The 114,399-nt window shown below is 71.9% G+C and carries 99 protein-coding genes and 1 pseudogene (1 of these 100 only partly in view); 45 read left to right on the top strand and 55 right to left on the bottom strand.

Going from position 1 to position 114,399, the window contains the following annotated elements; translation table 11 throughout:
- Window positions 1–101: 101 nt before the first annotated feature.
- The gene (locus AQJ27_RS42285) at window positions 102–998 is read right to left on the bottom strand and encodes a D-alanyl-D-alanine carboxypeptidase family protein (protein WP_067381507.1); all 897 of its coding nucleotides are present in this window, start codon (window positions 996–998) and stop codon (window positions 102–104) included.
- Between the two features lie 221 nt (window positions 999–1,219).
- Between AQJ27_RS42285 and AQJ27_RS42290 the strand changes: the two genes are divergently transcribed.
- Window positions 1,220–1,894 (top strand): GntR family transcriptional regulator, encoded by a 675-nt coding sequence (locus AQJ27_RS42290; RefSeq protein ID WP_067381510.1) that lies wholly within the window; start codon window positions 1,220–1,222, stop codon window positions 1,892–1,894.
- Window positions 1,891–3,195: an MFS transporter gene (locus tag AQJ27_RS42295; protein ID WP_067381513.1), complete on the top strand. Its 1,305-nt coding sequence runs from the start codon at window positions 1,891–1,893 to the stop codon at window positions 3,193–3,195. The genes AQJ27_RS42290 and AQJ27_RS42295 overlap by 4 nt, the downstream gene beginning before the upstream one ends.
- 121 nt (window positions 3,196–3,316) lie before the next feature.
- Here AQJ27_RS42295 and AQJ27_RS42300 read toward each other — a convergent pair whose 3' ends face one another.
- The gene (locus AQJ27_RS42300) at window positions 3,317–4,141 is read right to left on the bottom strand and encodes a maleylpyruvate isomerase family mycothiol-dependent enzyme (RefSeq protein WP_067381516.1); all 825 of its coding nucleotides are present in this window, start codon (window positions 4,139–4,141) and stop codon (window positions 3,317–3,319) included.
- Between the two features lie 154 nt (window positions 4,142–4,295).
- On the opposite strand from AQJ27_RS42300, the gene AQJ27_RS42305 reads away from it, so the two are divergent.
- Window positions 4,296–5,090, top strand: a complete 795-nt coding sequence (locus AQJ27_RS42305; RefSeq protein WP_067381519.1) for a carbon-nitrogen family hydrolase — start codon at window positions 4,296–4,298, stop codon at window positions 5,088–5,090.
- Window positions 5,091–5,157: 67 nt separating this feature from the next.
- On the opposite strand, the gene AQJ27_RS42310 is transcribed toward AQJ27_RS42305, so the two are convergent.
- Window positions 5,158–5,652: an LURP-one-related/scramblase family protein gene (locus tag AQJ27_RS42310; protein ID WP_067381758.1), complete on the bottom strand. Its 495-nt coding sequence runs from the start codon at window positions 5,650–5,652 to the stop codon at window positions 5,158–5,160.
- Window positions 5,653–5,840: 188 nt separating this feature from the next.
- On the opposite strand from AQJ27_RS42310, the gene AQJ27_RS42315 reads away from it, so the two are divergent.
- A complete protein-coding gene (locus AQJ27_RS42315) occupies window positions 5,841–7,682 on the top strand; it encodes a thioredoxin-like domain-containing protein (protein WP_067381522.1) in 1,842 nt (613 codons plus the stop codon).
- Window positions 7,683–7,706: 24 nt separating this feature from the next.
- Here the strand turns inward: AQJ27_RS42315 and AQJ27_RS42320 are convergent, their stop codons facing one another.
- The 3 genes from AQJ27_RS42320 to AQJ27_RS42330 all read right to left on the bottom strand — a co-directional run bounded on the left by AQJ27_RS42320 (window position 7,707) and on the right by AQJ27_RS42330 (window position 11,584).
- Window positions 7,707–7,940, bottom strand: coding sequence for a hypothetical protein (locus AQJ27_RS42320; protein WP_067381525.1), 234 nt, complete (start codon window positions 7,938–7,940; stop codon window positions 7,707–7,709).
- A gap of 78 nt (window positions 7,941–8,018) precedes the next feature.
- Window positions 8,019–9,371 carry a M18 family aminopeptidase gene (locus AQJ27_RS42325; RefSeq protein WP_067381528.1) on the bottom strand — a complete coding sequence of 451 codons (1,353 nt, stop codon included), beginning with the start codon at window positions 9,369–9,371 and terminating at the stop codon, window positions 8,019–8,021.
- Window positions 9,372–9,757: 386 nt separating this feature from the next.
- The gene (locus AQJ27_RS42330; RefSeq protein ID WP_067381531.1) at window positions 9,758–11,584 is read right to left on the bottom strand and encodes an acyl-CoA dehydrogenase; all 1,827 of its coding nucleotides are present in this window, start codon (window positions 11,582–11,584) and stop codon (window positions 9,758–9,760) included.
- A gap of 143 nt (window positions 11,585–11,727) precedes the next feature.
- Between AQJ27_RS42330 and AQJ27_RS42335 the strand changes: the two genes are divergently transcribed.
- The 3 genes from AQJ27_RS42335 to AQJ27_RS42345 all read left to right on the top strand — a co-directional run bounded on the left by AQJ27_RS42335 (window position 11,728) and on the right by AQJ27_RS42345 (window position 14,569).
- On the top strand, window positions 11,728–12,192 hold the full coding sequence (locus tag AQJ27_RS42335; protein ID WP_054234175.1) for an SseB family protein: 465 nt from the start codon (window positions 11,728–11,730) through the stop codon (window positions 12,190–12,192).
- A gap of 184 nt (window positions 12,193–12,376) precedes the next feature.
- Complete coding sequence (locus tag AQJ27_RS42340; RefSeq protein WP_067381534.1) at window positions 12,377–13,348, top strand: pirin family protein; 972 nt, start codon at window positions 12,377–12,379, stop codon at window positions 13,346–13,348.
- Window positions 13,349–13,495: 147 nt separating this feature from the next.
- Window positions 13,496–14,569 (top strand): AI-2E family transporter, encoded by a 1,074-nt coding sequence (locus AQJ27_RS42345; RefSeq protein ID WP_067381536.1) that lies wholly within the window; start codon window positions 13,496–13,498, stop codon window positions 14,567–14,569.
- Here AQJ27_RS42345 and AQJ27_RS42350 read toward each other — a convergent pair.
- The gene (locus tag AQJ27_RS42350) at window positions 14,512–16,689 is read right to left on the bottom strand and encodes a SpoIIE family protein phosphatase (protein WP_067381539.1); all 2,178 of its coding nucleotides are present in this window, start codon (window positions 16,687–16,689) and stop codon (window positions 14,512–14,514) included. The two genes, AQJ27_RS42345 and AQJ27_RS42350, sit on opposite strands and share 58 nt — an antisense overlap.
- 173 nt (window positions 16,690–16,862) lie before the next feature.
- On the opposite strand from AQJ27_RS42350, the gene aspS reads away from it, so the two are divergent.
- Window positions 16,863–18,626, top strand: coding sequence for an aspartate--tRNA ligase (aspS, locus tag AQJ27_RS42355; protein WP_067381542.1), 1,764 nt, complete (start codon window positions 16,863–16,865; stop codon window positions 18,624–18,626).
- 129 nt (window positions 18,627–18,755) lie between these two features.
- Complete coding sequence (locus AQJ27_RS42360) at window positions 18,756–19,682, top strand: intradiol ring-cleavage dioxygenase (RefSeq protein WP_079065672.1); 927 nt, start codon at window positions 18,756–18,758, stop codon at window positions 19,680–19,682.
- A gap of 88 nt (window positions 19,683–19,770) precedes the next feature.
- Here AQJ27_RS42360 and AQJ27_RS42365 read toward each other — a convergent pair whose 3' ends face one another.
- The gene (locus AQJ27_RS42365) at window positions 19,771–20,349 is read right to left on the bottom strand and encodes a DUF7003 family protein (RefSeq protein WP_067381548.1); all 579 of its coding nucleotides are present in this window, start codon (window positions 20,347–20,349) and stop codon (window positions 19,771–19,773) included.
- A gap of 113 nt (window positions 20,350–20,462) precedes the next feature.
- Here AQJ27_RS42365 and AQJ27_RS42370 point away from each other — a divergent pair, with 113 nt between their 5' ends.
- A complete protein-coding gene (locus tag AQJ27_RS42370) occupies window positions 20,463–21,143 on the top strand; it encodes a hypothetical protein (protein ID WP_067381551.1) in 681 nt (226 codons plus the stop codon).
- 134 nt (window positions 21,144–21,277) lie between these two features.
- The gene (locus AQJ27_RS42375) at window positions 21,278–22,624 is read left to right on the top strand and encodes a pectate lyase family protein (RefSeq protein WP_067381554.1); all 1,347 of its coding nucleotides are present in this window, start codon (window positions 21,278–21,280) and stop codon (window positions 22,622–22,624) included.
- 59 nt (window positions 22,625–22,683) lie between these two features.
- Here AQJ27_RS42375 and AQJ27_RS42380 read toward each other — a convergent pair whose 3' ends face one another.
- The 4 genes from AQJ27_RS42380 to AQJ27_RS42395 form a co-directional block, all read right to left on the bottom strand.
- A complete protein-coding gene (locus tag AQJ27_RS42380) occupies window positions 22,684–25,827 on the bottom strand; it encodes an FG-GAP repeat domain-containing protein (RefSeq protein ID WP_067381557.1) in 3,144 nt (1,047 codons plus the stop codon).
- A gap of 115 nt (window positions 25,828–25,942) precedes the next feature.
- A complete protein-coding gene (locus AQJ27_RS42385) occupies window positions 25,943–26,419 on the bottom strand; it encodes a hypothetical protein (protein WP_067381560.1) in 477 nt (158 codons plus the stop codon).
- 130 nt (window positions 26,420–26,549) lie between these two features.
- On the bottom strand, window positions 26,550–28,274 hold the full coding sequence (metG, locus tag AQJ27_RS42390) for a methionine--tRNA ligase (protein ID WP_067381563.1): 1,725 nt from the start codon (window positions 28,272–28,274) through the stop codon (window positions 26,550–26,552).
- 170 nt (window positions 28,275–28,444) lie between these two features.
- Window positions 28,445–30,238 (bottom strand): VWA domain-containing protein, encoded by a 1,794-nt coding sequence (locus tag AQJ27_RS42395; protein ID WP_067381566.1) that lies wholly within the window; start codon window positions 30,236–30,238, stop codon window positions 28,445–28,447.
- 242 nt (window positions 30,239–30,480) lie between these two features.
- On the opposite strand from AQJ27_RS42395, the gene AQJ27_RS42400 reads away from it, so the two are divergent.
- Window positions 30,481–32,565: a PhoX family protein gene (locus tag AQJ27_RS42400; protein ID WP_067381569.1), complete on the top strand. Its 2,085-nt coding sequence runs from the start codon at window positions 30,481–30,483 to the stop codon at window positions 32,563–32,565.
- Between the two features lie 30 nt (window positions 32,566–32,595).
- Here AQJ27_RS42400 and AQJ27_RS42405 read toward each other — a convergent pair whose 3' ends face one another.
- Window positions 32,596–33,537, bottom strand: coding sequence for a LysR family transcriptional regulator (locus AQJ27_RS42405; protein ID WP_067381571.1), 942 nt, complete (start codon window positions 33,535–33,537; stop codon window positions 32,596–32,598).
- Between the two features lie 199 nt (window positions 33,538–33,736).
- Between AQJ27_RS42405 and snpA the strand changes: the two genes are divergently transcribed.
- A complete protein-coding gene (snpA, locus tag AQJ27_RS42410) occupies window positions 33,737–34,429 on the top strand; it encodes a snapalysin (protein WP_096240354.1) in 693 nt (230 codons plus the stop codon).
- Window positions 34,430–34,545: 116 nt separating this feature from the next.
- Here the strand turns inward: snpA and AQJ27_RS42415 are convergent, their stop codons facing one another.
- The 3 genes from AQJ27_RS42415 to AQJ27_RS42425 form a co-directional block, all read right to left on the bottom strand.
- Entirely contained in the window at window positions 34,546–36,528 is a 1,983-nt protein-coding gene (locus tag AQJ27_RS42415) for an FUSC family protein (protein ID WP_067381577.1), read from the bottom strand.
- Between the two features lie 39 nt (window positions 36,529–36,567).
- Complete coding sequence (locus AQJ27_RS42420; protein WP_067381579.1) at window positions 36,568–37,575, bottom strand: endonuclease/exonuclease/phosphatase family protein; 1,008 nt, start codon at window positions 37,573–37,575, stop codon at window positions 36,568–36,570.
- A 71-nt stretch (window positions 37,576–37,646) separates the two neighbouring features.
- Window positions 37,647–38,432, bottom strand: a complete 786-nt coding sequence (locus AQJ27_RS42425; protein WP_067381761.1) for an alpha/beta fold hydrolase — start codon at window positions 38,430–38,432, stop codon at window positions 37,647–37,649.
- A 146-nt stretch (window positions 38,433–38,578) separates the two neighbouring features.
- Between AQJ27_RS42425 and AQJ27_RS42430 the strand changes: the two genes are divergently transcribed.
- Window positions 38,579–39,919, top strand: coding sequence for an aminotransferase-like domain-containing protein (locus tag AQJ27_RS42430; protein WP_067381764.1), 1,341 nt, complete (start codon window positions 38,579–38,581; stop codon window positions 39,917–39,919).
- Here AQJ27_RS42430 and AQJ27_RS42435 read toward each other — a convergent pair.
- Together AQJ27_RS42435 and AQJ27_RS42440 are read right to left on the bottom strand one after the other, a co-directional pair.
- A complete protein-coding gene (locus AQJ27_RS42435) occupies window positions 39,834–40,733 on the bottom strand; it encodes a hypothetical protein (RefSeq protein WP_067381582.1) in 900 nt (299 codons plus the stop codon). The genes AQJ27_RS42430 and AQJ27_RS42435 overlap by 86 nt on opposite strands.
- Window positions 40,734–40,974: 241 nt before the next feature.
- A complete protein-coding gene (locus AQJ27_RS42440) occupies window positions 40,975–41,448 on the bottom strand; it encodes a hypothetical protein (protein WP_235613813.1) in 474 nt (157 codons plus the stop codon).
- A 154-nt stretch (window positions 41,449–41,602) separates the two neighbouring features.
- Here AQJ27_RS42440 and AQJ27_RS42445 point away from each other — a divergent pair, with 154 nt between their 5' ends.
- From AQJ27_RS42445 to AQJ27_RS42455, 3 genes are all read left to right on the top strand, one after another.
- Window positions 41,603–42,238, top strand: coding sequence for an NAD(P)-dependent oxidoreductase (locus tag AQJ27_RS42445; protein WP_067381585.1), 636 nt, complete (start codon window positions 41,603–41,605; stop codon window positions 42,236–42,238).
- Window positions 42,239–42,261: 23 nt separating this feature from the next.
- Complete coding sequence (locus AQJ27_RS42450) at window positions 42,262–43,506, top strand: PP2C family protein-serine/threonine phosphatase (protein ID WP_425275266.1); 1,245 nt, start codon at window positions 42,262–42,264, stop codon at window positions 43,504–43,506.
- An 87-nt stretch (window positions 43,507–43,593) separates the two neighbouring features.
- Window positions 43,594–44,661, top strand: coding sequence for a hypothetical protein (locus AQJ27_RS42455; protein WP_067381589.1), 1,068 nt, complete (start codon window positions 43,594–43,596; stop codon window positions 44,659–44,661).
- A gap of 9 nt (window positions 44,662–44,670) precedes the next feature.
- Here the strand turns inward: AQJ27_RS42455 and AQJ27_RS42460 are convergent, their stop codons facing one another.
- The 3 genes from AQJ27_RS42460 to AQJ27_RS42470 all read right to left on the bottom strand — a co-directional run bounded on the left by AQJ27_RS42460 (window position 44,671) and on the right by AQJ27_RS42470 (window position 48,851).
- Window positions 44,671–45,966 (bottom strand): sensor histidine kinase, encoded by a 1,296-nt coding sequence (locus tag AQJ27_RS42460; protein ID WP_067381592.1) that lies wholly within the window; start codon window positions 45,964–45,966, stop codon window positions 44,671–44,673.
- Window positions 45,954–46,655 (bottom strand): response regulator transcription factor, encoded by a 702-nt coding sequence (locus AQJ27_RS42465; RefSeq protein ID WP_067381595.1) that lies wholly within the window; start codon window positions 46,653–46,655, stop codon window positions 45,954–45,956. Before AQJ27_RS42465 ends, AQJ27_RS42460 begins: the two co-directional genes overlap by 13 nt.
- 213 nt (window positions 46,656–46,868) lie before the next feature.
- Window positions 46,869–48,851 carry a YncE family protein gene (locus AQJ27_RS42470; RefSeq protein WP_235613814.1) on the bottom strand — a complete coding sequence of 661 codons (1,983 nt, stop codon included), beginning with the start codon at window positions 48,849–48,851 and terminating at the stop codon, window positions 46,869–46,871.
- Between the two features lie 245 nt (window positions 48,852–49,096).
- On the opposite strand from AQJ27_RS42470, the gene AQJ27_RS42475 reads away from it, so the two are divergent.
- Genes AQJ27_RS42475 through AQJ27_RS42485 form a run of 3 tightly spaced genes read left to right on the top strand, consistent with a single transcriptional unit; the run spans window position 49,097 to window position 53,668 of the window.
- Window positions 49,097–49,462 (top strand): hypothetical protein, encoded by a 366-nt coding sequence (locus tag AQJ27_RS42475; protein ID WP_211179035.1) that lies wholly within the window; start codon window positions 49,097–49,099, stop codon window positions 49,460–49,462.
- 4 nt (window positions 49,463–49,466) lie between these two features.
- Window positions 49,467–52,211 carry a caspase family protein gene (locus AQJ27_RS42480; RefSeq protein ID WP_067381601.1) on the top strand — a complete coding sequence of 915 codons (2,745 nt, stop codon included), beginning with the start codon at window positions 49,467–49,469 and terminating at the stop codon, window positions 52,209–52,211.
- A complete protein-coding gene (locus AQJ27_RS42485; protein ID WP_079065673.1) occupies window positions 52,211–53,668 on the top strand; it encodes an extracellular solute-binding protein in 1,458 nt (485 codons plus the stop codon). Before AQJ27_RS42480 ends, AQJ27_RS42485 begins: the two co-directional genes overlap by 1 nt.
- On the opposite strand, the gene AQJ27_RS42490 is transcribed toward AQJ27_RS42485, so the two are convergent.
- Together AQJ27_RS42490 and AQJ27_RS57600 are read right to left on the bottom strand one after the other, a co-directional pair.
- A complete protein-coding gene (locus AQJ27_RS42490; protein WP_067381603.1) occupies window positions 53,646–54,899 on the bottom strand; it encodes an amidohydrolase in 1,254 nt (417 codons plus the stop codon). The genes AQJ27_RS42485 and AQJ27_RS42490 overlap by 23 nt on opposite strands.
- 54 nt (window positions 54,900–54,953) lie before the next feature.
- Complete coding sequence (locus tag AQJ27_RS57600) at window positions 54,954–55,115, bottom strand: hypothetical protein (protein ID WP_162489364.1); 162 nt, start codon at window positions 55,113–55,115, stop codon at window positions 54,954–54,956.
- Between the two features lie 152 nt (window positions 55,116–55,267).
- Here AQJ27_RS57600 and AQJ27_RS42495 point away from each other — a divergent pair, with 152 nt between their 5' ends.
- Window positions 55,268–56,611 (top strand): helix-turn-helix domain-containing protein, encoded by a 1,344-nt coding sequence (locus AQJ27_RS42495; RefSeq protein ID WP_067381605.1) that lies wholly within the window; start codon window positions 55,268–55,270, stop codon window positions 56,609–56,611.
- A gap of 324 nt (window positions 56,612–56,935) precedes the next feature.
- On the opposite strand, the gene AQJ27_RS42500 is transcribed toward AQJ27_RS42495, so the two are convergent.
- From AQJ27_RS42500 to AQJ27_RS42530, 7 genes are all read right to left on the bottom strand, one after another.
- Entirely contained in the window at window positions 56,936–57,532 is a 597-nt protein-coding gene (locus AQJ27_RS42500; RefSeq protein ID WP_341866149.1) for a GNAT family N-acetyltransferase, read from the bottom strand.
- Between the two features lie 69 nt (window positions 57,533–57,601).
- Window positions 57,602–59,440 (bottom strand): alkyl/aryl-sulfatase, encoded by a 1,839-nt coding sequence (locus AQJ27_RS42505; RefSeq protein ID WP_067381608.1) that lies wholly within the window; start codon window positions 59,438–59,440, stop codon window positions 57,602–57,604.
- Between the two features lie 91 nt (window positions 59,441–59,531).
- Window positions 59,532–59,753 carry a hypothetical protein gene (locus tag AQJ27_RS42510; protein WP_054234148.1) on the bottom strand — a complete coding sequence of 74 codons (222 nt, stop codon included), beginning with the start codon at window positions 59,751–59,753 and terminating at the stop codon, window positions 59,532–59,534.
- Window positions 59,750–61,657 carry a transglycosylase domain-containing protein gene (locus AQJ27_RS58075; RefSeq protein WP_067381610.1) on the bottom strand — a complete coding sequence of 636 codons (1,908 nt, stop codon included), beginning with the start codon at window positions 61,655–61,657 and terminating at the stop codon, window positions 59,750–59,752. The genes AQJ27_RS42510 and AQJ27_RS58075 overlap by 4 nt, the downstream gene beginning before the upstream one ends.
- A complete protein-coding gene (locus AQJ27_RS59315) occupies window positions 61,654–62,355 on the bottom strand; it encodes a hypothetical protein (protein WP_067381613.1) in 702 nt (233 codons plus the stop codon). Before AQJ27_RS59315 ends, AQJ27_RS58075 begins: the two co-directional genes overlap by 4 nt.
- Entirely contained in the window at window positions 62,352–63,014 is a 663-nt protein-coding gene (locus AQJ27_RS42525; protein WP_079065685.1) for a SigE family RNA polymerase sigma factor, read from the bottom strand. Before AQJ27_RS42525 ends, AQJ27_RS59315 begins: the two co-directional genes overlap by 4 nt.
- A gap of 89 nt (window positions 63,015–63,103) precedes the next feature.
- Window positions 63,104–64,042, bottom strand: coding sequence for a L,D-transpeptidase (locus AQJ27_RS42530; RefSeq protein ID WP_067381616.1), 939 nt, complete (start codon window positions 64,040–64,042; stop codon window positions 63,104–63,106).
- Window positions 64,043–64,176: 134 nt separating this feature from the next.
- Between AQJ27_RS42530 and AQJ27_RS42535 the strand changes: the two are divergent.
- Window positions 64,177–64,671, top strand: a pseudogene (locus AQJ27_RS42535) (SigE family RNA polymerase sigma factor); the annotation flags it as partial.
- 124 nt (window positions 64,672–64,795) lie between these two features.
- Window positions 64,796–65,578 carry a L,D-transpeptidase gene (locus AQJ27_RS42540; RefSeq protein WP_067381620.1) on the top strand — a complete coding sequence of 261 codons (783 nt, stop codon included), beginning with the start codon at window positions 64,796–64,798 and terminating at the stop codon, window positions 65,576–65,578.
- 126 nt (window positions 65,579–65,704) lie between these two features.
- Here the strand turns inward: AQJ27_RS42540 and AQJ27_RS59320 are convergent, their stop codons facing one another.
- Window positions 65,705–66,727, bottom strand: coding sequence for a hypothetical protein (locus AQJ27_RS59320; protein ID WP_067381623.1), 1,023 nt, complete (start codon window positions 66,725–66,727; stop codon window positions 65,705–65,707).
- 433 nt (window positions 66,728–67,160) lie between these two features.
- On the opposite strand from AQJ27_RS59320, the gene AQJ27_RS42550 reads away from it, so the two are divergent.
- A complete protein-coding gene (locus tag AQJ27_RS42550; RefSeq protein ID WP_010986199.1) occupies window positions 67,161–67,364 on the top strand; it encodes a cold-shock protein in 204 nt (67 codons plus the stop codon).
- Between the two features lie 256 nt (window positions 67,365–67,620).
- On the top strand, window positions 67,621–67,899 hold the full coding sequence (locus AQJ27_RS42555) for an SCO5918 family protein (RefSeq protein WP_067381626.1): 279 nt from the start codon (window positions 67,621–67,623) through the stop codon (window positions 67,897–67,899).
- Between the two features lie 72 nt (window positions 67,900–67,971).
- On the opposite strand, the gene AQJ27_RS42560 is transcribed toward AQJ27_RS42555, so the two are convergent.
- The 3 genes from AQJ27_RS42560 to AQJ27_RS42570 form a co-directional block, all read right to left on the bottom strand.
- Window positions 67,972–68,832, bottom strand: coding sequence for a hypothetical protein (locus tag AQJ27_RS42560; protein WP_079065674.1), 861 nt, complete (start codon window positions 68,830–68,832; stop codon window positions 67,972–67,974).
- Window positions 68,833–68,957: 125 nt separating this feature from the next.
- A complete protein-coding gene (locus tag AQJ27_RS42565) occupies window positions 68,958–69,380 on the bottom strand; it encodes an ATP-binding protein (protein WP_235613815.1) in 423 nt (140 codons plus the stop codon).
- 177 nt (window positions 69,381–69,557) lie between these two features.
- On the bottom strand, window positions 69,558–70,019 hold the full coding sequence (locus AQJ27_RS42570) for a cupin domain-containing protein (protein WP_235613816.1): 462 nt from the start codon (window positions 70,017–70,019) through the stop codon (window positions 69,558–69,560).
- A gap of 69 nt (window positions 70,020–70,088) precedes the next feature.
- Between AQJ27_RS42570 and AQJ27_RS42575 the strand changes: the two genes are divergently transcribed.
- Entirely contained in the window at window positions 70,089–71,099 is a 1,011-nt protein-coding gene (locus tag AQJ27_RS42575) for an FkbM family methyltransferase (RefSeq protein ID WP_067381629.1), read from the top strand.
- A gap of 48 nt (window positions 71,100–71,147) precedes the next feature.
- Here the strand turns inward: AQJ27_RS42575 and AQJ27_RS42580 are convergent, their stop codons facing one another.
- From AQJ27_RS42580 to modA, 3 genes are read right to left on the bottom strand one after another with little or no spacing between them, the layout of a single operon-like run.
- Window positions 71,148–72,227 (bottom strand): ABC transporter ATP-binding protein, encoded by a 1,080-nt coding sequence (locus AQJ27_RS42580; RefSeq protein ID WP_067381631.1) that lies wholly within the window; start codon window positions 72,225–72,227, stop codon window positions 71,148–71,150.
- Window positions 72,224–73,090: a molybdate ABC transporter permease subunit gene (gene modB / locus AQJ27_RS42585; protein ID WP_067381634.1), complete on the bottom strand. Its 867-nt coding sequence runs from the start codon at window positions 73,088–73,090 to the stop codon at window positions 72,224–72,226. The genes AQJ27_RS42580 and modB overlap by 4 nt, the downstream gene beginning before the upstream one ends.
- The gene (gene modA, locus AQJ27_RS42590) at window positions 73,087–73,923 is read right to left on the bottom strand and encodes a molybdate ABC transporter substrate-binding protein (protein ID WP_067381637.1); all 837 of its coding nucleotides are present in this window, start codon (window positions 73,921–73,923) and stop codon (window positions 73,087–73,089) included. Before modA ends, modB begins: the two co-directional genes overlap by 4 nt.
- 176 nt (window positions 73,924–74,099) lie before the next feature.
- Here modA and AQJ27_RS42595 point away from each other — a divergent pair, with 176 nt between their 5' ends.
- From AQJ27_RS42595 to AQJ27_RS42605, 3 genes are all read left to right on the top strand, one after another.
- A complete protein-coding gene (locus tag AQJ27_RS42595) occupies window positions 74,100–74,576 on the top strand; it encodes a molybdopterin-dependent oxidoreductase (RefSeq protein WP_067381640.1) in 477 nt (158 codons plus the stop codon).
- Between the two features lie 63 nt (window positions 74,577–74,639).
- Complete coding sequence (locus tag AQJ27_RS42600; protein ID WP_067381643.1) at window positions 74,640–75,572, top strand: LysR family transcriptional regulator; 933 nt, start codon at window positions 74,640–74,642, stop codon at window positions 75,570–75,572.
- Between the two features lie 135 nt (window positions 75,573–75,707).
- Window positions 75,708–76,868, top strand: a complete 1,161-nt coding sequence (locus tag AQJ27_RS42605; RefSeq protein ID WP_067381793.1) for an NAD-dependent formate dehydrogenase — start codon at window positions 75,708–75,710, stop codon at window positions 76,866–76,868.
- A gap of 60 nt (window positions 76,869–76,928) precedes the next feature.
- On the opposite strand, the gene AQJ27_RS42610 is transcribed toward AQJ27_RS42605, so the two are convergent.
- The 5 genes from AQJ27_RS42610 to AQJ27_RS42630 form a co-directional block, all read right to left on the bottom strand.
- Window positions 76,929–77,324 carry a TOBE domain-containing protein gene (locus AQJ27_RS42610; RefSeq protein ID WP_054234136.1) on the bottom strand — a complete coding sequence of 132 codons (396 nt, stop codon included), beginning with the start codon at window positions 77,322–77,324 and terminating at the stop codon, window positions 76,929–76,931.
- A gap of 55 nt (window positions 77,325–77,379) precedes the next feature.
- Window positions 77,380–77,799, bottom strand: a complete 420-nt coding sequence (locus AQJ27_RS42615; RefSeq protein WP_067381646.1) for an XRE family transcriptional regulator — start codon at window positions 77,797–77,799, stop codon at window positions 77,380–77,382.
- A gap of 357 nt (window positions 77,800–78,156) precedes the next feature.
- Entirely contained in the window at window positions 78,157–78,864 is a 708-nt protein-coding gene (locus tag AQJ27_RS42620) for an RES domain-containing protein (RefSeq protein WP_079065675.1), read from the bottom strand.
- A 388-nt stretch (window positions 78,865–79,252) separates the two neighbouring features.
- The gene (locus AQJ27_RS42625; protein WP_079065676.1) at window positions 79,253–81,703 is read right to left on the bottom strand and encodes a WD40 repeat domain-containing protein; all 2,451 of its coding nucleotides are present in this window, start codon (window positions 81,701–81,703) and stop codon (window positions 79,253–79,255) included.
- Complete coding sequence (locus AQJ27_RS42630) at window positions 81,700–83,862, bottom strand: AAA family ATPase (protein ID WP_107120717.1); 2,163 nt, start codon at window positions 83,860–83,862, stop codon at window positions 81,700–81,702. Before AQJ27_RS42630 ends, AQJ27_RS42625 begins: the two co-directional genes overlap by 4 nt.
- A gap of 19 nt (window positions 83,863–83,881) precedes the next feature.
- Between AQJ27_RS42630 and AQJ27_RS42635 the strand changes: the two genes are divergently transcribed.
- Both AQJ27_RS42635 and AQJ27_RS42640 read left to right on the top strand, forming a co-directional pair.
- On the top strand, window positions 83,882–85,378 hold the full coding sequence (locus AQJ27_RS42635) for a lipase/acyltransferase domain-containing protein (protein WP_107120719.1): 1,497 nt from the start codon (window positions 83,882–83,884) through the stop codon (window positions 85,376–85,378).
- Between the two features lie 107 nt (window positions 85,379–85,485).
- Window positions 85,486–87,018, top strand: coding sequence for a serine/threonine-protein kinase (locus tag AQJ27_RS42640; protein WP_067381651.1), 1,533 nt, complete (start codon window positions 85,486–85,488; stop codon window positions 87,016–87,018).
- Between the two features lie 43 nt (window positions 87,019–87,061).
- Here AQJ27_RS42640 and AQJ27_RS42645 read toward each other — a convergent pair whose 3' ends face one another.
- From AQJ27_RS42645 to AQJ27_RS42655, 3 genes are all read right to left on the bottom strand, one after another.
- Window positions 87,062–87,598, bottom strand: a complete 537-nt coding sequence (locus AQJ27_RS42645; protein WP_067381654.1) for a universal stress protein — start codon at window positions 87,596–87,598, stop codon at window positions 87,062–87,064.
- A gap of 198 nt (window positions 87,599–87,796) precedes the next feature.
- Window positions 87,797–88,303, bottom strand: coding sequence for a hypothetical protein (locus tag AQJ27_RS42650; protein WP_067381658.1), 507 nt, complete (start codon window positions 88,301–88,303; stop codon window positions 87,797–87,799).
- Window positions 88,300–88,872, bottom strand: coding sequence for a SigE family RNA polymerase sigma factor (locus AQJ27_RS42655; protein ID WP_067381661.1), 573 nt, complete (start codon window positions 88,870–88,872; stop codon window positions 88,300–88,302). The genes AQJ27_RS42650 and AQJ27_RS42655 overlap by 4 nt, the downstream gene beginning before the upstream one ends.
- 252 nt (window positions 88,873–89,124) lie before the next feature.
- Here AQJ27_RS42655 and AQJ27_RS59325 point away from each other — a divergent pair, with 252 nt between their 5' ends.
- Genes AQJ27_RS59325 through AQJ27_RS42675 form a run of 4 tightly spaced genes read left to right on the top strand, consistent with a single transcriptional unit; the run spans window position 89,125 to window position 91,802 of the window.
- On the top strand, window positions 89,125–89,679 hold the full coding sequence (locus AQJ27_RS59325; protein WP_235613817.1) for an SAV_915 family protein: 555 nt from the start codon (window positions 89,125–89,127) through the stop codon (window positions 89,677–89,679).
- Window positions 89,679–89,981 (top strand): DUF6317 family protein, encoded by a 303-nt coding sequence (locus AQJ27_RS42665; protein ID WP_067381664.1) that lies wholly within the window; start codon window positions 89,679–89,681, stop codon window positions 89,979–89,981. The genes AQJ27_RS59325 and AQJ27_RS42665 overlap by 1 nt, the downstream gene beginning before the upstream one ends.
- Window positions 89,981–91,270 carry a WXG100 family type VII secretion target gene (locus AQJ27_RS42670; protein WP_067381666.1) on the top strand — a complete coding sequence of 430 codons (1,290 nt, stop codon included), beginning with the start codon at window positions 89,981–89,983 and terminating at the stop codon, window positions 91,268–91,270. Before AQJ27_RS42665 ends, AQJ27_RS42670 begins: the two co-directional genes overlap by 1 nt.
- Complete coding sequence (locus AQJ27_RS42675; protein ID WP_067381667.1) at window positions 91,248–91,802, top strand: hypothetical protein; 555 nt, start codon at window positions 91,248–91,250, stop codon at window positions 91,800–91,802. The genes AQJ27_RS42670 and AQJ27_RS42675 overlap by 23 nt, the downstream gene beginning before the upstream one ends.
- Before the next feature lie 62 nt (window positions 91,803–91,864).
- Here AQJ27_RS42675 and AQJ27_RS42680 read toward each other — a convergent pair whose 3' ends face one another.
- Window positions 91,865–93,376: an esterase/lipase family protein gene (locus AQJ27_RS42680; protein WP_067381669.1), complete on the bottom strand. Its 1,512-nt coding sequence runs from the start codon at window positions 93,374–93,376 to the stop codon at window positions 91,865–91,867.
- A 370-nt stretch (window positions 93,377–93,746) separates the two neighbouring features.
- Window positions 93,747–94,652 (bottom strand): Cof-type HAD-IIB family hydrolase, encoded by a 906-nt coding sequence (locus AQJ27_RS42685; protein ID WP_079065677.1) that lies wholly within the window; start codon window positions 94,650–94,652, stop codon window positions 93,747–93,749.
- A gap of 387 nt (window positions 94,653–95,039) precedes the next feature.
- Between AQJ27_RS42685 and AQJ27_RS42690 the strand changes: the two genes are divergently transcribed.
- On the top strand, window positions 95,040–95,852 hold the full coding sequence (locus AQJ27_RS42690; protein WP_096240358.1) for a L,D-transpeptidase family protein: 813 nt from the start codon (window positions 95,040–95,042) through the stop codon (window positions 95,850–95,852).
- A 25-nt stretch (window positions 95,853–95,877) separates the two neighbouring features.
- Here AQJ27_RS42690 and AQJ27_RS42695 read toward each other — a convergent pair whose 3' ends face one another.
- Window positions 95,878–96,348, bottom strand: a complete 471-nt coding sequence (locus AQJ27_RS42695) for a hypothetical protein (RefSeq protein ID WP_067381671.1) — start codon at window positions 96,346–96,348, stop codon at window positions 95,878–95,880.
- Between the two features lie 267 nt (window positions 96,349–96,615).
- Window positions 96,616–98,037 (bottom strand): hypothetical protein, encoded by a 1,422-nt coding sequence (locus AQJ27_RS42700; RefSeq protein ID WP_425275267.1) that lies wholly within the window; start codon window positions 98,035–98,037, stop codon window positions 96,616–96,618.
- 113 nt (window positions 98,038–98,150) lie between these two features.
- Between AQJ27_RS42700 and AQJ27_RS42705 the strand changes: the two genes are divergently transcribed.
- Window positions 98,151–99,395: a molybdopterin-dependent oxidoreductase gene (locus tag AQJ27_RS42705; protein ID WP_067381673.1), complete on the top strand. Its 1,245-nt coding sequence runs from the start codon at window positions 98,151–98,153 to the stop codon at window positions 99,393–99,395.
- Window positions 99,396–99,777: 382 nt separating this feature from the next.
- Here AQJ27_RS42705 and AQJ27_RS42710 read toward each other — a convergent pair whose 3' ends face one another.
- Genes AQJ27_RS42710 through AQJ27_RS42720 form a run of 3 tightly spaced genes read right to left on the bottom strand, consistent with a single transcriptional unit; the run spans window position 99,778 to window position 102,001 of the window.
- Window positions 99,778–100,647, bottom strand: a complete 870-nt coding sequence (locus AQJ27_RS42710; protein ID WP_067381676.1) for a class I SAM-dependent methyltransferase — start codon at window positions 100,645–100,647, stop codon at window positions 99,778–99,780.
- On the bottom strand, window positions 100,644–101,264 hold the full coding sequence (locus AQJ27_RS42715; RefSeq protein WP_067381679.1) for a TIGR04282 family arsenosugar biosynthesis glycosyltransferase: 621 nt from the start codon (window positions 101,262–101,264) through the stop codon (window positions 100,644–100,646). The genes AQJ27_RS42710 and AQJ27_RS42715 overlap by 4 nt, the downstream gene beginning before the upstream one ends.
- A complete protein-coding gene (locus AQJ27_RS42720) occupies window positions 101,261–102,001 on the bottom strand; it encodes a glycosyltransferase family 2 protein (protein WP_235613820.1) in 741 nt (246 codons plus the stop codon). The genes AQJ27_RS42715 and AQJ27_RS42720 overlap by 4 nt, the downstream gene beginning before the upstream one ends.
- A gap of 223 nt (window positions 102,002–102,224) precedes the next feature.
- Here AQJ27_RS42720 and AQJ27_RS42725 point away from each other — a divergent pair, with 223 nt between their 5' ends.
- Together AQJ27_RS42725 and AQJ27_RS42730 are read left to right on the top strand one after the other, a co-directional pair.
- Window positions 102,225–102,995 (top strand): response regulator transcription factor, encoded by a 771-nt coding sequence (locus AQJ27_RS42725; RefSeq protein ID WP_067381681.1) that lies wholly within the window; start codon window positions 102,225–102,227, stop codon window positions 102,993–102,995.
- Window positions 102,996–103,060: 65 nt separating this feature from the next.
- Entirely contained in the window at window positions 103,061–104,191 is a 1,131-nt protein-coding gene (locus tag AQJ27_RS42730; RefSeq protein WP_067381824.1) for a sensor histidine kinase, read from the top strand.
- A 67-nt stretch (window positions 104,192–104,258) separates the two neighbouring features.
- Here the strand turns inward: AQJ27_RS42730 and AQJ27_RS42735 are convergent, their stop codons facing one another.
- The gene (locus tag AQJ27_RS42735; protein ID WP_067381684.1) at window positions 104,259–105,254 is read right to left on the bottom strand and encodes an NAD-dependent epimerase/dehydratase family protein; all 996 of its coding nucleotides are present in this window, start codon (window positions 105,252–105,254) and stop codon (window positions 104,259–104,261) included.
- Between the two features lie 265 nt (window positions 105,255–105,519).
- On the opposite strand from AQJ27_RS42735, the gene AQJ27_RS42740 reads away from it, so the two are divergent.
- The 3 genes from AQJ27_RS42740 to AQJ27_RS42750 all read left to right on the top strand — a co-directional run bounded on the left by AQJ27_RS42740 (window position 105,520) and on the right by AQJ27_RS42750 (window position 109,852).
- The gene (locus AQJ27_RS42740) at window positions 105,520–107,745 is read left to right on the top strand and encodes an MMPL family transporter (RefSeq protein WP_067381687.1); all 2,226 of its coding nucleotides are present in this window, start codon (window positions 105,520–105,522) and stop codon (window positions 107,743–107,745) included.
- A gap of 128 nt (window positions 107,746–107,873) precedes the next feature.
- Window positions 107,874–109,199, top strand: a complete 1,326-nt coding sequence (locus tag AQJ27_RS42745) for a sensor histidine kinase (protein ID WP_067381690.1) — start codon at window positions 107,874–107,876, stop codon at window positions 109,197–109,199.
- Window positions 109,196–109,852: a response regulator gene (locus AQJ27_RS42750; RefSeq protein WP_067381693.1), complete on the top strand. Its 657-nt coding sequence runs from the start codon at window positions 109,196–109,198 to the stop codon at window positions 109,850–109,852. The genes AQJ27_RS42745 and AQJ27_RS42750 overlap by 4 nt, the downstream gene beginning before the upstream one ends.
- A gap of 13 nt (window positions 109,853–109,865) precedes the next feature.
- Here AQJ27_RS42750 and AQJ27_RS42755 read toward each other — a convergent pair whose 3' ends face one another.
- Window positions 109,866–110,624, bottom strand: a complete 759-nt coding sequence (locus tag AQJ27_RS42755; RefSeq protein ID WP_067381696.1) for a TIGR03943 family putative permease subunit — start codon at window positions 110,622–110,624, stop codon at window positions 109,866–109,868.
- Window positions 110,621–111,682: a permease gene (locus tag AQJ27_RS42760; RefSeq protein ID WP_067381699.1), complete on the bottom strand. Its 1,062-nt coding sequence runs from the start codon at window positions 111,680–111,682 to the stop codon at window positions 110,621–110,623. The genes AQJ27_RS42755 and AQJ27_RS42760 overlap by 4 nt, the downstream gene beginning before the upstream one ends.
- A gap of 281 nt (window positions 111,683–111,963) precedes the next feature.
- Between AQJ27_RS42760 and AQJ27_RS42765 the strand changes: the two genes are divergently transcribed.
- From AQJ27_RS42765 to mgtA, 3 genes are all read left to right on the top strand, one after another.
- Window positions 111,964–113,751, top strand: a complete 1,788-nt coding sequence (locus AQJ27_RS42765; protein WP_201264450.1) for an LCP family protein — start codon at window positions 111,964–111,966, stop codon at window positions 113,749–113,751.
- 103 nt (window positions 113,752–113,854) lie between these two features.
- On the top strand, window positions 113,855–114,217 hold the full coding sequence (locus AQJ27_RS42770) for an ArsR/SmtB family transcription factor (protein WP_067381700.1): 363 nt from the start codon (window positions 113,855–113,857) through the stop codon (window positions 114,215–114,217).
- Window positions 114,210–114,399, top strand: the beginning of a protein-coding gene (gene mgtA / locus AQJ27_RS42775; protein WP_079065678.1) for a magnesium-translocating P-type ATPase. 2,528 nt of this gene lie beyond the right edge of the window; only the first 190 of its 2,718 coding nucleotides appear in the window; the start codon lies at window positions 114,210–114,212; its stop codon lies beyond the right edge, outside the window. Before AQJ27_RS42770 ends, mgtA begins: the two co-directional genes overlap by 8 nt.

Here is a 114,399-nt window from a genome sequence, read left to right on the forward strand (position 1 = left end):
CGCCGGCGCGCAGTCGGCGCGCGGCATGACGAAGGGGGCCCGTCGCGTTCGGCGACGGGCCCCCTTCGGCTGTGGTGTCCGGGAACCACTCTGTCCGGGAACTACTTGGCGAAGCCGTAGTTCAGGAGCTTGGTGGCGTCCGTGGCGCGCTGGGTGATCGAGGTCGACGCGAGGACCGTGCCGATGATCGTCTTGCCGTTGCGGGTGGCGGCGAAGACGAGGCAGTACTTGGCCTCGGGGCCGGAGCCGGTCTTCACGCCGATGGTGCCGCTGTAGCTGCTGAGCAGCGTGTTCGTGTTGGTCCACGCCGCCATGGTGCGGGTGCTGCCGGTCTTCGTGACGGTCTTCGCCGTGTACGACTTGGTCTTCACGACCGTCTTGAACGTGGTGCTCTTCATCGCGCTGCTGGCGAGCTTCGTCAGGTCGCGCGGCGTCGAGTAGTTGCTGCCGTTGCCGATGCCATCGAACGAGTCGAACTTCGTGTTCGTCATGCCGAGGCTCCGCGCGGTGGTGTTCATCTTGCCGATGAACGACTTCACGCGGGCGGCACGGGTGGAGCCCGAGCCGAACTTGTCGGCGAGCGCGTACGCGGCGTCACAGCCGGACGGCAGCATCAGACCGTAGAGGAGCTGGCGGACGGTGACCTTGTCGCCGACGATCAGGTGGGCGGAGGACGCGGTGTTGGCGACGATGTAGTCGCTGTACGCCTTCTGGATCGTGACCTTGGCGTCGAGGTTGAGGTTCGGCTGCGAGAGCACGACCTTCGCGGTCATGATCTTGGTGGTGGAACCGGTGGAACGCTTGGTGTCGGCAGCCTTGGTGTACAAGGTCTTGGCCGTGCCGTTGTTCATCACGTAGCCGCCGGCGGCGGCGATGGTGGGCGTCGTGACGGCCCCTGCGGGGGCGGCCCCGAAGGCTCCGGCCGCCAGTACGGCGCCGGTGGTAACGGTGACAGCGGCGGCTCGGCGGAAACGCGTGCCCTTAATGCCGGTAATCAAAATGAACGCTCCGAATGCGCGAAATGCCCCTGGGAGAACGGCACATGGCAGTGCCGTCTTACGTACGGACTCGTGAGGGACCCAAAGGGATGCACGGAAGATGGGGTGGAATTGTGTGACGTGGGTTACGCCGAGGGGCGGGCGTTGACCGCGTGAAGGCTACCGGTCCGCATCCTGGACGACGCACGGCCATGTGTACGTGTTGTATCTATGATGTGCGCATGCCTGCCGCGCCGTCCGTGTCCGCTCCGCCCGCCACCAAGCAACCCCCCGCCGCCGACCGCGTCTACGCCCACGTCAAGCGGGGCGTCCTGGAACGTCGTTACGAGGGTGGGACGCTGCTCACCGAGGGCGAGCTCGCCGAGGCCGTGGGTGTCTCACGCACGCCGGTGCGCGAGGCGTTGCTCCGGCTCGAGGTCGAGGGCCTGATCAAGCTCTACCCGAAGAAGGGCGCGCTCGTCCTGCCCGTCTCCGCGCAGGAGATCGCGGACGTGGTCGAGACACGGCAACTCGTGGAGGAGCACTCGGTCCGCAAGGCCGTGCCCGCGTCGCCGTATCTCATCGCGCGCCTGGAGGAACTTCTCGCGCAGCAGAAGGAGCAGGCCGCCGCGGGAGACCTGGCAGGCGCCGCCGTCACCGACCGCTGCTTCCACGCCGAGATCGTCCGCAGCGGCGGCAACGAGATCCTCTCCCGGCTCTACGACCAGTTGCGCGACCGGCAGTTGCGGATGGGCGTCGCCGTCATGCACGCGCACCCCGACCGGATCACCAAGACACTCACCGAGCATGAGGCGATCCTCGAAGCACTGCGGTCCGGCGACGCGGAGGCGGCGGTCGACATCGTCCACGGTCACGTCAGCTGGTTCTCGAACCTGGCGCGGGGAGAGGTGCGATGAGCTCCCACTCGGCCGTCTCGCTCCCCGGAGACCCGCCCGGCGGCCGTCGCGCGATCGGTGTCTGGGGTATCGGCGTCTCCGTCTACTTCGTCGCCGTCATCTTCCGTACCTCGCTGGGAGTGGCCGGGCTGGACGCGGCGGACCGCTTCCATGTGAACGCCTCCGCCCTCTCCACCTTCTCGATCCTGCAACTCCTCGTCTACGCGGGCATGCAGATACCCGTGGGACTGCTGGTCGACCGACTCGGCACCAAGAAGGTGCTGACCATCGGCGTACTGCTCTTCACCGCCGGCCAGTTGGGCTTCGCGTTCTCCTCTACCTACGGGATGGCCCTGGCCTCGCGCGCGCTGCTGGGCTGCGGGGACGCGATGACGTTCATCAGCGTGCTGCGGCTTGGCACGCGGTGGTTCCCGGCGCGGCGGGGGCCGTTGGTCGCGCAGCTCGCCGGTCTTGTGGGCATGGCGGGCAACCTGGTCTCCACCCTCGTCATCGCACGGCTGCTGCACGGGGTGGGGTGGACGACGGCGTTCGCGGGCAGCGCGTTCGCCGGGGTCGTCGTCCTCGTACTCCTCCTTCTCTTCCTGAAGGACCACCCCGAGGGGCACGAGCCGGAACCGTTCCCGCATCAGGGGGCCGCGTATGTGCGGCGGCAGATCGCGGCGTCGTGGCGGGAGCCCGGTACGCGACTGGGGATGTGGGTGCACTTCACGACACAGTTCCCGGCGATGGTCTTCCTGCTCCTGTGGGGCATGCCGTTCCTGGTCCAGGCACAGGGGCTGTCGCGGGCGACGGCCGGTGAACTGCTCACCCTCGTGGTGCTGTCCAACATGTTCGTGGGTCTTGTCTACGGGCAGATCGTCGCCCGGCATCACGCGGCACGGCTTCCGCTGGCGCTCGGGACGGTGACGGCGACGGCGGTGGTCTGGGCGAGTGCGCTGGCGTATCCCGGTGACCGGGATCCCATGTGGCTGCTGGTCGTGCTGTGCGCGGTGCTCGGGGCGTGCGGGCCGGCTTCCATGATCGGGTTCGACTTCGCGCGGCCCGCGAATCCGCCGGAGCGGCAGGGCACCGCGTCCGGGATCACCAACATGGGCGGTTTCGTCGCCTCCATGACGACGTTGTTCGCGATCGGCGTGCTGCTGGACGCGACCGGGGACAACTATCGCGTCGCCTTCTCCGCCGTGTTCGTTCTTCAGGCGCTGGGGCTGAGTCAGATCTTCCGGTTGCGGAAGCAGGCGGCGCGCAGGGAGCGTGAGCGGTTGGTGGCCAGCCGCGTGGAGACGGTACACGTCCCCGCGTAGCGCCCCTTCAGGAGCGCGGGGAACTGCCTGACCAGCCCCCGCCCACCCGCAGGCTCCCGCCCACCCGCAGGCTCCCGTTCACCCGCAGGCTCCCGTTCACCCGCCGTCGAAGAACCCCGCGCTACGGCGTGACCGCGAAGTTCCTCAGGATGGCTGTGGTCAGTTCCGGGTCGCCCTCCGTCTTGATGCGGTCGGAGACGGCGTCGGCCGAGACGCGGCCGCAGGCGAGACGGAAGTACGTCTCCCAGTCGAGGCTGAGGGTGGCGGCCGGGCCGAGCGAGGGGGCGCCGTCTATCGAGCCGCGCCCGTCCGCATCGACCCGCACCGTCCGCAGGAACTCCAGCGGCCCGTGGATGTCGAAGACGACCGCCGAGTTCGCGGGCGCCCCCGCGTCCTTGGCGACGACCTTCGGCAGGGCCCCGAGGAGCTTGTCGCGGACGATGTGCGCGCCGGGGGAGTCGAGGTTGCCGGGCACGCCGAGGGCCACCCGCAGGTCCTGCTCGTGCACCCATACATCGAACGCGCGCCTGCGCATCGCCTGTTCGAGGGTGATCTCGGTCCCGAGCGGCCCGCGCACCTTGGCGTCCGGCTGCCGCGACTCGTTCCGCAGCTGACGGTTGCGGCGGATGATCGTGTACTCCAGCTCGGAGGTCATCTCCGGCGCCGTGTGGTGGCGGCGCACGTCGACCTGCATCTCCATGTACCGCTGGTGCTCGTTCGTCACGTGGAACAGGTCGCGGGGGAGTGTGTGGATCGGCCGAGGATCGCCCAGCATCTCGCAGTCGAGCCCGATGACATGCGAGACGAGATCCCGCACCGACCAGCCGGGGCAGGGTGTGCGCCGGTTCCACTCACCTTCCACCAGCGGCGACACCAACTCGGATATCGCATCGACGGAGTGGGTCCAGGCGTCGGCGTAGGACTGAAGGCTGGGATGCAGACTCACGGAACGGGACCCCTCGGGCGGTTGGACGCGGGCAGTGCACAGGTAGCGGGTGTCTTGGGACGCTAAGTTACGCTGCTGTGAGGCACCCCGGCAGTGCTTTCGTGTGACGATCGTAGGCCTGTATGGACGGCTCGAATGCCAGGACGGTGGTAGTGTGCGCGCCTCTCTCCTCCAGATCGACGTAAACGACGGCGAATCGGTCGATTCGCGTCGACGGCGTGTGGCGGCTCTGGTACGAGAACAAGCCGGAGTCGATCTGATCGTGCTGCCGGAGCTGTGGACCACCGGGGCGTTCGCCTACGAGTCGTTCGGTACGGAGGCGGAGTCCCTCGAAGGGCCGACGTTCGAGGTCATGGCGAAGGCGGCGAGCGACGCGGGCACCTGGCTGCACGCCGGGTCGATCCCCGAGCGGGACGCCGACGGCACGCTCTACAACACCTCCCTCGTCTTCACCCCCTCCGGCGACCTGGCCGCCGCCTACCGCAAGATCCACCGCTTCGGCTTCGACAAGGGCGAGGCCGTACTCATGGGTGCGGGCGGCGAACTGGTGACGGTCCGTCTGCCGGAGACCACCCTCGGCATCGCCACCTGCTACGACCTCCGCTTCCCCGAGCTCTTCCGCGGGCTCGTCGACGCCGGCGCCGAGACCCTCGTCCTCTCGGCCGGCTGGCCCGAGCGGCGCCGCTCCCACTGGACGCTGCTCGCCCAGGCCCGCGCGGTCGAGAACCAGGCGTTCGTTCTTGCCTGTGGAACGGCCGGCACGCACGCGGACGTTCCCCAGGCCGGTCACTCGATCGTGGTCGATCCGTGGGGGGAGGTCCTGGCGGAGGCCGGGGCCGGGGAGCAGGTGCTCACGGTGGACTTCGACCCCGGGAAGGTCGCGACCACGCGGGAGCAGTTCCCGGCGCTGAAGGACCGGATGCTGGGACTGACGGCACCGCGCCGCTGAGCCAGTCCTTCGTCCGGTCTCCTGGCCGGTCCTCTCCTCGGGCCCCTCCTCGCCTCGGTCCTTTGAGTCAGTCCTCGCCCCGCTCCTTCTCCGCCAGGTGGATCACGCACACCGCCACCGCGATCAGCAGCGCGGGGTCCGCGTCCTCGCGGACGACGTCGACGCCGTACGTCTCCCGTACGTGCAGCCAGCGGCGTGAGATCACCGCCAGCAGCTCACTCTCGTACTCGACGGCGAACTCGCGGTCGAGGATCTTGCCGCTGACGTCGAGTTCCGTACCGTCCGCCAGGGACACCCGGTAGTGGTTGCGGAGCAGGGACAGCCGCTTGCGTCTGATCGTCGCCAGCGATTCCCCGTCCCGCCCGATCGCCATCGTGTCCCGCAGGGCGAACATCTTCTGGTGGATGTCGATGAGGACACGCCCGCGGGTGTCCTTCAGCTCGAAGGTGTCCCGCAGTCGCATCGCCTTGCCGTCGACGAGGAACACCTTGTTGCCGTGGTCGTCCTCGATCCAGTAGTCGTCACCGAAGCCGAGGAGCCGGTCGCGTACGAGGAATCTCATACCGTCACCGGTTCCCGGGAACCGCAAGATCATCACGCGTTCACCCCCTCCGATGGCGCCGCGTGCCCTCGTCGGCGACTACGACGTGCGCATCGCAGGTCGAGGGCGAGCATGTGTGGCACGTGGTGGACGCCACCACGGGGCACGCGCTGACCTGACTGTCGGTGGCGGGTGGCACCCTTGTTTCCATGAACGACTCCGCCCCGACCGCAGCCTCGGCACCCACCCCCCGTCGCGTCCGTGTCCGTGCCCCCGAGCTGATCGGCAAGGGCGGCTGGTTGAACACGGGAGAGCAGCAGTACACCCTCGCCGACCTGCGAGGACGCATCGTCATCCTCGATTTTTGGACCTTCTGCTGCATCAACTGTCTGCATGTCCTTGATGAGCTGCGGGAGCTGGAGGAGAAGCACCGGGACACGGTGGTGATCATCGGGGTGCACTCGCCGAAGTTCGTGCACGAGGCCGAGCACCAGGCGGTCGTGGACGCGGTGGAGCGGTACGGGGTCGAGCACCCGGTGCTCGACGATCCCGAGCTCGCGACCTGGAAGCAGTACGCCGTGCGTGCCTGGCCGACGCTCGTCGTGATCGACCCCGAGGGGTACGTGGTCGCACAGCACGCCGGTGAGGGGCACGCGCACGCGATCGCCCGCCTGGTGGAGGAGCTGGAGGCCGAGCACGCGGCCAAGGGGACGCTGCGCCGCGGCGACGGGCCGTACGTGGCACCCGAGCCCGAGCCCACGGCGCTCCGCTTCCCCGGCAAGGCCCTCGCCCTGCCGAGCGGGAACCTCCTGGTCAGCGACACGACCCGGCACCAGCTCGTGGAGCTGGAGAGCGACGGGGAGAGCGTCGTACGGCGGATCGGCTCCGGGGTGCGGGGGTTCGTGGACGGGTCGGCCGAGGAGGCCGGGTTCAGCGAGCCGCAGGGGCTGGCGCTCCTCGAGGACGGTTCGGTCGTCGTCGCGGACACCGTGAACCACGCGCTGCGCCGCCTGGACCTCGTGACCGGCGAGGTCAGCACCCTCGCGGGGACGGGACGCCAGTGGTGGCAGGGCTCGCCGACGTCCGGCCCGGCGCGCGAGGTGGACCTGTCCTCGCCGTGGGACGTGGCGCTGTTCGGTGGGAAGGTCTGGATCGCCATGGCCGGGGTGCACCAGCTGTGGGCGTACGACCCGGCGGACGCCACCGTCGGAGTCGCCGCCGGTACGACGAACGAGGGGCTCGTGGACGGGCCGGGGGCCGAGGCCTGGTTCGCGCAGCCGTCCGGGCTCGCCGCCACCGCCGACCGGCTCTGGCTCGCCGACTCCGAGACGAGCGCCCTGCGCTGGGTGGACCTCGACGGGGCCGTGCACACCGCCGTCGGCACCGGTCTTTTCGACTTCGGACACCGGGACGGGGCCGCCGAACAGGCCCTGTTTCAGCACCCGTTGGGTGTCACGGCCCTCCCCGACGGCTCGGTCGCGGTCAGCGACACGTACAACCACGCACTGCGCCGCTACGACCCCGCGACGGGCGAGGTGACCACGCTGGCGACCGACTTGAGGGAGCCCAGCGACGCGGTTCTCGTCGGGGACGACATCGTGGTCGTGGAGTCGGCGCGACACCGGCTGACCCGGCTGCGGCTTCCCGAGGAGGCCGTACGGGTGGAGTCGGTCGCCCACCGTACCCAGCGCGCCGCCACCGAAGTCACCCCGGGCGCTTTCAAGTTGGACGTGATCTTCCAGGCGCCGGCCGGCCAGAAGCTCGACACCCGCTACGGCCCGTCCACCAGACTCCTGGTCTCCTCGACCCCGCCCGAGCTGCTGCTTACGGGCGAGGGCGCGGGAACCGATCTCTTCCGCGCCCTGGAGCTGAACCCGGCCGTCACGGAGGGCGTCCTGCACGTCTCCGCGATGGCGGCGTCGTGCGACGACGACCCGGCGAACGAGTACCCGGCCTGCCACGTCCACCAGCAGGACTGGGGCGTGCCGGTCCGCCTCACCGAGGGTGGCACGGACCGGCTGCCGCTGGTGCTGGCGGGGATGGCCGACTGACCGTCCCCACTTCCGTGGCGTCGGCTACACGCCGTAGCCGCCCCGGTGGTGCCGCTCCTCCTCGATCACCGGGGTGCTGGGCGGCATGACCACCCGGCGCCTCCTGGCGATGCTGCTGAACGTCACCACCCCGATCAGCCCGACGATCATGAAGATGATGCCGACCAGGTCGAGGTTGACCCCCTTCATGTGCCAGTCGGTCGCGAATGTGAGGACCGCCCCCGCTGCGATCAGGATGATGCATCCGCCCAGGCTCATGGGTGTCGCCTCCTTGTAACCAACTCGGCTTCTCTCAGGCCCGGTCCGGGTACCCGGCGGCGCGCCGGGCATGCGGGACTAGCCCTCCAGGAACGCCACCAGCGCGTTGGCCAGCAGGAACGGGTCGTCAGCGCCGCAGAGTTCGCGGGCGCTGTGCATCGAGAGGATGGCCACGCCGATGTCGACGGTCCTGATGCCGTGGCGGGCCGCCGTGATCGGGCCGATGGTGGTGCCGCAGGGCATCGAGTTGTTGGAGACGAAGGACTGGAAGGGCACGCCGGCCTTCGCGCAGGCGGCGGCGAAGACCGCACGGCCCGAACCGTCCGTGGCGTAGCGGTTGTTGACGTTCACCTTGAGGATGGGGCCGCCGCCCGCCCGCGGGTGGTGCGTCGGATCGTGCCGCTCCGCGTAGTTGGGGTGGACGGCGTGGCCGGTGTCGGAGGAGAGACAGATCGTGCCCGCGAAGGCGCGCGCCCGGTCCTCGTACGAGCCGCCCCGCGCGAACACCGAGCGTTCGAGCACGCCGCCGAGCAGCGGACCGTCGGCGCCGGTGTCGCTCTGCGAGCCGCTCTCCTCATGGTCGAAGGCCGCGAGGACGGGGATGTACGAAAGCCCCGAAGCGGAACCCGAACCGGAACCGGAACCCGAAGCGGAACCGGAACCCGAACCGGAGCCCTCGCCCGTCGCCGCCGCGATCAGCGCCGCCGTACCGGCGTGCACGGACAGCAGGTTGTCCATGCGCGGTCCGGCCATCAGCTCCTTGTCGCGGCCCAGGTACGCGGGCCGCTCGACGGAGTGCGTCATCAGGTCCCAGCCGCTGACCTCGCCCGCGGACAGCCCCGACTCCTCCTCCAGGAAGGCGATCAGATCGCCCTCGCCGGGGTCGCCCAGACCCCAGACGGGCTGCAGATGACGCTGCTTGTCGAGCTTGAGGCCGTCGGTGGTGACGGAACGGTCGAGGTGCACGGCGAGCTGGGGCACACGCAGCAGGGGCCGGTCGATGTTCACCAGGCGCGAGGAGCCGTCCTTCAGCGTCAGGCGGCCCGCCAGCCCCAGGTCCCGGTCCAGCCAGGAGTTCAGCAGCGGGCCGCCGTAGATCTCCACGGCGACCTGGCGCCAGCCGTGTGCCCCGCTGTCCGGCTGCGGCTTCACCCGCAGATTGGGGGAGTCGGTGTGCGCGCCCACGATCCGGAACGGGGTGTGCGGCTCGGCACCCTCGGGCACGTACCAGGCGACGATCGCGCCGCCGCGCAGCACGTACTTGCCGCCGCTCGTCCCCTCCCAGGCATCGGTCTCGGCGACCTGACGGAATCCGGCCTTCTCCAGCCGCTCGGCGGCGTTCGCCACGGCGTGGTACGGCGTCGGGCTCGCCGCCAGAAAGGTCATGAGGTCGTCGGTGTGGCCGCGGTCGAAGCGGGCGCTTGTGCTCATGGGTTCACCTTAACGACGCCCGAGGGCCCGCTCCCGGCGATGGGTAGGGCCCTTCGTAAGGGGGATGTGAAAGACGGACATCTGACTGGAGGGGCAGATTCCGGTTCGCTCTCCGCGCCCCGCGGTCTTCGCAATCCATGCGGGAAAACCATGCGAGGCCGTGCGGGGCCATGCCGGAAACCCATGCGAGGCCGTGCGGGGCCATGCCGGAAATCCATGCGAGTTCGTGCGGGGCCATGCGGGAAATCCGTGCGGGGCCATGGGGAAATCCCTGCGTGGAGCGGGCTGCCACGCGCCCGCCCCGTGGCCGCACACGACGGCGGCCCGCCCCCGGAGATTCGCTCCGGGAACGGGCCGCCGACGGCGATGCCCTCAGGCCACGAGGATCAGAACGCCGCCTCGTCCAGCTCCATCAGGTCCAGGTCCACGCCCTCGGCGAGCTTGCGGGCGCCGGTGACGCCGGGCAGGACGTTGGCGGCGAAGAACTTCGCCGCGGCGATCTTGCCGGTGTAGAAGGGCCTGTCCTTCGCCGAGGCCGTCTCCAGCTTCTCGGTGGCCACGGCGGCACCGCGCAGCAGCAGGTAGCCGACGACCACGTCGCCGGAGGCCAGCAGCAGGCGGGTGGTGTTGAGGCCGACCTTGTAGATGTTCTTGACGTCCTGCTCGGTGGCCGCCAGGTCCGTGAGCATGAGGCCGACGATGGCCTCCAGCTCGACGGCCGCCTTGGCGAGCTGCTCGCGGGCCGCGGACAGGTCCTCGCCGCCCGTGCCGAGCGCCAGGAACTTCTTGATGTCCTCGGCGAGGGAGTTGAGCGCCGCGCCCTGGTTGCGGACGATCTTCCGGAAGAAGAAGTCCTGGCCCTGGATCGCGGTCGTGCCCTCGTAGAGGGTGTCGATCTTGGCGTCGCGGATGTACTGCTCGATCGGGTACTCCTGCAGGAAGCCGGAGCCGCCGAAGGTCTGCAGCGACTGGGCGAGCTGCTCGTAGCCCTTCTCGGAGCCGTAGCCCTTCACGATCGGCAGGAGCAGGTCGTTGAGGGCCTCCAGGGCGGCGGTGTCCTCGCCGGCGGCCTCCTTGACCTGGATCTCGTCCTGGATCGCGGCGGTGTGCAGCACCAGGGCGCGCATGCCCTCGGCGTACGCCTTCTGCGTCATCAGCGAGCGGCGCACGTCGGGGTGGTGCGTGATGGTGACCTTGGGCGCGGTCTTGTCCATGAAGTTCGCGAGGTCCGGGCCCTGGACGCGCTCCTTGGCGTACTCCAGCGCGTTCAGGTAGCCGGTCGAGAGCGTGGAGATCGCCTTCGTGCCGACCATCATGCGGGCGAACTCGATGATCCGGAACATCTGGCGGATGCCGTCGTGCTTGTCGCCGATCAGCCAGCCCTTGGCGGGGTGGCGGTCGCCGAAGGTCATCTCGCAGGTGTTGGACGCCTTGAGGCCCATCTTGTGCTCGACGTTCGTCGCGTACGCGCCGTTGCGCTCGCCCAGCTCGCCGGTCTCGAAGTCGAACTCGTACTTCGGGACGAGGAAGAGGGACAGGCCCTTGGTGCCGGGGCCGGCGCCCTCGGGACGGGCGAGCACGTAGTGGAGGATGTTCTCCGACATGTCGTGCTCACCGGACGTGATGAAGCGCTTCACGCCCTCGATGTGCCAGGAGCCGTCCGCCTGCTGGACCGCCTTGGTGCGGCCCGCGCCCACGTCCGAGCCGGCGTCCGGCTCGGTGAGCACCATGGTGGAGCCCCACTGCTTGTCGATGGCGATCTTCGCGATGTGCTTCTGGACCTCGGTGCCCTCCTCGAAGAGGATGCCCGCGAAGGCGGGGCCGGAGGAGTACATCCAGACCGCCGGGTTGGCGCCGAGCACCAGCTCCGCGTACGCCCAGATCAGGGAGCGGGGCGAGGTGGTGCCGCCGAGCTCCTCGGGCAGGCCCAGGCGCCAGTACTCGGAGTCCATGAAGGCCTTGTACGACTTCTTGAAGGATGCCGGTACGGGAGCCGTGTTGGTCTCCGGGTCGAAGACCGGCGGGTTGCGGTCGGCGTCCGCGAAGGACTCCGCCAGCTCGTTCTCCGAGAGACGGGCCAGCTCGTCGAGGACGCTCTTGGCGGTGTCGACGTCCATCTCCGCGAACGGTCCGGTGCCGTACAGCTTGTCGCGCCCGAGCACCTCGAAGAGGTTGAACTCGATGTCGCGGAGATTCGACTTGTAGTGCCCCATGGCGACGGCTCCGTAAGGGATCGGGGAGGTGGAGGTACTCGCAGCCTCGTTACACGTACTGGCAAGTAGCTACGATGATGCTACCCGTCGGTAATAAGAATCAACCCCCGATGGCCCATATGTGGCCGACTACTCTTTGACCCATGTACGGCTACGACCAGAATGCGGGCGCCCAGCAGCAGTACGCCCCGCCGCAGCAGCAGATGCCCGGCGGTTACGGCCAGCAGCCGCCGCTCTACCCCGAGCCGTCCCCGCCCTCGCTGGCGGACGCGGTGCGGGCGTTCACCACGGGATCGATGTCCGCGGAGGACTTCCAGCAGGTCTTCGCGACGTCGAAGGTCTACTGCCCGCGCGGCGACAACCCCGGATTCCTGGCGCTGCACAACACCCAGCAGCCGGTCATCCCGATGTTCACCTCGCTCAAGGAGCTGCGCCGGTACGCCGGCAAGGAGTCCAAGTACTTCGTGATCACCGGCGCCGAGGTGATCGACCTGCTCCCCACCGGCTACGGCTTCGTCCTCGACATGGAGGGGGAGCACCGCATGGTCTTCGACGCGAAGGCCGTGGAGCAGATGGTGGACTTCGCCATGCGCCGTATGTACGGGTAGTGAACCGCTACGGGTGGCGAACCACTATGGGTGGCGAACCACTATGGGTGCGAACCACTACGGGTAGCGCCCACTCCCCTACGACAGTCCGGACGCCCGGAGGGAATTCCCTCCGGGCGTCCGTCGTTGTGGGTGGCAGAAAGTTCAACAATCAACTAAACTCGAAGCACAAGGAGGTACCGACATGCCTGCAGTGACCGTCGAGAACCCGCTGGCCCTGCCCCGTGTGGCCGCGCCGGCCGACGCCGTGGACCGTCCCGTGCTCACCGTGACGACCGCGCCCAGCGGCTTCGAGGGCGAGGGTTTCCCGGTCCGCCGTGCGTTCGCCGGGATCAACTACCGCCACCTCGACCCGTTCATCATGATGGATCAGATGGGCGAGGTGGAGTACGCGCCGGGCGAGCCCAAGGGCACCCCCTGGCACCCCCACCGCGGCTTCGAGACCGTGACCTACATCATCGATGGCATCTTCGACCACCAGGACTCCAACGGTGGCGGCGGCACCATCACCAACGGCGACACCCAGTGGATGACCGCGGGCGCCGGCCTCCTGCACATCGAGGCCCCGCCGGAGTCGCTCGTCATGTCCGGCGGCCTCTTCCACGGCCTCCAGCTGTGGGTGAACCTCCCGGCCAAGGACAAGATGATGGCCCCCCGGTACCAGGACATCCGCGGCGGCTCGGTCCAGCTGCTGAGCACCCCCGACGGCGGCGCGCTGCTGCGCGTCATCGCCGGTGAGCTCGACGGCCACCAGGGTCCCGGCATCACGCACACGCCGATCACCATGGTCCACGCGACCCTGGCGCCCGGCGCCGAGATGACGCTCCCGTGGCGCGAGGACTTCAACGGTCTCGCGTACGTCCTCGCCGGACGCGGCAGCGTCGGTACGGGCCGTCGACCGGTCCACACCGGCCAGACCGCCGTCTTCGGCGCGGGCGGCTCGCTGACCGTCCGCGCGGACGAGAAGCAGGACGCGAACACGCCGGACCTCGAGGTCGTCCTGCTCGGCGGACAGCCGATCCGTGAGCCCATGGCCCACTACGGCCCCTTCGTGATGAACACCCGCGAGGAGCTGCAGCAGGCCTTCGAGGACTTCCAGAAGGGCCGCCTGGGCACCGTTCCGGCGGTGCACGGAATGTCCGAGGGCGGGATCTGACCCCTCTCCGCTCAAGCGCGAAAGGCCCCGTCCGTACCCCGGACGGGGCCTTTCGCGCGTCGGACGGGGCTTTTCGCATGGACGCCGTGTCACCCGGCCGGGCCGTCCCGGCGGGACGGCCCGGCCCTCGCGTGGTCGGGTGGAAGCGTGCAGCTACTCCCCGAGGGCGCCCGGCGGCTGGCCGCCTGGTGCGCCGTGATCCTGCTCGTCGCCGGTGTGGCGTGGGTCGGGATCCGGCTGTGCGGGGAGTTCCGTACGGCGATCGTGCCCGTGCTGCTCGCGCTCCTCGGCAGCGCGCTGCTCGGGCCGATGTACCGGCGGCTGGTGCACGTCGGGGTCAACCGGTCGCTGGCCGCGGGGCTCACCTGCGTCGCGGTGGTCGTGGTCGTCGGCGGCGCCGTCTACATCGTGGTCGCCGCGCTCATCGACACCGGGGACCAGATCATCGCCTCGCTCAGGCTGGCCGCGCGGTCCGTCGCCCAGCACTTCGGTGCGGCGGGCACCTCACTCGACGACCTCGCCGCCAACGCCAAGGACCTGCTGACCAAGTTCGGCGGGACGGCCGCGTCCAACGTCATCAGTGGCGTGAGCGTGGTGGGCGAGTCCATCGCCATGGCCGTACTGGCCCTGCTGCTCGTCTTCTTCTTCCTCCGCGACTCCCACCGCACCGCCGGGCTGCTGCGCTCGCTGGCGCCGCGCGGCACCGCGGACACGGTGGAGGCCATGGCCCGCCGCGCCTTCGACGCCGTTCAGGGCTTCATGCGCGGGACCACGGTGATCGCCCTGATCGACGCCCTGTGCATCACGATCGGCCTGCTGATCCTGCGCGTCCCGGGCGCGGTCGGGCTCGGTGCGCTGGTCTTCGTGGGGGCGTTCATTCCCTACCTCGGCGCGTTCCTCTCCGGCGCGGTGGCCGTGCTGGTCGCGCTCGCCGACCGGGGGTTCGTGATCGCGCTGTGGGCGCTCGGGGTCGTGCTCGCCGTGCAGGTCCTCGAAGGGCATGTGCTGCAGCCGATGATCCAGAGCCGGACCGTGCAGATGCATCCGGCGGTGGTGATGCTGGCGATCACGGCGGGTGCGTCCGTCGCGGGCATCCTGGGCATGCTGCTCGCCGTACCGCTGACGGCCGCCGGGTTCGGGGTCCTCGCGGAGCTACGGACCCGCTACGAGTCGGCGTCCCCGTCCCCACAGGCGTCCCCGTCCCCACCGGACGCCTCGTAGAACTCGAACCAGATGCTCTTGCCCTCGCCCCGTGGGTCCACGCCCCAGGCGTCGGCGAGGAATTCCACGAGCATCAGCCCGCGTCCGGAGGACGCCAGTTCGCCCGGGTGGCGGCGGTGCGGCAGGTCGTCGCTGGCGTCGGTGACCTCGACCCGCATCCGGCGGTCGTCCGCACCGCCGGTCACCTCGGCGACGAGCAGCGCGTCGGCGTCGGTGTGGACGAGGACGTTGGTGAGCATCTCGGAGACGAGGAGGACCGCCGAGTCGCGCTGGTCGGCGCAGGCCCAGTCGTGCAGCATCTCGCGCAGCTGCTGGCGGGCCCCCGAGATCCGCTCGGGCTCGGCCTGCGCCACGGTCAGCGCGGTGCGCCGCACCGAGGGGGAGAGCGGGGCCTCGACCGCCTCGCCGTCCCCCTTGCCCTGCCGGCTCAGCAGCAGCACGGCTATGTCGTCCTCGCGCCGGTCGGCGAGCGGCCCGGGGGTGTGGTGCGAGGAGGGCCCGTGCACGCCCTGGACCAGCGCGTCGGCGAGCTCCTCCATGTCACCGTCGTGGGACTCCAGGATGTGGCGGATACGGCGCCACCCGGTGTCGAGGTCGTGGCCGCCGGTCTCGATCAGCCCGTCGGTGCAGAGCAGCATGGTCTCGCCGGGTTCCAGAGCGAGCCGGGTCGTGGGGTAGTCGGCGTCCGGGTCGATGCCGAGCGGCAGTCCGCCCGCCGTGGGCCGTATCAGCACCGTCCCGTCCGCCATGCGTATCGCGGGGTCCGGGTGGCCGGCACGGGCGAAGTCCAGGATGCCGGTCGCCGGGTCCACCTCGACGTACAGGCAGGTCGCGAAGCGCGGGTCCGCGGTGTTGCCGCCGCTCTCGCCGGTGGAGCCGTACGTCACCGAGTCCGTGATCCCGCACAGAAACCGTGAGGCCCGGGAGAGGACCGCGTCGGGCCGGTGGCCCTCGGAGGCGTACGCGCGCAGGGCGATACGGAGCTGGCCCATCAGCCCGGCGGCGCGCACGTCGTGGCCCTGGACGTCCCCGATGACCAGGGCGAAGCGGCCGCTCGGCAGCGGGATCACGTCGTACCAGTCGCCGCCGACCTGGAGGCCGCCGCCGGTGGGAACATAGCGCGCGGCGACCCCCATGCCCGGCATCTGCGGGCCGAGGGTGGGCATCATCGAGCGCTGCAGGCCGTCGGTGAGCTCCCGCTCCGTCTCGGCGGCCACGGCCCGGGAGAGGGCCTGCGCGAGCATCCGGGCCACGGTCGTCAGCACGGAACGCTCGTCGGGCGTGAAGCTGACGGGATAGGTGAAGGCCGCCATCCACGCGCCCATCGTGCGTCCGGCGACGGTCAGCGGCAGAAAGGCCCAGGACTCCCGCCCGAAGTGTTCGGCGAGCGGCCAGGAGACCGGATAGCGCTCCTTGTAGTCCTTCGGGGAGGAGAGATAGACGGCGCGGCCCGTGCGGACGACCTCCGCGGCCGGGTAGTCGGTGGCCAGGGACATATGGGTGAAGGGGCCCTCGTCTCCCGGCTTCTGCCCGTGGTGGCCGACGACGGTGAGCCGGTCCCCGTCCACGCCGAAGACGGCCAGCCCGTCCGGTGTGAACCCCGGCATCGACAGGCCCGCCGCGACCCGCAGTACCTCGGCCGTGGACCGCGCTTCGGCCAGTGCCCGCCCGGCGTCCAGCAGGAACGCCTCGCGCGAGCGGCGCCAGTCGCCGGTGAGCGGGGTGCGCGCGGCGGTGGCCTCCGAGGTCTCGGTGACCTCCTGGAGGGTGCCGAACAGCACGAACTCCCCGGTCTCGGGGTCGACGGTCGGCTTGGAGCGGCTGCGCACGGTACGGATCACCCGCCCGTGCTCGTCCATGATCCGCAGCCGGACCTCGGCGAGCGTGTCCTCGGCGACGGCGAGCTGTACGACGCTGACGACCTCGTTCCAGTCGGCCGGGTGGAACCGGGAGCGCATGGCCACCTCGGTGACCGTCGTCCTTTCCGCGGGCAACCCGAGGAGCCGGGCGGCCTCGGCGTCGATGGTGACCCGCCCGTGTGCGTTGTCCCAGCGCCACACGCCGGTCGCAAGGGCGGCCAGTACGTCCCCCACGGCGGGCAGGGGCTCACCAGTGCGCATTGACCCACTCTATGAAGAGGTGATCGGAAGGTGCCACCGAGAGTATTCGGAGTGGTGATCTTTGGGCGGCCGGTACCCTTGGGGGATCCGGGCGTCGGCCCGGAAGTTTCACGTGAAACAGACCCAAGCTCATGTGAAACAGACCCCGATCCGCGAAGACTGGATGAACGACGATGCATCGGTACAGGTCCCACACCTGCGGCGAGCTCCGCGCCTCTGACGTCGGCAGCGACGTCCGGCTGAGCGGCTGGCTGCACAATCGCCGAGACCTGGGTGGCATCCTCTTCATCGATCTGCGCGATCACTACGGCATCACGCAGCTCGTCGCCCGCCCCGGCACGCCCGCCTACGAGGCCCTCGACAAGGTCTCCAAGGAGTCGACGGTCCGCGTCGACGGCAAGGTCGTCTCGCGTGGCACGGAGAACGTCAACCCGGATCTGCCCACCGGCGAGATCGAGGTCGAGGTGAGCGAGGTCGAGCTGCTCGGCGCCGCCGCCCCGCTGCCGTTCACGATCAACGCCGAGGACGGCGTCAACGAGGAGCGGCGCCTGGAGTACCGCTTCCTCGACCTGCGCCGCGAGCGCATGCACCGCAACATCCTGCTGCGTACGGCCGTGATCTCCGCGATCCGTCACAAGATGACGGCGCTGGGCTTCAACGAGATGGCGACCCCGATCCTCAGCGCCACCTCCCCCGAGGGCGCGCGCGACTTCGTGGTCCCCTCCCGTCTGAACCCGGGCAAGTTCTACGCCCTGCCGCAGGCGCCGCAGCAGTTCAAGCAGCTGCTGATGATCTCCGGCTTCGACCGCTACTTCCAGATCGCGCCCTGCTTCCGCGACGAGGACGCGCGCGCGGACCGCTCGCCGGGCGAGTTCTACCAGCTCGACGTGGAGATGTCCTTCGTCGAGCAGGAGGACGTCTTCCAGCCCATCGAGAAGCTGATGACGGAGCTGTTCGAGGAGTTCGGCGGTGGCCGTCACGTCACCTCCCCCTTCCCGCGCATCCCGTTCCGCGAGGCGATGCTGAAGTACGGCTCCGACAAGCCGGACCTGCGCGCCCAGCTGGAGCTGGTCGACATCACCGACATCTTCGAGGGCTCGGAGTTCAAGGCCTTCGCCGGCAAGCACGTACGTGCCCTGCCGGTGCCGGACGTCGCCGGTCAGACCCGGAAGTTCTTCGACGGCCTCGGCGACTACGCGGTCGAGCAGGGCGCGAAGGGCCTGGCCTGGGTCCGGGTGGGTGAGGACGGCTCGCTGACGGGCCCGATCGCCAAGTTCCTCACCGAGGACAACGTCGCCGAGCTGACCAAGCGCCTCTCCCTGGCCCCCGGCCACGCGGTCTTCTTCGGCGCGGGCGAGTTCGACGAGGTCTCGAAGATCATGGGCGCGGTGCGGGTCGAGGCCGCGAAGCGCTCGGGCAACTTCGAGGAGAACGTCTTCCGGTTCTGCTGGATCGTCGACTTCCCGATGTACGAGAAGGACGAGGACACCGGGAAGATCGACTTCTCGCACAACCCGTTCTCGATGCCCCAGGGCGGCCTGGAGGCCCTGGAGACCCAGGACCCGCTGGACATCCTGGGCTGGCAGTACGACATCGTCTGCAACGGCGTCGAGCTGTCCTCCGGCGCGATCCGCAACCACGAGCCCGAGATCATGCTCAAGGCCTTCGAGATCGCGGGCTACGACCGTGACACCGTCGAGGAGCAGTTCGCCGGCATGCTGCGCGCCTTCCGCTTCGGCGCCCCGCCGCACGGCGGGATCGCCCCGGGCGTCGACCGCATCGTCATGCTCCTCGCGGACGAGCCGAACATCCGCGAGACGATCGCGTTCCCGCTCAACGGCAACGCGCAGGACCTGATGATGGGCGCGCCGACGGAGCTGGACGAGACGCGACTGCGCGAGCTGCACCTGTCGGTGCGGAAGCCGCAGCCGAAGTAGGCAGTTCGGCCTCAGCCAGGCCGAAGGGCTCGAAACCGACGCCGGTTTCGAGCCCTTTCCCTTGCGCACCACGTTTCACAGCGCATTCCAATATTCTCCCAGGCTTCCTCACCTCTACCGTCCCGGGTCATGACGGATTCTCAAGTACCCGAAAACAGAGGGAAATTGGCTCGCCGTACGGTCCTGATGGCGAGTGGTGCGGCGGTGACCGCGGTGGGGGTCGGCGGCGCGCTGTCGGTGAACGCCTCGGCGCAGGAGGCCGCTCCGCGGACGCCCGCTTCGGCGGAAACGTGCTACACGCTCACCTCGGAGCTGGTCGAGGGCCCGTACTACATCGACGCCGACAAGATCCGCCGGGACATCACCGAGGACCAGGAGGGCATCCCGCTCACCCTCGAACTCAAGGTGATCGACGCGGACACCTGCAAGCCGCTCAGAAACGCGGCCGTGGACATCTGGCACTGCAGCGCGACGGGTGTCTACTCGGGTTACGAGTCGAGCGGCAACGGCGGCGGTGGACCGGCACCGACGGGCCCGCCGCCCTCCGGCACCCCCACCGGCGAGCCTCCGACCGGCGGCCCGGGCGGTGGCGGCGGGGGCCACCAGGAGCCGACCGACGACGACCGCTTCCTGCGCGGCACCTGGCACACGGACCGGCACGGCCACGTCACCTTCAAGACGGTCTTCCCGGGCTGGTACCAGGGCCGCGCCGTCCACATCCACACGAAGGTGCACGTGGACGGCACCTGGACCGACGCGGGCTACGAGGGCGGGCACACCTGCCACACGGGCCAGTTCTTCTTCGACGAGAAGTCGGTGCTGGCGTCGGCGGAGGTCGCCCCGTACTCCACCAACACCAGCACGCGCACCACGCTCACCGAGGACACGATCTACCCCCAGAACGGCCACACGGGCGGCCTCCTGTACCTGAAGTACGACAAGAGGAACATCGCGAAGGGAGTTCGCGCCCACCTGACGATGGGCGTCGCCCCGGACGAGACGCACGACAGCTCGGACACGCAGCCGAGCCCGTCGGCGTCGCCCTCGGCGAGCTGACCCACCGACTCGCTCGACCCGGGCCCGGAACTCCACTGGTTCCGGGCCCTTTGGGCCGTACGGCTTCCGTTGCGCGGGCCTGCGGGTCCTAGAGCGTTCCGGCGTCGGGCCAGTGGGACCAGTGGGTGTTGGGCGGGAGGGTCGGGCGGTATCGGGCCGGATCCGAGGAGCTCAGCACCTCTGCGATCAGCCGGAAGGTCTCGTGCGTACTGGGCACGGCGTCCCAGAGGTCTTCCGGCTGGTGCCACGCGTCGAGCCGCAGCAGTACGGGCAGGTCGGCGGGGAGGTCGGCCCGCAGTTCCGTCTCGTCGGCCAGGAGAAGCTCCTTGCTCCCCTCGGCGAGCAGGCGGAACACGTCCTCCAGTGGGGTGCCCGCGGCGGCGTCGACGGTGAGTGCCGTCCCGCGGACGACCACGGGAACCCCTCCGACGTAGACCTCCGCGCCGTCGGGATCGATCTCCTCCATGTTGTCCACCCGGTCCAGGAAGTCGCCGAGCCCGGGCTCGCCGCGCGTCAGGCAGTTGCCGAAGCGGTGCATGACGTCGATGAGGTTCCCGCCGCGCGGGTTGTAGCCCAGCAGTTCGGCGACCATGGCCCAGCGGGTGGTGTCGCCGAACAGATGGATCCGCGCGCCGACCGGGCCGGGACCCCGTCCGGGGCGGTTCACCGTGGACGCACAGGCGGTTCGGCGGGGGTGCACAGTGGTTGGGCGTGTGATGGGGAGAGGCGGGTGAGGTCACCTCGCGCCGTACCGGGACATCGCAAGCGCCGGAGGAAGCCATGGGAGTCGTGCTGGTCGCAGTGTTGCTGATCGTCGGAGCGGTGGCCGCGGTCGCCTACCAGCGACGGCTGTCGCAGCCGTACGGTGCGGTGTCCGACCTGGACGCGGAGGCGGAGGCCCACCGTTGGGTGGAGCGGCTCGGCGGAAGCCTGTCGACGCTCGACGCGCGGGGCAACGCGGCGGCGGCGCAGGCGCTGACCGACGCCGCCGAGCGCCACCGGGCCGCGCAGGGGGAGTTGACCACGGCTCGCTCCGGCGCGCAGTACGCGATGGCCTCGCAGACGGCCCTGGAGGGCCTGCACTACATCCGCGCCGCCCGCACCTCACTGGGCCTCGACCCCGGCCCCGCCCTCCCCGACCTGGGCACGGGCGCGATCACCGCCCGGGACGGCCGCGTCACGGTCGACGGCCGGACCTACGCGGCCTCACCCCGACCCGGTGACGCGACGCCGTACTACTACCCCGGCGGGGTCGTGGGCGGCCGGCAGATGCCGGGCGGTTGGTACAGCGCCCCCTGGTGGAAGACGGCCCTGGTCGCCGGCGCGGCCGGAGCCGGCGGGGTGATCCTGGCCGACGCCGTCCTCGACGGCCTCCGCCGCCCGCACGGGGGCGGCCCGATGGGCGGTCCCGGTGGATTCGGCGGGCTGGGAGGCCTGGGGGACTTCGGCGGACGCTTCTGAAGGTCGGGCTTCAGGTCTCTGAACAAAGGTCGGCAACCTTTTCGATCTCCGTGGCCACTGATGAGTCAGAAGCACCGTTGAGCGGGGCTTCACGCATCACAACACGTGCTCCACAACCACGTAAGGACTCATCCGTGGCATCCCCCTCGCACCGCAGGTCCCTCCGCAAGCGTCGCGCCGTCATCGTCTCCGCCGCCGCCGTCACGGCCGCGGGCCTCGGCGCCGTCGCGTTCGTGATGAACGCGAACGCGGGTACGGTCGACCTCGCGCACCAGGTGCTGCCCGCCAAGGACGGCTGGGCGGCGTCCGGATCCGGGACGACCGGCGGCTCGCAGGCCGACTCCTCGCACGTCTACACCGTCAGCACCCGCGCCCAGCTCGTGAAGGCGCTGGGCAAGGCCGACAACTCCACGCCGAAGATCATTCAGGTCAAGGGCGTCATCGACGCCAACACCGACGACTCGGGCAAGAAGCTGACCTGCACCGACTACTCCGCCGGCACGGGATATTCGACGGCCGCCTATCTGAAGGCCTACGGCCCGGCCACGTACGGCACCTCCAAGCTGCCCTCCGGCACGCAGGAGAAGGCCCGCGACGCCGCGCAGCAGAAGCAGGCGAAGAACATCGTCTTCAAGGTGCCCGCCAACACCACCATCGTGGGTGTGCCGGGCACCAAGGCCGGGATCACCGGTGGCAGTCTGCAGGTGCAGAGCGTCGACAACGTCATCATCCGCAATCTGACCTTCTCCGCCACCGAGGACTGCTTCCCGCAGTGGGACCCGACCGACGGCGACAGCGGCAACTGGAACTCCGCGTACGACGCCGTCACCCTGCGCGGGGCGACGCACGTGTGGGCCGACCACAACACCTTCACCGACGCGTCGCACTTCGACAGCGCCAACCCGAAGTACTACGGCCGCGAGTACCAGATCCACGACGGTGACCTCGACATCACCAAGGGCTCGGACCTGGTGACCGTCGAGCGCAACCAGTTCACCAACCACGACAAGACCATGCTGATCGGCAGCAGCGACACCGACAGCGTCGGCAAGCTGCGCGTCTCCATCCACCACAACGTGTGGAAGGGGATCGTTCAGCGGGCTCCCCTGACCCGGATCGGGCAGGTGCACATCTACAACAACTACTTCGACACCACGACCGTCAACGGGTACGCGCCCCTCTACAGCATCAACTCCCGTGCCAAGGCCCAGGTCGTCGCCGAGGACAACTACTGGAAGGTCCCGACGGGCGGGAAGATCTCCAAGCTGCTCAGCGGCGACGGCACCGGCTCGATCGCCGGCACCGGCAACCTCGTCAACGGCACCTCGACCGACCTCGTCGCCGCGTACAACGCCGCGAACTCGAAGAAGCTGAAGACGACGGTGAACTGGACGCCGACCCTGAACGCCGGGATCCAGTCCTCCGCGAAGAACCTGCCCACCGAGCTGGCCACCACCACCGGTGCGGTTCTGACCTCGTAGGGGACGCGAAGGGCGCCCGGGGCTTGAAAGCCCCGGGCGCCCGGTCCGACTTCGAAGGCTCAGGACAGGGACTTGTAGCCGCCCCAGCCCGTGCCGATCTGCGTACGGCCGCCGAAGGAACCGGCGCCGTTCCCGTTCAGGCGCCAGAGCTTTCCGGCGGTGTCGCGGGCCACGAGGTCGGCCTTGCCGTCACGGTTCAGGTCGCCGACGCCGACGACTGTGTCGTACGTGGAGCCCCAGTTGGTGAACAGCTTCACGCGGGCGGCGAAGGTGCCATTGCCCTTGCCGGCGTACCGGTAGAGGGTGTTGGACTTGTCCTGGGCGAGCAGGTCGCCGATGCCGTCGCCGTTGAGGTCGCCGACGCCGACGATCTTCTTGTAGCCCTTCCAGTTGTCGTAGAGCTTCACGCGGGAGGACAGCTTCCCCGTGCTCGTGCCCTTGTAGAGGTAGACCGCGCCGGTGGAGGAGTTGCGGGTGATCAGGTCCGGGCGGCCGTCACCGCTCATGTCGCCGGGCGAGGTGAGGATGTCGTACTGCGTCCAGCCGCTCGTCGCGAGCGTGGTGTACGACGTCGACGGCTTGAGCGCGTTGCCGCAGCCCGGCCTGTAGAGGCGCAGGGCCCCGCTGCTGTAGCGGACGAGGACGTCGTTGCAGCGGTCGCCGCTGAGGTCGCCGAACGGGACCGCCTTGATGGAGGTGGCCCAGCCGGTGCCGGTCGTCTTCTCGGAGAACTTGCCGTTGCCCGCGCCGTGTTGGTAGCTCAGCCCGCCGGAGGAGTTGAGGGTGAGGAGATCGCCGACGCCGTCCGGTTCGCCCTCGATGCTGTTGAAGTCGTGGCGTACCGCCGCGCCGCCGAACACTATTCCTGTGCCGGTGGTCACCGTGGCCGCTGTCGTGCTGCCGAGGCCGGTCGCCTTGAGGGTCCACTTGAAGGGGCCGTTGGGGAAGTAAGTCCCGTTCGTCGCCTTTGCGTTCCAGGTCGGCGAGAGCCAGGCCGTGGCGGCGCCGCCGGTGAGTGTGCGGGCCGCCTTGCCGGTCTCGCCGCTCTGGACCGAGGTGAAGGTCAGGGACCAGGAGGTGACGGGGCGGGACAGCAGCCAACTGCTGTTCCACGTCTTGGAGTCGGTGTCCGAGGACTTGGACCAGATGAGGTCGTCGACCGTGCCCTCGTAGACGGTCGGGGCGGACGGGGCCACCCCGGTCGTCGCGACATGCGTCCGCTCGTACGTGTCGAACCAGGCGACCAGGCCCGTGTACTCGTCCACCGTCCACCGGTGGCGGCGGTCGGTGACCAGGCCGGAGTCCGGGAGCCCGGAGGCGATGACACGGGTGGCGCCGGTGGCCGCGTCGGTCAGGACGAGTTCGTCCGTCGTGTGGTCGTGGCGGACGGTGAATCCGTCGCCGAGCAGGACGTCACCGGGGGTCACCGGCACGGACGTGCCGGCCTTGGTGTCGTACACGCCCGCCGAGTTCCCGCAGGACCAGTACACCCAGCGGCCCGCCGCCTGGAGTTCGGTCGGGACGCAGCCCGCGCCCGCGATGGTGACCGTGGAGAGGGTCTTCTGCTCGGCCAGGCTGTACGAGGTGAGCTTGCCGGCGGTGGAGGTGGCGCTCCAGAGGGTGGAGCCGTTCAGCGCCGCGGCCCGGATCGTGCGCTTCAGCTGCTGTCCGTAGCCGAACCGGCCGACGTACTGCATGGGCGTGGTGCCGCCGGAGTCGTAGACCGCGTAGCCGTCCGAGACGTCGACGATCCTGCCGCCCTGGGTCCCGAACTCCAGCGTGTAGTTCGATGTGGCGTCTCCGATGGCGACCAGCTTGTCCGCGTTCGGGAGGCCGGTGCCGCCTTCGTCGACGTCGTCGAACGTCATGAGGTAGACGTCCTCGGGCCTGCCCCCGCGGTTGCCCCACATCGCGGAGCAGGTGGTGCCGGCGTACGGGCACGCGGGTCGGACCGAGTCGCCCGCGGTGGCGGCGGAGGCCGTCAGGCCGGCGGCGCCGTCGGTGGTGAGGGTCCGGATCGACGTGGTGTCGAGGGTGGAGGAGGGGTTCTCCTCGGCCACGCGCAGACTGCCCCGGCTGAGCGCGAGCCCCGTCTTGGCGTTCTCCGCCGCCGGGATCTCCCGCACCTTCGTCAGCTCCGGGGAGCCGTCGGCGGCCCGGCCGACGCGCTGCACCCACCAGTCGGCGGCGCCGGTGCCGCCGGTGACGAGGGCGTCGTCGCCGGACGCGTGGATCGCGTACGCGCCGGAGGCGCCCAGCAGGGTCCGCGAGGAGCCGTCGGCGAGCGAGACCGCGGTGATCGCCGTGCCGGTGTTCGTGTCCGTGGGCAGCAGCAGCCAGTCGCCGACCAGGACCGGGTCGCCGTCGAGGGCACCGAAGTTCGGCAGGTCGACGACCTGTTCCTCGGCGGCGGCCGGGTCGGTGCGGGACTTGAGGTGGAGGTCGCCGGTGCTGGTCTCGTACCAGCCGATCCGGTCCTCGCTCTGTACGTACGGCGAGTTGGCGGTGACGTCGCCGAAGGCCCGGGTGCCGACGGCCGAGTCGATGTCGATGTAGTACAGGGCGGTGCCGTTCTCGACCAGCACGCCGTCGGAGTCGGCCGCCACGACCGCCTGGTCCTGGACGGTCAACCAGTCGCCGGTCACGAAGCGTTCGCGTCGCTCGCCGGCCACGGAGTCGATCAGGGTGCGGCCGGTGACGACGGTGTCACCGGCCAGCGCCCGGTAGTAGTAGTCCGAGGTGACGGTCGACGTCTTGTGCGTCGACGGGTCCCAGAGGGTGACGGACTTGCTGGTCAGGGACGTCGGCAGGGCGACCAGGTCGCCGTCCGAGCCGTACCAGGCCGTCCGGCACAGCGAGCCGAGGTAGGTGCAGCCCGCGCCGGGTGTGTAGACGCCGTTCGCGTTCTCGACGGTGACGGTGGAGCCGTCGTCGTAGTCCGTCCACAGCAGTCCGTCGACCCCGCTCTGCCGGTGCAGGAAGCCGGTGGAGCCCGCGGTGAGCGGCCGGTCGACGCGCGGGGTGTCCGTGTTCGGGTCGACGAGCGTGATCTCCTTGGTGCCCGTGCCCGCCACGGGCGCCGCCTGGGCGGTCGCGCCGCCCGGCCCCTGCGCGAGCACGGTGATCGCCGTGGCCGTGACGGCGACGGCGAGTGTGGAGACGGCAGCGGCAAGACCGCCCCGTCTCAGGGCGTGTCTGCCCACGTGAGTTTCCCTCCCCGCGGGGGTCCCCACCCCCGCCAAGTGGCCGGATGCTACCAGCGAGTTTGGCTTTTGTTCAAGAAAAGGCAAAGGGGGAGGGAGGGGGGCGCCGCGCGGCTCAGGTGTCGTACTGGCCGTCCCACGGCTCCGCGAACGCGAGACGGTCCGGGTACAGCTCGGCCCAGGCCTCCTCCTCGTCCTCCCTGATCACCAGGCCGAACAGGACGCCGTCGACGGTGCGTTGGAAGGGGCGGATCGCGATGTCCGTGTAGGAGCGGCGGGGCAGGCTCCGCAGGAGTTTCGCCAGATGGGCCCTGGCCCGGGAGAGCACCGAGTCCGGTCCGTCCGGCGCCAGTTGCTGTTCGGCCCAGGTGCCCGCGCACCAGATCTCCGAGTCGCGGTAGCGGCCCTCGGCGTCGAAGGTGTGCAGCACCGTGTAGAGGCGTTTGTGCTGTTCCCAGCCATCGTCGGGACGGTAGCCCTCGGGGAAGGCGTAGGTGATCGACGCCAGGAACTGGCCGTCCGCGTAGCGACCGATGCTCTCGGTGCGGGACTTCGGCTCGTAGGCGATCGGGATGACCGGAGGGACTGCCATGGCGAAACCATACGGGTGGTCAAGAGCATGTCACCAGCGGGGTCGGTTTCCGGCCGAGGAGTGAGACGCAGGACGGGAAAAGAGAGGGGCCCGGCACCTCTTCGGTGCCGGGCCCCGCGCTACGCCGTCACTACTCCGGTGCGCCGCCGAAGCGCTCCTTGTACGACTCCAGGTCCTCGTCCGTGATCTTGGCGAACAGGACCGGGGGAACCGTGAAGGGGGTGCCCGCGGGGACGGAGGACAGGGACCTCGCCTCGTCCGCCGACACCCACACCGCCGTGTCGTCCGTCAGCGCGAACGCCGAGCGCATCGCGCGGGAGGACGCGGGGATGAAGGGCTCCGAGACCACCGAGTAGAGGTGGATCAGGTTCATCGCCGTGCGCAGCGTCAGGGCCGCGCCGTCGGGGTCGGTCTTGATCTCCAGCCAGGGGGCCTTCTCCTCCAGGTAGGAGTTGCCCGCCGACCACAGGGCGCGCAGCGCCGCCGCGGCCTTGCGGAACTGGAGGGCCTCCATCTGGGTCTCGTACTCGGCCAGCAGGCCCGCGATCTCCTCGCCGAGCTTCGCCTCCGCCTCGCCCGCCTCGGTGCCCGCCGGGACCTCCTCGCCGAAGCGCTTCTTGGAGAAGGACAGGACGCGGTTGACGAAGTTGCCGAGGGTGTCGGCCAGGTCCTTGTTCACCGTGGCGGTGAAGTGCTCCCAGGTGAAGGACGAGTCGTCCGACTCGGGGGCGTTGGCGATCAGGAAGTAGCGCCAGTAGTCCGCGGGCAGGATGTCCAGCGCGTGGTCGGTGAAGACACCGCGCTTCTGGGACGTGGAGAACTTCCCGCCGTAGTACGTCAGCCAGTTGAAGGCCTTGACGTAGTCGACCTTCTTCCACGGCTCGCGCACGCCCAGCTCGGTGGCCGGGAACATGACGGTGTGGAAGGGGACGTTGTCCTTGGCCATGAACTCCGTGTAGCGGACCGGGTTCTCACCGGTGTCCGCCTCGTACCACCAGGACTTCCAGTCGCGGTTCTCCGGGTCCTGGTCTGCCCACTCCTTCGTCGCCCCGATGTACTCGATCGGCGCGTCGAACCAGACGTAGAAGACCTTGCCCTCCGCCGCCAGTTCCGGCCAGGTGTCGGCCGGGACCGGGACGCCCCAGTCCAGGTCACGCGTGATCGCGCGGTCGTGCAGGCCCTCGGTCAGCCACTTGCGGGCGATGGAGGAGGCGAGCTGCGGCCACTCGTGCTCGTGGCGCGCCACCCACTCCGAGACCTCGCTCTGGAGCTTCGACTGGAGGAGGAAGAGGTGCTTGGTCTCGCGGACCTCAAGATCCGTCGAGCCGGAGATCGCGCTACGCGGGTTGATCAGGTCGGTCGGGTCCAGGACGCGGGTGCAGTTCTCGCACTGGTCGCCGCGGGCCTTGTCGTAGCCGCAGTGGGGGCAGGTGCCCTCCACATAGCGGTCCGGGAGGAAGCGGGCGTCCGCCGGGGAGTACACCTGGCGGATCGCGCGCTCCTCGATGAAGCCGTTCTCGTTCAGGCGGCGCGCGAAGTGCTGGGTGATCTCGCGGTTCTGCGGGCTGGAGCTGCGGCCGAAGTAGTCGAAGGACAGCTCGAAGCCGTCGTACACCGCCTTCTGCGCGTCGTGCGCCTGTGCGCAGAACTCGTCGACCGGCAGACCCTGCTCCTTGGCCGCCAGCTCGGCCGGGGTGCCGTGCTCGTCCGTCGCGCAGATGTAGAGGACGTCGTGGCCGCGCTGGCGGAGGTACCGGGAGTACACGTCCGCCGGGAGCATGGACCCCACCATGTTGCCCAGGTGCTTGATCCCGTTGATGTACGGAAGGGCGCTGGTGATGAGGTGTCGAGCCATCGCGGCTGCTCCCAAGTCGTTACGTGTCGTTACGTGGGGTGACGATCGTCGGTGCTGGTCGTACCGTCGGTCGTCTTGCGAACCTTGAAATCGTAGCCGACATGGGTGGGCCGCCCGTTTCCCTTTTCAAGGGGTGGGAAACGGGCGGCCTCGGATGGATCTTGTGGGGCTTACGGGCGCCAGTTCTCCAGCACGCCGTCGTAGACCTCCGCGTCGGTCAGCTCGCGCGGGGTCGGGCCCGCGTGGAAGAAGGCCGTGTTGTCGCTCTTCAGCTTGCGGAGGTAGTCGAAGGCCTTGTTGTCCTGCTCGCCGAACGCGACGAACGAGAAGAACACGGTGGGGTGGTCCTTCGCCGCGTCCGTGAGGGACTGGGTGGCGGGGGTCTTGGCGTCCGGGGCGCCGTCCGTCTGGAAGATCACCAGGGCCGGGTCGGTGGTGCCGGACTTCTGGTGGTGCGTGACGACTTCTTCCACCGCGATGTGGTAGCTCGTACGGCCCATGCGGCCGAGGCCGGCGTGGAGGTCGTCGATCTTGTTCTCGTGCTCGGAGAGGGTGAGCTCGCCGGTGCCGTCCAGTTCGGTGGAGAAGAAGACGACCTGGACCTTGGCCTCGGGGTCGAGGTGGGCGGCGAGGGCGAGGGCCTGCTCGCCGAGGGCCTGGGCGGAGCCGTCCTTGTAGTACGGGCGCATGGACGCGGAGCGGTCCAGGACGAGGTAGACCTTGGCCCGGGTGCCGGTGAGGTCCCTCTTCGCGAGGGCCGTTCCCGCTTCCTGGTAGGCGGTGGCGAGGTCGGGGGCGTGGGTCTTCACGTGGGTGAGGGGGGTGGCGGGGGTGCCGGTGCCGGTCGTTCCGGCCTCGGCTTCGCCTTCGGCCGCGTCTTCTTCCCCGCCCGCACCACCCGTGACGCTCTCGTCGTCGGGTGCGGGTGGCCCTGCCGGGGGCTGATCGCCGTCGGCGGCCACCGGCTCGTCCGCCGGCACATCCACGGAGTCGGCCGTCGGCTCGTCCGCCGAGGCCGCTACCGGTTCCGCTACCGGTTCCGCTACCGGTTCCGCTACCGGTTCCGCGACCGGTTCGGTGACCGGTTCCGTGGTCGGTTCGGCGGGGGTGACCTCGGCGGTGACCGGGGCGGGGGTTTCCTCGGCGACCGGCTCCGAGGGCTCCTCCTCGGCCACGGGCTCGGCGGCCTCTTCGGCCACGGGCTCGGCGGCCTCCGCGGCGACCGGTTCAGGGGTCTCCTCGACGGCGGGCGCGGGGGCTTCCTCGATGACGGGTTCCGGCTCGGGCTCGGAGACCTCCTCGGCCACGGGCTCGGGAGCCTCTTCGGCCACGGGCTCGGGCTCGGGGGCGGACACCTCGGGGGTTTCGGCGACCGGCTCCGATTCGACCACGGGCTCCGGCTCGGGCGCGGGCGCCTCGACCTCAGCCTCGACCTCAGCCTCGACCTCAGCCTCGACCTCAGCCTCGACCTCAGCCTCGACCTCAGCCTCGACCTCAGCCTCGGCCACCGGCTCGGCCTCGGGCTCCGCCGCGACCTCGGTCTCGACCTCGGCGGCGCTCACCGGTTCGGGATCCGGAGCCGGAGACGGAATCGAAGCGGAAGTAGAAGCGGAAGCGGGAGCGGGAGTGGAAGCAGAAGCGGAAGCGGCAGTCGGAGTCGGCTCCGTCTCGGCCTTCTCCTCCTCCGTCGCCGTCGCCTTCTCCTCAAGTACCGGCTCCGCCGGCTTGGGGACCGTGACGTTGTCGAAGGCCGCCGACACCAGCTCGTCCACCACGGACGGCTCCGACGAAGGTGCGGGGATCTTCGGCTCGGCCTCCTGAGCAGGAGCCGGTGTGGGCTCCGGCTCGGTGGCCGGGGCCGGGACCGTGGGGGCCGTAGCCTCCGTCGGCGAGGTCTCCGCGTCGGCGTCACGCCCCTGGCGTGAGCGGCCGAACGCGTTCCGCAGGAGAGTGAGAATGCCCATGTGCGCAACCCTTCGCATGAGTTGAAGCCGTCAATCCCTGGCCAGGACGGACACGTAAGGTTAGCGGCCGTCTCCGGCGATCTTGGGCAGGGTCGGGTACCGACAGGTAGCGGTGTCAAGAGCGTTATCAAGACCCCTGCGGGAGCGGGAGGTTCACACTCTGTTCACCCGGCCGCAGGGTGCTTGCACCCGCACCCCCCTAGCGTCACGCTCACACCAAGGGTTCGTATGGGGAGAGTAAAGTGCGCAGACTGCTGCCGTTGATCGGAACGCCCGGTTCGCATCCCGGTGGGCGATCCGCCCTGACCTGTCGGTTCCGCTGTGGTGACGCATGCTTCCACGAGGTGCCCAACACCAGCGACAACGCGTACGTCGGTGATGTCATCGCCGGTGCGATCGGCCGCCGTTCGATGATGCGGGCCGCGGCCGTCGTCACGGTCGCCACGGCCACGGGTGCGGCGGTCGTCGGCACCGGCGCCCAGGACGCGCGGGCCGCTCAGGCGGTGGAAGGGGGAGCCGCGGCCCGTACCGGACACACGGTCGACAAGGCCGCGCGCGGGCTCCGGTTCAGCCCCGTCGCGCCGAACACCGCCGACGCCGTCACCGTCCCCGGTGGATATGGCCAGAATGTCGTCATCCGTTGGGGTGAGCCCATCCTGCGCGGCGCTCCCGCCTTCGACCCGGAGCACCAGACCGCCAAGGCCCAGGCCGGGCAGTTCGGTTACAACAACGACTTCCTCGCTCTCCTCCCGCTGCCCGGTGAGCGCGGTCGGCAGCTGCTCGTGGCGAACCACGAGTACACCGACGAGGTGCTGATGTTCCGCGGGTACGACCCCGCGAACCCCACCCGTGAGCAGGTCGAGGTGGCGTGGGCGGCCCACGGTCTGTCCGCCGTCGTGGTCGAGGAGGACCGCAGGACCGGCAGGCTCACCGCCGTCACCCGGCACGCCCTCAACCGTCGTGTCACCGCCACCACCGAGTTCCGGCTCACCGGCCCCGCCGCCGGGTCCGACCTGCTCAAGACCTCCGCGGACCCGACCGGCCGCAAGGTGCTCGGCACGCTCAACAACTGCTCCGGCGGCACCACCCCCTGGGGCACCACGCTGCACGGCGAGGAGAACTTCAACCAGTACTTCGCCAACGCGAGCCGTGACACCGACAAGCGGTACGGGCTCGGTACGGGCGCGACCGAGCGCAAGTGGGAGCGGTTCGACAAGCGGTTCGACGTGGCGCAGGAGCCCAACGAGTCGCACCGCTTCGGATACGTCGTCGAGTTCGACCCGTACGACCCTTCCTCCACGCCCCGCAAGCACACCGCGCTGGGCCGCTTCAAGCACGAGGCCGCGACCGTGCGGCTGACGGACGACGGGCGGCCCGTCGTCTACACCGGCGACGACGAGCGTTTCGACTACTTCTACAAGTTCGTCGGCAGCAAGCGGATGCGGCACGGTTCCTCGCGCTCCGTCCGGGAGCACAACCTCTCCCTCCTCGACGAGGGGACGCTCTACGTGGCCCGGCTGACCGGCGACTCCCCGGCCGCCGAGATCGACGGGAGCGGGAAGCTTCCGGCGGACGGGGAGTTCGACGGCAGTGGTGAGTGGATTCCGCTGGTCACCGCGACCGCCCGCGGGGCCGTCTCGCACGTGGACGGGATGACGGTCGAGGAGGTCCTCGTCTTCACGCGGCTCGCCGGTGACAAGGTCGGCGCCACCAAGATGGACCGGCCCGAGGACATCCAGCCCTCCCCGCACACCGGCAAGGTCTATGTCGTTCTGACCAACAACACCAACCGTGGCAAGGCCGGGTCCGCGGGCGCCGACGAGGCCAATCCGCGCAACGCCAACAAGCACGGGCACATCCTGGAGCTCACCGAGCGCCGGGGCCGCGCCGAGGCGACCACCTTCGGCTGGTCGCTGTTCCTCGTCGCGGGCGACCCGGCCGACCCCGCGACCTACTTCGCGGGCTTCCCGAAGGACAAGGTCAGCCCGATCTCCTGCCCGGACAACGTGGCCTTCGACCCGCACGGCAACCTGTGGATCTCCACGGACGGCAACCAGCTCGGCTCGCACGACGGCCTGCTGGGCGTGGCGACGAAGGGTGAGCGGCGCGGTGAGCTGAAGCAGTTCCTGACGGTGCCGACGGGCGCGGAGACCTGCGGGCCGATCATCCAGGACCGGCGGGTACTCGTCGCGGTCCAGCACCCGGGCGAGATCGACGGAGCGTCGGTGGAGAAGCCGGCGAGCAACTGGCCCGACGGACCCGGGAAGATCGTGCGTCCGGCGGTCGTCTCGGTGTGGCGCGCGGACGGCTGCGACATCGGGGTCTGAAGCCGCGGTCGCGAAAGTCGCGTACGGGTCTTAGGGGAGGGCTGGGACGGGGTTGTCCACGCCGCTGTGTTCCAGCCACTCCCGGTAGGCCGGGGACTGCTGTGCCGTCTCCCGGTACGCCTCCGCCAGGTCCGGATAGACGCCGTCCAGCTCGGCCTCGGTGCGGGCCGCGAGCAGCAGGCGTACGCCGAGGGGGTCGCCGTACAGCCTGCGGACGACCGACTCGGGGCCGGACTGGCGGGTCGGCTGGCAGACGGTGATGACCTCACCGGTCGCCACCAGGGACGCCGTCGTGTGGTAATCGCCGTGCAGGACGCGGGGGTTGAGCCCGGCCGAGCGCAGCATCCGGTGCACCGCGTCCCACTCGCCGTCGACCGTCGGGTCGATCATCCAGCGGTCCTCGGCCAGGTCGGAGAGGCGTACGACGGAGCGTGCGGCGGCCGGGTGGTCGTTCGGCAGGGACACGAACTGGGGCTCGCGCTCGACCAGGACGCGCAGCCGCAGCCCGCTGGGGATGCGCAGCGGGCAGCCCTCGACCTCGTGCACGAAGGCCACGTCGAGCCGGCCCTCGGCGACCAGGTTGAGCAGGGCGTTCGCGGACACGTCCATCTGGAGGACCGGTTCCTGGCGGCGTTCGCGCAGTCGGCGCAGCCAGCCCGCGAGGGCACGGCTCGCGGTGGAGCCGATGCGCAGTTGGGGGTCGTCCGCGGCGGCGGCGCGGGCCTCCGCGACCAGGGACCGCATTTCGGCCACCAGCGGGCGGGCCCGGCCGAGCACGACCCGGCCGAGCGGGGTGGGTCGGCAGCCGGTACGTTCGCGGGTGAACAGCTCCCCGCCCAGCTCCTGTTCGATCCGCCGCAGCTGGGTGCTCAACGAGGGCTGGGCAACGCCGAGCAGGCGCGCGGCGCGGTGCAGGCTGCCGGTGTCGGCGATGGCGCACAGCGCGCGGAGATGCCGGACCTCAAGCTCCATGCCGTCGGAGCCTAAGTCGCGAGCGTGGGTTGCACCAGACGCACAAACCCCTTACAAGGCAGGCGAGTTGGACGCTCCGGGACGGTGCGGGCAGCTCGCCCCGATAGGGCTGTCCTATTGCCGATTGCCATCATCACAGCGGACGCACAGGCATCGACACTCACCGATGACGACTTCACCCCCCACACAAGGAGTCATCGTGCGACTCTCCCTGCCCATGCTCTCGGCCGCGGTCGGGTTGGGCCTCACGGCCGCCACGTTCGGCGCGGTTCCGGCCACGGCGGCCCCCACCCCCGCTTCTGCCCCCGCTTCCGCCTCCGCGTCGGCCCCGTACGCCGGCTACTCCGGATCGGCCGCGGAGGCCAAGGCGAACCAGGCGTTCTTCCAGGCGGTCATCAAGTCCGTCGCCGAGAAGCGCGCCGCGAACCCGAGCAGCGCCGCCGCCGTCACGGTCGTCTACAACGCCTCCCGTGCGCCGTCCTTCAGCGCGGAGATAGCCCGCAGCACCCAGATATGGAACAGCGCGGTCTCGAACGTCAAGCTCCAGTCGGGTTCGGCGTCGAGCGCCGACTTCACCTACCGCGAGGGCAACGACTCGCGTGGCTCCTACGCCTCCACGGACGGCCACGGCGGCGGGTACGTCTTCCTCGACTACGCGCAGAGCGAGCAGTACGACCCGATCCGCATCACCGCGCACGAGACCGGCCATGTGCTGGGTCTGCCCGACCACTACTCCGGTCCGTGCAGCGAGCTGATGTCGGGCGGTGGGCCCGGCCCGTCCTGCACCAACGCGATCCCCAACGCGACCGAGCGCTCGCGCGTCAACCAGCTCTGGGCCAACGGTCTCGCACAGGCCCTGGACAAGGCGCTCAGCAAGAGCAACGCCCGCTGATCACCTAGCCCGTCAACAGCCAGTCCCCACCCCCCACAGGTGCGGGCCGTCCCCTGCACGGGCGGCCCGCACCCCCTGTTTCCGGGCCGGACGGCGTGGCGGCTGTCTCCGGGCGGTCAGTGCGGTGACGCGATGGCGCGGGCCGCCGCGACCTCCTGGCGCAGCGGCTCCAGCACACTGCCGGCCGGCCCCGTGAGATCCGTACGGACCGCGACGAGGGTGTCGGTCTCGCGAAGCCCGTCCGACAACTCCCGCAGTTGCAGCGCGACATGGGAGATCTCGGCCGGGGAGGGGCGCTGGGCGCCGTGCCGGATCCGTACCCCGGCGGCCGTGGTCGCGTCCACGATCCGCTCGACCGCGACGACAAGCGGCAGCCAGGCGGCGGCGCGCCGGCCGTTGGGCGGCGGTTCGCTCAGGGCGCGCTGGAACTCGGTGCGGATGGCGGACAGGTCGCGGTAGAGGCGGCGGCGCATCCGGGCGCGGGCGGCGTGGTCGACGTCCGCCCCGAAGGCGTACTCCACATAGCGGGCGGTGTCCGCGACCGCGTCCGCGAGGCGGTCGCCGACCCGGGTGTGCCAGCTCTCCGGCCACAGCAGATAGCCGGCGACGAGGGCGATCGCGCAGCCGATGAGGGAGTCGACGAGGCGTGGCACGAGCAGGGCGGTGCCCAGCTGGTTGAGGACGTCGGAGAGGAGGAGGATCACCGGGGTGACGGCGGCGGTCTGGTAGCCGTATCCGCGTCGGCCGAGGACGGGGATGAGCGGGCCGAGGACGAACATGACCGGCACGTCCCACCAGCCGAGCGGCACCAGGGCGAGGACGACGGCCGCGACGACGAGTCCGGCCACCGTGCCGAGCGCGCGCAGCAGTGCCCGGGAGAAGACCGAGCCGAAGTCGGGCTTCATGACGAAGGTGATGGTGAGGGCGACCCAGTACGAGCGTGGCACCGGGACGAGGGAGACCAGGGCCTGGGCGAGGCCGATGCAGAGGGCGAGGCGCAGGCCGTAGCGCCAGGAGGCGGCGGACAGCAGGACGTTGCGGGAGGCGCGGGTGGCGCGCTCGCGCAGGGATGGGGGTCCCCCCTGGTCGAGCGAAGCCGAGAGCTTGGGGGAGGGCCTGCCGAGGCGGTCGTCGACGTTGCGGAGGGACGCCTTGCCGGCGGACCGGTCGCTGACGACGTCGGCGGCGTGCCGCAGGGCGTGGTCGACGGCGCGAGCGGTCTCGTTGGTGGGGACCGGGAGGCCGAGCCCTATGGGGCCGGTGTAGCCGGTCTCGACGGCGTCGGCGAGGTGGCGTACGGCGTCCGGGATCTCGGGGGCCAGCGGCTCGTCGAACTGGTGGGCGGCCGCGGCGGCTTCGACGACGGGTGTGATGGCGTTGAGCTGGGCGAGCAGCCGGGCGAGTTCGGGGTTGCGGCCGTGGTGGAAGGCACGCCGGGCGAGGGCGAGGTCGTAGGACTGGTCGAGGGACTGGGTGACGGCGAGGCGGACGTCGACGTACCGCTCGGTGCCGGTCGCGGCGAGCAGGTCGGCGACGGTCCGGTAGGTGTGGGCGACGGCGGCCCGTTCGGGGATGCCCGAGCGCAGCGGCCAGGCGAGCAGGGCCAGGGCCAGGACGAGGAGGCCGCCGCCGGACATCAGCACGGGCGCGAGCCACCAGGATCCCGGCAGGGGAAGTCCGGCGCCGATGGAGCAGTTGAGGAGGAGCAGCAGGCTCGACACGGAGGCCACGGCGCCGATCGTCGAGATCATCCCGGAGACGAGCGCGACGCCGGTGACCGCGCCGACGGCGACCCAGCCGTGGCCGTGGACGAGCGAGCCGATGGTGACGCCGATCGCGCCGAAGAGCTGGGGGACCGCGATGTTGAAGATGCGCATGCGGTAGGCGTCCGCGGTGTCGCCGATGACGCCGGACAGGGCGCCCATGGAGGCGAGGGCGCCGTACGCGGGTTCGCCCGCCGCGAGGCCGATCGCCAGCGGCAGGGCCAGCGCGATCGCGGCGCGCGCGGCGGCGGCCCAGGGCATGGGTGCCTGCTGCGCTCGGAGGTTCCTGACCAGCCAGTCGGGAGGAGTGAGAGCACTGGGCAACTGGCGGGGCATGGACCCATTATGACCGCATCGCACCACCGCTTCCGGGGCTCATTTGTGCTGGTGGAGGGTGATATCGACGACGAGCGCGCGATGGTCGCTGCCCGCGATGCCGAGGAAGGTGGCCGTGTTCGCGGAGAAGTCCCGGGAGACGAGGACGTGGTCGATCTGGGCGCCGAGGGCGGGGGCGGTGCGGGCGGGCCAGCTGGGGGTGCGCGGGGAGCCGGCCAGGCGGGCGCTGTCGCGCAGTCCGGTGTCGAGGATGCGGCGGAACGCGGCGTGGTCCTGGCAGGCGTTGAAGTCCCCGGCGAGGATGGTGGAGCCGTCCTTGCCCCCGGCGGCGTAGTCGCGCAGTTCGCCGAGCTCGTGCCGCCACAGCCCGACCTGCCCCGGCAGCGGCGGCATGGGGTGCGCGAGCTGGAGCCGTACGGCGTGCCCCTGTACGTCGGCCACGGCTCCCGGCATGCCCATCGTCCCGCGTACGCCGTCCGCCACCGCGAGCGGGAACCGGCTGATGATCACGGATCCGTCGGATCCGGCGCCCTCGACGGACACGCGGTACGGATAGCCGCCCCCCGGGCCCTGGAAGGCCTTCTTGAGCGTGGCGGAGCATGTGTACTCGCACTCCTCCACGAACACGATGTCGGGCCGGTGCTGTCCGACGGCGGCGACGAGCGCGCGGGCACCCCGTCCGAACTGCACGTTCGAGGTCATCACCCGCAGTTCGGCGACCGGACTCCCGGTCGGCTCGCTGGTCCTGCCGTAGGGCTCGATGTACCAGGCGAGCGCGCCCAGCACCAGCACGCCCCACACCATGCCGATCCGCCGGCGGGTGAACAGGGCGAGCAGGAGTGCGAGGCCGGTGGGCGCGAGGAGCCAGGGCAGGAAGGCGAGCAGCTGGGGCACGGGGGTGATGCCGTCGCTGTCGGCGGCCCGGCATCCGACCACCACGCTCACCCCGGCCAGCAGCAGTCCGCCCGTCCAGGCCGCGGCCCGTCGGCCCCCGGACCGCGTCGGCCGGTCCTCGGAGCCCGCCGGGGCGGTCACCGCAGTCTCCAAGTCCGGGCCTGCCTTCCGCTCGTTCGCGTGGGGTGCCCGAATCCTCCCTCACCGGCGGGTGGGGCGTCCGCTCAGGCGTCGAGTCCGTCCAGGAAGTCCGCCAGCATCCCGTTGAACTCCTCCGGCCGCTCCAGGTTCGGCAGATGGGCCGCCGAGGCGATCACGCCGAGCGTGGAGTGCGGCAACGCCGCGTGCATCGCCTCGGCGTCCGCGACCGGGGTGTACTCGTCGTCGGCGCCCACGACGACGAGGGCCGGGACGGTGACGCGGGTCAGCAGGTCGCGGTAGTCGGGGCGCTCGGCCCGTCCCCGCAGGGCCGCCGCCGCGCCCTCGGGCGGCGTGGCGGTCATCATGCGGTGCACGTGCGCCGCGACCTCGGCGTTCGCGTACGGCGCGACCATCTTGTACAGGACCTCGTCGGCGTAGCCGGCCATGCCCTCGCGCAGCAGGCGGTCCGCCATCGCGGCGCGCGCCTTCCTGCCCTCCGGGGTCTCGGCCGACGGGAACGTGTCGGCCAGCACCAGCCCCCGGATCCGCGCCGGGAACAGCCGGTAGCACTCCATCGCGATCTGGCCGCCCATGGAGAGTCCGGCGAGGATGAACCGGTCCACCCCGAGGTGGTCCAGCAGCGCCGCGATGTCCTCGGCGAAGGTGGCGAGGGGCGTGACGCCGGGGACCACCGGAGACGCGCCGTAGCCGCGCAGGTCCGGGGCGATCACTCGCCGTCGCGACGAGAACGCGGCGATCTGAGGGGTCCACATCGTGTGGTCGAAGGGGTGGCCGTGGATCAGGACGAGAGGGAGCGCCGAGGCATCGGGTGCGCCCCCTTTGTCCTCGTATGCGAGGAAGGGTGCCATGGCCACGACCCTAGGTCCGGCCAACTGCTCGGTGCAATAAGATCTTTGCCCTCGGTGCAATCCGGGCAGTGCGATCCAGGCAGTGCGATCCCAAGCGGTGCGACCCGATGCCGTGATCCAGAACGCGAACAGGGGGACTTCACGTGGTGGACGACTACCGGCGCATCGCCGACCGGCTCGCCGACGACATCGCCGCCGGGCGGCTGCGACCCGGCGAACGACTGCCCCCGCAGCGGGCGTTCGCCCGGCGGTGCGGGATCGCCGGATCGACGGCGGGACGCGTCTACGCCGAACTGGTGCGGCGCGGACTGGTGGTCGGCGAGGTCGGGCGCGGCACCTTCGTCCGGGCCGCCCCGGCCCCCTCGGGACGCGCCCTCGCCGAGCCCTCCCTCGAATCCCCGGCCCCGCTCGTGAATCTGGAGCTCAACTACCCGTCCGTGCCGGGCCAGTCGGAGCTGCTCACGCCCGCCCTCGCCCCGCTGCTGCGCCCGGACGTGCTCACCGAGTCCCTGCGCACCGCTCCCGCCACCGGTACGCCCGCCGCCCGCGAGGCCGTCGCCGACCTCCTCGCCACCCCGGGCTGGCGTCCGGCCCCGTCCCGGCTGGCCTTCGCGGGCAACGCCCGCCAGGCCATCGCCGCCGCGTTCGCCTCCCTCGTCCGGCCGGGCGGCCGCGTCGGCGTCGAGGCACTGACGTACCCCCTGGTCAAGGAGATCGCGACCCGGCTCGGCGTCACTCTGGTACCGCTGGCCATGGACGGCGAAGGGCTGCGGCCCGAGGCGGTCACCGCGGCCCACCGCTCGGCGCCCCTGTCCGCCGTGTACGTGCAGCCCACCCTGCACAATCCGACCGGCGCGACGATGGGGGACGCGCGCCGCCGGCAACTGGCCGACACCGCACGCGACCTGGACCTCCCGCTCGTCGAGGACCGCATCTGGTCCTTCCTCCACACCGGCCAGGACCCCCTCGCCGCCCACGCTCCCGAGCGCACCTACGTCGTCGACGGCCTCTCCAAGCGGGTCGCGCCCGGCCTCACCGTCGGCTTTCTCGTCGTGCCCGAGGGCCGGGTGGAGGACGTGGCGGCGGCGCTGCGCTCCGGTGCCTGGAGCGCGGGACGGTTCGCACTGGAGGCCGCGGTGCGCTGGCTGGGGGACGGCACGGTCGCCCGGCTGGTCACCGCCAAGCGGGCGGACGCGGCACTGCGGCAGGGGCTGGTCGCCGAGCAACTCGCCGGGTTCCGTGTGCGGGCCGATCCGCGGGCGTACCAGGTCTGGTGGGAGCTGCCCGCGCCGTGGCGGGCGGACACGTTCACGGCGGCGGCAGCGGCGCGCGGGATCGCGGTGACCCCGGGCTCGGCCTTCGCCGCCGCCCCGGCCACCTCGGCGGCCGGGGCGGACGCCGTCAGGCTCGGACTCGGGTCGGTGGCTCCGCCGGAGCTGGCCCGGGCGCTCGGGACGCTCGCCGACGTCGCGCGTACGCGGCCGTGAGCAGGGCGGTCAGCGCCACCGTGAGGCCGAGCGCGAGCAGCGCCCAGGAGACCAGGCGCAGGGTGTCGGTGAGGGCGTCGTACACCGCGCCCACCGCCGTGGGTGACACGTCGGGCGGCAGGTCGGCGAGGGTGAGCCGGCGGCCGACGGCGACCGCGACGCCGAGCAGCGCGGCGCCCACCGCCGTGCCGAGCCCGGTGGCCAGCACCGCCTGCCTGCGGCACACCGCGACGAGGATGCCCGTCACGGCGAGGACGGCCGCCGAGACGGGCAGCCAGAAGCCGGCGACTTCAAGCACGTGGAACCCCTTCCGGAGCTCGGCCAGATTCTCCGAGGGCAACACCGTGATCTCGGTGTGCTCGACGTGGATACGGTTCGCCAACGGCACGTGCGCGCCGGCGAGTTGACTCCTGACCTGTTCGGCGACCGGGGCGAGGTCGATCGTCACGGCCTCCTCACGGTCACTGCGCAGCGCCCGCATCACCGCCTCGTGCGCGGCCCGGTTCGCCGCCTGCCACGCCGTGTGGAACGCCGGTGTCAGCGTGAACGAGCGCACCGCGTCCCGTACGAAGTGGTTCACCGGCCCCTGGAGCGGCGCCCGCACATGGACTTCGCGCAGGATCCCGGTCGTGACGGCCGCGGCGATCGCCTCCCGTACGTCCGTGTCGGCGGCGAGCGGCTCCATCGCGGCCGCGTAGCGCTCGTCGTCGCCGATCCCGTACGCCGCCCAGGTCGACAGCGCGCCGAGCGGCGCGAACAGGCAGGCGAGGGCGATCAGGACGGCCGACAGGGTGCTGCGCACACGAGGGGACACCTTTCCAGGCAAAGCTGCGTGGGCGGCGGGCGCGAGCGGTGTGACTCCATATGGGTGCAAACGACAAGCCGCTCCGGTGGAGAGCTCACCCGAACGGGTGTTACCTGGTTGTAGCGGCTCTTCCCCAGACTCCTGGGACCTGGTCCCAGGGGGTAGGTGAGTGAGGGAGGTGCACGAGGCCCCGGCAGCCTGCCGGGGCCTCGTGCACCATGCCGTGGCGTCGCGTCGGTGTGCCGCCGCGTCAGTTCACCGGATGGCCGGCCGCGTCCTCGTGCGTGTAGTAGTGGTAGAAGCTTCCCGCGAGCACGAACACCGAGACTCCCAGCGCCATGAACGTGGAGCGCAGCACGGAAGCGCCGGTCAGGCTGTAGAGGAACCCGAACGCGATGCCCGCGAACGCGGTCCACACCAGCGCGTGCAGTTCACGCCTCAGCACCGGCGCCAGCATGCGTACGCCGATGTAGGCGGCCGCGAACAAGATCGCGCACACGAACCCGAACAGGACGTTCCAGCCCGTGATCGATCCGCCGTCGCGCAGGCCGGCGTCGCGCGCGTTGGCCGCCGCCCAGTACCCGTAGAGAAGCCCGCCGACGACGGGCACCGCCCACTTCGCGACGGCGTGGGTGCGCTCGTCGAAGACGGCGGGTGCGCGGTGCGTGCGCGCCGCCCAGGTCGAACCCGCGATTCCCGCCGTTCCCGCCGTACGCCCTGTCACCGCTCCGTGTCGTGCCCCTGACGCCTTCGAGACTGGTGCCGTGTGAGTCATGGGAGCACTCCTCTCTCCTCGCCCCGCCTTCCAGGTCACACCCCGGCCGGATGGCTGGCAAGTCGGGATGCGGGGGTTTTGGCCTCGTGTTTCGCTGAACTCCATGAAGGTCGTACTCTTCGGCGCCACAGGAATGATCGGCAGCCGCATCGCAACGGAGGCATCGGCGCGCGGGCACCAGGTCCTGGCGGTGAGCCGCTCCGGGCAGTCGCCGGTCCCAGGGGTCACGGCGACCGCCGCGGACGCCTCGGACACGGCGAAGGTGACCGAGCTGGTGGAGGGCGCGGACGCGGTGGTCTCGGCCTGCGTACCGCCGAGAGACGGGACGGATCCCCGGGGGCCGTTCCTGGCGCTGAACGCGGCGCTGGTGGAGGCCGCCCGGACGGCCGGGGTGCGGCGGCTGGTGATCGTGGGCGGGGCGGGCAGCCTGGAGGTCGCGCCCGGAGAGGCGGTCGTGGACCAGCCCGGCTTCCCGGAGGCCGTCGTGGCGGAGGCGCGCGCCCACAGCGACGCCCTCGACTTCTACCGCACGGTCGACGACCTCGACTGGACGTACATCTCGCCCGCCGCCGACATCGCCCCCGGCGCCCGTACCGGCGTCTTCCGCCTGGGCGGCGACCAGCTGCTCACCGACGAGCACGGCAACAGCCGGATCAGCGCCGAGGACTACGCCATCGCCCTCGTCGACGAGCTGGAGACGCCCGCCCACCCGCGCGCCCGGATGTCGGTGGCGTACTGACGAGGAAGGGGTGGCACGGCGACGTGGGCGGCCTGCGACGCATCCGAGACCTGTCGCCGCTGCTCGGCCCGGTGCCCCCGGAGCAGCGCGACGACTCCGTCCAGCGGCAGAAGATGCTGCGGCTGCGCGGCCACAGCGTCGCCTGGGTGCCGCCGCTGTTCCTGCTCATCGCCATCGGACTGGCCGACTGGAACACCTCCGGCGAGTTCCGGATCATCTCCTGGATCGTCCTCGTCCCCGGCATCGCGGCGGCGATCTGCGGGGTGTGGACCACGGCGGTCTTCGCCTGCCTGGCGGTCGTCACCTACATCGAGGTGGACGCGTCCTGGCAGCACCAGTACCAGACCGGCCTTCCCGACTTCATCCTCGTCAGCGTGGGCGGCGTCCTCGCGGTCATCGCCTGTGCGGTCCGGGTCCGCGGCGAGCGGCGCATGCTGCACATGATGGACGTCGCCGAGACCACCCGGCGCACGGTGCTGCGCCCGATACCGCCGGGCTGGGGCGATCTCGACCACGCGGCCGTGTACCTCCCCGCCGACAGCGAGGCCCGGGTGGGCGGGGACTTCTTCGACATCCAGCCGGGCCCCAGCGGCACCCGGCTCCTCCTCGGCGACGTGCAGGGCAAGGGGCTGGGCGCGGTGGAGTCGGCGGCCGCGCTGCTCGGCACATTCCGCGAGGCGGCCTACCACGAACCCGTCCTGCGGACGGTCGCCGACCGTCTGGAGGTGCGGATGCGCCGGCACGTCGGCTACCGCAAGGCGGTCGGCCACGACGACCACGACCGCTTCGCCACCGCCGTCCTGGTGGGCTTCCCCGACGTCGCCCGGGACACCGTCGAGTTCGTCAACTTCGGCCACGAGCCGCCCCTCGTGGTCGCGCCCGACGGCGTACGCGCCCTGCCGCCGGGCCACGGACTCCCGCTGGGTCTCGCCGAGCTGACCTCCGACCAGCCGCTCGTCCTGACCGCCGTACTGGTCCCCGGCGAGACCCTGCTCCTCGTCACGGACGGGGTGACCGAGGCCCGCGACGCCGACGGAGCGTTCTTTCCGCTCCTCGACCGGGTGACGCGCGCCCTGACCGAGGACCCGCGCACCGTCGAGCCGCAGCGCCTCGTCGAAGTCGTCCGCGACGGCACACTGCGGCACAGCGGCGGGCGGCTGGCCGACGACACCACGATCTTCGCGGTACGACGACGGGGGGACCCCAGACCGGTGGTGTCACCGAACGTGGTACCGGAAGGCACGGGCGAGGGCACAACCCAGCCATAGGCGGGCGTTTGCCCGGCTGCCGTCCCCCCTTCGCAGGCGCAGCGGTTACGGTGCTGGCGTACGTGATCGATGGGGAGGGAGGGAACCATGCCCGGAACCGTGCTGCTCCTCGCGGCCTCACCGGTGGGCAAGGGGTGTCTGGTGGACGCGGCGTCCGTGCTCCCCGTGCTCGCGGCCGTGTCCCCCGCGGTGCTGTCCGGCACGGACACCGCGAACGTGGTGGAACTGGCCGACCCGTTGGAGCCGCAGGCCGTGCTGACCCGGCTGCGCGCGGCCGCCACGGCTCCCGGCCCGCTGACGATGTTCGTGACGGGCCAGCTCCAACTGGACCGCCGCCAGCGCCTGCCGCACCTCGCGCTGGCCCGCACCACCCCGTCGACCGTCCGCTACACGGCCTTCCCCTGGCACTGGATCACCGAGGAACTCCGGCTGCGCGCACCGGGCACCACCGAGCTCCTGGTCGACCTGCACGCCGACGCGGAGACCTGGGAGTACCTCGCGACGAGCCCGCTCACCGCGGGCACGGGGGTCGGCCTGTACGGGCGCGTCGCCCCGCCGCCACCCCGGCGCACGGTGGCGTCACCGGCGTACATGAAGGCCCTCGCCACGATCCTGCGCAGCGGCCTACGGCCCGAACTCCCGCTGCTGCACCAGCAGTCGCTGGCCCGGATCGAGGCCGAGAGCGGGCCGTCGGGGATCGTGCTGGCGGCTCCCGCGCGGATACCCGTGGTCCCGGACCCGCACGCCGCGATCACCGCCGCCGCGCAGGCGGGCCGGCACGACGAGGCCGCGGCACTGGCCGCGCGCTGGGCGCAGGAGGCGGCCCGCACCTGGGGCGTCGCCTCCGAACAGGCCCTGCACTGGGCGGAGGTCCGCGCGGACCTGGCGATGCTCGCGGGCGACCCGGTCGGCAGCTGCCGCACCTGGCTGGCGATCGCCGGACACCGGCTGGACGCGGGCCAGCCCTGCGACGCCCCGGCCGTCGAGTCGGCCGTGGACCGGGCCCACCACCAGTGGGGGCAGATCCGCGACTCCGCGCGGGCCGTCGAACTCGGCGCCGCGCTGGCCGAGTTGAGGCTGCGCGTGCCCGGACGCCGACGGGGCGCCCTCGACCACGTACAACGGCACCTCAGCAGGCTCCAGGCGGGAGTGTGACGGCCGGGTTCAGGGCCCGGCGGGCAGTCTGACCCTGAACCACGCGCCGCGGGCGGAGGGTTCGAGCGTCACCGTGCCGCCGTGCGCCGCCGCGATCGCCGCGACGATGCTGAGCCCGAGCCCGCTGCCCGTACTCCCGCCACCGCCGGCGCTCGCGCCCTCGCCCCGTACGAACCGGTCGAAGATCCTGGCCCGCAGCGCGTCCGGCACCCCCGGCCCGTCGTCCGTCACCTCGATGACCCGGTGGTCGTCCTCCGTGCCGAGCCCCAGCGTGGTCGTGGTGCCGGGCGGGGTGTGGGTGCGGGCGTTGGCCAGCAGGTTGGCGACCACCTGGTGGAGCCGAAGCGGATCCCCGGCGACGGTGTGCTCGCCGGGCGCCACCAGCAGCCGTACGGGACGGTCGGGGTGGCAGTCGCGGGCGGCGGTGACGGCGGCACGGCACAGCTCCGCCAGGTCCACGCACCGCACCTGCAGGGACCGGCCGAGGTCCAGTTCGGACAGCAGCACCAGTTCGTCGATGAGCGAGGTCATCCGCTCCACCTCGGTCGACATCCGCCCGAACGCCTCCTCCCGCATCCGCTCGGAGGACGGATGACCGACGCGGGCGAGCTGGGCGTACCCCGAGATGGTGGTCAGCGGATTGCGCAGTTCGTGTCCGGCGGCGGCGAGGAACTCCCGCAACCGCCGTTCCGAGTCGAGCCGTTGCCGGGCGGCGCGGCCGCCCAGCCACCGGGCGCCGCCCGCGACCGCGGCGAGCAGCACCAGCGAGGCGGCGGCCTCGGCCCGCAGCAGCCGGGTGACGGCCTGGTGCGCGTCGGCCATCGAGCGGGCGATGACGACATAGGCGCGGTCGCGGTCCGGGGCCGGGCCCCGGGGGCGCACCACGAGCGCCCGGTAGGTGCCGCCGATGCCCACCGGGTGCCCCCGTGCGGCGAGGGCGGCCAGCCGGGCCGGGGCGAGGGCGGGGAAGGACGGCAGGCCCGGCGCGCCCGCGTACCGCTCGGTCACCCGGCCGGTCCTGTCCAGGACGAGGATCAGGCACGACCGGTCCAGGGCGGAGCGTCCGTTCGGGCCCGTCACGCCGACCGCCTCGCTCAGCTGGACGCCGCGGTACTTCTCGATCTCCTCGTCGGTGCGCAGGACGAGGTGGTGGCCGAGTGCCTGGGCGGAGAGCGCGGCGACCGTGCCCAGGGTCACCAGCGTGGCGGCGAGCCACAGGGCGACGGCCCGCGAACCGGCGGCGACCGGTGGTCGCGGGGGCGCGCGGTGCGGGTCGCGCGGATTCCCGGTCGTCAGTCCGAGCACAGCAGATAACCCGCCCCGCGCACCGTCCGGATGAGCGGCACTCCGGCGTCGCCGAGCTTGCGGCGCAGGTAGTAGACGTAGGTGTCGACGATGCCGGAGCCGTCGGCTCGGTGGTTCCAGACCCGCTCCTGGATCTGGGCGCGCGACAGTACCCGGCCCGGGTTCTCCATCAGATAGCGCAGCAGGGCGAACTCGGTGGTGGTGAGGCCGACGGGTTCGCCCGCGGCCCACACCTCGTGGGTGTGGACGTCCAGGCGCACGGCTCCGGCCTGCAGGGTGTGCCGCTCTGCGGGGCGCTCGGCGGCGCGTCGCAGCAGGGCCCGTACGCGGGCCGCGATCTCCTTGAGTTCGAAGGGCTTGGTGACGAAGTCGTCGCCGCCCAGGTCCAGTCCGCGCACCCGGTCGTCGACGTCACCGCGCGCGGTGAGGAACAGCACCGGCATGGTGTGCCCCCGCGTCCGCAGGGTCCGGCAGATGTCGAAGCCGTCCAGGTCGGGCAGGTTGATGTCGAGCAGCACGAGGTCGGGGCGGCCGCGCGCGACGGCGTGGAGCGCCTCGCGCCCGGTGGCCGCGCCGGTCACCTCGAATCCCAGGAACTCCATGGCCATGGTGAGCATGGCGCGCAGATGTTCCTCGTCGTCGACGACGAGGAGCCGGGCGGGGGAGTCGAAGGGGACAGGGGTGGTCATGTCCTGTTCCTTTACTGGCACATTTTGTTGAAGACGTCGATTGAAATATCAATTTCAAACAGAGCGGCTCGTATGGTGACACGTACCGGCAGGTAGTGAGGCCAGGTCGGGAACAACTGTCCGAGACATGCGGAAGCCCGCCTTCCCCGGGGAAGGCGGGCTTCCGGGCCACGGCGCCGATGTATGAGCCGATGTATCAGCTCAGCCGACGTATCAGCTGGTGAAGATGAAGTACTTCCAGTCGCCGTGCGTCGTCGAGTTCACGTTGTCGCCCGACGTGCCGTTGTAGTACGAGGAGCGCACGCGCATCCGGTAGCCCGTCTCGTGGGTGCCGCCGAGCTGCACCCTGGACACGCCCGCGGAGCTCAGCTTGAAGTACTGGGTGCCCGCGTCGTACCAGGTGCCCTGGTAGTAGAGCTCCATCTCCAGCCGCTGCTGACGGTGCGGGTACGCCGTCATCGTCGTGGTGAACAACGGGTCCTTGGACTTGTGGAAGTAGTAGTACGTGTGGCCGTACACCGACTTCTTCTTGTACTGGCCGCTGATCGCCGTGGACACCTTCACCTTGGCGCCGACGGTGCTGCTCACGGACTTCGACTTGTAGCGCGAGTCGCCCGCGAACTTCGCGGTGACCTTCGCGTCGCGCGTGAGGTCGAGCGTCACGGTGAGGTTGCCCGAGGAGTTCACCTTGCCGGACTTCACCAGCTTGTTGGGCTTGTCGGAGCCGAACGGGTCGGCCCAGATCTCGACCGTGCGGTTCTTGTACGTCGACCCCAGGTGCGCCGTGAACTTCACGTCGGTGCCGTACGCGTACACCTTGCGATCGTTGTTCAGGGTCAGCGTCGGGGTGGCGCGCGAGACCTCCACCGTGTCCGAGGCGGACGCCGGGGTGTGGGTGGCGTCGCCCGCGTACTTCACCGTGTACTTCACCTTGCCGCCGGCCGGCGGGGTGTCCTTGAAGGAGAACTTGCCGCCGGTGCCGAGGGCCTTGGTGCCCAGCGACTTGCCGTTCGGCGACTCCAAGTCGGTGCGGGTGACGGTGAGCGGGGTCCCGGCGGGCAGCGCCAGGGTCGCGCTGAGCGTGCCCGAGACGGTGAGGGACTTGGCGCGGGTCGCGGTCGCCGGGGCGCTGACCGTCAGCGTCGGCTTCGACTGGGCCGGGGCGTTCATGACGCGGAGCGAGTACACGCCCTCGGAGTTGTACGACACCGCGAACAGCCGGCTGCTGGTGCCCGGCTCCCAGGCCAGAGCGCCGTCGGCCAGCGTGTCCGAGCCGCTGCTGTGGCCCGTGTTCGGGAAGTCGTACTGCCGTACGGCGCTGGTGGCGCCCGGTGTGAAGACGTGGACGTCCGGGTCGTACCAGGAGAAGGAACCCGCGGCCACGGTGCCGTCGTCGGCCACCGCGTCGGCGTTGGCGTAGTGGGTGGTGGGCAGCGAGCCCGCCGCCGAGAGGTCCGAGGCCGCCCAGACCAGGTTGCGGTCGCCGCCGTTGGCCGTGATGACCTTGCTGCCGTCCGGGGTGAACGCGAGGTCCCCGGTCTGACCCTGGTTGTGGTCGACGAACGCCGTGCGGGCCGCCGTGCCGCCCGCCACGTCGTACACCGCGAGCAGCGACGAGGAGGTGACCCGGTCCCCGGCGGCCAGTGCGTTCGGCGCGCCGGGCGTCGCGGCCAGCCGCGGGGCGTCCCGCCAGTGCGAGACGCCGTCCTGGCCGAGGGTGACCACGGGGTCGGTGCCGCTCAGGTCGAGGGAGCCGATGTTGCCCGCGTCCGAGGTGCCGTAGCCGAACCAGATCTTGTTGCCCGCGGCGGCGAGGTACTCCGGCTCGGTGTCGGCGCCCGTCGCGTACCGCGCGGACTCCGTCAGCGTCGCCGTGTCGATGGCGACGATCGCGTCGTCGTCGCGCGCGGCGGCGTACAGCGTGCCCGAGTCGGCCGACAGCTGCAGACCGGTGACGCCCGCCAGGGACGTCACCTGCTTGACGACCCGCCCGCTGTAGTCCGTCACCACGACCTTGCCGTTGCGCGGGTCGCTGACGAAGACGTGCTGGTGGACGCCGTCCACCACGAGGTCGCCGGTCTCCATGACCGGCAGGACGCTGCTGGAGTCGGCACTCGCCGTCGTGGCCGTGCCGATGGCCAGGGCGGCGGAGCTGAAGGCGACCGCGAACGCCGTGGCGATGGGAAGAGTGCGCATACGCACGCTGATTCGAACCCCCCGGTACGAAGTGTGGGCGCCACGGACACGGGTCGAGTGATGTCCCGGCCGTGTATGGCCTGCGAGTCATGTAGGACCTGTGAGCCATGTGTGGCGAGTGGGCAAAGGTTAAGTCATGGCACTGACAACAGGAGGCGCAGGGGTCGCTGGAAGGCATGGGCATGCCGTTCCGCCCCTGTCGAGAGCCTCCCCCGGCGTCAACTCCGGTGCCATGATGGTGAGTCATGACTGCTGAGGGGGAGGGTGTGGCAGCCCGGGCCATCCGCGTGCGTCTGGACGGGACGGCGAGCGACAGCGATGTCGGCGCCCTGAAGAAGTGGCTGGAGCGGGAGAGGCCGCTGGAGCAGCTGGTCAAGCGGGGCGATCTCAGGATCGAGGAGCGCGCCGGGACCGATGAACAGGGCACGCCCATGGGCGTCGGCATGGACATCGTGCTGGTGCTGATCGGGGCGGGCGCCGAAACGCTCTTCAAGGAACTGCTCGCACAGGTCAAGAGCGCGGTGCGGGCCTGGAGCGACAACCGCGGCTCCGTGGAGAACGGCGATCCGCCGGAGGCCCGTGTCGATCCCCTGGGTCCCGACGAGAGGTAGCCGGGTGGACCGCTTCGACCCGCGGGGAAAGGTGAACCGGGCGCTGCTGGTCGGTGTGTCCGAGTACGAGTTCACGCGGCCGAAGCACCGCGACGGCGTCCCGGGCCAGCTGCCCGCCGTCGCCCACAACCTGGCCGTGCTCGTACGGGCCCTGGAGCGGGGCGGAGTCCTGCGGCCCCTGGAGATCACCGTCGCGCGCTCGCCGCGGCTGGCCGACTTCCGCCACTCCCTGCGCGCGGCCGCCGACTCCGCCGAGGGGCTGCTCCTGCTCTACTTCGCCGGACACGGCGCCGTGCCCAGCGCGGGCGACGAACTGTGGCTGCAGATGCGCGACGCCGAGGTCGTCCGGGGCGAGACGGCGGGGTTCGAGGGCGCGGCCCGGTTCACCAACGTGCTGCGCATCCTCGCCAACAGCCACGCGGAGCGGATCGTGGTCGTCCTCGACTGCTGCAACGCGGGCAACGCCGCCCGGGTGTGGGAGGCCGTGGAGCGCCCCGACGTCCGACGGCGCGTCTCGGTGCTGATGAGCGTGCAGGCCAACCACCGCATCGACGCGGGCGACGCCGACACCCCCACACCGTTCACCGCCCGGCTGGTGGAACTGCTGACGTCGGGCATCGAGGATCAGGAGGGCGCCGGGCGGGGCGACGAGGGGCGGGGCGACGAGGTTCACTTCCTGGCCCTCGCGGAGGCGCTCAGGGCCTACATGTCCACCCACCACCGGACCGAACGCGGAGAACCCTGGGAACCGCAGAGCCGCACGGAGAACCCTCCGGTGGACGTGGTGCTGGGGATCCGGGCGGGGGCCGGGAGACCCGTCGGCTCCCGGGCGGAGGCCGTCGGCGAGGGCGCGGCGAGCCGCCCCACGTCCGGTCGCCGTCGGCGGCGCGCCTTCGTCGCCCGGGTGCGTGCGGCGGCGGCCCGGTTACGGTCCGTGGCCGTGGGCCCGCTCGCGCTCCTGCCCTCGGCTCCCGCCCCGAACCGGCCCCCCGGCCGGGCCCCCGGCAGGCGATCGACCCGCCGCGCCGCCGTCGTCCTCCTCGTCCTCGCCGCCGCCCTCGGTCTCGTCGGCTACTTCGTCGTCGGCAACGCGGCCTCCGACCGGTCCGCCTGCGGCCCGCCCGTGGAGCTGCGGCTGCTCACGGACCCCGATCTCGAATCCACCGTCCGCAAGGCGGCCGACGCCTATCTCACGTCGGCGGCGAACACCACGGGCGGCGGCTGCCGGCGCAGTGGGATCACGGTGTACGGCGCGGGCTCGGCGGCCGTGGTGGCGGGCCTGCGCGACCAGTCGGACCCCTGGCAGCGGCCGGTGAGCGACGACACCGACCCGCAGCGCGACATCGGGCCCCAGCCGGACATCTGGATCCCGGGCACGCTCGCGACCGCGGCCCGGGCGCGCTCCTTGGGGGTGGCGCGGACCTACGTGACGCTGGAGCCGGACGCGGCGCCGTTCGCGTACTCCCCGATGGTGCTGTCGCTGCCACAGGACATCGCCGAGGACTCGCTGCGCGACCGGACCGGCGACTCGCTCGCGGGCCTGCGGGCGAAGCTGGCGCGCCGGGACAAGAGCGCCTCCCTACGGCGCCCGGACCCGGAGTACACCGACTCCGCGCTGCTGGCCACGGTCGGCCTCTACGGCCCGGGCAAGGCCGACGTGGGCCGGGCGGAGGAGAGCGTGGCCCAGACAGGACCGCCCGCGCCCACCGCCGGTGACCTGCTGTGCACCCTGCCCGACGACGCGGACACCGACCGGAGCACGGCGGCCCTCGTCCCGGAGTTCCTGATGGTGAGCGGGGTCGGCTGCGACCGGACGACGCGCACCCCGCGCTGGGCCGAGTACCCCGACGACGTGCCGGGCCTGACCCCCACCTTCGTCCGTGTCCGCTGGACGGGCGGCGACAAGGACGAGGCGGTCCGGGACGACGCGGTACGGCGCTTCCACGACTGGCTCACGGGCACCGGCGACACGGGCGGGAAGAACAGCGGCAAGGAGGTCGACGACGGTCTCGCGGTCTTCGGGCGGGACGGCTTCCGCGCCCCCTCCGGCGCCCGCGCCTTCCTCGCCGCCCACGACTCGGCCACCGGTCTGATCTCCGACCCCGGCCGGCCCGCCGGGGCCGCGGGCGCCGAGGCGATGGACACGGCCCTGAACCAGTACCGCAACGCCAAGGGCCCCGGCCGGGTGCTCTTCCTGCTGGACAGCTCCGGCTCGATGGCCGGCCTGTGGCAGGGGCCGGGCGGCGCCCCCGGCATCCTCAAGCAGTCCCTCGGCGGACTCGGCACACAGGACGAGTACGGCGTCTGGTCCGTGGCCTCCCCGGACCGGAGCCCGTACGCCGAACTGCTGCCCTTCGGACCCCACAAGCGCCGCGACGCCGAGCGGGCCCTTGACCGGGCCGCGGTCAAGGACGCGGAGGCCGACCCGTACGGCGCGCTGAAGGCGGCGCTGGACACCATGGACCGGAAGGGCAGGGACGACGACCGCCCCGAGCTGATCGTCTTCCTCACGGACGACGAGGACGACAACCACCTCACGGCGAAGGGCCACTTGGACGAGCTGCTCGACTCGGCCCGGACCAAGGGCGTCCCGGTGGTCATGGCGGCCCTCGACAGCGGCGGCTGCGCCAAGGGCAGGCCCGACCAGCGGATCTCCGACGCGAGCGGCGGGCGCTGCCTGGACACCAAGGGCGACCTCGTGGCGGGCCTGCGGGACGAGGTCGCGCGCACCGGAACGGGGGACGAGTGATGCGGCGACGGCGACGGACATCCGGGCGGGGCCATGGGTGGATCCACGGGCGAGTCCACGGGCGGGTCTACGGATACGGGCTGGCCCTCGCTCTGCTGCTGACCGCCTGCACCGGCGGCGGGCAGGCCGGACCCGGCGCCACGGTCACCCCCGGCGCCTCCGGGGACATCGTCGTGGCCAGCGGACGGGACGTGACCGGCAAGGGCGGCATCCGCCAGCAGCTCATCGACGCGTGGAACGCCCGGCAGGACAGGGAACACAGCGGCGTCCACGCCCGCCTGGTCGAACTCCCGGGCTCCGCCGACCAGCAGCGCAGCCAGCTGCTCGGCGCGCTCCAGTCCGGCAGCGCCCAGTACGACATCGTCAACCTGGACGTCACCTGGGTGCCGGAGTTCGCCGCCGCGCACCTTATCCGCCCGCTGCCGGACGACCTGGTGGACGCGGACGTCGTCAAGTCGGTCGCGAGCACGGCCCGTTGGGGCGGAAAGCTCTACGCCGTCCCCTTCAACAGCGACGTCGGCCTGCTCTACTACCGCCGGGACCACCTCAAGCAGGCGCACGTCCAGGACACCGACCTGAGCAAGGGGATCACCTGGCGGCAGCTGCGGGACCTCATCGATGCCGTCGAGGCGCCGGGCAGGTCGCGGCCGAAGGGGTACGAGAAGGGCTGGACCACCCAGCTCGGCCCCTACGAGGGCCGTACGGTCAACGGGATCGAGGCGTTCCTGTCCGCCACCGACGGCGCCGCCCTCACCGACGAGAACGGCCGTTACACCGCCACCGTCCAGCAGCTGACGGACGGCCTCGCGGAGCTGCGCGCCCGCACCCAGGGCGCGTACACGCTCGGGGACGCGGTCCGCTCGGACGAGGGCGAGTCGCTCACCGACTTCGCGGACGGGCGTACGGCGTTCCTGCGTCACTGGCCCTACGCCTATCGCACCCTGCACCAGTCTTTGAGCGACGCGCAGCTCGGCGTCGCTCCGCTGCCCGGCCGGGCGGTGCTCGGCGGCCAGAACCTGGCGCTGGCCGGATCGTCCCAACAGACAGACAAGGCAAGGGATTTGATACGGTTCCTCACCAGCAAGGAGAGCGAACGCTGTCTGCTCGACGCGGGGTTCGCGGCCACCCGGGAGTCCGCGTACACGGCCGACGACGTGACCTGCGGCGTGGCGAGGACACCCGGAGCGGCCTCTCCCTCGGTCTCTCCCTCGGCTTCGCCCTCGGGTGAGAGCGCCGACCGCATGCCGCGTGACGACCGCGGGCGCCCCGCGTACGCCCGGACGATCCTGCTCCCCGCGCTCCGGCGCGCCGTCCAGCGCCCCCGCACCCCCTTGTACGGCGCGTTCACCCAGACGTTCGCCACCGAGCTGGGCACGCTGTTCACCGACGACCCGCCGGGCGACGCGGAGTTGGCCGCCGAGCTGGACAGGGAACTCAGGAAGGTTCTTCCGGGGTGACGAGATACGCGAGTGCCCCCGACACCAGCGTCCGCACGCCCGGCGCGAGCGTCGCCAGGTCGGGCGCGAACTGCGGGCTGTGATTGCTGGGCACGGCCGCGAACTTCTCCATGAGGTCGTCGCCCGGGGCCGCGTCCCACACCTCGGCCGGGGTGCTGGTCACGAACCAGTAGGAGTACGGGATCTTCCCCTCCGCGAGCCGGGGGAAGTCCTCGCTGGCCATCGCCGGGCCCGGGTCGAGGATCGTCCCGGCGCCGAAGACCTCGCCGTGCACGGCCGCGACCCGGCGGTCGGTCTCCGGGTCGTTGACGGTGACCGGGAAGCTGTTGCCGACGACGACGTCGGGCTCGCGCGGGCAGCCGGCGGCCAGGCACTCGCCCGCCGCGATCCGCCGGATCGCCGCGATCATCCGCTCACGGACCTCGTCCGACTGCGTACGGATGTTGAGGGCGATCCGGGCCTCGGCGGGGATGATGTTGTGCCGGGTGCCCGCCTCGATCCGTCCCACGCTCAGCACGGCCGACTCGCGCGCCGCGATCTCCCGGCTGACGACGGTCTGCAGCCGGGTCACGAGGTACGCGGCGGTGACGACTGGATCGACGGTCGACTCCGGACGCGAACCGTGCCCGCCCCGCCCGTGCACGACGATGTCCACGTCGGTGGAGGCGGACATGATCAGTCCGGGCGAGTGGGCGTAGAGCCCGGCGGGTCCGGGGGCCGCGTGCTGGGCGAGCAGCACGTCCGGCCGCGGGAACCTCTCGTACAGTCCGTCCGCGACCATCCCCGACGCGCCCTCGCCGGTCTCCTCGGCGGGCTGCCCGAGCACGAGGAGCGTGCCGGACCAGGTGTCACGTCCGGCGGCGAGCGCCCGGGCCGCGCCCGCCAGCCAGGTGACGTGCAGATCGTGCCCGCAGGCGTGCATCACGCCGGGCGCCCTGGAGGCGTACGGCAGTCCGGTCTCCTCCTGCACCGGCAGCGCGTCCATGTCGGCGCGCAGCAGCACGGTCGGCCCGGGCCCGTTGCGCAGGACGCCGACGACTCCGGTGCCGCCGACGCCGGTGACGGTGTCGAACCCTGATGTGCGCAGCCGGTCGGCGAGCGCGGCGGCCGTCCGGTGTTCCCGCATCGACAGCTCCGGGTGCCGGTGCAGGTCCCGGTAGAAGTCCTCCAGGTCGGGAACCGGGAGGTCGGCTGTGAGGTCCAGTGCGATACGTGCGGCAGGCGAGATCACGGGGCCAGCGTAGGGGCCGCCGACGGGACGGGGGAGTTCCCGTCGGCGGCCGGTCTATCGAAGGGCCTGCGCGTGGCCCGTGAGGTGCTGGAGGTGCGGGGTGGTGGCTTCGGCCGCCCGGGCGGGGCCGGCGTTCGCTGCCAGGACCAGGGCGGCGACGGCCACGACGGCCGCACCGAATCCTCTGAAGTAGCGCGCGGAAATACGTCGGAGCATGGCGACCTCGCAACAACAGCGGCGTATTAAGCAGGCTTAATCCGCCGCTTAACGTAGGGGTTCGAAGCATCAAAGGGCAAGGGGCGCAAGGGGAGTTGGACAATAGTCAAAAGTTGGCCGAGTGTAAGTCGGGTTAATGGCATGCTTAATCCATGGCGGAGCGTGACGGCCCGGAGGTCATCGGGCGCAGGGTTCAGCAGTTGCGTACGGAACGCGGGCTGACGCAGAAACAGTTGGCGGAGCCGGCGTACACGCCCGCGTACATCTCCACCCTGGAGGCCGGGCGGGTGCGGGCCTCCGAACCCGCGCTGCGGCACATCGCCGAGCGGCTCGGGGTGGCGTACGAGGAGATCGCGACCGGGCGCCCCGCCCACCTCGCCACCGATCTGCGGCTGCGGCTCACCGACGCCCAGCGCACGCTCGCCACCGGCGAGGCGGAGGTCGCGGCGGAGCAGTACGACGCGCTCCTCGCGGAGGCGGACGCGCACGGGCTTGTCGCCGAGCAGGCCGCGGCGCTGCTCGGGCTCGGCGAATGCGCCCTGGAGACCGGGAACCTGGAGACCGCGCGGGAACGATTCGAGGCCTCGGAACAGCGCCTCGGCGACGCGCCCCTCCCGAACCGGGTGCCCGCCCTGCGCGGCCGGGCCGTGTCCCACTACCTCGCCGGTGAACTCCGCTACGCCTGCTATCTGTTCGAGTCCACCCTCGACGAGCTCAACCGCACGGGGATGCACGACCCGGACGCGCTGCTGCTCCTCTACACGGGCGTCATAGCCCCGTACATGGACATGGGCGCCCATGCGCGGGCCGCACAGGCGGCGGAGTTCGCGCTCGCCCTGGCGCCCCAGGTGGGCGATCCGGCCCTCGTCGCCCGGATGCACCGCTCCGTCGCCCGCACGATGATCGCCGAGGGCCGGGTCGCCGAGGCGGACGCCTCCCTCGCCAAGGCCTCCGAGCTCTACCGGCAGCTTCAGATCCGTACCGAGCTCGCCAACTGTCACTGGATGCGCGGCTACTTGTACGTCCAGAACGGCGAACTGGAGCGGGCGGAGAGCGAGTTGCGGGAGGCGCAGGCGATGCTCTCCGCGAAGCGCGCCGCCCTGTACACGAGCCAGGTCAACGTGGAGCTCGCGGACGTACTGCACCGGCGCGGGAAGTCGGCCGAGGCCGCCGTCCTCCTCCACGAGGTGCTCGGTGACCTCAGTCCCGAGCGCGGCGCCGTGCACTCGGCGGGCGCGCACCGCCTGCTCGGCATCATCGCCGAGGACGCCCGCGACACGGAGTCCGCCGAGGAGCACTACGTGCGGGCGCTGAGCCTTCTTGAGCGGGCGGGGGCGGCGGGGGATCTCGCCGACCTGTGCCGGCTCCTCGGGGACCTGCTGCGCCGCACGGGCCGGGTGGAAGCGGCCCTCGACGCCTACCGCACGGGCCTCGGCCACCGCACGGCCCCCGGCACCACCACCCTGGGCCCGGCCCCGGCCCAGCCCCCGCTGTAACGGCCGGTTCCGAGCCTGCGGGCGGTTCCTCGGCTGCGGGCCGGTGGGGGCTGGTCGCGCAGTTCCCCGCGCCCCTGAAAGCCTCGGCCCGTCCGGCGTTTGTGGGCGAGGCCGAAGACCGCACCCACCTACCTCTGCCGGCATCCTCCAGCCCGTCGCCTTTGAGGACGAGGCCGAAGGCCGTTGCCCCACCCACCCCTGCCCGCGGCATTCAGCCTGTCCGGCGTTTGAGGACGAGGCTGTCCAGGCCGACAGGGGGTCTGGGGGCGCAGCCCCCTGGGATGGGACGGGTAGGGGCGGCGGGGGCGAGGAAGCCGGGAACCCCTACGGGCGGCGGCCGTGCGCGGATATCTCGGAGGCGGGGATCTCGAAGATGGTTTCGAGGCCGTCCTCCTCGTCCCACTGTTCGCCGACCTCCGTGAAGCCGAACCCGGCGATCGTCGCCAGGGACGCGGCGTTGTCGGGACTGATCGTCACGCGCAGGGTCCGGACCCGGGCGTCGGCGGCGGCCCGGCGCATCAACGCGGCCAGGATCGCCCGCGCGTAGCCCCGGCGGCGCTGGGCGGGGTCCACGGAGTAGCCGATCTCCACCATGCCCGCCTCGTCCGGCGGCCCGTGGAATCCGGCGTAGCCGACGACCGTACCCTCCGGTTCGGCGATCACGACCTTGGACAGCCATCCCGCGCACTCGGGGTGCGTGGTCAGCTGGTTCAGCCGGTAGCGCCAGAGCCAGCGCGCGCCGTCGCTGAGGAAGTACTCGGTGAGTTCGGCCCCCACCTCGGCTCCGGCCCGGTCGAGGTCGGAGTCCAGCAGGGCGGCCATGGCCGCGCTCGTCACCTCGACGAAGCGCACCGACTTCGGACCGGCGGGGAGGACGCGGGTGGCCGGCTCGGCTTTGTCACTTGCAGCGTTGTCTGTCACAGCGCGGATCCTCATCGGGGGGAGCCGGACCTGTCGAGCGGTTTTCCCCGGCACGCCCTCCCGGGGGCTTTACGGCGTCACGATCGGGAACGCCTTGTCCGGCTCGGAGACGTACGACAGCAGCCGGGCCAGCACGGTGGTGTCGCCGTCCGACTCGATGCCCGCGAGGCCCCGCCCCGACACGACCCCGAGCAGTTCCGGGCGGGTGAGGGTCAAGGTCAGGTCCGCGTGCGGCTTCGGGGTGTGATGGACCGGCATGGCGCGGTGGGTGAGGGCGCCGTTGTGGAGGTTCACTCGGTGGCGGCGCTGCTCGTCGATGATGACGAGGTCGAGGGTGAGGTGTTCGTTCCAGGCGCGGGGGCCCTCGATACGGACGGCGAGCGAGTCGAGGAGCATGCCCACGGTCAGCGCGGACGTCAGTTCGGGGCTCGTGGTGTCGACGGGGATGTCGGCGGTGCCCGCGCGCAGTTCCAGGGCGGCCGTGAGGTAGGCGTTGCGCCAGGTCCCGTTCTCCGCGCCGTAGCCGAGCCGTTCGTAGACGCCCGCGAGGGTGTCCTTGGCCGCGTTGTTCGACGGGTCGGCGAACACCAGGTGGTTGAGGAGGGTGGCGGCGAACCGCAGGTCACCGGCGTCGATGTACGCCCGCGCCTTGACCAGGGTCTCCGTCTGGCCGCCCGCCAACTCCACGTACCGCCGCCCGAGTTCGACCGGCGGATGCTCCCAGAGGTGGGCGGGGTTGCCGTCGTACCAGCCCATGTACCGCTGGTAGACGGCCTTGACGTTGTGGCTGACCGAGCCGTAGTAGCCGCGGGCATGCCAGGCACTCTCCAGGGCGGGCGGCAGCAGCAGTTCCTCGGCGATCTCGGTGCCGGTCAGGCCCCGGTTGAGCATGCGGAGGGTCTGGTCGTGCAGGTAGGCGTACAGGTCCCGCTGTTCGCCGAGGAACCTGACGATGTTCGCCCGGCCCCAGATCGGCCAGTGGTGGGAGGCGAACGCCACGTCGTAGGTGTCACCGAACACGTCGATCGTCTCGTCGAGGTAGCGGGCCCACTCGTGTGCGTCGCGGACCGGGGCCCCGCGCAGGGTGAGCACGTTGTGCAGGGTGTGGCTGGCGTTCTCGGCCACGCACAGGGCGCGCTGCTCGGGGAGCAGGAAGTTCATCTCGGCGGGCGCCTCGGTCCCGGGCGTGAGCTGGAAGACGAACCGCACGCCGTCGATGGTCTCCTCCTGCCCCGTGCGGGTGATGTCCACGTTCGGGGCGATGAGCGTGACGGTGCCGGTGGAGGTGATGGTGCCGAGCCCGGTACCGATCTGGCCGCGCGGGGCCCTCGGCAGCCGGGAGCCGTACATGAACGCCGACCGTCGCAGCATCGCGTTGCCGGCGAAGACGCTCTCGCTGACCGCGTGCTCGAGGAATCCCTCGGGCGCGAGGACGGGCAGCCCGCTCTCGCTGCCGCGCGCCACCACTCCGCGGGCGCCGCCGAAGTGGTCGACGTGGGAATGGGTGTAGACGAGCCCGGTCACGGGCCGTGAGCCCCGGTGCTCGTGGTAGAGGCCGAGGGCGGCAGCGGCGCACTCCGCCGAGATCAGCGGATCGATCACGATCACACCGTGCTTGCCCTCGACGAGGGTCATGTTCGAGAGATCGAGGCCGCGCACCTGGTACACGCCCTCGGTGACCTCGTACAGGCCGTGGCGCGCGCACAGCTGTGACTGCCGCCACAGGCTGGGGTGCGCGGTGTCGGGGCAGTCCTCGTCCAGGAACGCGTACGCGTTCCCGTCGTAGACGATCTGTGCCTCGGCGTCGGTGATCACGGGCGGGTCCAACGCCGCGATGAACCCCCGATCGGCGTTCTCGAAGTCCGTGAGATCGTCGAAGGGAAGGTCATCACGCGCCGGGACGGTCATACGTCCAGCCTCTGCCGACGAGCGGCGAGCGGCTAGTGGAGTGGGCCGTTCGTGACGTGCGCGGTCGCGAGGTGTGGGCTCGTGACGTGCGTCAGAGCCGGTCCATCCGGGTGTAGGGGCTGAGGATGCGGGCCTGGCGGGAGCCGAAGTCGACGAGCATGGCGATGCCCTCTTCGACACCGATGATCGTGCCCAGGCCGAACTGGTCGTGGGTGACCCGGTCTCCGAGGCTGAATTCCTTGGCCACGGGGACGACCGGGGCGGCGAAGGGGCTGGTGGGCAGGTGGCGCCGGGGCGCGGAGGGTTTCGTCATCGTGTAGCCAGTATGGGCTTTGTTTGGCCGGTTGGAAGCCCCGGATTTGGTTCCGCAGCCGGATCGTGGCCTACGGCGGTGCCGACGATCTTGGACCAGACGCCCTCGGAGACGGACAGTGAACGGCTCCCCGCCGTGTACGGGAGGGGTGCGGGCAGGGCCGCCTTCTTGCCCTTGGCCGGGTGTTCCGCGAAGAGGGCGACGGTGAGGGTGAGGTGTTCGTCGTAGGCCGTCCGCCAGAGCGTGCGCAGGCCCGCGGCGCCGGTCTGGGTGGCCAGGGGAGCGTCCAGCCGGCCGTACAGGAGCTTGGCGACCGTCCCCGCGTCGGCGCGTGTCATGGCCGTACGGGTGCGGGGATGGGCCTCGTAGAGGGTGCGGCCCGCGCGGGTGATCTTCGCGACCGTGTACGGCGTGGCGTAGACACCGTGCGCCGCCGCCGTGGCGTACGCGGAGGCGAGCCGGAGCGGGGTCGGGGCCGCGGTGCGGGTGAGGCCCGTGAGGGGGGCGAGCAGCTTCATGCCGGAGAACGGCTCGAGCGCGGTGCCCGCCTCCACCGCTCCGTCCCGAGCGTCGTTGAAGGGCTGGCTGGCGTAGTCCGCCCCGCCGTACAGCACGCGGACCGCGCCGTCGCCGGGCACCAGCGCGACCACGGCCGTGTGGACCCGGACGTCCCCGCTCGTCTTCACCTCGGCCCGCTTCTTTCCACCTGCCTTGGCCTCGGCCGCCTTCTCCTCGGCGGTCTTCTCCCCGGTCTTCTCTCCCGTCTTGTCTCCGGTCTTCTTGTCGGTGCCGTCGGCCGCCAGCTCCGCCGTCGTGTCCTGCGCCGTCAGGTCGAAGGTCGTACGGACCGTGTAACCGCCGCGGGCGAGCTGGTCCTCCGTGATGCCGAGCCGGTCGGCGGCCTCCGAGGCGGCCGCGTCGATGAGGTACTGGCGCTGACCGTCCGTGTCGCCCGGCGGATAGAAACGGAAGGCCGGGAAACGGGCCCCGGCCCGCTGCGCGGACGTGATCGCGCCGCTGTCCGCCATCGCGTCCAGCACCCACTCCCAGCGGTCCACCAGCTTGGCCGTCACCTTCGGGTCGGAGCCGGCCTTCTCGTAGTACGAGGGAATGTTGATGACGGACGCGAGCGCCGCGCCCTGGCTCACCGTGAGGTCCTTGGCGTCGACGCCGAAGTAGTTCCTGGCGGCGGACTGGATGCCGGCCGCGCCCCGGCCGAAGTACACCGTGTTGAGGTAGCCCCGCAGGATCTCGTCCTTCGAACGGGTGCGGTCCAGCTTGATCGAGATCAAGGCCTCGCGCGCCTTGCGGGACAGCGTCTGCTCCGGGCTGAGCAGGGCGTTCTTCACGTACTGCTGGGTGATCGTGGAACCGCCCTGCCGGTCGCCCCCGCTCACCGTCGCCCAGGCCGCCCGGGCGATCGCCTTCGGCGAGATGCCCGTGTCCGTGCGGAAGGAGCGGTTCTCCGCCGCGATCACCGCCTCCTGGACATAGCGGGGGACCTGCGAGAGCGGGATCTCCTGCCGGTCCACGGGGCCGCGCCGGCCCAGGTAGTCGCCGTGGTCGTCGACGAAGACCGTGCTCTGCATGGCCGTCTCCGGGTGCGGCTCGGGGATCTTCGTCAGGTGGTACGCCACCACGGCCGCGCCGACGAGGTTCGCGAGGAGCGCGAGCAGCACGACGAGCGCGCGGCGCAGCCGGCGCCCGCGGGTGCGACGGATACGGATCCGCCGCCTGACGAGCCTGCGTCGCAGGCCCGCCATGAGCCGGCCGCGCCCACCGGCGCCGTGGCGTCCGCCGCCGGGCCCGCGGCCGGGGCTGCCGCCCCTGCCGTGGTCATCGGCGGTCTCAGCGACGCCGGTGCCGCCGGTGCCCGCGCCCGTGTCCACGCCCGCGCCGTTCACCGGCCGGCCCCCGTGCTCGCTGTCACCCCGCCCGACGAGTCGTACACCGTGACTCTCCTGGTCACATCGACGGGCCTGCCGGGGGCGACCGACTTCGGTGCGCTCACCATCGCGTACCAGACTCCCCAGCGCGGTCCGCCCGCGAGAGTGAGGGCCGTGCCCGCTATCTGGCCCGCGGTGGTCTCGATCTCCACCCGCGCCGCCTCGCGCTTGCCGCGGTAGACACCGGAGAGGAAGTACCCCCGGTCCCCCGCGCCCTCCTGCTGGACGGTGACGCCGGGCTTGTCGGCGCCGTCCTTCACACTGCTGAACAGCGGCCCGGAGCCGGCGGCCGAGGACCAGTGCGCGCCGTCCTCGGTGAGCCAGATCTTGATGCCGTGCGCGACCTCGACCCGTTCGCCGGCGGTCACGACCCGCACCGTGGCCATGGGCGTACCGGAGGGGGACGTCCCCCGCTCGTCGCCCGACTCCGGGGACACGGCCGCGCGCAGGGCGACCACGGCCAGCGGAACCACGAGCAGCGCGCACACGGACCCCGCCACCGCGGCCGTACGGCGCCGCCCGCGCCGCCGGCCCGTGCGCTCGATGGCCGCCAGCGGCACGGCCGAGGGGGTGACGTCGTAGGCGGCTTCGGCGAACACCTCGCGCAGCCGCTCGGACTCGGGCGAGGGACGCGGGAACTTGCGGTGACGTTTCATGAGCGGGCTCCGGAGACGGGGTGTCGGCGAGCGGGGTACGGGGCGACGGAGGGGACGGCGAGGCGGGCGGCGAGGGAGGGATGGGCGCGCAGGGCCGCCAGACCGCGCCGGGCATGCGCCTTGACCGTGCCGGCCGAGCAGCCGAGCAGCTGCGCGATCTCGGCCTGGCCCAGTCCCTCCCAGTGGCCCAGCACCACCACGGCCCGCCGCCGCGCGGACAGCGCGGCCAGCGCCCGGCCGAGCGCGTCCCGCCGGCCGACGGCCGCCACGGAAACCGGCAGGGCCCGGCGCGCCCGCTCGGGCAGGAGCGGCATCAGCAGACGGGCGGCGCGTCTCCTGCGCGTCCGGCCGAGGTGGGTTCTGACCAGGGAGCGCCGTACGTAGAAGTCGACGTCGTCGCGCGGGATGCGCCGCCAGCGGGCACGGACCCGGGCCAGCGTGGTCCGCACGAGATCCTCGGCCTCGCGGAGGTCGCCGGTGAGCAGGTGCGCGGTGCGGACCAGACGGGGCCAGGCCGCGGTGGCGTACGGGGCGAACTGGCCGTTCCCGGCAGACGCGTCGGCGGTTTCGGAGGCGGCACGCGAGGAGGCATGCGCGGTGACAGGGGAAACGCCAGGGGAAGCGGCGTCGGAGAAGGCGGGGGAGTAGGTGTGAGGCACGGCCTGCGGTCCCTCGGAGTCGGGTACGTGGGGGGTGTGGGCGGGCGGGGGAGCCGAGACCTGAACACCCGGCTCTCCCGCCCGCACGCTCACTTCAGCGCGCTGCCGGCCCGCCACTGGGCCCAGTCCGCGTTCCAGTCGCCGTAGCCGTTGCCCACGGCCACCGTGTCCTTGGAGCCGACGACGGTGATGACGTCGCCGGGGATGACCTCGTCGTAGAACTTCTTGGCGGTGCCGTCCGTCGCGAGTCCGACGCACCCGTGGGTGACGTTCTGGTGCCCGGCGTACGTATTGGCCTTCGGGTTCTGGTGGAGGTAGGTCCCGGAGGTGGTGAGGTGGACGGCGTAGTAGTAATAGCCCGCGTACGCGTCGCCGTAGCCGACGGTCTGCGAGTTCATGAAGACCTTGGGCGCCTTGTCGGAGACGACCATCGTGCCGTTCCAGGTGTCCATGCCCGGGGCGCCCGCGGTGATGGGCACACTCCGGGTCTGCCCGTCCTTGACGACTTTCATCGTGTGCGTGCGCACGTCGACGGTGGCGACGAGCGAACGGCCCACGGTGAAGTGCCGGGTGATGCCCGAGCCCGCCCGTACCGTGACCTCGGTGCCCGGGCTCCAGTACGCGCGCGGCCGGAAGTCCACCCGCTGCCCCTCCAGCAGATCGCGGTCCTTCACCCAGCTCCAGGAGCCCTCGACATCGGCGTCGACCTTCAACTGCCGCTCCACCTCGGCCCGTTCACCGGCCGGTATCGCGTGGTCGAAGGTCACGGATATCGGCATGCCGACGCCCACGGTCTGCCCGTCGGCGATGTTGATGTGCGCGCCGGTCAGCTTCGCGAGGGGTTTGGTCTCGACGGGCCGGGGGGTCGGCTTCTGACCGACCGTCGCGTTCGGCTTCGCCGCCGTGTCCACCTCGGTGCCCGCGCCCCCCGCCACCGCACCCTTCGAGCAGCCGGCGAGCGCGAGCGCGCACACGGCGGCCGCCGTCCAACCGGCCGCGATACGACGGCTCCTGGCTCTCCTGGTCATCCTGATCCCCCTGCGGTGTGTTTCGATGAGCGGCGTACGGGACCTGTACGCACGGCACGGACCGCAGGGTTGCACGGGGCAGGGGAAATTCCGAAGCCTTCGGCGGGGGCACGACCGAGGAAGAGACGGGGGGCATGACCGAGGAAGAGTTCGACGCGTTCTACGCCGCCGCGTTCCCCCGGCTGACCGGTCAGTTGTACGCGTTCACCGGGGACCACGGCGAGGCGCAGGACGTCGTCCAGGAGGCGTTCGTCCGCGCCTGGGACCGGCGGCGGGACTTCCTCGCCGAAGGGGCGCCGGAGGCGTGGATACGGACCGTGGCGATGCGGCTCGCGGTGAGCCGCTGGCGCCGCGCGCGCCGCTGGCTGGAGCTCGTCCGCCGCACCCCGCCGCCCGAGCACACGCCGGGCCCCGACCCCGAGCGCACCGCGCTGGTCGCCGCGTTGCGCACACTGCCCGAGGCGCAGCGGATGGCGCTGGTCCTGCACCATCTGTGCGACCTCAGTGTCGAGCAGGTAGCCTCCGAAACCGGTGCCCCCGTGGGCACGGTCAAGGCCCGGCTGTCCCGCGGCCGGGCGGCGCTGGCGCAGACGCTGGCGACGGCGGACGAGTGGGAGACCGTCGACGGGGGCAGGAAGAGCGCGGGCAGGGGGAAGCCGTCCGCGGGTTCCACGAGTTCCACAGGTTCCGCGGGCTCCCCGGGTTCCGCGCGCTCGCTGAATCCGACGGACGAGGGGAAGAGGGAGGACGACCGTGTCCGATGAACTCGCCTCCGGCCTGCGAGAGTTGGCCCAGGACGCCGAGACTCTCCCGGCGGTGTCCGGCGCCGAGATCCGGCTGCGGGCCGTACGCCGCAGGCGTCGGCGTTTTCGATGGACCGCCGTGACCGTCGCCGGTGCCTGCGCCGCCGCGAGCCTGGCCCTGGTGGTGGCCCTGAACCCGACCGGCGGCGATCGCGGGGACCGCCCCTCCCCGGCCGCGAGCCCCACCGCCCCGCCCAGCACCCCCTCCCCGGCCGCGCCCGACGCCACCGTCGACCTCTCGCGGCGCATGCTGACGGTCGCGGGTCGCGAGCTGCCGATCTCCTCCGGTTCCGTCCGCTACCCCACGGCCGGCGGACGGATGATGGTCGTCTCGAAGGACAGCGTCAAGGCGCTGTCCTTGTTCGCGGGCAAGTACATGGAGAAAGTGGCCTGGGTGATCGGTCTGCGTGCCGCCGACGGGACGACGAACTTCGTCGGAACCCTCGAGGGCGACGACAAGGCCCCCGGGAACTACGACGTCACGACCGGCTGGATCGGCCTGCGCCGCGCGGACGCGGTATGGCTGTACAAGCAGTTGGAGCCGGGCGCGGTGATCGAGATCAGGGGCGCGGCCACCCCGACCCCGACGGTGGACCTGTCGCCGTCGGCGACCGAGGGCACGGTCCTGCCGGGCGGCGCCGGCGGCGCCGCGACCTATCCCGGTCGGACCGCCGACACGCCCGTGCCCTCGGTGTCCACAGGGCCGTCCGTGGTGGCGGTACCGGCCGGGTAGGTTCGGGGCGGAGCCCCGCCTCAGGGGCGCGGGGAACTGCGAGACCAGCCCCCACCGGCCTGCGGGCGAGGCACTTCCGGTGGAGGGGGATGGGGGCGGAGCCCCATCCGGTGTCGGGCTCCGGGGTCAGCCCTCCTGGGCGGTGTCGACGGTGTCGACGGTGTCGGCCGTATCGGCCGTGGTGTTGTCGGTGTCGGCGGTGTCGGTCGTATCGGTCGTATCGGCCGTGGTGTCGGCGGTCTCGGCGGGCCTTTCGGTGAGGGGTTCGGTGGGCCTGCCGGTGAGGGGGGCGACCGGCGCTGAGGTGGGGGCGGCCGGTGCCGAGGTGGGGGTGGCCGGCGCGGAGGTGGGGGTGGCCGGCGCGGAGGTGGGGGGTCGGCCCGCCAGGACGTCCTGGAGTCGTTGCGTACCGACTTGGACCGCCTGTTGGGTGGAGTCCTGCGCCGCCCCGCCGAGTCCCCCGTTGGTGAGGGAGACCGCCCGGTCCCCGACCCGCACGGCGGCGAAGTCCAGCGTCAGCATCGGCGCCGCGCCGGAACCGCCACCGGCGTCGGCGGGCGACGCACCGCTCATCGTCAGCCGCAGCCCCTCCCGCGCGTCGCCCACCCCGGGCAACACCGCCGGCACGACCGTCACGTTGAGCCGCCCACCCCGCACGTCCGTCGACGTGAACTGCGCGCACTTCGCGGGCAGCGTCCGCAACCAGGCCAGCTTGGCGTCCACCTCCGAAGGAGCGGCGTACGCGGCGACCTGGTAGCGCAGTTGCGCCGCGTTGCCGCTCTCGTCGAGGCCCACGACGGCCCGGGCCCCCGTCGGCTCGCCCAGCAGATCCTCGGCGTACAGACCGTCGAGCAGTCGTTGGCAGTCCGGCACGTCCGTCCTGGTCTTCAGGAGCCCGTCCCGCCAGGTCGCCCCGCCCTGCGTGGCGGACCAGCGACCGCCCAGCTCGCCCTGGGTGATCAGCGCGGCCGAGGCCTGGGCGTCGGTGAGGGAGGGGGTGGCGGAGGTGGCGGGCGGCACGATGGGCGGCGCGTCCGCGTGCCTCATGACGCCGGGCAACGAGCACGCGGACGCCGACACCAGGACGCCCGCGGTCAGGGCGCGGGCGAGGAGACGGTACGGACCGTTCGGACCGGTCGGAACCTTCATGGCGGGGGCCTCCTGGGGGCGGACGCGCGAGTGTCCCTCCCACGCCACCACCGGGCCCGGCGGCGCACCAGCCGCACCGGGCCGTCCGGGTGAGCGGCCCGGCCGAGCGTCCCGCCACGGCCCGCAGGACCGCCCAGGCGCGGCTCCGCGGGCGCATATCTGTCATGGCCGTGGTAGAAAATGGGCCGCCGTCCGGGCGGTTTTTTTATTCCCCCGGGTGGGGTGAGATAGTGCGCCGCCCTTCGGGAGCTGCACGTGCTAGTGTCGATATCAGTTGCAGTTGTGGTTCCCAAAGTCTTGGAGCGTACTTTCCGGTCCGTACCGGTCGGTCGCTTCTGAATTATCCGGAAGTTTTTCCGGATGGGGCAATCATTGCGGCGACGCGGACCCGCACAGTGTGGGTCCTCGAGCTTTGCCCCGAAGGAGATTTGACATGGCTACTGGCACCGTGAAGTGGTTCAACGCGGAAAAGGGCTTCGGCTTCATCGAGCAGGACGGCGGCGGCGCCGACGTCTTCGCCCACTACTCGAACATCGCCACCCAGGGCTTCCGTGAGCTCCAGGAAGGCCAGAAGGTGACCTTCGACGTCACGCAGGGCCAGAAGGGCCCGCAGGCGGAGAACATCGTCCCCGCCTAGTCCGGGACCTGCTGACGCCTGACTTCTGAGTCGGCCGACGCTTACAGGTGGCCGGGACCTGCACCATGAGGTGCGGGCCCCGGCCACCTGCTTTTTTTCTCCCGTCCGGGTCGGCCCCGGTTCAGTCCCCGCCGTTCCCCGCCGTTCCCGGTCGTTCCGGATTGAATTTCCGGCGAATTTTCTGGCCGCTGTGCCCACTTTCCGGTACGCCGTGCCCACCTTCCGGCGCCGTGAAACTTCTTCCCGCGGAGACACCATGCGTTGTGTGATCGCCCGTTTCCCCTTCGACCTCATCAAGAGCGAGGTCGAGCACTCGATGGCGGGCCGCGAGCCCGAACCCGTCACCAGCGCGTCCGTGGTCATCGGCCCGCACTCCTACCCCGTCAAGCAGGTCGGGGAGGTCATCACCAAGCAGGACCGCCGCGACTTCACCGAGCTCGAGGTCGCCCGCGCCCTCACCCGTCTGGGTTTCGTCTGCCACCCGACCGTCACCCCGGCCCGCTCCGCCGTCCCCAGCTGGGCCGAGACCGCGTAACACCCCGTTCGGCCCAGCAGCCCCGCCCTTTTTTCCGGACCGGCCGGACCTGCGCGGTCGAAGAAGATCCCCTCAGCCCTTCAACCACGGGGCGCCGGGGACACCCGTGCGCACCCTCGTCGCCACGAAGTCCACCGTCGCGTAGCGGCCCGGCGACATCCGCGCCGTGACGCGGCGGAGATTGCCGTCGGTGTCGATCCAGTAGGTGAGAGTGGAGTCGTCGGCGGGGCTCGCGGAGGCGGGGCTCGGGCCGGGGCGCGGGTCGGAGAAGACGCCGTAACCGTGGCCGTCCAGGCGTTCGTCGCGCAGCCACAGCGGACCCGAACGGGCGAGGAGTGCCGCGTTGTCGGGCCGGTCCGCGGCCACGGACACCACCAGGCGCAGGGCTCGGTCCAGGGGCGCCGTGGAGTAGGGGCGGCGGGTCCACTCCTCGGGCTTGAGGGTGCCGGCCCTGCGGACGGCCTGCGCGGCGGTCGTCACGATGTCCGGGGCGGGAGGCCTGGCCGTCGTTCGGCCGGGCTCGGCGCCGGGCGCGGGAGCCGGCGGGCGGGCCACGGCGATGCCTTCCAGGTCCCAGGCGAGCAGGCCCTGCACGGTCCGGGTGTCGTCGACGATCTCGTACGCGCCCACGGCCCGGTGCAGATGGTGGTCGACCACCGCACGCACGGTGATCGTGCCGTCCCCCGTCTCCGCCGCGGGCAGCCGCACCGTCACCTCCGCGGGACTCGCCTCGTACGCGCGGAACCGGGCCAGTGCCATGCGCTCGGCCTCGTCCGCCGAGACCGGGTGCGGGGACACGCCGTGGTTCCCGGAGAGCAGCAGCAGGAGGGCGGTCAGGGCGCCCGCCAGCGCCGTCGTGGCCGCGACCGCCGTCACCCAGACCTTCTTGCGCGGCTCGCGCGGTTTGCCCGGTTCGCGCGGCGGTTGCAGCACGTGGGGTTCGTGAGGCTCGTGAGGAGAGAAGCGCATGCTTGTCTCTACCTGTGGGCGGGCTCTCCACCGGTCGACTCCGCTGGACGGGCCGCCCCGGGTCACTCTCCCGGGTGAGACGGGCGGGGCTACACCGCCAGGATCGCCCGGACCGTCTTGCCGCCGACGCCCGTGTTGACGACCTCGAAGCGGTGGGCGAGCTGCTGGACCATCGCGAGGCCGCGGCCGCTCTCGGCGTCGGTGTCCACCAGGCCGACCCGGGGGCGGCCTGGGCTGTCGTCATGGACCTCGACGGTCACCTCGCCGCCGTGTCCCAACTGCAGCCGCAGCCGGCAGCCCGTACGGCCGTGCCGGACGGCGTTGGCGACGAGCTCCGAAGCGATGAGCGTGGCGTCGTCGACCTGGTCGGCGGTCGGCGCCGCCGTCCGCGGACGCGGACGGGTCAGGAACGCCGAGGTCAACCTGCGGGCCCTGCCTGCCGAAACGGCCGCGCGCGGCAGTGTGTACTCCACGCGGGCGGTCAGTCGGACGGCGCGCTGCTGCGCACGCATGACAACCTCACTTCCCCTCCCAGGACAACCGGTACCCGGCGACCGGACCCCCGCCGGCCGGGACCCGCGCGAACGGTGCGCGGCCGGTCCTGCCTTCGGGTGATGCCCGCCCCCGGCGATCGGCAACCAGGGGCGGACGTCACAAAGCCGCTAAGGATGTGCAGAGTTGCTGGTGGTTCACGGCCCGTTGCTGAGGAGGCGGAAGTCCGCGTAGTCGAAGCCGGGGGCCACCACACAGCTGACCAGGACTTCCCGGTCGCCTGCCGGGCGGGCGGACTGCCAGACGTGGCCGGGGACCAGGACCTGCGGGCGCTCGCCGCTTTCCAGAGCGGGTCCCAGACGTAGGACCGCCGGCTCCGCGTCCGGGGCTTCGCCGTCGCCGCCGAGGAGCAGCTCGAGGGGGCCGCCACGGTGCCACAGCCACAGTTCGTCGGAGCGGACCGTGTGCCAGGCGCTGGTCTCCCCGGGGGACAGCAGGAAGTAGATGGCGGTGGCGGCGGCACGGGGACCCGGGTAGCCGTCGGGGTGGAAGTCCCGCGCCGCCCTCCACGTCTCCACGAACCAACCGCCCTCGGGATGCCTCTGCATGCCCAGTGCGGCGGCCGTCGCCGGCTTCTCCGGATCGGTGCTCGTGTTCACTTTCCGTCCTTCCGCTCGAAAGTTCTCCGACCACTCCCGTGTCTCACAGGAGTCTGAAAGGGTGTGGGGATGCCGACCCTTTACAGAAGAATGCTCGGTCTGCTGCCCCGGATCGGGGTGCGGGTTCTTGATCTCGGTTCGGGTGCGGCGGTGGTCTACCGGCGCGGCAAACGTACCCGCGTCCCCTTGGGGCGCGCCGCCGATCTGATCGCCCGCGGCAGCGGACAGTACGTGGTCACACCGGTGGGCGCGGAGGCGAAGGCCGACATGTGGGTGGTCGCGCGGGAGCCCTCGTCGCCGGGTGACGTCTGGGGCAGTGTCTCCTTCGGCGAGTCCGGTGGGCGGTTGCTGGTCGACGAGACGGCCTCGGCGGCCGACGAACGCCGCTTCCAGCTGGCCGCTGCCGAGTATCTGTGTACCCAGCACGTGACCGCTCTGCTGGAGAAGTACCAGGTCAACTGTGTCTTCGACGTGGGCGCCAACTCCGGCCAGTACGGGCGGCGGTTGCGCAAGCTCGGCTACACCGGCCGGATCGTCTCCTTCGAACCCACCAAGGACGCCTTCGAGAAGCTGGAGCGCGCCGCCAAGAAGGACGACGACTGGTGGGTGTACAACGTCGGGCTCGGCCGCGAGGACTCCGCCCAGTCCATCCACGTGGGCTGGAACACCATGAACTCCCTTCTCCCGCCCAGCGACTACGGCAAGGACCGCTACCTCCGGTTCGCGAAGACCAACACCGAGGAGATCGAGATCCGGCGCCTCGACGGGATGCTGGAGAAGGCCCTCGACGGCATAGCCGACCCCCGGCCGTATCTGAAGATGGACACCCAGGGCTACGACCTGGAGGTGTTCGCGGGGGCCGGTGAGCGGATCGCGGACTTCGTGGGCATGCAGTCGGAGGTCGCGGCCCTGCGGCTCTACGAGGGCAGCCCCCGGATGAGCGAGTCGATCGCCACGTACGAGGGCAGCGGGTTCGAGATCTCGGGGATGTACCCGGTGACGCGCGAGGAGAGCACCGGCCGGGTCGTCGAGTTCGACTGCGTGATGGTCCGCGCGGACGCCGCACCCAAGGAGGAGTGACCGGGAGGAGTGGCCCTCCCCCTCCTCGGCCCTTGCCCTCGGGCCTCGTCAGGCCGGATACGCGTGCGTCTGGGCGGCCTTCACCGTCGCCCAGACCGGCGCCCCGGTGTGCAGGTCGAGCTCGGCCGCGGCGACCGTCGTCAGGTCCGCGGCGAGCGCGAGCTCTCCGGTGAGGTCCGCGCGGATCTGGTCACCGTGCGTCTCCAGGCCCGCGACCTCGCACCGCCACAGGTTGCGCGCGCTGGAGCCGGTCGGACGGTCGCGGTACAGCGTGACGGCACTGGGCGGGAACGCCACGAAGACGGGACCGGACAAGTCCTCGGTCGTGGTGATCGCCGGACCCGTGTCCAGTCGTACGGTGTGGCCCTCGGCCGCGCCCCGGTAGAGGTTGAGGCCGACGAGCTGGGCGATGTAGTCCGTGCGCGGGTGGCGGGCGATGTCCGACGGTGTCCCCTCCTGGACCACCCGGCCGTGTTCGACGACGACCAGCCGGTCGGCGAGCACCATCGCGTCCAGCGGGTCGTGCGTCACGAGTACGGCGACGGCCTCGAAGTCGCTGAGGTGGCGCCGGAGTTGGGAGCGCACATCGAGGCGGGTACGGGCGTCCAGCGCGGCGAGCGGCTCGTCGAGCAGGAGCAGCCGGGGGTGGGTGGCCAGCGCGCGGGCGAGCGCGACGCGCTGCGCCTGTCCGCCGGACAGCCGGCGCGGCTTGGCGGCCGCGTGCTCGGCCAGCCCCATCCGCTCCAGCCACTGCGCGGCCAGCTCCCGCGCCGCCGCCTTCGGTACGCCCTGGCAGCGCGGCCCGAACGCCACGTTGTCCAGGGCGGACAGGTGCGGGAAGAGCAGATAGTCCTGGAAGACGACGCCGACCGGGCGGGCCTCGGGCGGCGTACGCCCCAGGTCCGTGCCGTCCAGCCGGATCAGGCCGCCGTCGGACAACGGTGTGAGCCCCGCGAGCGCCCGCAGCGCGGTGCTCTTGCCCGCCCCGTTCGGCCCGAGCAGCGCGACGACGTCACCGGGCGCGGCGGCCAGGGCGATGTCGAGACGGAAGGTGTCGCGGTGGACGACCAGGTGGGCGTCGAGGCCCTTGTCGGAGGGCTTGCTCGGGGGGAGCGTCGGGTCCGTCATGACGGCGCCGCCGTCCAGCGGTCCCTGAGGCCCGCCAGGACCGCGATCGACACCGCCAGCAGGACCAGGCTCAGGGCGATCGCGGCGGCCGGGTCGTTCTGAAGGGCCAGGTAGACGGCGAGCGGCATGGTCTGGGTGCGGCCGGGGAAGTTGCCGGCGAAGGTGATCGTCGCCCCGAACTCGCCCAGGGCGCGCGCCCACGCCAGTACGGCACCGGCGGCGATCCCGGGCGCGATCAACGGCAGGGTGACCCGGCGGAACGCGGTGAACCGGGAGGCGCCGAGCGTCGCGGCGGCCTCCTCGTAGCGCGGATCGGCCGCCCGGAGTGTGCCCTCCACGCTGATGACCAGGAACGGCATCGCCACGAACGCCTCCGCGACGACGACGCCCGCCGTGGTGAACGGCAGCGTGATCCCGAACCACGAGTCCAGCCACTGCCCGACGACGCCGTTGCGCCCGAGCGCCAGCAGCAGCGCCACACCGCCCACCACCGGAGGCAGTACGAGGGGCAGCGTCACCAGGGCCCGCACGAAGCCCCGGCCGGGAAAGTCCGTACGGGCGAGGAGCCAGGCCAGCGGCACGCCCAGCACCAGGCTCACCCCGGTCGCCGCCGTGGCGCAGACCAGGGACAGCTGGAGCGCCTGCCAGACCGCCGTACTGGTCAGCTGGTTGGGGAGGTCCCGCCAGGGGGCTCGCAGGAGCAGGGCGAGCAGGGGGAGCAGGAGGAAGGCCAGGCCGACCAGGGCGGGGAGGAGGAGGGGGAGCGGGACCCCGGCCGGCCGGCCGCCGGTCCGGACGCGCCGACGCCGCGGCCCACCGGTGAGGGTGTCGGCCGCGGCGTCGGAGGCGTCCAGCTCGGTCACGGCTGCAGGAACCCCGCGGCGGTGAGCACCTTCTGGCCCTCGGCGGACTGCACGAGCGCGATGAACGCCTTCGCCGCCTCCGCGTTGGGCGCGTCCTTGAGCAGGGCGATCGGGTAGTCGTTGATGGCCTTGGCCGACTCGGGGAACTCCACGCCCTCCACCTTGTCACCCGCCGCCTTCACATCGGTCTTGTAGACGACGGCGGCGTCGGCCTCCTTCAGCTCCACCTTCGTCAGGGCGCTCTTGACGTCCTGCTCGTAGGAGGCCGGGGTGAGCTTCAGCTTGCTCGCGTCCAGCGCCTTCTGCGCGGCGGCACCGCACGGCACCGTCTTGTCGCAGAGTACGACCTTGAGGCCGGACTTCGTGAGGTCCTTCAGGGAGGCGACCTTGTCGGGGTTGCCGGGCAGGGTCGCGATCTCCAGCTGGTTGCGCACGAAGGTCGCGGGCGTGGTCGCGGCGTCCTTCTTGTCCGTCACGACCGCCATCGTCTTGGGGCTGGCCGCGGCGAACACGTCGGCCGGGGCGCCCCCGGTGATGCTGGCGGCGAGCGTGTCGCTGCCGCCGAAGTTGAAGGTGACCTTCGTGCCCGGGTTGGCCTTCTCGAACTCCTTGCCCAGGGTCGTGAAGCTCTCCTTGAGCGAGGCGGCGGCGAACACGGTCACCGTGCCGGAGAGCTTCGGCGAGGAGGAGGCCGAGGTGTCCGACTTCGGGGAGGAGTTGGAGGAGGAGTCGGAGTCGGAGGACGAGCAGGCGCTCAGCGCCAGCAGCGCGGCGGCACCGACGCCGGCCACGCGCAGAGTGCGGGTGCGGGTCCGGCGCGTGGATCGGGTCATCACGGGTTCTACTCCCTCGGAAGCCTCAGACATGCCTACGCCGATCATACTTCCGCAGATGCGAGCCAGAAGTCTCCTGTCGCATCGCATGAGCTGCACGATCGTTGCCGGGGTGTACGCATGTGCGTTTGTACGGGACCGCCTCCTGGGTACGGACATTCGGGAGGTGGTGCCCAGTGGGGCAGTCCCCGACTCAGTCGCCCGCTCACTCGCTCGCGTCGGTCGCCCTGACCGGAGACCTCGCCCGCCCGGTCCGGCTGACCGTGCCCGACCTGTTGGCGTGGCCCCAGCACCGGGCCCGGGTCAGCTTCGAGTGCGCCACCAGCGGCGTACAGCACCACCGCTTCGAGGGGCCCCTGCTGCACGACGTCCTGTACGACGCCGGACCGGGCTTCGACCCCGCCCGCCGCAAGGACCGGCTGCGCTTCCTCATCGCGGTGGCCGGGGCGGACGGCCATCACGCGCTCCTCACCTGGGCCGAGATCGACCCGGACTTCGCGCATGCCCCGGTCCTCCTCGCGGTCGGCATCGACGACACCCCGCTGGACCGGGCGGGCCCCCAGCTCGTGCTGCCCCAGGACCGCTGCGGCGCCCGGCACATCAGCGGCATCAACGCGATCCGCGTGGACGGGCGCTACCCGTCGTGGACGTAGCCGGGCAGGGCATGGACGCCACGCACCCGCGTCTGCGAGCCTGACCCGCCGGGGAGGTCGTGGATGCTGCTGCGTCAGCTGGAGTACCTGGTCGCGCTGGCCAGGGAGCGGCACTTCGCCCGCGCGGCGGCCGCCTGCTTCGTCTCGCAGCCCTCGTTGTCCGCCGCGATCCGCCGTCTCGAACACGAGCTGGACGTGCCGATCGTGCGCCGGGGCAGACGGTACGAGGGGCTGACCCCGGAGGGTGAGGTGGTACTCGCCTGGGCGCACCGCATCCTCGCCGAGCGCGACGCCCTCCACCAGGAGTTGTCGGCGCTGCGCGGCGGCCTCACCGGCACCCTGCGCCTGGGCATCGTCCCCACCGCGCTGCCCGCCGCCTCCCTCCTCACCACCCCGTTCTGCGAACGCCACCCGGGGGCCCGCGTCGGCCTGGAGTCCCTGTCGTCGGCCGAGATCACCCAGGGGCTCGCCGAGTTCGAGCTCGACGCGGCGATGACGTATCTCGACGACGAAGAGCTCCGTCACGTACGCCGCTTCCCGCTGTACGAGGAGCGGTACGTGCTCCTCACCCCGGTGACCGGTCCGCTCGGCGCGGCGACGACCGCCCGCTGGGCGCACGCGGCCGCCCTGCCCCTGTGCCTGCTGAGTCCCCGGATGCGCAACCGGCGGATCATCGACGAGTGCTTCGCGGCGGACGGCGCGCAGGCGACCCCGGCGATCGAGTCGGACAGTGTCGCCGGGCTGTACGCGCATCTGCCCAGTGGCCGCTGGTCCAGCGTGATCTCCCATGCCTGGCTGCACATGTTCGGGGTGCCGGAGGGGATGCGGGTGGTTCCGCTGGAGGGGCCCGCGCACGGGCCGAGGGTGGGGCTGGTCATGGCGCGGGACGATCCTCCGTCCGTCCTCGCGGAGGCACTGTTGACGGTGGCGCGGGAGGCGCGGGTGAGGGACGCGCTGGACGCGCTGCTCCACACCTATCTGGGCGAGCGCGGCTGACGGCGGGAGTTGATAGCCGCCGTCTATGCGGGCATAGCGAGGTTCGCTTTGACCAGCGCGATCGGCTCCGAGGATGGTGACAGCACCGTCCGTTCAACGGAGCCCACGATCAACGGAGTTGAGGAGAGCCGCGTCATGGCCAAGGTGCTCTGCGTGCTGTACGACGACCCGACCGACGGATACCCCACGACGTACGCCCGGGACGATCTCCCCGTCATCGACCACTATCCGGGCGGCCAGACCGCGCCCACCCCGAAGGCGACCGACTTCACCCCCGGCCACCTCCTCGGCAGCGTGAGCGGCGAACTCGGTCTGCGCCGCTTCCTGGAGGAGCGCGGGCACACCCTGGTCGTCACCTCCGACAAGGACGGCGACCGTTCCGTCTTCGACCGGGAACTGCCGGACGCGGACGTCGTCATCTCGCAGCCGTTCTGGCCCGCCTATCTGACCCCCGAGCGGATCGCCGCCGCGAAGAACCTGAAGCTGGCGATCACGGCGGGCATCGGCTCCGACCACGTCGACCTCGACGCGGCCATCGCGCACGGGGTCACGGTCGCCGAGGTGACGTACTGCAACAGCATCAGCGTCGCCGAACACGTGGTGATGATGACGCTCTCCCTCGTCCGCAACTACCTCCCCTCCCACCAGGTCGTCCTGGACGGCGGCTGGAACATCGCGGACTGCGTGGCCCGTTCGTACGACCTGGAGGGCATGCACGTCGGTACGGTCGCCGCCGGTCGCATCGGCCTCGCGGTGCTGCGCCGCCTCGCGCCCTTCGACGTGAAGCTGCACTACACGGACCGGCACCGGCTGCCGGCGGAGGTGGAGCGCGAGCTCGGTCTGACCTTCCACGCCACGGCCGCCGAGATGGCGCCGCACTGCGACGTCGTCACCATCAACGCGCCGCTGCACCCGGAGACGGAGGGCCTGTTCGGCGACGAGCTGCTCGCCACGATGAAGCGCGGCGCCTATCTCATCAACACGGCGCGGGCCCGGATCGTGGACCGGGACGCCGTCGAACGGGCGTTGCGCAGCGGGCAGTTGGCGGGGTACGCGGGTGACGTCTGGTATCCGCAGCCCGCGCCGGCCGACCACCCCTGGCGCACCATGCCGCACCACGGAATGACCCCGCACATCTCGGGTTCGTCGCTGTCCGCGCAGGCCCGTTACGCGGCGGGCACCCGGGAGATCCTGGAGTCCTGGCTCGACGGGACCCCGATCCGGGACGAGTACCTGATCGTCGACGGGGGTGCGCTGGCGGGGACGGGGGCGCACTCGTACTCCGTCACCCGATGAGCGGGTAGACCGACGGTCGTCGAGGCCGCCGCCCGAAGGGCCTGATGCGAAAGACGGGTCCTAGACCCGGTCGATGTGCACGTTCGTCGACTTCACGCGGGCGGTGGCCTCCATGCCGACCTCGAGGCCGAGTTCCTCCACGGCCTCCCGGGTCAGCAGGGAGACCAGCCGGTGCGGTCCGGCCTGGATCTCCACCTGGGCCGCCACGTCGCCGAGCTTCACGGCGGTGACGATGCCCGGGAACGCGTTGCGCACAGAGGTGTAGGAGGCGTCCTCCTCGCCGCTGCCGCCCTTGGCGAGCTCGACGGAGAACGCGGCCAGGTCCCGCCCGTCGATCAGCCGCCGCCCGCCCTCGTCCCGGTGCGTCGCCATCCGCCCGGCGTCCGCCCACCGCCGTGCGGTGTCCGGGCTCACGCCGAGCAGCCGGGCCGCCTGACCGATGGTGTAGGACTGCATGCGCGCCAAGATAGGCGCGAGATCCTTGCATATGCAAGCAAGCCCGTGGGGCGCGTCAGAGATCGCCCTTGACGTACGAGCGGGCCGCCGCCATGACGTCCTTGTGCCGGTCCTCGGCGATGGCCTGCAGCGGTGAGTCGTCCTCCAGTTGCGGATTCATGCCGATCATCCAGGCGCGTGCCGTGTGGCAGTTCTCCTGGAGCTCGATGATCTGGAAGACCTGGTAGGCCGCCCGCAGGCGCAGCTCGGAGTCGATTCTCGGGCTGTTCTGGGCGCTGGACCACTTGCCGACCTGCTTCGGGTCCTCGATACCGGCGATGAACGCGGTGAGTTTCTGCCCGAAGTTGTCCTGGAGGAACCGCGCTATGTCGGCGATCGACTTCTGGACCGTGTTGGCGTGCGCGGTGGTCTCGGTGACCGTGTCGGTGACGCTCGTGGTGACCGTCTTGGCCGCGGGCTCTCGCAGTGGCTGCATGATTCCTCGCTTCCTGGCGGTCATGAAACGGGTAAGACGCGGGATGGCGCGAGGGGTGACAGACGGGGTGTCAACATGGCGTCTCCTCAGTTGTGTTGAGGGAAGTCTACCCGTGCGAGGGTCTCTCACTCCACCGTTTTCCCCCCTTCAATCCCCTGTGAAATCCCACCTGGAAAGTGGCGTGAGGGGTTTGACCAGGGATTTTCTCCGGTGTCGCCGGTGGGTGCGGGACGGAGCACCGCTCGATCGGGCGACGCGGGTGCGGCCGAACGCACGGGGCGCGGGCGCCGTTCGGCGGACCCGAAGACCTCGCTCAGGAGATCCACGCGCCCTGATCAGGAGATCCGTGCGCCCCGTTCAGAAGACGCGTAGGCCGTACTCCGCCGCGACCGCGCGCAGTTCGGGGGACTCCGGCTGGATGGGGCGCCGCTCGGCCTCGACGAGATCGACGTCGTGGAAGATGGCCCAGCAGGTGCGCCCGCCGTATCCGGAGCGGTAGGCGATGCCCTGGGCCAGGCGGTGGCCGGCTTCGTTGCGCTGGGCGACCGTCCACGCCGCGATCTGCCGGGCGAGCCTGCGGTCGCGCCCGTGGATGTGTACGTCGGTGAGCGGGGGCGCGATGTCCCACGCCGCCAGCTCGCCCCGGAGTTCGCGCGCCAGGACGGCCCGGGTGGCCTCGGCGTCGACGTCGAGGAACTGGGCGTCCTTGGCGGGTTCGAGCCGGACCAGGATGTGGTCCTCGCGCCAGCCCGAGGCCAGGTGGCCGAGCCTCATGTGGCTGGGCCGCTCGTCCCACTCGTGGCCGATGAGCCCGCGCAGCTTGGGATGGACGCGGAAGGGCGCGAGCGCCTCGGCGTAACAGCCGGCCGGATCGCTGGCGCAGTACAGCATTCCGTAGGTGGCGAGGCTGAAGCGGCCCGCGCTGGAGCCCTGGCTGGTCTCGGGTTCGAGCCGGTTGTACTCCTTGGGGTGGTCCCTCTTGCCCAACCGCCACACTCCGCGTTCCGGAGCGGGGACGAGGGACGGTAAGTGGGCTGTGGTCACCGCCGAAGGGCTGTTGTTCATCCTGGTCCTCGCTGCTGAGCCGATGGTCTGCGGCCGCTGCCGCACCGCCGGGGCGCCGCCCGGCGGGCCGAGGGGCGTTGGCCCGGGTGGCCCGCGCGGCCCGCGTGCCGTGCGGAAGGTGCCGCGCGGTCCGCACGAGGCGCGCGTCCCTGTGTCCCGCAGGTTCCCGTGCCCGTACGTTCCCGTGCCCGTACGCTCCTGTGCCCGTACGTTCCTGTGCCCGTACGTGTCCCTCGTCCGCATGTTCCGCCGGAACATGCGGGCGATCATTCTCCCGTAGCGCGCGCCCCGGGATGCCCGCTTCCACGCCGTGGCGGGGGCGCGAGAGGGGGGCGCTGGGGCACACGGGAGGCGCACGTCCACATTCGGCGGCCCGACGGGCGCCGGATCAGCGCCCCTCCATTCGGATGTCGAACACGCATACGCCCGCGACTCCGGCCGCGAGGAGCACGGGGTGCTCGGGGTGCGGGCCGCCCGGCTGCCGTGCGTCGAGCGCGTCGAGGGCCCCGAGCGGGCTGCCCGTCACGATCCGCAGCAGGTGCGAGCCGGTGTCGGTGTCCCACAGGTGGATGGTTCCGCCGGGGCCCGTCGCCGCGAGGCAGGGGCGGCCGGTCGCGGTCCGGAAGAACGCCAGCGCGGTCACCGGCCCGTCGCCGATGTCCAGCCGCCGCCCGACCGGCCGCCCGGTGTCCGGATCCCAGAGCCGGATCGTGCCGTCCTCCCCGCCGGACGCGACGAGGACGGCACCGTCCGGCTCGTCGACGGGCACGGCGGCGACGGCGTTGACGACCCGCTGCTCGCAGTGGAGCGGCGCCCCCGCGGGCCGCAGCGTGACTGGATCCCAGAGCCGTACGGTCCCGTCGGTGCCCGCCGAGACGATCCGCGGACCCCGTGCCGTGTCGAGCACGGCGACGTCCCGGACGCTGAGCAGATGGTCCTCCCGGCAGGCCAGCGCACACACCCGGTCGAGGTCCCAGAGGCGTACGGTGCCGTCGGCGCCCCCGGTGACCAGCAGGGTCCGCCCGTCGTGCGGGAAGGCGGCCATCGACCGCACCGGCAGGCTGTGGCCGAGGAGTCCGGCCAGCCGTGCGGGGGCGGCGTGGGCGGCCCGGTCCAGGGACCACAGCTGGACCCCGGCGTCGCTGTGCGCGGTCACCAGCAGGGGTTCGCCCCGGACGAGCGCCGAGGCGAAGGCGGTCACCTGGGCGTGGCCCGCCGGGAGGGGGACCGAGCGACCGGTCCCGGTGTCCCACAGCGCCGTACCGGACTCGTCGGCCACGGCGATCAGCGGCGCCCCGGCGGTGGACCCCGGACCGGACAGCGCCGCCGCGGTGACGGGCCGCCGGACCACGCGCCCGGCGCCGACGCCCGGGCGGCCCGGCTTCCAGCGCCGCAGGGTGTGGTCCGCGCCGGCCGAGACGAGGAGCTCCTGACCGGCCGGGGCGGGGAGTTCCCGCGAGGTGCCCGGCGAGGTGGCCGGCAGGGTGGTCAGAGCCACGGGAGGAGCGGTGTGCCCTTCCAGGGGGCCGCCGATCGCCGCGCCCGTCCGCGCGTCCCAGACCCGCAGGGTGTGGTCGCTGCCCCCGGACGCCACCGCCGCCCGGCCCGCCACGGTCAGGGCGGTCAGGGCGACGACGGGCCCCGCGGGCGGAGCGGGCGCGACGGCCGTCTCCCGGCCCGTCGAGGCGTCCCGGAAACCGATGTACCCCGAGTCGTCGCAGAGCGCGTACCGCCCCGGCGCCGCGAGGTCCACCAGGGCACGTACCGCCCCCTCGTGCTCGTGCTCGTGCGTGTACCCGTCGGCCCGCCGCGGATCCCAGACGCGCACCCGCCGGCCCTGGGCCACGGCCAGCGCCATCCCCTCCGCCCCGCCCAGACCGACCCCGCTCAGCAGGGCCGGCGCGGGATCGAGGGAGGGCAGCGGGGTGTCGACGGGCCGGAAGGTGACGGGATCCAGCGCGCCGAGACGGCCGTCGCTGTGGGCGACGAGCACGACCTCCTGGGCGTCCTTCGCCGCGAAGAGCGTGAGGGCGCTGACCCAGGTGCCGGGGCGGTGGACGGGTTCGGCGAGCAACTGGCCCCGGGTGAGGTGCCAGACGCGCACCGAACCGTCGGTGCCCGCGGACAGCAGCAGATCGCCCGGCAGCGGCAGCAGATGCTGGACCGCGCCGCCGTACGTGTGCAGCGGCGCCATCGCCGGTACGCCGTGCGGCTCCCACATGCGGATCGTGCCGTGGTTGTCGCCGCTGACCAGCAGGGAGCGGCCGTCGGTGGTGGTGGTGCGGGTCAGCGATTCGAGGCGGGTCTCGGAGACGGCCAGTACGTTGTCCTGCGCCGTCCAGTCGCTCCACAGCGGGGTGATGCGCGAACCGGACATCCGCGCGGCGGACGTGTCGAGCGGGGTGCGGGGGCGTGTCGCCGCGTGATGGGCCAGGTGCAGACTCGCCAGCCGGGAGTCCGGACCGGCGCCGCCGATGAAGGGCTCGATGCGGGCCCACGCCTCCAGCCACTCCTGCCGTCGCGCGGTGCTCACCGCGTCGCTCTGCCGCAGCAGTGTGCGCACGTTCGCGCTGGACTCCCAGGGCAGTACGGCGAGCGGTACATGGGCGTCGTCGAGGACCTCGCCCCGGGCCGCGTGATGGGCCAGGTGGCGGCTGAGGTACGGGTGGGGCGGGATCGTGGGGTCCGCGGCGACGAGCCGGGACAGCGCCTCGGCGATGAGCCGGTGCGCGTCCTTCGTATCGGACCACGCCTTCGAGCCGTCGGCCCACGCCTTCGGGTCGCCCGAGTCGGAGCGGCCCGGACGGGGCGCGCGGTACGGGTTGTCCGCGTCGCTCATACGGCGTCGCCCCCGACGCCTGCCAGCAGGTCCTGGCGGGGATCCCGCAGGAGCTCGGCCAGGGCTTCGTGGGCCGGCCGGTACACCAGCCGGTCGTCCTCGTCGTCGTGGGCCAGATATCCGGCGAGCCTGCTCTTCAGCAGGTTCTCGATCATCCGGTCCGACTCCTCGACCGGCCGGCCGAGCAGCGCCCCCGCGACGGCAGGCCACACGTCCGACCAGGGGATGCCCGCGCCCAGCGCGAACGCGGCGGCCCGCAGCAGCGCGAGGGCGACCTCCGCGGGCAAACCCTCGTCCTCGACGAGCGCCAGATCGCGCCGGAGCAGACCGATGGTGCCCGCCTGCAGCAGGTCGAGCCAGTCGGGGTTGCCCGCCAGCGCGTCGGGGTCGGACGCGTGGTGCAGCTGCTCGCCGGCCAGCCGGGCGTCCAGGAACGACGGCCAGACCCGCTTGGCGACGGTCTCGGCCGCCTGCCGGGTGCTGTCGCCGCCGGACGTCTCGGCGCCGACCAGTGCCTGGACGTAGTCGGCGATGTCGCTCTCGCTGTCCGTCTCGTCGGTACGCAGCACGGACGCCGTGGGAAAGACCTCCCGGAGCGCGCCGAGCAGCCCCGCCTCCCGCCCCGCGGGGCCGGGAGGGGCGGCGTGGTCCGCACGGGGACGGCTGCTGCGTACGCCGATCAGCAGCCGCAGGGACCGCTGTCGCTCCGCCCTGCGCTGGCCGGGCAGGGCGGGGGCGGCGCCGCAGTGGGCGGTGAGCGGGGCGAGGACGTCCCTGACCACGCGGAAGGGTTCGACGGACTCGTCCAGGCCGTCGAGGACGAGCGTGACCGGGTCGCCCGGCTCGTCCAGATGAGCCAGCAGCTGGGCGCGGCGCAGTTCCACCGGGTCGTCGGTCGGCCCGGCCGGGCGCGGCGGCAGTTCCAGGGCGCGCAACAGGTCGCCGAGCACGTCGGAGACGGTGCGGTGGCGGGCCAGTACGGCGGCGGTGACGGAGCCCTCGGGCGGGACGGTCTCGGGCGCGGCCGAGCGCAGCGCGCGGCCGTAGCGCGGGTCGTCGCGGAACAGCGGGTCGCTGAGCGTCACGGCCCGCGCCAGCACGGCCGACTTGCCGCTCCCGGCGGTTCCGGTCAGCAGCAGGACACCGCGGGGACGGCCGAGGAACGCGGTGATGGCCCGGCCCAGTGCCTCGCGACCGCTGAAGTACCAGCCGGGGTCGGTCTCCTGGGGGCGGCCGCTGGCGCGGTCGAGCCAGTGGTCGACCTCGTCGGCGGGGGTGGCGACCTGGCGGCGGGCGGGCCCCACCAGTTCCCGTAGGGGCCGGTAGCCGGGGTTCGGCAGACAGGGCGTCAGGGCGGTCTGGCCGCCGCCGTCCAGGACCCGCTTGAGCCGGTGCTTGCGCCGCTCGGTGTCGGTGCCGAGTTCGCTCTCGAACTCCGTCATCAGATGGGCGACGCTCAGCCAGGGCGTGGTGATCTGGGCGGTGGTGCGCAGCCGCTCCAGCACTCGGCGCAGCACCGAGGGGAACTGCCGTACCTGGACCAGCTGGTCGTGCGCGCAGGTGGCGACGACGTCCAGGCTGCCGCCGGTGCGCCGGCTCGGCAGGATCTCCTGGTGCAGCTTCTCCAGCTCCTCGGCGATCCCGGCCGCGTAGCAGGTGTTGATGACGACCAGGACGTGTTCGGCGCGGGAGTCGAGGGCGGCGGCGACGATCTCGCTGGTGCGGATGGCCGTGGCCAGCTGGCGCCGGGGTTCGGTCCTCGGCAGCTGGAGGAAGTGGGTGCGGGAGGCGCCCAGTTGACCGTGTCCCGTGATGAAGACGACCAGGGCGCGGCCGCGCATCTCGCGCACCTCGCTCTCGTGCAGGAAGCGCTCCACGTCGTAGCGCTCGCGCAGCTCCGGCGCGGGGACGTGGGTGAAGGGCTCCGGTGCCCCCGGGGCGCACCACCAGTCGGCCACGACGGACAGCTGCTCGTCGATGCCGGCGGTGAACTCCGTGTCCCCGTCGCCGTAGTCACGGACGGCGAGGGTCAACAGGGTGCGTCGCGCGGAGTCCTCCTCCACGGTGTTCACCGACGCTCGGCCCGCCGTGGCCTGCCCCGTATCGCCGGCGTCCCCCGGCTCCCCGATCCTGACAAGCCCGCCCGCCCGCCCTCGCATGCTCTCTATTCTTCCCGCCATGACCGAGCCGTCGCAGCCCAATACCGCAGGCCGCCGCCTGGACGAGCGGCCCTACCGCCTCCCCGGCCTCTCCCCGAACACGACGCAGGACGCCGTCGTCGTCGTTCCCGGCATCATGGGGAGCGAGTTGTACGACACCGAGTCCGGCGATGTCGTCTGGGGCCTCGCGAACGCCGGATGGCTGCTGAAGGCGTGGACGGCGCCCCGGGGCTTACGCGCTCTGCACCTCACGCCCGACGAACGCGAGGGCCGCCTCGGCCGCATCCGGGCCCGGCGCCTGCTGCGCACCCCCGCCTGGAGCCCGTTCCTGCGCGGCATCGAGCCCTACAACGACCTGGTGGCGACCGTCACCCGGAGCGTGGCCGACCCGGAGGCCGTGCTGCCCTTCGCCTACGACTGGCGGCTGTCGGTCGCCACGAACGCCCGGTTCCTCGCCGAGGCGGCGCGTGACCACCTGGAGCGGTGGCGGCGGCACCCCGCACACGCGCTCGCCCGCAAGCACCGGGTCGACGAACGAGAGGGGCGGCTCGTCTTCGTCGCGCACTCCATGGGCGGACTGCTCACCCTCGCCGCTCTCACCGACGGCCCCGACGGCGACCTCGCGGCGGACACCCGTGGGGTGCTCACCCTCGGTACGCCCTTCCAGGGGGCGGTGGCCGCCGCCGCGATCCTCAACACCGGGCAGGGCACGCCGGTTCCGCTGCCGCACGGCAGGCTCAGGAGACTCGCGTACACCATGCCGGGCCTGCACGACCTGCTCCCGACGTTCCCCTGTCTCGACGAGGGCCTGAACATCCGCGGGCTCAGCCCCACGGACATCGCCGACCTGGGCGGCGACAAGGATCTGGCCGTCGACTCCCAGACCCTGCACGACACCCTGCGCGGGCGGGCGCTGCCCGGGCACCGGGCGCTGGTGGGCATCAGCCAGCCCACCCTCCAGTCCCTGACCCTCCATCAGGGGGTGGTGACCGCCTCCGAGCACTGCTACCGCGAGCACAGCGACGGCGAGCTGATGCGCGACGAGACCGGCGCCCCGCGCCGCTTCGACGTGGGCGGCGACGGCACCGTACACAAGGAGTCCGCGGCCTCTCCCCTGAACCGCGCCATCGTGCCCCTCGCGCTGCAGCACGGTGCGCTGGCCCAGGGGGAGGCCGCGCTGGAGGCGGTGACCTCGTTCCTGGAGGAGGACGAGCACCTCGGTCCCCCGCAGGCCGGGGCACGGGTCGGCATCGAGGTCCCGGACCTCGTCGCGCCGGGCACGCCCTGGACGGTCCGGGTGCGCGGCGTCGACAGTCCCGCGGGGCTGGACTGCGCGGTCGAGGAGGTCGGCGGGGCCTTCGCCGGACCGGCCCGGCTGTACGGCGACGACGACCACCTCGCGGCCCGTGTCACCGTGCCCGCGCCCGGCCTCTACCGGGTCACCCTGGACACGGGCGACGCCACTCCGCTGACCCAACTCGTCCTCGCGGCCCCCGACGAGCGGGACGACGGCTGAGACTGCCCCGCAACCTGCGCCGACTAGGGTGTCGACACGAATCGAACGCGGAATGGTTCGAACCGGTCCGGAGGGAGCCCTCCGGAAGGAACGGCAAGGGGCACGCGGTGGCGGACGAGGGGCGGCTGGTCGCCGGGCGCTACCGGCTGATCGAACAGATCGGCCGTGGCGGCATGGGCACGGTGTGGCGTGCCGAGGACGAGGTTCTCAGCAGGGAGGTCGCGGTCAAGCGGCTGCATGTCCAGCGGCACCTGACCGACGACGAGCTCGCCACCCTGCACGAACGCACCCGCCGCGAGGCGCGCAGCGCCGCCCGTATCGCCCATCCTCACGTGGTCGTCGTGCACGACGTGGTGGACGACGAGGGGCTGCCCTGCATCGTCATGGAGTACGTGCACTCCACGACCCTCGCCGCCCTGCTCGCGGACGGCGGCGCGGTGCCGCCCACCGAGGCCGCCCGGATCGGCCTCGGCATGGTCGCCGCGCTGCGGGCCGCGCACGCCGCCGGGGTGCTGCACCGTGACGTCAAGCCGGGCAACGTCCTGCTCGGCGCCGACGGCCGCGTCGTCCTCACCGACTTCGGCATCGCCATGGCGACCGGCACCTCGACGCTGACCAAGACCGGCGAGATCATCGGCTCGATCGACTACATCGCGCCCGAACGGATGCGGGGCAAGAAGCCCGGACCCGCCGCGGACCTGTGGGCGCTCGGGGCGACCCTCTACCAGTCCGTCGAGGGGCGGCCCCCGTTCCGCAAGGCCACGGCCGTGGAGACGGCGTACGCCATCGCCGTCGACCCGGTCGACCCCATGAAGCAGGCCGGGCCGCTGGAACCCCTCATCGACGCGCTGCTCGCGAAGGAACCGCAGGAGCGCCCGTCGGCGGAGGAGGTGGAGCGGGTTCTGAGGGAAGTGGTGTCGGGGGTACCGACGCAGCTGACGCCCACGCGCCAGGTACCGGCACCGATACCAGCACCGATACCGGCGCCGGCGCAGTCTCCGGAGACCGCGACGACGGTGGCACCGGCACGGGAAGACGCACCGCCCCGGTCTCGCGCGCGCCGGGTGGCCCTCTGGAGCGCGCTGGCCGTGGTGGTGGCGGCCGTGACGGTGGCGGGAGGGTGGTCCATGACCCGGGACGGCAAGAGCGGCGGCACCCACCACAAAGCCGCCGCTTCCGCCTCCACGCCCCCGGCCGTTCCCGCGGGCTACCACCTGGTCACGGAGAAGAAGCTGGGCGTCTCCTTCCCGGTCCCGGACGGCTGGAAGCGCGGCAAGGCGAGCTCCGAACAGGTCACCTACGCCGACGAGACCGGTCTCGTCGGCCTCACGATCGGCATGGTCGAGCCGGCGGGCGCGAACCCCGAGTCGCACTTCACGAACATCGAGGCGAACACCAAGCTCAACTACCCCTCCTCGTACCGGAAACTGCGCATGCAGCGCACCACGTTCCAGGAGAAGCCCGCGGCCGTGTGGGAGTTCACCTTCAAGGGCCGGGTCCGGGCGTTCCGCGCCATCGACCTGGGCTTCGGGCAGGAGGGCGGCCGGGAGTACGACATCTACCTCTCGGCTCCGGACCTCAAGTGGGACACCTTCCGCCCGGTCTTCGACACGGTCTCGGCGGGCTTCCGGGTCGGCTGAGCCCGGACGGCGGGATCGGGGCAGCGAGGGTCGGGGCAGCGGTTCAGGACCTGCCGTCCGTCAGTTCGCTGGCGTCGAGCGGCAGGCGCAGGCTCACCCGGCGGCGTACGGAGGCGAGTTCGCGGTGCAGCGGTGAGCGCGGTACGGCCAGCACCGGGCAGGCGGCGTACGCGAGGCAGTAGCGCGCGACGGACGGGAACAGCGCCCGGCGCATCCGGCCGCGTCGCCCGCCGCCGATCACCAGGAGGTCGCCGATCCGGTCGGCGGTCCGCACCAGGGCGCGCCCCGGCCGGTCCCACAGGACCAGCCCCCGGTACGGCACCCCGGGCCCGTCGTCGCCGAAGGCCGTGGCGAGGGCGGTGAGGAGCCGGTCGTCCGCCATCTGCCGGAACTCGGTCATCGGCGGCGCGAGCATCGAACTCGGGTGGGCGAGCGCGCCGCGCGGCGGTTCCCAGGCACCCACGACCAGCAGCACGGCGCCGGTGCGGCGTGCCTCGAACGCGCCCCGGTGCAGCGCCGCCAGACTCCCCGGCGAACCGCTCACCCCCACGACGACCCGCCGCCGCTCTCCCTCGCCCATCGCTCGCTCACCCCTCGGCGTACGTCGACACGGGTATCCGCGTTCCATCGAACGCGGGGGGAGGGCGGCGGGCCAGGGGGTTGGCGGTGACCTGACGTGGTCCCGACCGTTCATGACACTTCGGCACACTCCTCTGTCGTCCGCCCCGGTCGTCGGAGCTCGCGACGACCGGGGCGGGGGCGGTTGAGGTGCCTTGGATCAGCCGGCGCAGAGGGTCAGGTTGATCGTGTCGCCGATGGACACGGTCTTCGGGCTGTGCGGGTCGACCGAGTGGACCGAGCCCGGCTTGCCGTTCTTGCCGCAGTCCACCTTGCTGACCGTGCCGAGCTTGAGCTGGGACTTCATCAGCAACTGCTTGGCGAAGTCCAGGTCGAGGCCGGCGAACTCGCGCTTGATTTTGCTGCCGTTGACCAGAACGGTGGTGGCGTCGTCGCCGGTCGCGGTGGTCGCGGCGGCGGGCCGGGAGGCGTCCGAACCGTTGGAGACGGCGGTGGCCAGGGCGGTGCCGCCGCCGGCCACGATCAGGGCGGCGGCGAGACCCGCGATGGCCGTGACGCGCTTGCGGCGGGTCTTGCGGACGATGCCGACGGTGTCGACGGACGGCGCGTCGGCGGAGTTCGCGAGTGCGTTCATGGCGTTCACCAGTTCCTCTTCGAAGGGTGTGTAACCGGTGCGGCTGGAAGGCCGTGCATCGTGTGAAGTCATCGGTTTCCTTCCGTGGGCCGCTGCGGTGAAGGGCCGGGGAGCGCGGGGAACTGGCTTCTCAGCTTCTCGATCCCACGAGCGAGCTGGGACCGTACGGTACTTGCCGAGATCTTCAGGTCGGCCGCGATCTCCGCATCCGACAGATCGTGGAAGTACCGCAGGACCACGACCGTGCGCATACGCATCGGCAGCTGCTGAAGGGCGCGAACGAGCTGGTCCCTGCTGTCTATCTGCCCGTACTCGTCCCCCGGAGCGGCCCGGTCGCCGCCGCTGTCGGGGTGCGGGGTCGTGCGGCGGAATCTTCGCCAACGGTCGTTCGCCAGGTTCACCATGATCCGGCGCACATAGGCGTCGGGGGCGTCCTTGGCGGCGATCGTGCGCCACTTGCGGCAGGTCCGTTCCAGGGTCTCCTGGAGCAGGTCCTCCGCGGCTTCGCGGTTTCCCGTCAAGACGAGGGCGCCACGGAACAGGGCGGCCGACCGGGCGGCGACGAAGGCGGGAAAGTCCATGTCCAGCGACTCGGTCCCGCCGCGCTCGGCGCCCAGCTTCCACTCGGTTGCCAGATCCACACGCTCCTCCCTTCCTGTCACCCCTCCACGACGGGGCGGCCCCCTCGTCTGCTGCACGGCGGAGATGAGAGCTGGGTCACAGCGGCCGTATCGGATCGGCATGCGGTCGGTATGCGCTCGGTATGTGGTCGGTATGCAGTAGGCATGCACTCGGCATGTACACGGTCCGGCAGACTGACATAGCGGGATTTGCCCTCGTGGCCGGTCGTTAGGGTGAGCGCGCCAAAACGTCCGGGCCGAACCATGCCCACGGTGAAGAGTGAAGAGGTGACGGCGGTGGGGGCGCCGATACGGTCGCACATTTCCGACTACGCCGAGACCGGGCCGGCCGAGCCCTCGGCCGGGGCCGGTTCCTCGGCGTCGGAACCTCGTCCGTCGAACCCGGAGCCGCGTCGTTCGCGCCTGCTCGACTACGCCGAGGCGGAGCCGCCCGTACGGCCGGACGCGGAGGGACGGCAGGCCCCGAAGCCCGGCGTTCCGGCGTACCACACCCCCGTGCTCGTCCCGGCCCATCCGCGCTACGTCGACGTGCTGGACGCCTCCGGCCGCCCCACCCGCGTGCCCTTCATCGCCTACGAACTGTTCGAGCACCCCACGGACGGGACCGTGGCCCTCGCCTTCACCACGCCGGCCCGGCTGGTGGCCGCGCTCGGCGAGGCCCAGCCGTGGGTCGCCACGTCGATCGGGCCGCTGGCCGAGGGTGTGCGCGAGCACGGTGTCACCGTCCGCGTCGACCCGCGCGTCGCGCCCGGACTCCACAACTGGCAGCCGGACGATCTGGCCGCCTACGCAAGGGAGGTGCGCTGATGCCGCCCGACTTCAAGGCGGTCCTGAGTGACCTCACCTCGACGTCCAAGACCTTCCACGACGAGGCCACCCACTACCGGAACCTGCACGACCAGATCGCTCCGCCCGTCGTCAGCGGCGGTGACAGCGGCCTCGACCACGCCATCAAAGAGGTCGCCGACCTCATCGTCGCCCTGCACACCGGCTTCGCCGACCGGCTGGACGACCACGGCGACAAGGTGGCGTACGCCCGCGACTCGTTCCAGCGGCACGACATCGACGTACACGGTCTGTTCGAGGACCTGATGGTGGGGGACGGCTGATGAGCGACAGCTGGGTCGGCGGCGACATCGGTGGACTGCGCACGATGGCCGAGACGTACAAGAACGCCAAGAAGAAGCTCGAGGATGTCGTCCATCCGCTCAGCAGCGCGGTCGAGGAGCTGGTCGGCGACGCGAACTGGAAGGGCGAGGCGGCCGAGACCTTCCGCGCCGCCTGGAGCGAGGACGCCCTCACGGCGGGCGCCTTCGCGGGCCTCGTCCACGACGCGGGCGACATTCTCGACACCCTCGTCGGTGCGCTGTCCGCCTGCGAGACCGCCCTGCAGAACGCCGAGCACATCGCCGTGAAGAAAGGCGTACCCATGGGCGCCCAGGGCGCTCCGCTCCAGTTCGTCACGTCCGATCCGCCGAGCGCCGACGAACAGCAGACGATCTCGGCGTTCGGCGAGTACGACAAGGTGCGCACGGAGATCCTGCATACGGCGCAGCACGCGAGGCTGGTCGCGGCGGACAAGTTGCGGGGGTTGTACGCCCAGGTCACCGCGTCGGTGTCACCGGGCGACAAGATCACCCTTGCCGACTACCTGCGCGGCCTCTACGCCTATGACGCCGAGGACGCCCGGGTCGGCGGCGCCAAGGCCCGCACCGAACTCGACGACGCCAAGGCCGAGGAACAGGCGGCCAAGAAGGAACTCCGCGCCGAGCGCAAGGCCTTCCAGAAGGCAGGCCGCGCACTGCCCAAGGACCTCCCCGCCAAGAGCGCCTACCGCGACGCGATGACGAAGGTCGACTCGCTGGAAGAGGACATCGCCCGTGCCGACCACGGCAGCACCAGCCTCCCCTACGACCGGGCCCTGAACGTCAAGCTGACCGACGCCGCGGCGGCGCTTCGCGCGGGCGAGAGCGTCGACAAGCTGCCCGACTTCCTCAAGGAGGTCCCGGTCCTGGACGTCGCCGCGGCCGGTGCCTGCGGGATTCTCGAAGCCTCCGACGACCACGACAAGGGCTGGTCCTGGCAGCACTCCGTCACGGTCGACGGCGGCGCCAACCTGGCCGGCCTGGCGGCCGGTACGGCCATCACGGCGGGCCTGGTGGCGGCTGCGCCCTTCGAGGCACCCGCGATCGTGGTGGCCGGGGTCGGCGGCGCGGTGGTGGTCGGCGCGACCGGGGTCATCGACCACGCCTTCCACGAGCACTGGAGCGAGGACATCCACGACCACGGCGTCGTCGGCGGGGTGCTGCACGGCACCGGCCATGTCTTCACGGAGACCGGGCACGATTTCGTACGACTGAAGGATGACGTCTGGCATGGCATCAAGAGCATCTTCTGAAGCCCCGGCCTCCGGAACTCCCGCCCGCATCCCGGCGCTGCCGGGGCTCGGTACCACCTGGTATGAGCGTGGTGTGCGCTACTGGCTGCGTCGTGTCTCCGGGGCCGTCCTGTGGTTCGCCGTGCTGGCCTTCGCCTGCTATATCGCGCTCGTGCTCTACCAGTCGTTCCGCGGCGACCTGCCGTCAGGCGTGCGTACGGTGTGGGACTGGGCGCAGGTGGCCGCCTCCTGTGTGGCCTTGGTCTGGGGGTGGGTGGTGCAGCGCAGGGGCCACCGCAGGGACCTCCTGGACCCGCCGACCCCCAGCGAGGCCCGCGGCCGCAAACGTGACCAGACCCGCCGTTCCACGGGGCTGGCCCTTGCCGGCCGCATCCTCTTCCTGATCGCGGCACCCGTCCTGCCGGCCCTTCTCGCGTACGCCGTCGGCTGGGTCCTCGCCGCGTTCACCGTCCGCGAGTACCCCAGCGAGGTCGGTGCCCGGCGCCGGCTGCAAGAGGCCGGCCCTCAGCGCGGCCCGCGGCCGCGCACGTGAGCCGACGTCGGACGGCATCGGCCGCCGCACATGGCCATGGCGGCTCGCTTCCTTTTGGGTCGTCAGTTCCAGGGGGTCACGGTGAGGCGGACCCGCGCGGTCTCTCCGACGATCGGGATCGCGGAGGGAGGCAGTTCGATGTGGCTGACCCAGACGCCGGGGGCGGGGTTCTCGTCGCCGAGGGTGTGGCCGTCGGGCCGGTAGGCGCTGATCGGGCCGGCGATGGCGGAGTTCCAGGTGGCCGAGAGCGCGGGCGCGGAGGCGGTGGGGTCGGCGCGAATGTCGATGACCAGGATGTCGTCGAAGTCGGCGGTCTGCTCCAAATGGTCGTTGAAGCTCAGCAGCCCGTCACGCCGGTGCAGTGACAGGATCCGCAGATGCAGTGCGTACCGCATGGTGCCGGAGTCCGCCGCCCGGAGGCCGCTGCACAGGAAGGTGTTGACCAGCGGGACCGTCGTCCCGTCGTCCGCGCCGGCGCCCGGCAGCTGGATGGGGCACCACTGGGCGCTCAGCCGCTCGTGCGTGACGATCTGGAGGCCGCGCACCGACAGACGGACCTCGGCCTGCCAGATCGTGTCGGCCCGCTCCGCCAGGTGCACGTCGACGAGCTCGGCTTCCGCCTTGCGGTCCCCGCACAGGAAGCGCCGCAGGTTCTGGTAGCCCTCTTCGGAGTTGACGAGTCCGTAGCGTCCGCTGTGGCTGCGGTGCACGTATGCCTGGTACGCGCCGGGAACGTACGCGTTGTCGATCTGCACCAGACCGTCGCTGCGGGGCCCGACCGAGGCGGCCGACAGGCCGTGCGCCACGTCGTAGTCGGTCGGGTCGGTGCCGACCAGGCAGAAGACCCGGTCGTGGGGGAAGGCGAACGGCCCCTCCTGGGGCATCGTGCGGGCGTCCCACTTCGGTGGCGGGCCGTCCGGGTCGGCCTGTGTTTTCGGCGTCAGGTACTCGTACATACGCTCGGGCCCGAAGATCTCCGCGCCGTTGACGCCGGTGACGTCACGCAATTTCTCCAGCATGCCGAAGCCGAGGTCGAACGCGATGCCGCCGTGCGGGGTGCCGTAGGTGAAGAGCTTGCCGACGTAGTCGGCCGGATCGCGGCCGAGATCCGGGAGGATCTTCTGGATCAGGCAGCGGCACACCAGGCCGCCCATGGAGTGGGCGACCAGGTGGACACGTGGTGCTTTCGACTTGCTCTTGATCGTCTCGATCAGTTTCAGCAGGTCCTGCGCGGCCGTCTCCAGCCGGAACGCATGAGGACTGCCGCCCCAGGTGGTCGCGGACGTGTCGTAGAAACGGTGGATCCAGATACTGTCCGGCGGAATCGTGTCGTGGGTGGCGAGATAGAGATCCTGGCCACCCTCGACGAGGATCTGATAGCCCTCGTCCATGTGAAGGCGCAGCAGAGGGCTTTCGAACTCATAGAAACATGGCGCGTCGTCCGGTCCGATGCGGATGTGTGTGGAGCCCTCGTTGAACCCGTAGAAGGGGTCCGTCACCGCCTTGTCGATGCCGGCGGTGCCGCCCGCGTATCCGCGGACGTAGACGATCGGCAGTTTCGGGGCCGGTGTCATACGGTCCTCCAGGAGCCCGGGGATGGACGTAGTAACACGGATGCCGCTTCCACAAGGTGGTACGCAGGCTGCCCCTGGCGTGGTGTTCGGTGACCTCGGGCCACAGCGTCCCGGCGAGGACCGTCCGGCACACAGAGCCGGAAATGGCCGAGCAACCGCAATTCAGGAGAGGAAACCACCTTGATCGCCTCGCTCTCCATGACCCGGCCGAGCGCGCCCCACTATCAGTGTCAGCCGGTGCGACCAGGCCGTGCAACTCCGCGGAACGGCACCTCGTGATTCCGAGCTGCTTTTCGGGCGTGGGAAAGCCGTGTCGCTGCGTTTGCGGACCCATGGACCGAGGACGAGACGCGAAATTGCGGACGATGCGTCACATCGGTGGCAGGTGGAGCAGGCGGGTGATCGTGCGCAGGACGCCGTTGTCGTTGTTGGACGGGGCGAGGTGGCGGGCCCGGTCGATGATGGCGGGGTGGGCGTTTTCCATGGCGAAGGACCACTCGGCGGTGTCGAGCATTTCGAGGTCGTTGAGGTAGTCGCCGAACACCATCGTCTGGGCGGGTGTGATGCCCAGGTCGTCCTGGAGACGGCGTACGGCGGCGCCCTTGTCGGCGGTGACGTTCATGATGTCGACCCAGTGTTCGCCGGAGACGACGACCTGGTGGGTCGAGGTGAAGGGCCGCAGGGCCGGGGCCGTGGTCCGCTCCACCGGTCCGAAGTCGAAGAGGGCGACCTTGAGGATCTCGTCGTCGACGGCGGTCGCGTCGGGGACGGGCTGGAGCCGGGTGTAGTACTGCCGGGCCTCGGCCAGGAACGCTTCGTCGGTCCGTTCGACGTACGCGGACCGCTTGCCGCAGACCACCGCGCCGACGTCCACGCCCTCGGCCCGCAGCCCCCGTGTCGTGGTGACGATGCGCGCGGCGACGGGCGGGTCCAGCGGGTCGGAGCTCAGCTCCACGCCGTCCCGTACGACGTACGTGCCGTTCTCGGCGATGAACACCATGCCCTGCCCCGCGTCGGCGAACTCCTTGGCCAGGGTGGCGTACTGACGGCCGCTCGCCGGGCAGAAGAGCACGTCCCGTCGGCGCAGCTCGGCCAGGAGCGACCACAAGCCGTCGGGTATGCGCTTGGCGTCGTCCAGGAGCGTGCCGTCCATGTCGGTGACGATGAGCCGGATGTCGGCGGCGGCTCCCTCCGCGGGCTGGGGCGCGGTGACGGCCAGGGGGGAGGTGGCGGGGGTGGTCGCGGCGGTGGCGGTCGCGGGGTGAGGAAGGGGCATGATCTTTCCTGTTGCGGGGGTTGCGGGGGTTGCGGGGGCGACGGGCGGCAGTGGGCGTGCGGGGCCGCCGCTTGGTCGCGTGGTCTTCGGGCGGTTCAGTCGGCGTCGCCCAGCGCCCCGGCTTCGACCGGCGGCGGCAGGGGAGCCGGTGTGTTCACGGCGTCCCGTACGGGTTCCGGCAGGGCGGCGCCGGCCGTCGCTTGGCGGATCTCCATTTCCGCCACCCTACCCGGGGGATATGAGCAAGGGTTCTCGCCTTACCAAAAGGCTCATTTCAGGCACGCCCGTGCTCGCTTCGGACTCACCCGGGTTCCAGTCGCCGAAGCGGGAGCGGTCCGCGGAACCGACCTGACCGGTTCCTCACAAGTCACGGCCAGGCTGACGACCATGGCTTTCCTCACCCGTCGCCCGGCCTCCCCCCGACGGCGTCCCCGTACGCCGTCGATCGCCGCCGCGGCTCTGGTCGTCCTGTCCGTCACGCTCGCGGGATGCGGGAGCACCCGCGCCGAATCGGCCGACGGTGCCCGGGAGCCGGCCGGCGCCCCCGGCACGACGCAGGCCAGGCCCGGGCGGCCCGCACCGGACCGTGCGGAGTCCTCCGCGCCGGTCGTACCGGCGCGGCTGCCGGGTGTCGGCGCCGCGACGCTGGCCGGGATACCCGGGAACGCGCGGCAGGTCGTCCTGGTCACCGGCCGGGGCAAGGACTCCCCGGTGTCACAGGTGGTGCTGTACCGGCGTACGGGCGCGGGCTGGGAGCGGGGAGCGACCTGGCCGGCCCACAACGCCCTCAAGGGCTGGACGGACGACCATCACGCCGGTGATCTCCGCTCGCCCATCGGCGTGTTCACCCTCACCGACGCGGGCGGACTCCGGCCCGACCCCGGTACCAAGCTGCCCTACGACCGGTCGGTCGGGTTCACCATCGCCGGCACGGGCTTCGAGGGGGAGTCGCTGGCAGGGTCCTTCGACTACGTCGTCGCGATCAACTACAACCACGTGCCGGGCACTTCACCCCTCGACTGGACCCGCCCGCTCGGCGCGGGCAAGGGCGGCGGCATCTGGCTGCACGTCGACCACGGGGGCCCCACGCACGGCTGTGTGAGCCTGGCCCAGGAGCACATGAGGGAACTGATGCGCACGCTGGATCCCGCCCAGCATCCGGTGATCGTCATGGGCGACGCCAAGTCCCTCGCCCGTTGACGTCCCTCCGGCCCCGCGGCGCTTGTCAGCGCGAGGGCGTCGCCGGACTTCCCTCGGTGGGCAGGGCCGGAAGCCCGGACAGTCCGCCGCCGAGGAGCCCCGTGACCACCCCGACCACCGGCGACAGCAGGCCGGTCACCGTGCCCAGCGCCCCCGTCAGGCCCTTGACCAGCCCCTCGACCGTCGACTGGAGCTGGACGAGGAGATCCGCCACCGGATCGGCGACCGCGACCATGCCCCGGGCCCGATCGGTGACGCCGGGGGCGGCGGAGGCCCGTTCCTTCAGCCGCCGCTCGAGAGACGCGTTCGCCGTCTCCAGGGCGCGCGTGAAACCGGCGGCCTCGGCCGCGTCGAGACGGCCGCCCCGTTCGGCGACGGCGGACAGTACGTCCAGCAGCGGGTGGAACACGGCGTCGTGGTCGGCCCTGTCGACCGGGCCGCGGACCGGCGCGGCGCCGAACAGGAGCGGCGGGAGGAATCCGCGGGATCGGGACATGCCGGATCGGGATGCGAGGGATCGGGATATGAGCGCACGCATACGTGGTCCTTTCGACGGCTGCTTCTGCTTGGGCCCACCGTGAGATCCACGGCCCCCCGCCGCAACCCGCCCCATGACCCCGCCGCGCCCCCCGCTCCCTCCCCGGTACGGCACTGAACAGCGCCTTTCCCCCGATGCGCCGCGACCGCCCCGGCCCGCCGCCGTTCGGCTGTCAGGGGAGTCGACGGAGGCGAGGGGGGCCGGTCACGGTCTTCGCTCCTGGTGTCACCAGCCGGTCAGCAGGAGGTGGTTGAGGAGCAGGGCCAGGGTGGCCTGGGCGGTGAGCCAGGCGCGGGGGCGGGGCAGGAACGCACAGGTCGGCAGGAGCCACATCGCGAACGGCAGCCAGATCCGTTCCGTCTCCGCCTTGCTCATGCCGGAGAGGTCGGCGGCCAGGAGGGCGAGCAGGGCGGCGAGCGCGAGGAGGGCGAGGCGGGGCCCGGGGGAGAGGGCGTGCGGGCGGCGGAGGGCGCGAGGGCCTTCGCGTACGGCCGTCGCGACCGTTCGGCGCAGGCCCGCCACCGTCGCCGGGCCCACGATCAGCGCCGTACAGGCGAGGTTCGCCCAGACCCAGTAGCCGTACGGCCTTACGCCGCCGACCCCTTCGTAGTAGCGGGTGACCAACAGGCGGTACCCCTCCCACCAGTTGAAGCCGAGCAGCGTGAACAGGAGGGGGACGACGGCCAGTCCGGCGAGGACGTACGGGAGGGGGCGGAGTCGGCGGGAGCCGAGCAGCAGGACGGCGGCGGCGATCACGGCGAACAGCGTCAGGCCGTACGAGAGGTACGCGGTGAGGCCGAGGAGGAGCCCGGCGGCGAGGCCCGTCGCCCGGGGCCGGCGTCCCGTGACCGCGAGGGCGAGGAGGGCGACGGCCCAGGCGGCGACCGCGGCGAAGTAGCCGTCCGCGGAGGCGCCCACCCACACGGCGGCCGGGGCGAGGACCAGGAAGGGGGCGGCGCGGCGGGCGAGCTCCTCCGCGGCCAGCGCCCGTACGGTGACCAGGACCGCGGCCGGCGCAGCCGCCCCGGCCACGATGCACCAGACGCCCGCCCAGCCGCCGCCGGCCAGCCCGACCCGGTCGAGGAGCACGAAGGTGACGGTGGCCCCCGGTGGGTGGCCGGCGATGTGCGCGGGCCAGGGGGCGGGGGAGTGACTCACGATGTGGTGGGTGAAGTCCCGCAGGGTGGCGGGGATGTCGTGGAAGCGGTTGACGACCGTGAGGTACTCGTTCGTGGCCGTCAGCCGCCCGGCGATCCCCCGCTGCCACCCGTCGACCAGCGCGAGGGAGAACGTCCAGGCGGCGGCGGTGCCCCAGGACGCCCACAGCAGCGCCCGCCACGGCAGCCGCGTGGCGACGAGCGGCCCGTACGCGATGACCGCGACGGCCACGGCGAGCGCGGCCGGGGTGCCGGGGCCGAGGTGCGGCTCCCACTGGGCGAACAGGGGAGGCCAGCGGACGAAGAGCGTGTGGTGGCGGTGCTCGATCGACGTGCCGACCAGCGCGGCCGCCGTGACGAGCAGGGCGGCGGCCAGGACGGCGGCCAGGTCGAGGAGCGGATCGCGGCGCCGGTCGTGGCGTCGGTCGTGGCGCCGGTCGAGTTCCGGGGGAAGGTCCTGGGAAAGGCCCTGGGGAAGATCGCGGTTCACATCAGCACGCTAGGCCGCGGACCGGCCGCCGGAGCCGCCGCAGGAGTGGATGTCAGAGTTTCGTCATGGTTCGCGGACCCGTTCGGGGGGTGTCGCGGTCCTACGGTCGGGGCATGCCACGGTCTCCCTCCTCCCCCGCGTTCTGGCGCAGCCCACTGCGCGGCCCCTGGTTCACCTCGGTGCTCGGCGTCGTCCTGCTCGGCGGCATCACCGTGCTGTTCGTGACGGGTCTCGTGTCGTACGCCGCCTACAACCCGAACCTGTCACCGGTGAACGACATGACCCCGGACAAGGGGCTGCTCGGCTTCTACCTCTTCTCCTGGCCGACGAACCCGTCCTGGCTGTACCGCCTCACCCAGGGCGTCCACGTCACGCTCGGGATCACGCTGATCCCCGTACTGCTGGCGAAGCTGTGGTCGGTCGTGCCGAAACTGTTCACGCTGCCGCCCGCCCGGTCACTCGCGCACGCGCTGGAGCGCATCTCGCTGCTCCTCCTGGTCGGGGGCGCCCTGTTCGAGTTCACCACCGGCGTGCTGAACGTCCAGCTCGACTACATCTTCCCCGGCTCCTTCTATCCGCTGCACTTCTACGGGGCCTGGGTGTTCTTCGCCGCGTTCGTGGCGCACGCCGTGCTGCGGGTGCCCATGGCGCTGCGCAATCTGCGCCATCTCCGCGACGAGGATCAACGTCCGCGGACTGATGACGAGTTGGTGGCACCGGACCCCGCCCCGCCCACCGTCTCGCGGCGCGGTGCCCTCGGGGTCGTCGGCGGGGGATCGCTGCTGCTGTTCGCCACGACGGCGGGCCGCAGCTTCGACGCGCCGCTGCGGGAGACGGCCGTACTCGTGCCGCACGGCGGTCCCGAACCGGGCGGCGGACCCGGCGGCTTCCAGATCAACAAGACGGCCGAGGCGGTCGGCATCGACATGCGGGAGACGACCGGGGAGACATGGCGGCTGCTCGTCGAGGGGCGCGGACGCACGCTCCGGCTGAGCCGGGACGAGCTGCTGAAACTCCCGCTCCACAGCGCCGCGCTGCCCATCGCCTGCGTGGAGGGCTGGTCGACCTCGGACCAGTGGTGGCGGGGGGTGCGGCTGCGGGACCTCGCGGCGCTCGTGGGATACGAGGAGGGCACGGCGCCCGACGTGCTGGTGGAGTCGTTGCAGCGGCACGGGGCCTTCCGGCACGCGGCCCTGCGCTACAACCAGGTGCGCGACCCGCGCTCCCTGCTGGCCCTGTTCGCCAACGGCGAGGACCTGACCCCCGACCACGGCTATCCCGCGCGGATCATCGTCCCCGCGGCGCCCGGCGTGCTCAACACCAAGTGGGTGGCCCGGATGACGTTCGGAGAACTGTGATGCGACGACGTGTGTTGCGGCGGCCTGTGTTGCGACGACCTGTGTTGCGGCGGCCTGTGTTGCGACGGCCGCTCGGGAAGCCTGCCCTGGGCAGTCCGCTGCAGATCCTGCTGCTGGCCTGTTCGTTCGCGCTCGCCGGGTACGCCGGGGTGCGGCTGCTCGCGGGGGACTGGTTCGGGGTGGCGCTGTGGTTCGTGGGCGCGGCGGTCCTCCACGACCTGGTGCTCGTTCCGTTGTACGCGGGGGCGGACCGGGCCGTGGCGAGAGGGCTCGGCGCGGTCGGCCGCCGGGAGTGGACGGTCTACGTCCGGTTCCCGGCCGCGTTCTCGGCGCTTCTGCTGCTGATGTGGTTTCCGCTGATCAGCGGGCAGATGGCGGAGCACTACCGGTTGGCCAGCGGGCTCTCGGGCGACGGCTTCCTGGCCCGCTGGCTGCTGATCACCGCGGTGCTGTTCGGGGGTTCGGCGGCGCTGCTCGTACTGCGGCTGTTCCGGTCGTCCCGGTCGTCCCGGTCGTCCCGGTCGGCGCGGTCATAGCGGTCGTCCGGGCCGTCGCGTCCGTCGCGGTTGCGCAGGGCGACGAACGAGCGGCCCCCGGCCGACCACTGACCCTCCCGGCACCAGCCCGCGCGTGCCGCGTGCCGGAGCAGCGCCGGGGTGCCGAGGCGGGCCCACGGGAAGGCGGGCCCCGCCGTGCTCCGGGGGTCGGTGACCCGGACGATGTGGACGCTGACCCGTTCGTCGACGTCCACGTCCGCTAGCGTCTCGACGATCAACAAGCCCCCAGGGGTGAGGAGTTGGGCCATCCGGCGGAGCAGGGCGGCCGGGTCGCCGCCGATGCCGACATTGCCGTCGAGGAGGAGCGCGGTGTCCCACCGCCCCTCACCGGGGAGCGGCTCGAAGACGGAGCGCCGCAGGGCCTGCCCGCCGAGCCGCGCGGTGTGCGCGACGGCCGCCTCGCTGACGTCGATGCCGAGCGCGGGCCGCCCCCGGGCGGCGAGTTCGGCGACGAGCCGCCCCGGCCCGCAGCCCACGTCGAGCACGGTCCCCTCGCAGCGCCCCAGCACGGTCAGGTCCACCGCGTCGGCCCGTGCGCACCAGCGCTCCACCTCCAGGGGCAGCAGCCAGCCGTCGGTGCGCCGGAGGAAGAGCGGGCCCCGGCCGGTGACCAGGGCGTCCGAATAGGGGTCGGCGGACCAGGGGCGCGGGCCGGGCACCCCCGGTGGTGTCGTCGTCCCGTGCGCGGTGCTCATCGTCCGGTGGCCGTCCGCAGGCGTCCGAGCTCGGCGGCGAAGCGGCTGCCGGGCGGCGCGAGGGCGGCGACCGCCTCCGCGTCGGCGGCGGTGTCGACGTCCCGGAGGCGGGGCAGGTCGCGCACGCGCAGCCCGGCGGCGACGAGTCGCTCCCGCTGCACCGCACCCGTCGTGGGCGTCGACATCGGCACGCCCCGCAGAAGCTCCGGATCGGGGGCGGCGAGCCCGAGGGCCCAGAAGCCGCCGTCCTCGGCCGGACCGAAGTACGCGTCGCAGCCGGCGAAGTCCACGGTGAGGAGCGCGGGCGTCACCTGCGGGGTGTCCATGCCGATGAGCAGCGCGGGCCCGGCGCACTCCGCGAAGGCGGCGGCCAGCCGTTCGTCGAGGCCGCCCGCGCACTGCGGTACGACGTCGAAGCCGGCCGGCAGCCAGTCGCCGGCCGCTCCGTCGAGCACGAGCACCCGGCGCCGTGCCGGGGTCGCCGCCACCGTGCGCAGGGTGTCCACGAGGGACGCCTCGGCGAGCAGCGCCGCCTCCCGGGGCGTGAACGGCGGGGTGAGGCGGGTCTTGACCCGTCCGGGTCGCGGTTCCTTGGCGATGACGAGGAGCGTCGTCACTGGCTGGTTCCTCCCTGGGAACGGGAATCCGTGGAGGCGCGGGAAGTGGAGGCGAGTGAAGGGGTGGGGGCGGCGTGGGCGTGGTGCGACGGCGCGGGCGGCTCGGCGAGGACGCGGCGCATGTCCCGTACCGCCTGCCAGGTGCCGCGCCAGGTGCCGGTGACCTTGGAGGCACCGGTACGCGGCAGATACGGCACGTCGTGCTCGGTGACGCGCCAGCCGGCGTCGGCGGCGCGCACGACCATCTGGAGCGGGTAGCCGCTGCGGCGGTCGGTGAGGCCGAGGGCGAGCAGCGGTTCGCGGCGGGCGGCACGCAGGGGGCCGAGGTCGTGCAGGCGCAGTCCGGTGCGGCGGCGGAGCATCCGGGCGAGGGCGAGGTTGCCGGCCCGGGCGTGCGCGGGCCAGGCGCCCGGGCCCTGTGGGCGGCGCCGCCCGAGCACGAGGTCGGCCTCGCCGTCCCGCACCTCCTGGACGAAGGGCAGGAGCCGGGCGGGGTCCAGTGAGGCGTCGCAGTCGCAGAAGCACACGATGTCGGCGGTGGCGGCTCGCAGACCGGCGTGGCAGGCGGCGCCGAACCCGCGGCGCGTCTCGCGCACGACGGTCGCGCCGAGGCCGCGGGCCAGTTCCGCCGAGCCGTCCGTGGAGCCGTTGTCCACGACCAGCGCGCGCCACCCGGCGGGGACGCGGGCGAGGACCCAGGGGAGGGCCTCGGCCTCGTTCAGGCAGGGGAGGATCACGTCGACCGGGCAGGGGAGGACCGCGTCGACCGGACGGGGGAGGACCGCGTCGACGGGTGCCGGGTCCGTGTCCGGGGCCTTGTCGGGCTCGGGTTGGGGAGAGGTCGTCACGGCTTTCACCCTACGAACGCGAAAGGGAGATATCGGACTTCAGGTCCTTACGAAACACGGACGTCGCGGCGGGATCGCGGCAGGCGGGTGCGGCCGGTGGGACGCTGGATTCATGCAGCAGCCGTACGAATCCGCAGGTACCGGACCTGCCCCGGGCGGGCCCGGGCAGAGCGCCCGCGTCCTCGTCGTCGACGACGACCCCACCGTCGCCGAGGTGGTCTCCGGCTACCTCGACCGCGCCGGGTACGTCGTGGACCGTGCCGCGGACGGACCCGCCGCGCTCGCGCGGGCCGCCGCGCACTGGCCCGACCTGGTGGTGCTGGACCTGATGCTGCCGGGGATGGACGGCCTGGAGGTGTGCCGCAGGATGCGCGGCCACGGGCCCGTGCCGGTCATCATGCTCACCGCGCGCGGAGACGAGGACGACCGGATCCTCGGCCTGGAGGTGGGCGCCGACGACTACGTCACCAAGCCCTTCAGCCCCCGCGAACTGGTCCTGAGGGTGGAGTCGGTACTGCGCCGCAGTCGCCCCGCCGCGGGCGCGCGCCCCCTCCGGCTGGCCGGTCTCGCCGTCGACCCCGACGCCCGCCGCGCCACCAGGAACGGCGAGGATCTCGCCCTCACCATCCGCGAGTTCGACCTGCTCGCGTTCTTCCTCCGCAATCCCGGCCGGGCGTACAGCCGCGAGGACCTGATGCGCGAGGTGTGGGGCTGGGACTTCGGGGACCTGTCGACGGTCACGGTCCACGTGCGCCGGCTGCGGGGCAAGGTCGAGGAGGATCCGGGCAGACCGCGACTGATCCAGACGGTCTGGGGGGTCGGTTACCGCTTCGAGGAGCCCACGCCCCGCGAGGCCGCGACTCCCCACGAGGAGGCGGTCTGACCATGCATTCCATGACCTCCATGCACTCCGTGACCTCCATGCGGTCCACGCAGGTCACGCAAGCCATGCAGACCGTGCACTCCACGCACGACATGCTGCTCATCGCCCTGTACGCCTTCCTCGGTGCCGCCGCGGCCGGGCTGCTCGGCGCGGGGACGCTGTGGCTGATCCGGCGGCGGTCGCTGACCGTGTCCCTCGCCGTCGTCGCCGCCGTGGCGGTCACCGCGATGCTCGCGGGGACGCTGGCCGTCGCCTGGGCGATGTTCCTGTCCTCGCACGACCTGGGCGTGGTCACGACCGTGGTGGCCATGGCGGCGGTGGTGTCCCTGGCGACGGCGCTGTTGCTGGGCCGTTGGGTGGTGGCCCGCAGCAGGGCGCTCACCCTCGCCGCGCGCTCCTTCGGCGACGGCGGCGACTTCGCGGCCCCCGACGGCGCGGCGACCGCCGAACTCGCCGCGCTGGGAAGGGAGTTGCAGGCGACCAGTGCGAAGCTCGCCGAGTCCCGCGACCGTGAACGCGCGCTGGAGAGCTCCCGCCGTGAACTCGTCGCCTGGATCTCGCACGACCTGCGCACCCCGCTCGCCGGACTGCGGGCGATGTCGGAGGCGCTGGAGGACGGGGTGGCGGCCGACCCGGACCGCTACCTCCGGCAGATCCGCACCGAGGTCGAACGCCTCAACGACATGGTCGGCGACCTCTTCGAACTCTCCCGCATACACGCCGGGACCCTCGCCCTGTCGCCCTCCCGCGTCTCCCTCTACGACCTCGTCGGCGACGCCCTCGCGGGCGCGGACCCGCTGGCCCGCGAGTACGGCGTACGGCTGGTCGGGGACCGTGTCGAGCCGGTGCCGGTCGAGGTGGACGGCAAGGAGATGAGCCGGGTGCTGGGCAATCTCCTCGTCAACGCGATCCGCCGGACCCCGGCCGACGGCACGGTCGCGATCGCCGCCGAGCGCTCGGACACGGGGGTCGTCCTGTCCGTCACCGACGGCTGCGGCGGCATCCCGGAGGAGGACCTCCCGCGCGTCTTCGACACCGGCTGGCGCGGCACCCACGCCCGTACGCCCCCCGCCGGAGCGGGCCTGGGCCTGGCCATCGTCCGGGGCATCGTCGAGGCGCACCAGGGCCAGGCCGCCGTCCACAACGTCCCCGGCGGCTGCCGCTTCGAGGTCACACTGCCCATGGCGGGGGCGTGAAGCGGCAGCCCATGGCGGAGGCGTGAAGCGCGGGCCCCGGCCGCTGCTCCCCTGCTCCCCCGCTCCCCTACTCCCCGCGCAGCCTCGCCGTCGCGAACTCCCGCATCCCCTCCGCGAAGCCGGTCTCGGGCTTCCAGCCCAGCTCGGCGCGCAGCCGTGCGGAGTCGGCCGTGATGTGGCGTACGTCGCCGAGTCGGTACTCCCCGGTCACCACGGGCTCGGGCCCGCCGTGGGCGGTGGCCAGGGCCCGGGCCATCTCGCCGACCGTGTGGGGCTCGCCGCTCCCGGTGTTGTAGACGGTCAGGGCCCCGGCGCGCGAACCCGCCTCCAGGGCCGCCACATTGGCCGCGGCCACATCCCGTACGTGCACGAAGTCCCGTCGCTGCCCACCGTCCTCGAAGACCCGCGGCGCCTCGCCCCGGGCCAGCGCGGACCGGAAGAACGAGGCGACGCCCGCGTACGGGGTGTCGCGCGGCATCCTGGGTCCGTACACGTTGTGGTAGCGCAGTGACACCGCCGAACCGTCCGCCGACCGGGCCCAGGTCGCCGCCAAGTGTTCCTGGGCCAGCTTGGTCGTCGCGTACACGTTCCGGGGGTCGACCGGAGCGTCCTCGCGCACCAGGCCCGGTGTCAGTTCCTCGCCGCACCGCGGGCAGCGGGGCTCGAACCGCCCCGCGTCGAGATCGGCGACGGTCCGGGGCCCGGGGCGTACCGGCCCGTGCCACTCACACCCGTACGCGCCCTCGCCGTACACGACCATCGACCCGGCGAGCACGAGGCGGCGCACCCCCGCGTCGGCCATCGCGGTGAGCAGCACCGCCGTGCCGAGGTCGTTGCGCGACACGTACTCGACCGCGTCGTCGAACCCCTTCCCCAGCCCCACCATCGCCGCCTGATGGCACACGGCGTCCACGCCCGCCAGCGCCGCGCCGACCGCCTCGGCGTCCCGTACGTCCAGGCCGTCGCGCAGGTCGAACACGACCGCCTCGTGCCCTTGCGCGCTCAGCGCCTCGACGACATGGGACCCGATGAACCCGGCACCGCCGGTGACCAGTACTCGCATACGCCGAACGCTAGGACCGCGACGGCGGCGCACGGCAGTACCGCGCCCGTCACGTCACGGGTCCGTAAGACCCGCCGGGAGGCCCGGGGCCCCACGCGGGCCGCGGCCGCGTCTCGTACACCGGCCGGATGACATACGTATGGCACGGAAGTACTAACCGCCGGGCCGCATTCACCTCCGGAGTGCCGCCGAGTGGCGACCGGGCGTTCCTAGCCTGGCGCAAGGAGGCCATGAAGGCCTCTTTTCCCCTCTCCGGGAGTCATTCGTGGCCACGTTCCTCTATCGTCTCGGCCGGTTCGCGTTCCGGCGGCGACGACTTGTCCTCATGCTGTGGATAGCCGTCCTGGCGGCCGTCGGCATCGGTGCCGCCAGTGTGTCGGCCGGCACGTCGGACTCCTTCACCATTCCCGGAACCCAGTCCCAGAAGGCGCTGGACCTGTTGGGTAAGGAGTTCCCGCAGGCCTCGGCCGCCGGAGCCACCGCCCGTGTCGTGTTCGAGGCCCCGGACGGGCGGAAGCTGACGTCCGGCGCCGACAAGGCCGAGGTCGTGTCCCTCGTCGCCGACCTTGAGAAGGCCTCCCAGGTCGCGAGCGTCGCCGACCCGTTCGCCGGCGGCACCGTCAGCAAGGACGGCTCCGTCGCCTACGCCCAGGTCACGTACAAGGTCGCCCAGGCCGACGTCACCGACCGGGCCCGCGCGGACCTGAAGGCCGTGGCCGACCGGGGCGACAAGGCGGGGCTCGCGGTGAGCATGGGGGGCAACGCCGTCCAGGTGAAGTCCGAGCAGAGCGCCGGTGAGCTGATCGGCCTCGCGGTCGCCGCCGTCGCGCTGGTCATCACCTTCGGCTCGTTGCTCGCGGCCGGACTGCCCCTGCTGACCGCGGTCTTCGGCATCGTGGTGGCGGTGTCCGCGATCACCCTCACCAGCGCGTTCGTGGACCTGAGTTCCTCCACCTCGACGCTGGCGCTGATGCTCGGCCTCGCGGTGGCCATCGACTACGCGCTGTTCATCGTCTCCCGCTACCGCGGTGAGATCAGGGAGGGGCACGAGCCGGAGGAGGCCGCCGGGCGCGCGCTCGGCACGGCCGGATCCGCGGTGGTGTTCGCCGGTCTGACCGTGGTCATCGCGCTCGCGGGGCTCAGCATCATCGGCGTCGGCCTGCTCACCGACATCGGTCTCGGCGCCGCGGGCGCCGTCGCGATCGCCGTGCTCATCGCGCTCACCCTGCTGCCCGCCCTGCTGGGCTTCGCCGGTCCCCGGATCATGAAGGGGAAGCTCAAGACCCGCCGGATGCGGGCGATCGAGGAGCGCGGCGAGGGCGAACCCGCAGGCGTGCGCTGGGCGCGGTTCGTCACCCGCAACCCGGTCAGGGTCCTCGCCGTCGCGGTGGCCGCCCTGTTCGCCCTGGCCATTCCCGCCCTGTCGCTGCAACTGGCCATGCCCAGCGACAGTTCGGCCGCCCCCGGCTCCACCCAGCGCATCGCCTACGACACCATCACCAAGGGCTTCGGGCCCGGCTACAACGGGCCGCTGACCGTGGTCGTCGACGCCCGTACGAGCGACGACGCCAAGGGCGCCGCCCAGGACGCGGTCACCCTGCTCGACGCGATGCCCGACGTCGCCTCGGTCAGCCCCGCCACCTTCAACCAGGCCGGTGACGTCGCCCTGATCCGCGCCGTCCCGAAGAGCTCACCCAGCAGCCAGGACACCGTCGACCTGGTCTCCGCCATCCGCGACCGCGGCACCGCCCTGCACGCGGACACCGGCGCCGAACTGATGGTCACCGGCACCACCGCGCTCAACATCGACATCTCCGCCAAGCTCGGCGACGCCCTCGTGCCCTACCTCGCCGTGGTCGTCGGCCTGGCCCTGGTGCTGCTGCTCCTGGTGTTCCGCTCGGTCCTGGTCCCGCTCAAGGCCGCCGCCGGGTTCCTGCTCAGCGTCCTTGCGACCCTCGGCGTCGTGGTCGCCGTCTTCCAGTGGGGCTGGTTCGCGGGCGCCCTCGGCGTCGACCAGACCGCGCCGATCGTGAGCCTGCTGCCGATCTTCCTGGTCGGTGTGGTGTTCGGGCTCGCCATGGACTACCAGGTCTTCCTCGTCACCCGGATGCGGGAGGAGTACGTCCATGGCGCCGAGCCCACCGAGGCGGTGGTCGCGGGCTTCCGCCACGGCGCCCGCGTCGTCACGGCCGCGGCGATCATCATGATCTCCGTGTTCGCCGGGTTCCTGCTCAGCGACACCGCGCTGATCAAGTCGATCGGCCTCGGTCTCGCCGTCGCCGTGCTCCTCGACGCCTTCGTCGTCCGGATGACGATCGTGCCCGCCGTCATGGCGCTGCTCGGCCGCCACGCCTGGTCGCTGCCGCGATGGCTGGACCGCGTCCTGCCCGACGTGGACGTCGAGGGCGAGAAACTGCGCCATCTGCTGGCGAAGGCGCAGGACACCGAGGGCACGCGGGACGCCGAGCCCCTTCCCACCGTCAGGGGGTGACCTGTCGGCCGTACGATCCGCGACAGGACGTACGGCCGCACCCGGCCGTGACCATCGCGCCCCGTCCGCCGGTCCCCACTCCCCCGGGGGGCCGGCGGACGGCTCCCCGTACCGAGAGGGCGTACGACGTGACCGCACCGACCGCGCCCGGGCCGACTTCCCGCCCCGTCACGCCCGAGAAACTGCTGGGCGGGGCGCAGCACCGCTCGGACGTCGCGGTCCTGCAGTGGCTCGCCCGGGTGAGACGGGCCGACCTGGCCCATCCGTGGGTCAAGCGGGTGACGGCGCCGCTTCTGTGCGTGGCGCTGGGCGTCCCGGCCCTGCGGGACGCGGCGGACGGCATCGGCCGCGGAGTCCCCGTGGTGCTGGCGCTGATCGCCGGATACTGCGTTCCCCTGCTGTGGCGGCAGCAGCGGCCCGTCCTGGTCTTCGCCCTCACCTCCGCCGTCGGCGCGGTGGCCCTCGCCATGGACGTCAGTACGGGCTCCGAGGCCGCGCGGATCGTCGCGCTGCTCAACGTGGGCCGCACGGTCGGGCCCGCCCGGTTGGTGGTCTGTATGGCGATCGCCGTCGCACAGACGTCCGTGGGGGTCGTCGCCCGCGCCGCCGGCCAGCCGGACAGTTCGTTCCTGGAGACCGTGGTGTTGGCGATCGTGCAGGCGGCCCTGGTGGCGGCCGTCGCCGCGGCGGGCCTGGTCGGCCGGGTCGTGAACGCGTACGTCGGGGCCCTGCACGAACGCGCCGACCGCCTGGAGGTGGAGCGCGACCAGCGGTCCCGGCTCGCCGCCGCCGCCGAACGCGCCCGCGTCGCCCGGGAGATGCACGACATCCTCGGCCACACCCTCGCCGTCATCGTCGGCCTGGCCGGCGGCGCCGCCGGGCTCGCCGAGAAGTCCCCCAAGCGCGGTGCCGACACCCTGCGGATCATCGCCGACAGCGGACGCGGCGCCCTCGGTGAACTCCGCCGCCTGCTCGCCGTCATCGGTGAGGAAGGCGACGGGAGCGACGAACCGGGCGGCACCCCGCTCGCGCCCCAACCGGGCCTCGCCGACCTCGCCGCCCTCCTGGAACGGGTCCGGGCCGCGGGCCTCACCGTCACCCTGGACACCGAGGGAGACCTGACGGGCCTCGCCCCCGGTATCCAACTCGCCGTCTACCGCATCGTCCAGGAGGCGCTGACCAACACCCTCAAGCACGCCGCGTCCGACACCACCGCGCACGTAGGCGTCACCGCGGACCGCGACCGCGTCCGCGTCACCGTCGACGACACCGGCCCGCCCCGCACCCCGCGCGCCGAGGCCGCCCGGGACGACGCACGCGGTCTGGTCGGCATGCGCGAGCGGGCCGCCCTCTACCAGGGAACCGTCACCGCGGGCCCGAACACCCGCGGCGGCTGGACCGTCCGTGCCCTCCTGATTCCCACCACCGCTCCCACGGAGAACCATCCGGCATGACCACCGTGCTCATCGTCGACGACCAGGCCCTGCAACGCCTCGGCTTCAGCATGCTTTTGGAACAGCACTCCGACCTGACCGTGGTCGGCGAGGCCACCCACGGCGCCGAGGCGGTCCGTTCGACCGCCGAACTGCGCCCTGACGTCGTCCTGATGGACGTCCGGATGCCCGGCATGGACGGCATCGAGGCCACCCGCCGCATCGTGGAGTCCGGCGGCCGCTCCCGCGTCCTCGTTCTGACCACCTTCGACCTCGACGAGTACGCCTACGCCGCGCTGCGCGCCGGGGCCAGCGGCTTCCTCCTCAAGGACGCGCTGCCCGACGAACTCGTCGCCGGAATCCGTGCGGTGGCCGCCGGGGACGCCGTGATCGCCCCGGGCCTGACCCGCAAACTCATCGACGCCTACACCGAGCGGCGCCCGGGGCACACCGTCGAGCAGGAGCGCCGGCTCGACGCCCTCACCGACCGCGAACGCGAGGTCCTCACCGCCATCGCCTCCGGCTGGAGCAACGCCGAGATCGCCGACCGCCTCTCCCTCGCGGAGTCCACCGTCAAGTCCCACGTCAGCCGCGTCCTCGCCAAGATCGGCGTACGGGACCGGGTCCAGGCGGTGATCTTCGCGTACGACGTGGGCCTGGTACGGCCGGCGTAGCGGGACGTCCGGCCTAGAACAGCGGGAGGGCGTCCGTGTACGCGTTCACCGGCTTGGCGACCTTCTTGACGGTACGGGCGTCCAGCGCGGCCGGGGCGGAACTCGTGCCCAGCTTTCCGCCGGGGTGCCACGTTCCGGTGACGGTCACCCAGGTGTCGGCGGGCAGGGCCGGCGCCCCGTGGATCCGCACCTTCACGGACTGGGCGTCCGCCGCGCAGCAGGTGAAGATGATCCTGGTCAGGTACCAGCCGTCGGCCCCCTTGGCGGGCGTGACGAAACCGGTCATCCGGACACTACGGCCCCCGATGTCCCGCTTGTGGTCCTGCTGCACCCGGCTGGTGAACTGGGTGAGCGTCAGCGGGACGGGCGAGGTGGCGGGCAGCGGATCGAAGTACCTCTGCTCCGTGACGGCCTTGGGCGCCTCGCGCGCGGCGGTGTACGCGCCGAGGGCCGGCGGGGCGTAGAAGAGCAGACTCAGCGCGGGGAGGAACAGCAGCCAGGCGATACGGGGCACGGTGGAGTGGTCGTGGCCGTGTGCGTCCACATGCCGTTCCGCGTCCGTGTCTTCGTGATCGTGTCCGTCCTCGCCGGCCGGTTTCTGATGCGACCACGCCTCCGCCACGCCCAGCACGAGCAGCAGCACCCCCGACGCGACCAGCATCGGACGCATGCCCTCCTTGACGAACCTGAGGCTCAGGTCGGTGAAGAGCGAGGCGTGCAGCAGGCCGAGGCCGCTGAGGACGAGCAGGGTCACCTGGAGGGGGCGTTTCACAGCAGGACTCCTCCGATGAGCGCGCTGCACAGGATCGCGACGACCGTCGTGGCCGTGGAGAAACGGACCGCGAAGGCCCGGCCGAAGGTGCCCGCCTGAAGGGCGATCAGTTTCAGGTCGACCATCGGCCCGACGACCATGAACGCCAGCCGGGCGACGGGCGAGAAGCCGGTGAGCGAGGCCGCGACGAACGCGTCGGCCTCGGAGCACACCGCGAGCAGGATGGCGAGCGCGGCCAGGAACAGCACCGAGAGCCAGGGAGAGCCGGAGAACGCGTCGAGCACGGTGCGCGGGACCGCCACGTTGAACGTCGCCGCCGCCATGGCCCCGAGGACCAGGAAGCCGCCCGCGTGCAGGAAGTCGTGCTGGAAGCCGCGCCGGAACTCCCGCAGGCGGCTCTGCTCGGGCTGGTGCCCGGTGTGCCGTACGGCAGGCTTGAGCCATGTGTCGCGGCCCAGGAAGAGCCACAGCCAGCCCATCACGGCGGCGGTGGCGAGCGAGGCGAGCAGCCGGGCCAGGACCATTTCGGGGTGGCCGGGGAAGGCGATGGCGGTGGCGGTCAGTACGACCGGGTTGATGGCGGGCGCCGAGAGCAGGAACGCGAACGCGGCGGCCGGGGTGACACCCCGGCCGATCAGGCTGTTGGCCACCGGCACCGACGCGCATTCGCAGCCGGGCAGGACGACTCCGGCGACTCCGGCGACCGGGACGGCGAGCACGGGCCGCCGGGGCAGCAGCCGGGTGAACACCCGGGCCGGCACGAAGGCGTTGATCGCGCCGGACAGCGCCGTGCCGAGCAGCAGGAACGGCAGCGCCTGCACGGTGACGGCGAGAGCGACGGTCCGCCAGGCCTGCATGGCCGGCTGCTCCATCCACCGGCTGAGGACGTAGAGCGCGGGCCCGGACAGCGCGCACGCTCCGAGCAGAAGGGGCCAGTGGCGGGGCCAGTCGCGCCGGGGACCTCCGGCGCTCGCCCTCGCCGAGGGGACCGCGACGGCCACGTCCGCCCCCGTGGACGGTTCGACCGCCCCCACGGCCCGTTCGTCTGTCTTCTGCACGCCAGCTCCGAGTCTCGGATGATCGCACCGAACATAGCGGGCCCGGACCCCGCCGCTCACCACGACTTCACCACATCTCGGTCATGAGTCGGACCGCTGTGGCGACCGGCGACTGCGGCCGTCGGAACGCCCGCGCGTCCGGAGCCCTCTCAAGGGGTGGTGGGTGGGAGCCGCGCCGGGTCTCGGGCCGGGTTGTTATATTGCGCAACCATGCAAGTGAGGCGCCCCCGCAACGCCTGACGTATGCCTGGACGGCCCGACCGTTTCGTGGGAGTGCGAACATGACTGACCCTGGGGACGCCCCCGCCGGCAACGCCACACGCAGCCACGCACGCGGGGTGCCCCGGCAGCGCCACACCTCCGGTTCCGCGACCTCAGGTTCCGCGACCTCAGGTTCCGCGCCCTCCGGTTCCGCGACCTCAGGATCCGCGACCTCTGGTTCTGCGCCCGCCCGTCCCGCGCCCTCCCGGACGGGATCCCGTGCGCGTCCCAAGGGCGGCGCGGGGCGCCGGGCCCGGCCCGTGGGCCGGGGCAGGCGGATCCTGCGGACGGCCGCGATATCGCTGTCGGTGCTGGTCCTGGCCACCGCGGGGGTGGGGTGGTGGTTCTACGAGCATCTGAACGGCAACCTGCACAGCGTTCCGTTGACCGACGGCTCGGGCGACAGCGCGGGCAAGGAGAAGGCCGACGCCTTCGGCAGGACCCCGATCAACCTCCTGGTGGTGGGCAGCGACGGCCGTACCAACGCGAGCGACTGCAAGCTCGGCGGCGGCTGTTCGCAGACCGGTGTGCAGTCCGGGTCCAACGCGGACGTGGAGATGGTGATGCACATATCCGCCGACCGCTCCAACGCCACCGTGATGAGCATCCCGCGCGACACCGTGACCACCGTCCCCGCCTGCAAGGACACCGAGACCGGCGTCTCCACGAACGGCTACACCGGCATGGTCAACAGCGCCCTGCAGTACGGGCCGGCCTGTCAGGTGGCCACCGTCCACCGGCTCACCGGCATCCCCATCGACCACTTCGTCAAGCTCGACTTCTCCGGCGTGGTGAAGATGTCCGACGCGGTGGGCGGGGTGTCGGCCTGCGTCGACAAGGACGTCTACGACACCTACTCACACCTGAAACTCGCTCAGGGAACGCACACCCTCAAGGGCGTGGCGGCCCTGGAGTTCGTCCGCTCCCGGCACGGCTTCGGCGACGGCAGCGACCTGGGGCGCACCTACTCCCAGCACATCTTCCTCAGCTCGATGATCCGCAAGTTCAAGAGCGCCGGCACCCTCACCGACCCGACCGCCGTCTACCGCCTGGCCGACGCCGCGACCAAGGCCCTCACCGTCGACACCGGCCTGGGCACCATCAGCAAGCTGATCGGGCTCGCCGCCGACGTGGACAAGGTCCCGGCGAAGCGCATCACCTTCACCACCATGCAGACGGCGCCGGACCCGGGTGACAGCAACCGGCTCGTGCCCGCCGCCACGGCCCAGAGCCTGTTCGCCACCATCGCGAACGACCAGTCCCTGACCAACGCGTCGGGCAAGAAGACCGCCGCGGCCTCCGCGACAGCCAAGGCCCCGGCCGCCGCCTCCACGGTCCCCGCCGCGCAGATCGCGGTCACCGTGGAGAACGGCACCACCGTCACCGGTCGGGCCTCGGCCGTCGCCACCGCCCTGCTCGACAAGGGGTTCAGTTCCGGCACCACCACCGGCAACGCCGCCGGCACCACGTCCACGACCACCCTCGCCTACGGCAGCGGGCACAAGGCCGAGGCCCAGACCGCCGCCAAGGCCCTGGGCCTGCCGTCCTCCCACCTCAAGCAGAGCGCCGCCACCGGCACCGGCCTGACCCTGGTCATCGGCACCGACTGGACCAGCGGCACCGCCTACCCCGCCGCTGCCCCCGCCGACACCAAGACCGCCACCGCCGACGCCCACGCCGAGACCGCCGACCAGTCCAAGACCTGCGCCAAGGTCAGCCCCTACAAGACCGTCAGTCTCGACGGCGTCGCCATGACCCCCACCCAGGCCTACCGCGCGGCCACCGGCACCAAGGACTCGGCACCGTGAGCCGAAGCTGCCGGTTCGGCGGCGGCGCCCCGGGGACGGACGCCTAAACTGGGTCGGCGCGGACGCGGGCACGGATGCCCGGGGCGGGACGGGAGAAAAGACTGTGACGGCATACGCCGGTGGCTTCGACGATCCGTCCGCCGAGGTGCTGGCGGACGCGGCCGCCGCGTTCGGACTGCTGGCCTCCTCGCCCCGGCTGCACATCATGTGGGCCCTCGCGCAGGGCGAGAGCGATGTGACCCACCTCGCGGAGCGTGTCGGCGGCGCCCTGCCCGCCGTCAGCCAGCACCTGTCGAAGCTGAAGCTCGCGGGCCTCGTCCGCTCCCGGCGCGAAGGCCGCCGACAGGTCTACTACGTCGACGATCCCGATGTCGTGACCGTGGTGCGCCTGATGGTCGGACAGCTGGCCGCACGGGCCGAGGAGGCATCGTCACCCGTACGCACGCTGCGCGGGATCGGTGGCTGAGACGTCCGCGACGGCGGGAGGGGGCGCAGAGCGCCCCGTCTCCGCGGACGGCCCGGCGGCGGAGAGACCCCGGGTCCTCCAAGGCACTTCGGGCAGGGAGGAACACGGCGAGCCGACCGCGCTCCAACTGCTCCGGCGGCTGGACAGTGGTCCGCGCGGGCTGACGCAGACGCAGGCCGACG

Origin of the sequence: Streptomyces olivochromogenes, assembly GCF_001514115.1 — a bacterium.
Lineage (GTDB): Bacteria > Actinomycetota > Actinomycetes > Streptomycetales > Streptomycetaceae > Streptomyces > Streptomyces olivochromogenes.

Bases quoted from the DNA above. Each gene is read 5' to 3' on its own strand.
- AQJ27_RS42735 (WP_067381684.1), bottom strand. From the start codon at position 105,254: ATGCGAGTACTGGTCACCGGCGGTGCCGGGTTCATCGGGTCCCATGTC.
- AQJ27_RS42385 (WP_067381560.1), bottom strand. From the start codon at position 26,419: ATGGCAGTCCCTCCGGTCATCCCGATCGCCTACGAGCCGAAGTCCCGC.
- AQJ27_RS42310 (WP_067381758.1), bottom strand. From the start codon at position 5,652: ATGAGATTCCTCGTACGCGACCGGCTCCTCGGCTTCGGTGACGACTAC.
- AQJ27_RS42665 (WP_067381664.1), top strand. From the start codon at position 89,679: ATGCCGCCCGACTTCAAGGCGGTCCTGAGTGACCTCACCTCGACGTCC.
- AQJ27_RS57600 (WP_162489364.1), bottom strand. From the start codon at position 55,115: ATGCTCCGACGTATTTCCGCGCGCTACTTCAGAGGATTCGGTGCGGCC.
- AQJ27_RS42425 (WP_067381761.1), bottom strand. From the start codon at position 38,432: ATGGCACCCTTCCTCGCATACGAGGACAAAGGGGGCGCACCCGATGCC.
- AQJ27_RS42555 (WP_067381626.1), top strand. From the start codon at position 67,621: ATGCGTTGTGTGATCGCCCGTTTCCCCTTCGACCTCATCAAGAGCGAG.
- AQJ27_RS42315 (WP_067381522.1), top strand. From the start codon at position 5,841: ATGAACGACTCCGCCCCGACCGCAGCCTCGGCACCCACCCCCCGTCGC.
- AQJ27_RS42615 (WP_067381646.1), bottom strand. From the start codon at position 77,799: ATGCAGCCACTGCGAGAGCCCGCGGCCAAGACGGTCACCACGAGCGTC.
- AQJ27_RS42550 (WP_010986199.1), top strand. From the start codon at position 67,161: ATGGCTACTGGCACCGTGAAGTGGTTCAACGCGGAAAAGGGCTTCGGC.
- AQJ27_RS42690 (WP_096240358.1), top strand. From the start codon at position 95,040: ATGGCTTTCCTCACCCGTCGCCCGGCCTCCCCCCGACGGCGTCCCCGT.
- AQJ27_RS42610 (WP_054234136.1), bottom strand. From the start codon at position 77,324: ATGCAGTCCTACACCATCGGTCAGGCGGCCCGGCTGCTCGGCGTGAGC.
- AQJ27_RS42290 (WP_067381510.1), top strand. From the start codon at position 1,220: ATGCCTGCCGCGCCGTCCGTGTCCGCTCCGCCCGCCACCAAGCAACCC.
- AQJ27_RS42670 (WP_067381666.1), top strand. From the start codon at position 89,981: ATGAGCGACAGCTGGGTCGGCGGCGACATCGGTGGACTGCGCACGATG.
- AQJ27_RS42685 (WP_079065677.1), bottom strand. From the start codon at position 94,652: ATGCCCCTTCCTCACCCCGCGACCGCCACCGCCGCGACCACCCCCGCC.
- AQJ27_RS42695 (WP_067381671.1), bottom strand. From the start codon at position 96,348: ATGTCCCGATCCCGCGGATTCCTCCCGCCGCTCCTGTTCGGCGCCGCG.
- aspS (WP_067381542.1), top strand. From the start codon at position 16,863: ATGCATCGGTACAGGTCCCACACCTGCGGCGAGCTCCGCGCCTCTGAC.
- AQJ27_RS42395 (WP_067381566.1), bottom strand. From the start codon at position 30,238: ATGGGCATTCTCACTCTCCTGCGGAACGCGTTCGGCCGCTCACGCCAG.
- AQJ27_RS42330 (WP_067381531.1), bottom strand. From the start codon at position 11,584: ATGGGGCACTACAAGTCGAATCTCCGCGACATCGAGTTCAACCTCTTC.
- AQJ27_RS42705 (WP_067381673.1), top strand. From the start codon at position 98,151: ATGCCACGGTCTCCCTCCTCCCCCGCGTTCTGGCGCAGCCCACTGCGC.
- AQJ27_RS42505 (WP_067381608.1), bottom strand. From the start codon at position 59,440: ATGACCGTCCCGGCGCGTGATGACCTTCCCTTCGACGATCTCACGGAC.
- modA (WP_067381637.1), bottom strand. From the start codon at position 73,923: ATGACCCGATCCACGCGCCGGACCCGCACCCGCACTCTGCGCGTGGCC.
- AQJ27_RS59315 (WP_067381613.1), bottom strand. From the start codon at position 62,355: ATGAAACGTCACCGCAAGTTCCCGCGTCCCTCGCCCGAGTCCGAGCGG.
- AQJ27_RS42620 (WP_079065675.1), bottom strand. From the start codon at position 78,864: ATGAACAACAGCCCTTCGGCGGTGACCACAGCCCACTTACCGTCCCTC.
- AQJ27_RS42470 (WP_235613814.1), bottom strand. From the start codon at position 48,851: ATGCGCACTCTTCCCATCGCCACGGCGTTCGCGGTCGCCTTCAGCTCC.
- metG (WP_067381563.1), bottom strand. From the start codon at position 28,274: ATGGCTCGACACCTCATCACCAGCGCCCTTCCGTACATCAACGGGATC.
- AQJ27_RS42625 (WP_079065676.1), bottom strand. From the start codon at position 81,703: ATGAGCGACGCGGACAACCCGTACCGCGCGCCCCGTCCGGGCCGCTCC.
- AQJ27_RS42605 (WP_067381793.1), top strand. From the start codon at position 75,708: ATGGCCAAGGTGCTCTGCGTGCTGTACGACGACCCGACCGACGGATAC.
- AQJ27_RS42580 (WP_067381631.1), bottom strand. From the start codon at position 72,227: ATGACGGACCCGACGCTCCCCCCGAGCAAGCCCTCCGACAAGGGCCTC.
- AQJ27_RS42710 (WP_067381676.1), bottom strand. From the start codon at position 100,647: ATGAGCACCGCGCACGGGACGACGACACCACCGGGGGTGCCCGGCCCG.
- AQJ27_RS42530 (WP_067381616.1), bottom strand. From the start codon at position 64,042: ATGACCAGGAGAGCCAGGAGCCGTCGTATCGCGGCCGGTTGGACGGCG.
- AQJ27_RS42445 (WP_067381585.1), top strand. From the start codon at position 41,603: ATGAAGGTCGTACTCTTCGGCGCCACAGGAATGATCGGCAGCCGCATC.
- AQJ27_RS42630 (WP_107120717.1), bottom strand. From the start codon at position 83,862: ATGCGAGGGCGGGCGGGCGGGCTTGTCAGGATCGGGGAGCCGGGGGAC.
- AQJ27_RS42495 (WP_067381605.1), top strand. From the start codon at position 55,268: ATGGCGGAGCGTGACGGCCCGGAGGTCATCGGGCGCAGGGTTCAGCAG.
- AQJ27_RS42370 (WP_067381551.1), top strand. From the start codon at position 20,463: ATGGGAGTCGTGCTGGTCGCAGTGTTGCTGATCGTCGGAGCGGTGGCC.
- AQJ27_RS42575 (WP_067381629.1), top strand. From the start codon at position 70,089: ATGCCGACCCTTTACAGAAGAATGCTCGGTCTGCTGCCCCGGATCGGG.
- AQJ27_RS42600 (WP_067381643.1), top strand. From the start codon at position 74,640: ATGCTGCTGCGTCAGCTGGAGTACCTGGTCGCGCTGGCCAGGGAGCGG.
- AQJ27_RS42725 (WP_067381681.1), top strand. From the start codon at position 102,225: ATGCAGCAGCCGTACGAATCCGCAGGTACCGGACCTGCCCCGGGCGGG.
- AQJ27_RS42455 (WP_067381589.1), top strand. From the start codon at position 43,594: ATGCCCGGAACCGTGCTGCTCCTCGCGGCCTCACCGGTGGGCAAGGGG.
- AQJ27_RS42465 (WP_067381595.1), bottom strand. From the start codon at position 46,655: ATGACCACCCCTGTCCCCTTCGACTCCCCCGCCCGGCTCCTCGTCGTC.
- AQJ27_RS42750 (WP_067381693.1), top strand. From the start codon at position 109,196: ATGACCACCGTGCTCATCGTCGACGACCAGGCCCTGCAACGCCTCGGC.
- AQJ27_RS42295 (WP_067381513.1), top strand. From the start codon at position 1,891: ATGAGCTCCCACTCGGCCGTCTCGCTCCCCGGAGACCCGCCCGGCGGC.
- AQJ27_RS42415 (WP_067381577.1), bottom strand. From the start codon at position 36,528: ATGCCCCGCCAGTTGCCCAGTGCTCTCACTCCTCCCGACTGGCTGGTC.
- AQJ27_RS42650 (WP_067381658.1), bottom strand. From the start codon at position 88,303: ATGACTTCACACGATGCACGGCCTTCCAGCCGCACCGGTTACACACCC.
- AQJ27_RS42405 (WP_067381571.1), bottom strand. From the start codon at position 33,537: ATGGAGCTTGAGGTCCGGCATCTCCGCGCGCTGTGCGCCATCGCCGAC.
- AQJ27_RS42485 (WP_079065673.1), top strand. From the start codon at position 52,211: ATGCGGCGACGGCGACGGACATCCGGGCGGGGCCATGGGTGGATCCAC.
- AQJ27_RS42325 (WP_067381528.1), bottom strand. From the start codon at position 9,371: ATGAGCACAAGCGCCCGCTTCGACCGCGGCCACACCGACGACCTCATG.
- AQJ27_RS42335 (WP_054234175.1), top strand. From the start codon at position 11,728: ATGTACGGCTACGACCAGAATGCGGGCGCCCAGCAGCAGTACGCCCCG.
- AQJ27_RS42675 (WP_067381667.1), top strand. From the start codon at position 91,248: ATGGCATCAAGAGCATCTTCTGAAGCCCCGGCCTCCGGAACTCCCGCC.
- AQJ27_RS42510 (WP_054234148.1), bottom strand. From the start codon at position 59,753: ATGACGAAACCCTCCGCGCCCCGGCGCCACCTGCCCACCAGCCCCTTC.
- AQJ27_RS42645 (WP_067381654.1), bottom strand. From the start codon at position 87,598: ATGGGCGAGGGAGAGCGGCGGCGGGTCGTCGTGGGGGTGAGCGGTTCG.
- AQJ27_RS42765 (WP_201264450.1), top strand. From the start codon at position 111,964: ATGACTGACCCTGGGGACGCCCCCGCCGGCAACGCCACACGCAGCCAC.
- AQJ27_RS42475 (WP_211179035.1), top strand. From the start codon at position 49,097: ATGACTGCTGAGGGGGAGGGTGTGGCAGCCCGGGCCATCCGCGTGCGT.
- AQJ27_RS42360 (WP_079065672.1), top strand. From the start codon at position 18,756: ATGACGGATTCTCAAGTACCCGAAAACAGAGGGAAATTGGCTCGCCGT.
- AQJ27_RS59320 (WP_067381623.1), bottom strand. From the start codon at position 66,727: ATGAAGGTTCCGACCGGTCCGAACGGTCCGTACCGTCTCCTCGCCCGC.
- AQJ27_RS42350 (WP_067381539.1), bottom strand. From the start codon at position 16,689: ATGCGCACTGGTGAGCCCCTGCCCGCCGTGGGGGACGTACTGGCCGCC.
- AQJ27_RS42635 (WP_107120719.1), top strand. From the start codon at position 83,882: ATGACCGAGCCGTCGCAGCCCAATACCGCAGGCCGCCGCCTGGACGAG.
- AQJ27_RS42680 (WP_067381669.1), bottom strand. From the start codon at position 93,376: ATGACACCGGCCCCGAAACTGCCGATCGTCTACGTCCGCGGATACGCG.
- AQJ27_RS42565 (WP_235613815.1), bottom strand. From the start codon at position 69,380: ATGCGTGCGCAGCAGCGCGCCGTCCGACTGACCGCCCGCGTGGAGTAC.
- AQJ27_RS42340 (WP_067381534.1), top strand. From the start codon at position 12,377: ATGCCTGCAGTGACCGTCGAGAACCCGCTGGCCCTGCCCCGTGTGGCC.
- AQJ27_RS42730 (WP_067381824.1), top strand. From the start codon at position 103,061: ATGCAGACCGTGCACTCCACGCACGACATGCTGCTCATCGCCCTGTAC.
- AQJ27_RS42320 (WP_067381525.1), bottom strand. From the start codon at position 7,940: ATGAGCCTGGGCGGATGCATCATCCTGATCGCAGCGGGGGCGGTCCTC.